The 89,263-nt window shown below is 57.0% G+C and carries 75 protein-coding genes, 2 pseudogenes and 1 riboswitch (1 of these 78 running past the window's edge); of the genes and pseudogenes, 59 read left to right on the plus strand and 18 right to left on the minus strand.

The window, feature by feature from the left end; genetic code table 11:
- The 10 genes from M2427_RS28020 to M2427_RS28065 all read left to right on the plus strand — a co-directional run.
- A protein-coding gene (locus M2427_RS28020; RefSeq protein WP_280710106.1) for an NCS1 family nucleobase:cation symporter-1 crosses the window boundary here: on the plus strand, positions 1–954 show its 3' portion. 477 nt of this gene lie to the left of the window's left edge; only the last 954 of its 1,431 coding nucleotides appear in the window; the start codon falls outside the window, past its left edge; the stop codon is at positions 952–954.
- A 191-nt stretch (positions 955–1,145) separates the two neighbouring features.
- A riboswitch (glycine riboswitch) is annotated at positions 1,146–1,234 on the plus strand.
- 189 nt (positions 1,235–1,423) lie between these two features.
- Positions 1,424–2,788 (plus strand): L-serine ammonia-lyase, encoded by a 1,365-nt coding sequence (locus tag M2427_RS28025; protein WP_280710175.1) that lies wholly within the window; start codon positions 1,424–1,426, stop codon positions 2,786–2,788.
- 13 nt (positions 2,789–2,801) lie between these two features.
- A complete protein-coding gene (glyA, locus tag M2427_RS28030; protein ID WP_280710107.1) occupies positions 2,802–4,079 on the plus strand; it encodes a serine hydroxymethyltransferase in 1,278 nt (425 codons plus the stop codon).
- Positions 4,080–4,098: 19 nt separating this feature from the next.
- Positions 4,099–4,443 carry a carboxymuconolactone decarboxylase family protein gene (locus M2427_RS28035; RefSeq protein WP_280710108.1) on the plus strand — a complete coding sequence of 115 codons (345 nt, stop codon included), beginning with the start codon at positions 4,099–4,101 and terminating at the stop codon, positions 4,441–4,443.
- A gap of 268 nt (positions 4,444–4,711) precedes the next feature.
- Positions 4,712–8,170, plus strand: a complete 3,459-nt coding sequence (pyc, locus tag M2427_RS28040; protein WP_280710109.1) for a pyruvate carboxylase — start codon at positions 4,712–4,714, stop codon at positions 8,168–8,170.
- Positions 8,171–8,196: 26 nt separating this feature from the next.
- On the plus strand, positions 8,197–8,700 hold the full coding sequence (locus M2427_RS28045; protein WP_280710176.1) for an ureidoglycolate lyase: 504 nt from the start codon (positions 8,197–8,199) through the stop codon (positions 8,698–8,700).
- 350 nt (positions 8,701–9,050) lie between these two features.
- A complete protein-coding gene (gene pxpA / locus M2427_RS28050) occupies positions 9,051–9,779 on the plus strand; it encodes a 5-oxoprolinase subunit PxpA (protein WP_280710110.1) in 729 nt (242 codons plus the stop codon).
- A 225-nt stretch (positions 9,780–10,004) separates the two neighbouring features.
- Complete coding sequence (ald, locus tag M2427_RS28055) at positions 10,005–11,117, plus strand: alanine dehydrogenase (RefSeq protein ID WP_280710111.1); 1,113 nt, start codon at positions 10,005–10,007, stop codon at positions 11,115–11,117.
- Positions 11,118–11,737: 620 nt separating this feature from the next.
- On the plus strand, positions 11,738–12,382 hold the full coding sequence (locus M2427_RS28060) for a carbonic anhydrase (RefSeq protein ID WP_280710112.1): 645 nt from the start codon (positions 11,738–11,740) through the stop codon (positions 12,380–12,382).
- Positions 12,383–12,439: 57 nt separating this feature from the next.
- Complete coding sequence (locus M2427_RS28065; protein ID WP_280710113.1) at positions 12,440–13,672, plus strand: benzoate/H(+) symporter BenE family transporter; 1,233 nt, start codon at positions 12,440–12,442, stop codon at positions 13,670–13,672.
- Between the two features lie 38 nt (positions 13,673–13,710).
- On the opposite strand, the gene M2427_RS28070 is transcribed toward M2427_RS28065, so the two are convergent.
- The 9 genes from M2427_RS28070 to M2427_RS42145 form a co-directional block, all read right to left on the minus strand.
- Positions 13,711–14,415, minus strand: a complete 705-nt coding sequence (locus M2427_RS28070; protein WP_280710114.1) for a LysR substrate-binding domain-containing protein — start codon at positions 14,413–14,415, stop codon at positions 13,711–13,713.
- A gap of 392 nt (positions 14,416–14,807) precedes the next feature.
- Entirely contained in the window at positions 14,808–15,782 is a 975-nt protein-coding gene (locus tag M2427_RS28075; protein ID WP_280710115.1) for a biotin-dependent carboxyltransferase family protein, read from the minus strand.
- The gene (locus M2427_RS28080) at positions 15,772–16,647 is read right to left on the minus strand and encodes a carboxyltransferase domain-containing protein (protein ID WP_280710116.1); all 876 of its coding nucleotides are present in this window, start codon (positions 16,645–16,647) and stop codon (positions 15,772–15,774) included. Before M2427_RS28080 ends, M2427_RS28075 begins: the two co-directional genes overlap by 11 nt.
- Positions 16,648–16,663: 16 nt before the next feature.
- Positions 16,664–18,070: an acetyl-CoA carboxylase biotin carboxylase subunit gene (locus tag M2427_RS28085; RefSeq protein ID WP_280710118.1), complete on the minus strand. Its 1,407-nt coding sequence runs from the start codon at positions 18,068–18,070 to the stop codon at positions 16,664–16,666.
- Between the two features lie 9 nt (positions 18,071–18,079).
- Positions 18,080–18,322, minus strand: coding sequence for an acetyl-CoA carboxylase (locus tag M2427_RS28090; protein WP_280710119.1), 243 nt, complete (start codon positions 18,320–18,322; stop codon positions 18,080–18,082).
- Between the two features lie 76 nt (positions 18,323–18,398).
- Entirely contained in the window at positions 18,399–19,442 is a 1,044-nt protein-coding gene (locus tag M2427_RS28095; RefSeq protein WP_280710120.1) for an ABC transporter permease, read from the minus strand.
- Complete coding sequence (locus M2427_RS28100; RefSeq protein WP_280710121.1) at positions 19,439–20,953, minus strand: sugar ABC transporter ATP-binding protein; 1,515 nt, start codon at positions 20,951–20,953, stop codon at positions 19,439–19,441. The genes M2427_RS28095 and M2427_RS28100 overlap by 4 nt, the downstream gene beginning before the upstream one ends.
- A 61-nt stretch (positions 20,954–21,014) precedes the next feature.
- Entirely contained in the window at positions 21,015–22,079 is a 1,065-nt protein-coding gene (gene torT / locus M2427_RS28105; RefSeq protein WP_280710177.1) for a TMAO reductase system periplasmic protein TorT, read from the minus strand.
- 33 nt (positions 22,080–22,112) lie between these two features.
- The gene (locus M2427_RS42145; RefSeq protein WP_348521954.1) at positions 22,113–22,556 is read right to left on the minus strand and encodes an ATP-binding cassette domain-containing protein; all 444 of its coding nucleotides are present in this window, start codon (positions 22,554–22,556) and stop codon (positions 22,113–22,115) included.
- A gap of 765 nt (positions 22,557–23,321) precedes the next feature.
- Between M2427_RS42145 and M2427_RS28110 the strand changes: the two genes are divergently transcribed.
- Complete coding sequence (locus tag M2427_RS28110; RefSeq protein WP_280710122.1) at positions 23,322–24,218, plus strand: GntR family transcriptional regulator; 897 nt, start codon at positions 23,322–23,324, stop codon at positions 24,216–24,218.
- A gap of 163 nt (positions 24,219–24,381) precedes the next feature.
- Here the strand turns inward: M2427_RS28110 and M2427_RS28115 are convergent, their stop codons facing one another.
- Positions 24,382–25,134 (minus strand): N-formylglutamate amidohydrolase, encoded by a 753-nt coding sequence (locus M2427_RS28115; RefSeq protein ID WP_280710123.1) that lies wholly within the window; start codon positions 25,132–25,134, stop codon positions 24,382–24,384.
- Between the two features lie 2 nt (positions 25,135–25,136).
- Positions 25,137–26,513: an aminotransferase gene (locus M2427_RS28120; RefSeq protein WP_280710124.1), complete on the minus strand. Its 1,377-nt coding sequence runs from the start codon at positions 26,511–26,513 to the stop codon at positions 25,137–25,139.
- Positions 26,514–26,754: 241 nt separating this feature from the next.
- On the opposite strand from M2427_RS28120, the gene M2427_RS28125 reads away from it, so the two are divergent.
- The 4 genes from M2427_RS28125 (at position 26,755) to M2427_RS28140 (ending at position 31,958) form a co-directional block, all read left to right on the plus strand.
- Complete coding sequence (locus M2427_RS28125) at positions 26,755–28,200, plus strand: glutamine synthetase family protein (RefSeq protein WP_280710125.1); 1,446 nt, start codon at positions 26,755–26,757, stop codon at positions 28,198–28,200.
- 19 nt (positions 28,201–28,219) lie between these two features.
- Positions 28,220–29,608 carry an aldehyde dehydrogenase family protein gene (locus M2427_RS28130; protein WP_280710126.1) on the plus strand — a complete coding sequence of 463 codons (1,389 nt, stop codon included), beginning with the start codon at positions 28,220–28,222 and terminating at the stop codon, positions 29,606–29,608.
- 164 nt (positions 29,609–29,772) lie between these two features.
- The gene (locus M2427_RS28135) at positions 29,773–30,141 is read left to right on the plus strand and encodes a hypothetical protein (RefSeq protein WP_280710127.1); all 369 of its coding nucleotides are present in this window, start codon (positions 29,773–29,775) and stop codon (positions 30,139–30,141) included.
- A gap of 854 nt (positions 30,142–30,995) precedes the next feature.
- Complete coding sequence (locus tag M2427_RS28140; RefSeq protein WP_280710128.1) at positions 30,996–31,958, plus strand: LysR family transcriptional regulator; 963 nt, start codon at positions 30,996–30,998, stop codon at positions 31,956–31,958.
- 15 nt (positions 31,959–31,973) lie between these two features.
- Here the strand turns inward: M2427_RS28140 and M2427_RS28145 are convergent, their stop codons facing one another.
- Positions 31,974–32,165 carry a hypothetical protein gene (locus tag M2427_RS28145; protein WP_280710182.1) on the minus strand — a complete coding sequence of 64 codons (192 nt, stop codon included), beginning with the start codon at positions 32,163–32,165 and terminating at the stop codon, positions 31,974–31,976.
- On the opposite strand from M2427_RS28145, the gene pxpA (M2427_RS28150) reads away from it, so the two are divergent.
- The 19 genes and pseudogenes from pxpA (M2427_RS28150) to M2427_RS28240 all read left to right on the plus strand — a co-directional run bounded on the left by pxpA (M2427_RS28150) (position 32,094) and on the right by M2427_RS28240 (position 53,000).
- Positions 32,094–32,774 (plus strand): 5-oxoprolinase subunit PxpA, encoded by a 681-nt coding sequence (gene pxpA / locus M2427_RS28150; protein ID WP_280710178.1) that lies wholly within the window; start codon positions 32,094–32,096, stop codon positions 32,772–32,774. The two genes, M2427_RS28145 and pxpA (M2427_RS28150), sit on opposite strands and share 72 nt — an antisense overlap.
- Before the next feature lie 223 nt (positions 32,775–32,997).
- Positions 32,998–34,089, plus strand: coding sequence for a TRAP transporter substrate-binding protein DctP (gene dctP / locus M2427_RS28155; protein WP_280710129.1), 1,092 nt, complete (start codon positions 32,998–33,000; stop codon positions 34,087–34,089).
- Between the two features lie 304 nt (positions 34,090–34,393).
- Entirely contained in the window at positions 34,394–34,912 is a 519-nt protein-coding gene (locus M2427_RS28160; protein ID WP_280710130.1) for a GNAT family N-acetyltransferase, read from the plus strand.
- 269 nt (positions 34,913–35,181) lie between these two features.
- Positions 35,182–35,406 carry a hypothetical protein gene (locus M2427_RS28165; RefSeq protein WP_280710131.1) on the plus strand — a complete coding sequence of 75 codons (225 nt, stop codon included), beginning with the start codon at positions 35,182–35,184 and terminating at the stop codon, positions 35,404–35,406.
- A 383-nt stretch (positions 35,407–35,789) separates the two neighbouring features.
- Positions 35,790–35,975 (plus strand): hypothetical protein, encoded by a 186-nt coding sequence (locus M2427_RS28170; RefSeq protein ID WP_280710132.1) that lies wholly within the window; start codon positions 35,790–35,792, stop codon positions 35,973–35,975.
- Between the two features lie 877 nt (positions 35,976–36,852).
- On the plus strand, positions 36,853–38,652 hold the full coding sequence (gene gcl / locus M2427_RS28175) for a glyoxylate carboligase (protein WP_280710133.1): 1,800 nt from the start codon (positions 36,853–36,855) through the stop codon (positions 38,650–38,652).
- 48 nt (positions 38,653–38,700) lie between these two features.
- On the plus strand, positions 38,701–39,486 hold the full coding sequence (hyi, locus tag M2427_RS28180) for a hydroxypyruvate isomerase (protein WP_280710134.1): 786 nt from the start codon (positions 38,701–38,703) through the stop codon (positions 39,484–39,486).
- Entirely contained in the window at positions 39,483–40,415 is a 933-nt protein-coding gene (locus M2427_RS28185) for a 2-hydroxy-3-oxopropionate reductase (protein WP_280710179.1), read from the plus strand. Before hyi ends, M2427_RS28185 begins: the two co-directional genes overlap by 4 nt.
- Positions 40,412–41,683: a glycerate kinase gene (locus M2427_RS28190; protein WP_280710135.1), complete on the plus strand. Its 1,272-nt coding sequence runs from the start codon at positions 40,412–40,414 to the stop codon at positions 41,681–41,683. Before M2427_RS28185 ends, M2427_RS28190 begins: the two co-directional genes overlap by 4 nt.
- Positions 41,684–41,685: 2 nt before the next feature.
- Positions 41,686–43,108: pseudogene (pyk, locus tag M2427_RS28195) on the plus strand (pyruvate kinase).
- Between the two features lie 451 nt (positions 43,109–43,559).
- A complete protein-coding gene (locus M2427_RS28200; protein WP_280710136.1) occupies positions 43,560–44,459 on the plus strand; it encodes a LysR family transcriptional regulator in 900 nt (299 codons plus the stop codon).
- A gap of 501 nt (positions 44,460–44,960) precedes the next feature.
- The gene (gene torT / locus M2427_RS28205; protein WP_280710137.1) at positions 44,961–46,010 is read left to right on the plus strand and encodes a TMAO reductase system periplasmic protein TorT; all 1,050 of its coding nucleotides are present in this window, start codon (positions 44,961–44,963) and stop codon (positions 46,008–46,010) included.
- Positions 46,011–46,078: 68 nt separating this feature from the next.
- The gene (locus tag M2427_RS28210; RefSeq protein ID WP_280710138.1) at positions 46,079–47,668 is read left to right on the plus strand and encodes a sugar ABC transporter ATP-binding protein; all 1,590 of its coding nucleotides are present in this window, start codon (positions 46,079–46,081) and stop codon (positions 47,666–47,668) included.
- Entirely contained in the window at positions 47,665–48,690 is a 1,026-nt protein-coding gene (locus M2427_RS28215; RefSeq protein ID WP_280710139.1) for an ABC transporter permease, read from the plus strand. The genes M2427_RS28210 and M2427_RS28215 overlap by 4 nt, the downstream gene beginning before the upstream one ends.
- Positions 48,683–49,681 carry an ABC transporter permease gene (locus M2427_RS28220; RefSeq protein WP_280710140.1) on the plus strand — a complete coding sequence of 333 codons (999 nt, stop codon included), beginning with the start codon at positions 48,683–48,685 and terminating at the stop codon, positions 49,679–49,681. Before M2427_RS28215 ends, M2427_RS28220 begins: the two co-directional genes overlap by 8 nt.
- Before the next feature lie 70 nt (positions 49,682–49,751).
- A complete protein-coding gene (locus M2427_RS28225) occupies positions 49,752–51,047 on the plus strand; it encodes a styrene monooxygenase/indole monooxygenase family protein (RefSeq protein ID WP_280710141.1) in 1,296 nt (431 codons plus the stop codon).
- On the plus strand, positions 51,044–51,556 hold the full coding sequence (locus tag M2427_RS28230) for a flavin reductase (protein WP_280710142.1): 513 nt from the start codon (positions 51,044–51,046) through the stop codon (positions 51,554–51,556). The genes M2427_RS28225 and M2427_RS28230 overlap by 4 nt, the downstream gene beginning before the upstream one ends.
- Before the next feature lie 124 nt (positions 51,557–51,680).
- Positions 51,681–52,397: a GntR family transcriptional regulator gene (locus M2427_RS28235; RefSeq protein WP_280710143.1), complete on the plus strand. Its 717-nt coding sequence runs from the start codon at positions 51,681–51,683 to the stop codon at positions 52,395–52,397.
- A 39-nt stretch (positions 52,398–52,436) separates the two neighbouring features.
- The gene (locus M2427_RS28240) at positions 52,437–53,000 is read left to right on the plus strand and encodes an FAD synthetase family protein (RefSeq protein WP_280710144.1); all 564 of its coding nucleotides are present in this window, start codon (positions 52,437–52,439) and stop codon (positions 52,998–53,000) included.
- A 151-nt stretch (positions 53,001–53,151) separates the two neighbouring features.
- On the opposite strand, the gene M2427_RS28245 is transcribed toward M2427_RS28240, so the two are convergent.
- Complete coding sequence (locus M2427_RS28245; protein ID WP_280710145.1) at positions 53,152–53,859, minus strand: GntR family transcriptional regulator; 708 nt, start codon at positions 53,857–53,859, stop codon at positions 53,152–53,154.
- A 972-nt stretch (positions 53,860–54,831) separates the two neighbouring features.
- Between M2427_RS28245 and M2427_RS28250 the strand changes: the two genes are divergently transcribed.
- Positions 54,832–55,620: a GntR family transcriptional regulator gene (locus M2427_RS28250; protein ID WP_280710146.1), complete on the plus strand. Its 789-nt coding sequence runs from the start codon at positions 54,832–54,834 to the stop codon at positions 55,618–55,620.
- Positions 55,621–55,691: 71 nt separating this feature from the next.
- Here M2427_RS28250 and M2427_RS28255 read toward each other — a convergent pair whose 3' ends face one another.
- Complete coding sequence (locus M2427_RS28255) at positions 55,692–56,399, minus strand: GntR family transcriptional regulator (protein ID WP_280710147.1); 708 nt, start codon at positions 56,397–56,399, stop codon at positions 55,692–55,694.
- Between the two features lie 808 nt (positions 56,400–57,207).
- Here M2427_RS28255 and M2427_RS28260 point away from each other — a divergent pair.
- The 8 genes from M2427_RS28260 to M2427_RS28295 all read left to right on the plus strand — a co-directional run bounded on the left by M2427_RS28260 (position 57,208) and on the right by M2427_RS28295 (position 68,386).
- Positions 57,208–58,848, plus strand: coding sequence for an ABC transporter substrate-binding protein (locus tag M2427_RS28260; RefSeq protein ID WP_280710148.1), 1,641 nt, complete (start codon positions 57,208–57,210; stop codon positions 58,846–58,848).
- Between the two features lie 115 nt (positions 58,849–58,963).
- Entirely contained in the window at positions 58,964–59,953 is a 990-nt protein-coding gene (locus tag M2427_RS28265) for an ABC transporter permease (protein ID WP_280710149.1), read from the plus strand.
- A gap of 11 nt (positions 59,954–59,964) precedes the next feature.
- Positions 59,965–60,807 (plus strand): ABC transporter permease, encoded by an 843-nt coding sequence (locus M2427_RS28270; RefSeq protein ID WP_280710150.1) that lies wholly within the window; start codon positions 59,965–59,967, stop codon positions 60,805–60,807.
- The gene (locus M2427_RS28275) at positions 60,804–62,468 is read left to right on the plus strand and encodes an ABC transporter ATP-binding protein (RefSeq protein ID WP_280710151.1); all 1,665 of its coding nucleotides are present in this window, start codon (positions 60,804–60,806) and stop codon (positions 62,466–62,468) included. Before M2427_RS28270 ends, M2427_RS28275 begins: the two co-directional genes overlap by 4 nt.
- Positions 62,465–63,382, plus strand: a complete 918-nt coding sequence (locus M2427_RS28280; RefSeq protein WP_280710152.1) for an NAD(P)-dependent oxidoreductase — start codon at positions 62,465–62,467, stop codon at positions 63,380–63,382. Before M2427_RS28275 ends, M2427_RS28280 begins: the two co-directional genes overlap by 4 nt.
- Complete coding sequence (locus tag M2427_RS28285; RefSeq protein WP_280710153.1) at positions 63,379–64,152, plus strand: 3-oxoacyl-ACP reductase family protein; 774 nt, start codon at positions 63,379–63,381, stop codon at positions 64,150–64,152. The genes M2427_RS28280 and M2427_RS28285 overlap by 4 nt, the downstream gene beginning before the upstream one ends.
- 49 nt (positions 64,153–64,201) lie before the next feature.
- Positions 64,202–65,632 (plus strand): dihydropyrimidinase, encoded by a 1,431-nt coding sequence (gene hydA, locus M2427_RS28290; protein ID WP_280710154.1) that lies wholly within the window; start codon positions 64,202–64,204, stop codon positions 65,630–65,632.
- 765 nt (positions 65,633–66,397) lie between these two features.
- Positions 66,398–68,386, plus strand: a complete 1,989-nt coding sequence (locus M2427_RS28295; RefSeq protein ID WP_280710180.1) for a methyl-accepting chemotaxis protein — start codon at positions 66,398–66,400, stop codon at positions 68,384–68,386.
- Between the two features lie 87 nt (positions 68,387–68,473).
- Here M2427_RS28295 and M2427_RS28300 read toward each other — a convergent pair whose 3' ends face one another.
- From M2427_RS28300 to M2427_RS28310, 3 genes are all read right to left on the minus strand, one after another.
- A complete protein-coding gene (locus tag M2427_RS28300) occupies positions 68,474–69,052 on the minus strand; it encodes a hypothetical protein (protein WP_280710155.1) in 579 nt (192 codons plus the stop codon).
- A 534-nt stretch (positions 69,053–69,586) separates the two neighbouring features.
- A complete protein-coding gene (locus M2427_RS28305) occupies positions 69,587–70,594 on the minus strand; it encodes an MFS transporter (protein ID WP_280710156.1) in 1,008 nt (335 codons plus the stop codon).
- 191 nt (positions 70,595–70,785) lie between these two features.
- Positions 70,786–72,192 (minus strand): helix-turn-helix transcriptional regulator, encoded by a 1,407-nt coding sequence (locus M2427_RS28310; protein WP_280710158.1) that lies wholly within the window; start codon positions 72,190–72,192, stop codon positions 70,786–70,788.
- Here M2427_RS28310 and M2427_RS28315 point away from each other — a divergent pair.
- From M2427_RS28315 to M2427_RS28325, 3 genes are all read left to right on the plus strand, one after another.
- On the plus strand, positions 72,170–72,472 hold the full coding sequence (locus M2427_RS28315) for a hypothetical protein (protein WP_280710159.1): 303 nt from the start codon (positions 72,170–72,172) through the stop codon (positions 72,470–72,472). The genes M2427_RS28310 and M2427_RS28315 overlap by 23 nt on opposite strands.
- A 36-nt stretch (positions 72,473–72,508) precedes the next feature.
- Positions 72,509–72,946 (plus strand): hypothetical protein, encoded by a 438-nt coding sequence (locus M2427_RS28320; protein WP_280710160.1) that lies wholly within the window; start codon positions 72,509–72,511, stop codon positions 72,944–72,946.
- Positions 72,947–73,102: 156 nt separating this feature from the next.
- Positions 73,103–73,684 carry a transposase gene (locus tag M2427_RS28325; protein ID WP_280710181.1) on the plus strand — a complete coding sequence of 194 codons (582 nt, stop codon included), beginning with the start codon at positions 73,103–73,105 and terminating at the stop codon, positions 73,682–73,684.
- A gap of 358 nt (positions 73,685–74,042) precedes the next feature.
- Here the strand turns inward: M2427_RS28325 and M2427_RS28330 are convergent, their stop codons facing one another.
- A complete protein-coding gene (locus M2427_RS28330) occupies positions 74,043–75,005 on the minus strand; it encodes a LysR family transcriptional regulator (protein ID WP_280710161.1) in 963 nt (320 codons plus the stop codon).
- 115 nt (positions 75,006–75,120) lie between these two features.
- Between M2427_RS28330 and M2427_RS28335 the strand changes: the two genes are divergently transcribed.
- From M2427_RS28335 to M2427_RS28395, 13 genes and pseudogenes are all read left to right on the plus strand, one after another.
- Positions 75,121–76,329, plus strand: a complete 1,209-nt coding sequence (locus tag M2427_RS28335) for a Rieske 2Fe-2S domain-containing protein (RefSeq protein WP_280710162.1) — start codon at positions 75,121–75,123, stop codon at positions 76,327–76,329.
- A complete protein-coding gene (locus M2427_RS28340; RefSeq protein ID WP_280710163.1) occupies positions 76,326–77,312 on the plus strand; it encodes a PDR/VanB family oxidoreductase in 987 nt (328 codons plus the stop codon). Before M2427_RS28335 ends, M2427_RS28340 begins: the two co-directional genes overlap by 4 nt.
- Positions 77,313–77,327: 15 nt before the next feature.
- The gene (locus M2427_RS28345) at positions 77,328–78,515 is read left to right on the plus strand and encodes an ABC transporter substrate-binding protein (protein WP_280710164.1); all 1,188 of its coding nucleotides are present in this window, start codon (positions 77,328–77,330) and stop codon (positions 78,513–78,515) included.
- A gap of 15 nt (positions 78,516–78,530) precedes the next feature.
- Positions 78,531–79,706, plus strand: a complete 1,176-nt coding sequence (locus M2427_RS28350; RefSeq protein ID WP_280710165.1) for an ABC transporter substrate-binding protein — start codon at positions 78,531–78,533, stop codon at positions 79,704–79,706.
- 42 nt (positions 79,707–79,748) lie between these two features.
- Entirely contained in the window at positions 79,749–80,609 is an 861-nt protein-coding gene (locus M2427_RS28355; protein WP_280710166.1) for a branched-chain amino acid ABC transporter permease, read from the plus strand.
- A 2-nt stretch (positions 80,610–80,611) separates the two neighbouring features.
- Positions 80,612–81,607, plus strand: coding sequence for a branched-chain amino acid ABC transporter permease (locus M2427_RS28360; protein ID WP_280710167.1), 996 nt, complete (start codon positions 80,612–80,614; stop codon positions 81,605–81,607).
- Positions 81,600–82,358, plus strand: coding sequence for an ABC transporter ATP-binding protein (locus M2427_RS28365; RefSeq protein WP_280710168.1), 759 nt, complete (start codon positions 81,600–81,602; stop codon positions 82,356–82,358). The genes M2427_RS28360 and M2427_RS28365 overlap by 8 nt, the downstream gene beginning before the upstream one ends.
- Entirely contained in the window at positions 82,348–83,064 is a 717-nt protein-coding gene (locus M2427_RS28370) for an ABC transporter ATP-binding protein (protein ID WP_280710169.1), read from the plus strand. The genes M2427_RS28365 and M2427_RS28370 overlap by 11 nt, the downstream gene beginning before the upstream one ends.
- A gap of 36 nt (positions 83,065–83,100) precedes the next feature.
- Positions 83,101–84,447 carry a Rieske 2Fe-2S domain-containing protein gene (locus M2427_RS28375; protein WP_280710170.1) on the plus strand — a complete coding sequence of 449 codons (1,347 nt, stop codon included), beginning with the start codon at positions 83,101–83,103 and terminating at the stop codon, positions 84,445–84,447.
- A gap of 521 nt (positions 84,448–84,968) precedes the next feature.
- Complete coding sequence (locus M2427_RS28380; RefSeq protein WP_280710171.1) at positions 84,969–85,169, plus strand: hypothetical protein; 201 nt, start codon at positions 84,969–84,971, stop codon at positions 85,167–85,169.
- Positions 85,170–85,594: 425 nt separating this feature from the next.
- Positions 85,595–86,596, plus strand: a pseudogene (locus tag M2427_RS28385) (IS66 family transposase); the annotation flags it as partial.
- A 333-nt stretch (positions 86,597–86,929) separates the two neighbouring features.
- On the plus strand, positions 86,930–87,295 hold the full coding sequence (locus tag M2427_RS28390; RefSeq protein ID WP_280710172.1) for a transposase: 366 nt from the start codon (positions 86,930–86,932) through the stop codon (positions 87,293–87,295).
- Between the two features lie 423 nt (positions 87,296–87,718).
- Positions 87,719–88,396, plus strand: a complete 678-nt coding sequence (locus tag M2427_RS28395; protein WP_280710173.1) for a GntR family transcriptional regulator — start codon at positions 87,719–87,721, stop codon at positions 88,394–88,396.
- Positions 88,397–89,263: the final 867 nt, after the last annotated feature.

Below are 89,263 nucleotides of genomic sequence, written 5' to 3' on the forward strand. Positions count from 1 at the left end.
GCGCTTTCCGCGGCTCAACTGATTGTGCTGTCGCGCGGCATGGAAGCGGTTCGGAAGCTGACGGATTTTGCCGGCCCAGTTATTTGGATCGCCATGATTGCGCTCGCAGTCTGGGTACTGGCACGCGCGGGTTGGTCGGTCGATTTCAGTTATCGAACAGTGGAGGGCGGTAGCAGCATTATGGCAATGCTGTCGGCGATGTTCATCGTCGTGTCCTACTTGGCGGGGCCGACCCTGAACTTTGCCGATTTCACCCGTAACGCTCCCGATGAGCAAACAGTCCGCCGAGGTAACGTTTGGGGGCTTCTCGTTAACGCAACAGCGTTTGGTGCAATTTCAATCGTGATCGCGTTGGCGTCTGTGAAAGTGTACGGAAAGGCCGTCCACGATCCGATCGAACTGCTAGCCGACATCGACAATATAGCGATCCTGCTCATCGCAATCATCGCCATCGGGACTGCGACTGCTGGCATCAATATCATTCTGAATTTCGTGGCGCCGGTCTACGACATCATCAACGTCTGGCCGCGCCATTTTACGTTTCGCCAGGCCGGCGTCCTTGTGGCACTGCTCTCGATCGTTACGACGCCCTGGAACTTGTTCGCCAATCCAGCGATCATCAATCAATTCATCGGTGGCGTTGGCGCGCTCATGGGGCCGCTCTACGGAATTATCATGGCGGACTATTATCTGGTCAGGCGCCAAGTCGTCGATCAGCAGGCCTTGTTCGACGACCGACCGTCCGGCGCGTACTACTACGCTGGCGGCTACAATCCCAAAGCCATCTATGCGCTACTGGCCTCGGGCCTCGTCACGATTGCATTTTCGATTGTCCCAGTACTCAATGCGTGGGCGCCGTTCGCATGGCCAATTGGCGTGTTGCTTGGTGCGCTCGTGTACTGTCAGCTGAGCAAGGTCACTAGGAGCTCCCTAAAGGCTGCCGCTGCAGGATAGTTGAGGAGCCAGTGATGGGATGGCGAGATAGCTGAGGCCGCGGGAGAAGTTTTTCGACGATGCTCGCAACCGACAAGGAAGGCCATCTGCCTTGACAAGCGGACGGGATTGCGACTAGCTAAGCAAGTTGATCCGCAATACTTCGTATCGCGCATTCGGATCAAGCTTTGAAAGAGGAGTTGTTACACGGAACATCTGACGCTGGGAGAGACCGAGCTATTCGGCGCCGAAGGAGCAACCGCCCCAGGAAACTCTCAGGCAAAAGGACCGCGTCAGTCGAAACATCTGAAAAGAGATGCATCTGCATCCGCCGACGGGATAACATTCTCAGGCAAAGCAACAGATGGGGCACTCAACGTAGCTGAAAAAAGCTGGAGTGCCTTGTGTGACAACACGAATCCATCACGACTCGCCGTCTGACTTGCTCGCGCGTTCCGCTCTCGCAAACGGCGCGACCAAGCAGCTACCAATAGGCGTCCTCGATCTTTTCAAGATCGGAATCGGACCGTCCTCGTCTCATACCGTCGGCCCTATGAAGGCCGCTGCAACCTTCGTGCGCGGCTTGGGGAAGGAGCGCGAGGAAAGGGTCGCGCGGATCCAGGCCACGATTTTCGGCTCGCTCGCCTGGACGGGCAAAGGGCACGCAACCGATAAGGCTCTTGTGCTCGGGCTTTCGGGGAAGACACCCGATTGCATCGATCCCGATGAGGCCAGCCACGCGTTCGAGCAAATTTCTAATCTTCGTCAAATCGAATTGCCCGGTGGTCGTAGAATTATCTTCGAACCGGAGAAGGACATTGTTTTCGATACCAAACGGCAATTCGATCGCCATCCGAACGCAATGGAATTCAAGGTTCTGGATGCAGACAGTAACGAGATTGCGTCCGATGTCTGGTTCTCGATTGGCGGCGGCTTCATCGAGCGATTCGGCGGCGAAAACCAAAACGACGAGATAGAATATTCCTGCGGCTTTGAGTTTCGCTCTTCGCGCGAACTACTCGAACTATGCCGGCTCCATTCATGTACGATCGCCGACATCGCGATGGCAAACGAGATTGCCCGCCGCGGCGAGGAAAAGACGAACGAGGAGCTCGACCGCATCATCGATGTAATGATGAGATGCATTGATCGTGGTCTTGCGCAGGGAGGAGAGCTCCCGGGTGGATTGAAGGTACGGCGAAGGGCAAGCGCGCTCTTCGAGCGACTGCAGCAAAATCCCCTCAGCAATTCCGGCCACACAAGCAAACCTTTTGATTACATATCGGTCTTTGCTATCGCGGTGAACGAGGAGAACGCCGCGGGCGGGCGGGTCGTGACAGCGCCGACGAATGGTGCCGCAGGCGTTGTTCCCGCCGTTCTTCGCTACTACCGTGATCTCTGCGAAGCGGCGAACGATGAGAAGCTTCGCACTTTCCTTCTCGTGGCAAGCGCGATCGGCAGCATCATTAAGCGAAATGCTTCCATCTCCGGGGCGGAAGTTGGCTGTCAGGGAGAGGTGGGATCGGCCGCCGCGATGGCGAGTGCGGGGCTTACGGCTGCGCTCGGCGGCACTAACGAGCAAATCGAGAACGCTGCCGAGATCGCTATCGAGCATCACCTTGGAATGACTTGCGACCCAGTCGGCGGATTGGTTCAGATCCCCTGCATTGAGCGAAACGCGTTCGGGGCGGTGAAAGCGGTAAACGCTGCGTACCTGGCGCTCGCAGGTGACGGAAAACACCGCGTCACTCTCGATCAAGTCATCGAAACCATGCGTCAGACCGGCGCAGACATGCACGACAAGTATCGAGAGACCTCCCGTGGAGGGCTCGCCGTTAACGTACCGGAATGTTGAAAAGGAAACTCTCATGAATTTGCACGATACAACGACGCGAGTATCGCCAGATCCGGCCGTCTTTCAAGCTATTGGGCGCGAGCTGGCACGTCAGCAAAACCAGATCGAGTTGATCGCATCTGAAAACATTGTCTCCGAGGCAGTGTTGGCAGCGCAAGGCTCAGTTCTCACCAATAAGTACGCCGAAGGTTATCCAGGTCGGCGCTACTATGGCGGGTGCGAATTCGTCGACGAAGTCGAAACCCTCGCCATTTACAGGGCGAAGAATCTGTTCGGTTGTCAATTTGCCAACGTTCAGGCGCATTCCGGTGCGCAAGCCAATTTGGCCGCTTTTCTGGCGCTTCTCAATACCGGCGACACCTTCATGGGCATGTCGCTTGCTCATGGCGGACACCTCACGCACGGCTCGCCTGTGACCATTTCCGGGAAATGGTTCAAGCCGGTTGAGTACTGCGTGAGGGAGGACAATCATCGTATCGATATGGACAATGTGCGCGAGCTCGCACTCAAGCATCGGCCGAAACTCATCCTGGCCGGCGGCTCGGCGTATCCTCGCGAGATCGATTTTGCGGGATTCCGGCAAATTGCGGACGAGATCGACGCCAAATTGATGGTGGATATGGCGCACGTTGCGGGTCTCGTTGCAGGTGGCGTCTATCCCTCGCCGGTACCGCATGCGCACGTGGTTACCTCGACGACGCACAAGACGCTGCGCGGACCTCGCGGTGGTCTCATCCTGACGAACGATCCAGACCTGGCGAAGAAAATCAATTCCGCGGTGTTTCCAGGAGTTCAAGGTGGACCATTGATGCACGTCATCGCCGCCAAGGCCGTCGCGTTCGGCGAGGCGCTCGAGCCCTCTTTCAAAGCCTATGCCCAGCAGGTGTTGGACAACGCACGGGCGATGGCCACCGTCCTGGCGGAAGGCGGTCTATCGATCGTTTCCGGGGGCACGGACAGTCACTTGGCGCTTGTCGACCTCAGACCGCTCGGGCTCACGGGCAAGGCCGCCGAGACAGCGCTTGAGGAGGTTGGACTCACCTGCAACAAGAACGCAATCCCGTTCGATCCACAGAAGCCTGCCCTTACGTCTGGGATCAGGCTCGGCTCGTCAGCCGGCACGTCACGTGGCTTCGGAGAGCGTGAGTTTCGAGAGATCGGCTCGCTCATCCTCCGGAGATTAACGGAACTTGCGTCCGGTGACGCTGACAAGGGCAGGGTAGATGAGATCGGCGGCGCCGTGCGCAGGCTGTGCGACGCTTACCCGATTTATTCCTCGATGCAGGCCTAGTGACTTGGGAGAACACGAAGTGCACTACGAACAAATGTCGACTGACGTACGCAAGGAAGCGGTGGATCTCTACAAGGCCCTGCCGGAGGTCATGCGCTCGTTTCAAGGGCTCATGAGCACCGTGGGCAAGGAAGGTGCGCTCTCGACGAAGACCAAAGAACTCATGGCTCTGTCAATTGCCATCAGCTCGAAGTGCGAAGGGTGCCTGGTTTTCCACGTCCAGAACGCAATTAAGCACGGTGCGAGCCGCGAGGAAGTGGCGGAAACGATCGCCGTCGCGATCGAAATGGGAGGCGGGCCGTCGACCGTGTATGGCGGAAAAGCGCTCGCCGCCTTCGACGAACTGAAAGGTAAGGCGAAATAAGAGAGATCTGGTTTTCGGCGGGCTTGCCTCCTGCAAGGCAAGTTCGCTGCGAACTGGAGACTTAGTCCGGTAAATGGTCGCCCCGCCACAGTGGAACGACAGTTTTGAATGCCCAATATTTCTTGCCGACGAGCGTGATCTGACAGTCGAAGCAGGGGCGATATTCACCACCTGCGGCACGATGCACCTGGGTATCGATTGAAGGTTTAGAGCCGAGCTGAATGTGGGTTCTCCTAACGACCACGATGGCTCAGGGAAAGCGGAACACATGAATCGCCGTATCCAGTCGCTCCTCGTTGCAAACCGCTCAGAAATCGCAATACGCATTTTTCGGGCTGCGACCGAATTGGGCATCCGGACAGTCGCTGTCTATGCGGAAGAGGACAAGCTGTCCTTGCATCGTTTCAAGGCAGATGAAGCCTATGAGATAGGGCGGGGAAAGGGACCGATCGAGGCATACCTGCATATCGACGAGGTCCTACGCGTTGCCCGTGCTGCCAAGGTGGACGCGGTCCATCCTGGTTACGGCTTCCTGTCGGAAAATCCAGAATTCGCTGCCGGCTGCGCCGAGATCGGGCTTAGCTTCATCGGGCCGAAGCCCGAAACGTTACGACTGCTTGGAAACAAGGTTGATGCTCGCGATCTTGCGGTGTCCGTCGCCGTTCCTGTCATGCCGGCGACAGCAGCGTTGCCAGACGATCATGATGAGATATTAAGGTTAGCGGACGGCATTGGATATCCGCTCATGCTCAAAGCTTCGTGGGGCGGCGGTGGACGCGGCATGCGCGCTGTCGACGAGCCGAACAAGCTCGCTGAGATGGTACGGTCGGCTAAGCGGGAGTCGATGGCAGCGTTTGGTCGTGACGAGGTCTATCTTGAAAAATTGGTCCGCCGGGCAAGGCACGTTGAGGTGCAGGTGCTCGGTGATGGCTGGGGCAACTGCGTCCATCTCTTCGAGCGTGATTGCACAATCCAGCGAAGGAACCAGAAGGTTATCGAGCGCGCTCCAGCGCCTTATCTCGAGGAATCGACGCGCAGAGCCCTCTGTGAGGCGGCCTTGCGCATCGTGCGCGCGACATCGTACCAGGGTGCAGGGACGGTCGAATTCCTGATCGACGCCGATACGGGGCGGTTCTACTTCATCGAAGTCAATCCTCGCATACAGGTCGAGCATACCATCACAGAGCAGGTCACGGGCATCGACCTGGTCAAGGCTCAAATACGCATCGCCGAGGGCGGGCGGATTGGAGTGCTGGATGAGACGGGCGTGCCCAATCAGAACGAGATTGCGTTGCGAGGACATGCCATTCAATGCCGCGTAACAACGGAGAATCCAGAAAACAACTTCATTGCCGATTATGGGCGGATATCCGCCTACCGGGGGGCGTTCGGACCCGGAATTCGAATCGACAACGGGACGGCGTATTCCGGAGCGGTCGTGACGCGATACTACGATCCACTGCTCGAGAAGATTATATCCTGGGCACCATCTCCGGCCGAGGCGATTGCTCGCATGCTCCGCGCGGTTCGCGAGTATCGCGTCCGCGGGGTTGCGACAAATCTGCCCTTTCTCGAAGCAGTCCTCGGTCACCCTACCTTTCTGTCGAACGAGTATACGACCCGCTTCATTGACGAGACGCCGGCATTGTTTGGCGTGAATCGCCGCCGTGATCGCGCGACGAAGCTTCTGACCTACATTGCGGACGTCACTATTAATGGTCACCCCGAGGTGAGAGGACGTCCGAGACCGAACGGTTGTACGTACATTGCCGAACGGTCTTCCTTGCCGTCGAAGCCCGTGAAAACAGGAACGCGCGATCTACTCGCGAGCCTTGGACCTGTCCGATTTGCGAAGTGGGTTCGCAGCGAGAAGCGCGTGCTGATAACAGATACGTCGATGCGCGATGCGCACCAATCGTTGCTCGCCACACGCATTCGGACCAACGACATCGTGAGCGTAGCATCCGGTTACGCTACTGGCCTGCCGGAGCTATTCTCGCTTGAGTGCTGGGGTGGCGCGACTTTCGACGTCGCCATGCGCTTTCTGCATGAAGACCCCTGGGAGCGCCTTCATTTGGTGCGCGAACGAGCTCCGAACATTCTCACGCAAATGCTTGTACGCGGCGCAAACGCGGTCGGCTACACCAACTATCCCGATAACGTAGTTACTATGTTTATCCGGGAGGCCGCGCGAGCCGGAATGGATCTCTTTCGCGTGTTCGACTGCTTCAATTGGGTCGAGAACATGCGGGTCTCAATCGATGCGATCGCCGGCGAAGGAAAGTTGGCGCAGGGAGCAATTTGCTACACAGGAGACATACTCGATCGGCGTCGTACGAAATTTCAGCTCAACTATTACGTAGACCTTGCGCGGCAGCTCGAGCAGGCTGGCTGTCATATGATCGCTATCAAGGACATGGCGGGCCTACTGAAACCGGAGGCGGCACGCGTCTTGGTGAAGGCCCTCCGCGAGTCAACAGATCTGCCACTGCACCTGCACACTCATGATACGTCTGGCATCGCAGCTGCAACAGTGCTGGCGGCGGTAGAGGCAGGAGTCGACGCTGTTGATGCGGCGATGGACTCTCTGTCAGGAACGACCTCGCAGCCTTGCCTCGGCTCGATCGTCGAGATGCTGCGTCACACTGACCGAGATAGCGGGCTCGATCCGGGAATTATTCGGGGGCTCTCGGACGATTGGGCCGCCATTAGGTCTCAGTATGCCGCCTTCGAGAGCGATCTCAAGACAGGGACATCCGAAATATATCTGCATGAAATGCCCGGCGGTCAGTTCACGAATCTAAGAGAGCAAGCGCGCTCGCTTGGCCTGGAGAACCGATGGCACGAAGTCGCCGAGGCATATCGCGCGGCTAACGACCTGCTCGGCGATATCGTAAAGGTCACTCCGTCCTCGAAGGTCGTAGGTGACCTCGCGCTCATGCTGGTCGCGCAAAACATAACCCCAAATGATGTGCTCAATCCTCAAAGGGACATCGCCTTTCCGATGTCTGTCGTTGATATGCTACGAGGAGAGCTCGGCCAGGTACCAGGCGGCTGGCCGAAGGCCTTGCAACGGAAGGTTTTGAAAGAAGATCAGCCAATTACGGTGCGGCCGGGAGCTCTTCTGGGAAACGTGGATGTTGAGGAACGCCGACGAGCCGCCAGCGAAGGCTGCAGCAGAGAGTTGAACGACCAGGAACTTGCCTCTTGGCTGATGTATCCGAAGGTTTTCGAGGATTATTGCGCAACGCAGGTCAAATACGGTCCGGTAGCAAGCCTGCCGACAATGGTCTTCCTCTACGGAATGCGCGCCGGCGAAGAGATCGCCGTCGATTTGGATCCGGGAAAGAGGTTGTTTATTCGCCTTCAGGCGTTGGGTGACACGGAAGAAGACGGGCAGGTCAAGGCGTTCTTCGAGCTCAATGGTCAGCCCCGCGTCGTTCGTGTCCCAGATCGCAAGGCAAAGGCATTGGTCCCTGCTCGACGGAAAGGGGACGGAGGCAATCCAAACCATGTTGTCGCCCCCATGCCGGGTTCGATCGCCAGCGTGTTGGTCAAGCCGGATGATGCCGTGCGCGCGGGTGATCTGCTCGTGGTTCTTGAGGCGATGAAGATGGAGACGGCGGTGTATGCACCTCATGATGGCCTGATCGTAGAGGTGACATGCAAGCCTGGCGACGTCGCTGACGCCAAAGACCTCTTGATTGTGCTGTCGAAGCGACAGTGAACTGGCATCTCATCGAAGGTACGACCATGGATCGAACGATCACACCAAGCCTGCTGACCCGCGAAGCGTTCGCCGAGTTCGGTGACGTCATCGACAAATGTGGCGACATCCATTTTCCTATTAATAACGGCATGACGGAGCGTTACCACGGACTGGCGGTAACCGAGGCAAGCGGACCAGATGCGCGGGTTGTGATCAGCATTGCCGAGGGCATGCCCTACCGCTTTCCGCTCAGACTTACGATGGTCGAACGTCATCCGTTCGGAAGCCAAGCGTTCATTCCCCTGGGGATACGCCCATTCCTCGTCGTCGTATGTCGCGATGACGGTTTCTGTCCCGGCGAACCACTGGCCTTCATTACACAGCCAGGACAGGGCGTGAACTATCGGCAGAGTGTTTGGCACGGTGTCCTGACCCCGATCGGTCGCATGCAGGATTTCTTGATTGTTGATCGCGACGGCGCGGGCACGAACCTGGAAGTATTCGAGTTTCCAGAGCCCTACGACATCCGCTTGCCGCCGGGGCTATAACCGACAATCGCTTCGGCGCGGAGAGCTGTACTAATGGTTTGAGGGTTTACACGTGGAGAATGTCGAAGGCGATTTGAAGTTGCCAGCGTTTCTGGCAAAAATTGAGTAGTCGTCGAAAGGACGTCCGAGTTGGATGTCAACGTTAGCGCAAAGGACTTCCGAGCCCTGTTGGTAGGGCGACAGCTTTCGCGAAACCGCGGTTTTGGCCTGGTACGATCTGCGTTTGCTCGTGACGAGCGCGCCAACTGCGCTATTGAAAAATACGATACAGGTGTTCGCTTAATCGAATTTGACGCCAGCGAAAGCTCCGATAAAAATTGTCGGGCGATCAAAATCCCGAGGAGAAACACATGACGCGCGGTGCGACTATCAATTGCGATATCGGCGAAGGATTCGCGCTTTATCGATGCGGCGACGACGCCGGCATCATGCCCCATATCCATCTCGCCAACGTCGCTTGCGGCTTCCACGCTTCGGATCCGGTTATTATGCGCGATACGGTCAAGCTCGCTGCCGACAACAACGTACCCATTGGTGCCCATCCCTCGTTCCCTGACAAGCAGGGCTTCGGTCGGCGCGACATGATCATGGAGCGCGAGGAGCTCGCGGCATGTGTCCGATACCAGGTTGGCGCTCTGAAGGGCTTCCTTGACGCTGCAGGCCTGAAGCTCAATCACATCAAGCCACACGGTGCTCTGTTCGGTGCCGCCACCCACCGCGAAGTGGTGGCGAACGCGCTAGCCGATGTCGCATTGCAATACGGCGTTCCCGTCATTGGTATCGCCGGCACGGTGGCTGACAAAGTCTACAAGGCGCGGGGCGTCACGATCATTCCGGAATACTACGCTGACAATGACTACGACTCTTCCGGTGCTCTCATCGTTTGTCGTACGCACCCGAAGCGCGATCCAGACGAGGTGTCGCGCAAGGTTGTTCGAATGTTCAAGGAGGGCAAGGCGCCAACCATCGACGGTAAGGAGTTCGATGTGAAGGCGACGACCGTCTGCGTGCATTCCGATACGCCGAACGTGGTCGACATCGCGCGAGCCCTCAAGGAAGCGATGAAGCCCTGGGCGTGAAGTTGCCTGATCTGGTGCGCGTGAAATAGAGCTAATGCGTTCAGATAATGCGCCGCTGTCGGGCTCTCTTCAATGACGACAGCGGCGTGTTGATCGGATCGTCATCGGGGTGTGTGGAATCCTGGTGCGGGCGCGGGCAAAAACACTCGGCTTCCGCTTCGGCAGGTTTACGAGAATGAAGGCCTCACTGCTGAAGATAAAGTTCAATGGAAAAGGGATTTGCAAATGAAGGTTGGCGTTCCCAAGGAGATAAAAACGCACGAATACCGTGTGGGCCTTACGCCTGGCGCTGTGAGGGAATACGTCGCGGCCGGTCACAGCGTAATGGTCGAGAGAGGCGCCGGTGCGGCGATTGGTGCTACTGACGATAGTTATCGTAAGGCTGGCGCGACGATTGCGGAGTCTGCTCGAGAGGTATTCTCGACCGCTGAGATGGTCGTGAAAGTCAAGGAGCCTCAGCCGTCCGAATGGGTTCAGCTGCGAGAAGACCAGATCCTCTTCACGTACCTTCATCTTGCCCCTGACCCTGAGCAGGCGAATGGCCTCATAAAATCCGGATGCACGGCCGTCGCTTACGAGACTGTTACTGACGCTCATGGTGGTCTCCCACTGCTCGCGCCAATGAGCGAGGTGGCAGGCCGCCTCGCGATAGAGGCAGCTGGCGCCGCACTGAAGCGATACTCAGGTGGACGCGGATTATTGATCGGCGGGGTGCCGGGCGTTCAACCCGCTCGTATCGTGGTCATTGGAGGCGGTGTCGTCGGTACCCATGCGGCACGCATGGCCGCAGGGTTGGGCGCCGAAGTGACGGTTCTAGACCGATCGATTCCTAGGCTGCGCGAGCTGGACGAGATGTTCAAGGGGCGCGTTCGGACGAGGTTCTCCTCGATCGAAGCTATCGAAGAAGAAGTATTTGCTGCAGACGTTGTTGTTGGCGCGGTGCTCGTACCAGGCGCGAGCGCGCCGAAGCTTGTAAGTCGCAATATGTTGAGTTCAATGCGTAAGGGTGCGGTCTTGGTGGATGTCGCTATCGATCAGGGTGGCTGCTTCGAGACGTCACACGCGACAACGCACGCTGACCCGACATATGAAATCGACGGCGTCATTCACTATTGCGTCGCGAATATGCCAGGTTCAGTCCCGCTCACATCGAGCCAGGCGTTGAATAACGCGACGCTGCCCTTCGGACTGGCTCTTGCCAATAAGGGGGTTTCGGCCGTATTCGAAAACCAGCATCTGCGCGCCGGCCTCAACGTCTATAGGGGCCGACTGACCTACAGAGCAGTTGCTGAGAGCCTTAACTTGCCGTTCTCGCCGATCGAGCAGGATGCCGCGTGATGCCACCGTTGCTTGATGGAGAGCAGCCGGACTCGATCCGTAAGGGTCAGCATTTGACCGTGATTGAGGGAGGGCGCCGTCAGGAGCAGGTGCCGGCCGCAGGGCTTTCTGATTTATGGTGGGAGCTCTGGTGCAGCAGTACGACGGTGATGATGCGTGCGGCCATACGAGCTAACTCGGAATGGATACGGGATTAGAAAGCTGCGTGCAGAGCCGGAGTTGAGAACTGGTTGAAGAACTGTTCTTCCGTGGGGCTAACCAGGTTCACAGAGCTTCCTGGTGTCCTCAACTGCCGGCTCTCCAGATTAGCCAGATTGGGCCTCCTCCCGGGCCCATGGCACCCTTCCGGAAATCATGGGCCGGAGGGAGCCGCACTTCGCCCAGCAGGCTATGCTGGGCGTCTTTTTTTGGTCTCCGCGATTTGACACATCGCCGGAAGTTGAAGAAGGCCGACGTCTCGATTTGGGATAAGTCAGTGTTCAGCCTACGAAATCTTGTGCGTTCAAGAGCCTTTCCTATGGACGCACTAAACCGCCGAAACAGACTTGCATCATACATTAGAGCCTTAAGCGGCGTATCAACGACGGCCATCGATCGAGTGCTATGTGGTGGGGCGAGTCATGCTGACATTTCCGAAGCAATTGATTGAGGGACACCGTGCCTTCGCAACCCATCGGCTTCCTGGTGAGCAAAACCGATACCGGGAACTCTCCCTAAGGGGGCAGTCGCCGGAAATCATGGTGATCGGTTGCTGCGATTCGCGTGTGTCGCCTGAGGTAATCTTCGACGTTGGTCCGGGCGAAATTTTTGTTGTTCGCAACATAGCAAACTTGGTGCCGGTACATCAGCCGGATGCGTACGCTCACGGCGTTTCGGCCGCGTTGGAATACGCAGTAACGGTGCTACAAATCAAGCACATCGTAGTTCTCGGCCACGCGCAGTGCGGAGGAATCCGAGCGTTCGTCGACAAGACAGAGCCGCTCACTCCCGGCGATTTTATAGGCCGCTGGATGCAAACGCTTACCAAGCCAGGCGAGACCATCGAACAGAACGAACTTGAATCCGTGCAGCAGTTCACGTCGCGCGTCGAGAAGGCAGCGGTGCTTCGGAGTCTCGACAACCTCATGACATTTCCATTCGTTCGTCAAAGAGTAGAAGACGCGCACGTACATCTGCACGGCGCTTACTTTGGGGTAGCGGAAGGAGCGCTCTTCGTCTTGGATAAGGAGACAAGGGAGTTCCGCAGCGTCAGCGAAGCGGTCTAGTTTGCGGTTCTTTTGCTAGGAGCGTGCGGCCACGGTATACCTCCAATCGGGTAGTTCATGTTCAATCGAGTCGAAGCCCCAACCCAAACGCCACCTACTCCTGCAAAGATTCTCGCGGACTGCGGCCTGGTATATGCGTCCAACGGCTTCATTGGCTGGCTCTTTGCTGTGACTGCGCCTTTGGCGATCATCCTTGCGGTGGGCACCGATGGCAGGCTTTCGGAAGGTGAAATCGCGTCCTGGGTATTTGCCGCCTTCTTCATAAATGGCCTGCTTACCGTGTTGGTCTGTTGGCTCTATCGACAGCCGCTAACGTTCTTTTGGACTATTCCCGGCACGGTTCTGGTGGGACAGGCCTTAACTCACTTGTCGTTCGCTCAGGTTGTTGGAGCGTATTATGTGGCGGGCGGGCTTATAGTGCTGCTCGGCGTGACCGGTTCGGTCAAGCGGGTAATGGATCTCGTTCCAATGCCGATCGTGATGGGCATGGTAGCAGGCGTCTTCCTCCGGTTTGGTCTCGACCTAGTTCATGCGGTGTTTGCCGACACCGTCATCGCAGGACCCATGATCTTGGCATGGTTGATCCTAGCTTCCCTGCCGATGCTGGGTCGACGCTGCCCACCGATCTTCGGTGCGCTTGTTGTTGGGGCCCTTTCTACGATCATGCTTGGCAGAGTCGACCCATCCACGGCGGTAGGATTCGAATTCATCACGCCGGTCTTTCAGAAGCCGGCTTGGTCCGCTGCAGCAATGATTGAACTAGTCGCGCCTCTGGCCATTACCGTCCTAGTAATACAGAACGGGCAAGGTTTCGCCATCGTAAGGGCTGCGGGGCACAACCCGCCAATTAATACAGTGACCGTCATTTGCGGTGTCGGTGCAGTGATTAGCGCCGTCGTGGGCGGCATCAGTACCTGCCTTACGGGGCCGACAAATGCGATCGTCGTTGGCAGTGGTGAGCGTGAACGGCAATACAGCGCAGGGATCATCGTTGGAATCCTGGCGATTGCGTTTGGTCTGCTCGCCCCAACTTTTGCTCGGCTGCTTCTTGTTGCGCCAAAGTCCGTTATAGCAACATTGGCGGGATTAGCTATGCTGCGCGTTTTGCAGGGGGCTTTTAAGGCGGCGTTTTCTACGAGGTTCTCGCTCGGGGCGCTTCTAGCTTTTTTGGTTACTGTTGCTGACCAGCCGTGGCTGAACATCGGTGCTGCATTTTGGGGATTGATCGTTGGTCTCGTTATTTCCTTGCTGCTAGAACGTCCCGAGTTCGGACCTAAACCTTTGCTCTAGCGGGTAGCGTGCTGCAGGCTCCCGGCGAGCGCTTAGCTTTAGATGCTCTCGTCCGCAGGATACCGATGGTCGAGGCCGGCAAATGACCGGCCAGGACCGAGGCCAGGCACGGCAAAACGCATATAGTCTCGAAACGCCTTGGCAGCCGTCGGCATCTTGGTATCGCGGCGCCAGACAAGGCCCACATCCATGGTGGGCACTTGATCCTCGATGACACGCGTCTCGATCCGCTGCCCTTCGTGAGACCAGGGTCGGTAAATCAGGTCCGAGAGGATGGCTATACCCATGCCTCCAGCAACCATGGAGCGCACTGCCTCGACCGAAGACGTGCGAAAGATCGTTTTTGGCTCAAGCGCTGCATTGCTCCAATAACGCATTGACGTGTCCTTGGCTTCATCGATGGTAAGCATTACGTAAGGATAGGTCGCGATCCCCGCCAGTTGTACGCGCTCGGCGCGAAACAGCGGATGCTGGGGCGCAAGCCATAATCGGCGCGGCGACCGGAGCAAGGTGTCTCTGATGAGCGCGGAATTGTCGCGCAAGTTGGAAACTAACATCAACGCTAGATCGAGCGCACCATCCACGAGCGCGCACTCGAGCACTTCGCGCGGCGCCTCGAATAACTCGATGGTGATGCCGGGAAAGTTGGTCTGAAAGCGCATCTGATGACGGGGCAAAATATAGCCAGACACGGTATAGGTAACACCGATCCGCACCGTCCCGACGAGTGGTCCTGCTGACATATGCGTGCTCCGTAGTGCTTCCGCGACATCGGCCAGGATCTGGTGGCCGTGAGCCAGCAAGCGACTATCTTAGACGGTGACAGTCATGCCGTTTCCGTCCGCGCTCCAGCGGGGGCCAAAAGAGTCGTTTGAGCTGTTGGATCGCCACAATGACTGCAGATTTCAATACCAGGTCCATGGCGGCTTGGCTGATACAGCCAGTTGCGGCGGTAGCTCGGACATCTCTGTTGTTCAGACGTTTCCATGGCTCGTGAGCCAGACATTCTCGCTTTCATAAACAACTCTCATTCCGGCGGGTGTCGCGGGGCAGGGGGCCGTTACTCGGCCAACGTGAAGCAGTGGCACATGGATCGTCTTGGCCGATCTTGGGCGCGGTTGTGCTCTGCCCGGGATCACGCCAGGGCTGTCCGAAGTCTCTCAAGCAACTCGGCCCGGTCTCTTCGGGCAGCAAGAGCTTGATCCATATCGACTTTGACGAACTGCACGGGCGTGTTGGGCTGAAGCTGTCCCACCAAATCCATGTCTGCGGCGATGACGGTTCCTAACATAAAATAGCCTCCAACGGAGACTGCGTCACGATGCAGCACAATCGGCTCGGTGCCGCTCGGGACCTGGATGGACCCGTATGGATAGCAGGCATCGGTAATGTTAGACGGATCGGAGCCAGCGCCGAAAGGTGGCTCGCGATGAACAAATTCGAGCGGCTTGCCGCCCTTAAAGCGATAGCCGATGCGATCCGCTTCCGGAGCGACCCTCCATGTGTCGGCGAAGAATCCGTTTCCTGCCGCCTCTGTAACGCGGTGCCAGTAAAGGCCCGGCATCGCACGTAGCTCGGTCGGCGCCTCGGCGGGCTGGCCACGTAATTCTTTCGCCACCATGCGACCGTCCTTTGCCGCAGCGGCCTCACCTACCGGTAGCTCGTCGCCAGCCTCAAGCTTGCGCCCCTTGAAGCCGCCCAGTGCGCCGAGCGCATAAGTCGAACGTGAACCAAGAACAACGGGAACGTCGATACCGCCGGAGACTGCGATATAGCCACGCGCGCCCCTCTTGAGGAAATCGAACGACAGGATCTGACCACGCTTCACCCTGAAACTACCCCAGGTTTCGCGTTGCCGACCGTCGAGCTTCGGCGGGAGCTCGGCGCCGGTGACAGCGACAGTAGCATCCTCTGTGAATTCGAGCTCCGGCCCCATGAACACGGTCTCGAGCACGGCCGCACCTTCCGGGTTACCCACGAGTAGATTGGCGGCGGCGAGCGCGTGACGGTCCATGCCGCCGGAGAGCGGAATGCCGAAGTGATAATAGCCAGGACGCCCAAGATCCTGCACGGTCGTTGCGAGACCCGGTTTCAAAACCTTAATGGCCACGGAGCACTCCATCGAGCTTGCGATTGTAAGCGTCAATGTCGCGATTGAACTCAGTCAGCGAGAATGAGACATCGCGGATGATCGGCGCGAAGCGACCGGAATCGACGTCGGCGACGGCGGCGTCGTACGCAAGGCGGTCGATCGGCTTCCACTTCAAGATGTCGCCTGGTCTGAACAGACACATGAAGTCGCGCAAATAACTGATCTTCTGGTTCGGATCGTAGATTGGCATCGGCGTGATGCCGAACATCTGATAGCCGCCGGCGCCGCGCACCGAGTAGATGCAACTGAAACACCCTCCGTGTCCGACCGTGAGTTTCGGCGTGTCTGTGCGGGGGCGCAGGTATTTTGGAGCCTGCAGTTGCCGCTTACGTTCCACCATCTGGTAGACAAAGGGCAGGCCCCCGACGAAGCCGACTGTCGAAACGAACCATGGCGCGCTCGAATGCGCCTTGATGAAGGCGTCGACGCTTTCTAGCCCGTTGATCCGCGCCGCGTATTCGAGATCAGTCCCGTTCGGATTCTGATGACGCTCACGGAAGCGCATCAACGTTTCATGAGTCCATGGATCATTGTAGAACACGGGGATTTCGATGATCCGCGTCTTGATCAACGGTTCGGATTTTTCGGATCCAGCATCCAGCCTCTTCAGCTCGGCAAGGAGATCCTGAGGCTTAATCTGATCGGGATCGAACTTGACCTGATAAGACGCATTCGCAGGACAAATCTCTGTCACGCCCTTAATCTTGGCATCCCGTACTGCATTGGTGACGAAGAGGCTCTTGAAAAATGCCTCCAGCGACATGGCTTCACTGACCTCAGCGAAGATGTGCTCATCACCGCCGAAGGAAAATCGGGTTTGCATGTCAGATCACCTCCCATTATCGGCGGACAGTTTCTTTGTCGGGTTGTTGCGGTTGAGCCGTGCCGAGCATCTCGGCATGCGATTCAAGCCATGGCTCTAGCCAGGCTGTATGAAAGCGACCAGCCTGTACGTCCGCATCGCGTGCGAGCGCCTCGTGTAACGGCTTTGTTGTCGACAAGCCTCCCACGTCCAGTTCGGCGAGAGCTCGCAGTAGCTCCCGTATGGCGCTAGGTCTATCCTTGTCGTGGACAATCAATTTTCCGAGCAGGCTGTCGTAGAACGGCGGCACCGTGTAACCCTGATAGAGCATGCTGTCGAAGCGCACCCCATGGCCGCCGGGCACGCTGAGTGCACTAACTGTGCCGGGGGTCGGCAGAAAGTTCCTCGAGGGATCCTCGGCGTTGATGCGAACTTCGATCGAATGTCCGCTGAGGCTTATCTCTTCTTGACGGAAGCGCAGCGGCTCTCCGCCCGCAATCCGGATCATTTCGCGCACAAGGTCGATGCCGGTGATCATTTCCGTCACCGGATGTTCGACCTGGATCCGAGTATTCATTTCGAGAAAGTAAAACTCATGCGTTTTATCATCGTAGAGATATTCGAGCGTTCCGGCCCCGCGATAGTTCACTGCCTTGGCAAGCGCGACAGCGGACGTACAAAGCTTTTCCCGGACCGACTGTGTTAGCGAAGGTGAGGGCGCTTCCTCCCAGACCTTTTGACGGCGACGTTGTAGAGAACACTCACGCTCGTAGCAATGGATAACGTCGCGCCCATCGCCGAGCACCTGAACCTCGATGTGCCGAGCGCCTTCGATCAGCTTCTCGACATAGAGCCCACCGTCGCCAAAAGCCGCGAGCGCTTCCGCCTTTGCTTGCGGCATAAGATGGCGAAATTCGTCGGTCGAGCGCGCGATTCGAATTCCGCGCCCACCGCCGCCAGCGGCGGCTTTGATCATCACTGGAAATCCTGTTTCGGCGACGACGGCGAAGGCGGCGTCGGCCGACTCCAGACGGCCGTGGCTTCCTGGGACGGTCGGAACGCCGGCGGAAGAGGCGGCCTTACGTGCTGCGACTTTATCGCCCATAAGTCGGATCGAATGTGCGGTCGGGCCGACGAAAATCAGACCCGCCGCCTCGACCGCGGCAGCGAACTCGGCATTCTCCGCCAGGAATCCGTAACCGGGATGAATAGCGTCGGCACCAGTGGTCTTAGCTGCCGCGAGGATAGTTGCCTGGTTGAGATAGGATTTGGACGCCTGAGCTGGACCGATCTCAATCGACTCATCGGCGAGCCTGACGGCGAGTGAGTCCTTGTCGGCCTTGCTGTAAACTTGCACGGCAACGATGCCGAGCTCGCGAGCTGCTCGGATGATACGAACCGCGATCTCGCCGCGATTGGCGATGAGGAGTTTATTGATAGGCATGGAGCTACCTCAAACTTCAATTTCTGCGATCGGCTGACCGGCCATCACCGCTTCCTCGCTCTCGACCAGGAAGCGCAGGTTCTTTCCTGTAGCTCCGGCCTTAACCTCGTTAAATGACTTCATCACCTCGATCAGCCCGATCGTGTCATTCTCCGTGACCCCATCACCATCGTTCTTGTAAGCGGGTGTGTCGGGCGCGGACTGGCGATAGAAGATGCCAGGGAGTGGCGAAAGAATCTGCTGTGTAGCCATCGTTTCCTCGTGACATTTTTTGTTTCGATGTTGCCGCCGCACGTTTCGCGCAGCTTGCACCGTACGACGATAGCTCTCAGCGGTCGCCAACAAGCAGCCGATATCGGAATTGGTCCAGAATCACCGCGAGAACTAACAACGAGCCTAGCAGCACCATCTGCATATACGAACCAATCTGAGCGATGTTCATGCCATTTTGCAGTAGCACAATGAAAAAGGCGCCCAGTACGACATTCTCGACGCGACCGATTCCGCCGCGCAGCGAAACACCTGCGATTACGCATGCTGCTATCGATTCAAGGGCGATCTTACCACCGAGAGTTGCTTCCCCCGTGCCGACCCTCGCAGTTAGAAGAAGGCCCGCAACTGAGGCAAGCAGCGCACACAGCGAATACGAAACGAACAACACCGCCTTGGTATTTACGCCAGAGAGATGCGCAGCTTTCATATTGCCGCCGACCGCATAGATGTGCTTGCCAAGGCGTGTGCGATTCATGATCAGCCAAATCACAATCGATGTTATGATCGCTACCGCAACCGGAACCGGAACGTCGAGGACGCTACCGAACCCGAGAACGTCGCCAAACTCGTAGGGCATGCCGGATACCGGCACGCCGCCGGTCAGAAACAGAGTTATGCCGGCGCCTATCGACTGCGATCCCAGAGTGATTATGAATGGAGAAACTCCAAATTGTGCGACGCCCAATCCGTTCAAAAACCCGACCAGCAGGGCTGAGCCGATTCCGGCCAAGATTCCCAGCGCGATCACCAACCATACCATGTCCGGCATCAGAGGCGTCAGCGCCACCATTACGATCGCCGAAGTGACCGACGTCAAAGCAATCGCCGTACCGACCGCCAGATCGAAGCCGCCCGTAATCAGAGCCAGCATCTGCCCCAGCGACACAAGGATCAGATACACCGATTGGCGCGTGACGTTGGTTAGATTTTGAAAGGTGAGGAACTCCTTCGAAATTAAAGTAAAGGCAACGAGTGTCGCGACCAAGAAAAACGGCAAAACGCCGACGCGAAGAAAGACATAGATGGTGGCCGATAGAGCGACATTATGCCGACGGGATACCGTCGTCTCCTTGGCTGCCGACATGGATTGAATGCTCACGCGGAGCCCTCCGTTTCTGCGAAGAAGAATCTCAATATGCTCTCTTCGGAGATTTCGCTGCCAGTGAGTTCTGCGGAAATCCTGCCCTTGGAGAAGACAACCAGGCGATGCGCGAGGTTCATGACCTCGGGCAGATCGGACGAGATCACTACTACGGCCTTCCCCGCTTCGGCGATCTCCTTGATGAGCTGATAGAGGGCCACACGGGTACCCATGTCGACGCCTACGGTCGGCTCATCGAATATGTAGATGTCACGTTCCGTTCCGAAACCTTTACCGAATAGCACCTTCTGCTGGTTTCCTCCGGAAAGCTTCGAGACGGTGCGGTTCATGGCGCCTTTCGCAAGGCTCACCTTCTCGCCAATAGAATTGGTGAAGGTCCAGCTCCGTCGCGAAGAAAGAATACCTCTGCTAACGACGTCGGATCGGTCCAGAAGGCTCAATTCGATGTTTTCATGCGCGCTGGCGGCCAGCTGTAGACCTTCGCTCTTGCGATCCGAAGGCAGGAAGAAGACGCCGTTCTTGAGCAGATGTCGTGTCGGTTTATTCGTAACATCACGGCCCTTCAATGAGACGGTGCCGGCCGCAATCCGCTGCAGTCCCAACGCAGCCCGCCACACACGCGACTTGCCACTTCCGACCAGCCCCGCCACGCCAAGCACTTCGCCGGAGCGCACATCCAGATCGACGCCGCATACGCCGTCTGTGCGGATGCCGCGAAGCGCCATGACTACAGGACCATCCAGCTGACGATCTATTTTCGGATAGATCATGTCGACAGAACGACCGGTCATCAGCCCGATCAGTTTGTGTTCCGAAGTGGTGCGCGCATCGACCGTCGCGATTAGATGGCCATCGCGCAGGACTGTGATCCTATCTGCGATTCTCTGAAATTCCTGTATTCGGTGAGAGATGTATATGATTCCCACGCCGGCAGCCGTGGACTTCTCGATAAACGAAAACAGTCTTTCCGTTTCGCGATCGGTAAGAGATGCCGTCGGCTCGTCGAGGATCAACACGCGCGCGTTCGAGCGGAACGCCTTCGCGATTTCAACCATTTGCTGTTGGGCACGGGAAAGACTGGACGTTGGTCGCTCGACATCCACTTCGAAATCGAGATCCTCGAATAGCTTGCGTGCTTCTGAAAGCATGGTTCTGCTGTCGATGAACGGTCCCCGCTTCGGCTCGCGGCCAAGATATAGATTTTCGAACACTTTGAGTGTAGGGACGAGGGAAAATTCTTGGAAGACCGTACCGATACCAGCCTCGACGGCGTCGTGCACCGAGTGAAATTGAACTTCCCGACCGTCGATACTTATCGAGCCTGCGCTCGGTCGATAGACCCCGGAAAGTATCGATATCAATGTGGATTTTCCTGCACCGTTTTCGCCGAACAGCACATGAACTTCGCCCCTGTTCAACCTGAGATCGACGCCATTGAGCGCCTTCACGCCCGGAAACTCTTTCGAGATTCCCGTCATTTCTACCAGTGGCGTATCTGTGTCGGTCATCTATCTCGCTGCCTCGGTCTCCGGCCATGTCGATCAGACATGGCCGGGCCTGTCATGCCGATCAGTTATTGAAGACTGGTTTGAACCCGTCGGGCGGCAGGATGTTCTCTCGCGAGACTTTGTTGATATTCGTCGAATCTACGACGAAGATCTTTGGTCCGACGTGCTTCACATAATCCTTGCCTTCGAGAATGCGGACCGCTTGGTCCACGGCGACGCGTCCCTGGACCACCATCGAGTCGGCCGGCGATGCGAGAATAAAGCCCCGTTTGATACCTTCATAGACTCCGGGCGTCATATAGAAGGCCAAGATATCCACTTTGCCCTTTAAGCCCCGCTCGCGGATCACGCCCTGGGCTGCTTCGGCCGTAACGGCGGTGCCTACAACATAGCGGATGCTCGGGTCGGCTTGCAGCGCGTCCTCGACGAGTTTCTGCTGCACTTCCTTGCCGGTGTCGCCATATTTTGTCTGCAACACCTTCACAGCGGATCCTTTGATAGCATCCAAGAATCCCTTGTTGGCCGCTTCCACCCAACCGGCTCCGGCAGGTCCGGGAAACCACCCGACGGCGACGTCTGGGGACCCGGCAGGGTGTTTTTTGGCCAGATAGGCGCCCGCTTCCGCACCCATCGTGTAGAACGAGACTAACGATTTGGCGGAAAGTTCCGGCGAGCTGATGCCATTGACGAGGTCAATCACCGGGATCTTCTTCTTCGCGATTTCGGCGATCACGTTGTTCAACCCGTCTGACGAGATCGCACCGATCAATACCGCCTCGGCGCCGCTCGCAACACAATCCTCGATCTGGGAGATCTGCTTGTTGAGCTCGGTGTACCCACCGGCCTCCACCAAGTTCATTTTAACGCCGAGGCGCTTGCTTTCTTCAACGACGCCGTAGTCGACACCAAGCCAGTAGGCGTCCTTCATGTGCGGGAACGAAATGCAGAGCTTCCACGGCTTAGACGCCTTCTCAAGCGGGATGTATTTTACGTCGACCGATTTCCCATTTGCGGAAAATGGAGGTTCGACTTTAGCGGCATCGTAGGGAAACCAATCTCCGGCATGGGCCGAACCGACAAATAGCGTCGCTGACGACGCAAGCAGAAATCTCGCAATGAGCTTCATATTCATTCCCCTCTCTTCTGTTGGTGGATGCTACTATCGCGGCCTTCCCGGTAGTTTCGGACGAACGCGCGTCGAATTTCTTCCAACTACTTCGGCTGTACACCGCGAGACACCCGGTGCAGTGCCCATGTCGGCCTCGACGAAGCGAGCCACTGGTTGCTGCTGCGCTTGGAGCGTCGGCAGGTCGCGGAAAAGTCGGCCGGACTGAAACGTCCCAGCCACACCGTTGCGTCGTAATTTGTGCACCGCAATGCCGTCGATCGTCTCGCCATTCCGTTCGAGCGTACGAAAGAGGGTCGGCTGAAATCCCGTCGGCGCATTGACGAGAGTGGTCTTACCGGCTCCAATCGGACCGATTAGTCCGGTGATGTATCTGCGAGGCGTGGCCGGCGTAACGTCTGAAACGTCTGAGAGGGCTCTTAAGCCGTCGAGTTGGACGCTGATGCTGCGAGCGATCAATTCGCGGCCCTCGGACATGTCTCAACGCCTTCTCATCTGCGAACCTGGTCTGAGTGTTCCGACTCTCAACGTGATTGTAAAATTCGAAATATCGTTGGCCCCCCTCGGAATTCTTGATATCGACCAGCGGCCTCACCCGATCGCATTGAGCAAGCGAGATCGCGCCTTCGATCTGCGGTTAAGTGAGTTCAAACGACAGATTGCAAATCGCCCCGTGCAAACATCAGATCGGTCGCAGTTAACTCCAATCCGGCGGCGAATTTGAGCAATCGTAACATGATCACTGTGCGAGCGAGGGCGTTAGACCAAGACGATCGGGCGATTGGTGCGGCGGCTTTGCGTCCGGTCCATACGCAAGAAACCAGAATCCGACGTCTCGGCCCCGCGCGATGGAGATCGCTCCGGTGGGATCTCGTCGTCGTTTCTGGCCGCAGCCCAATGCGTTGAGGTGGTGTTGATTGAGTACTTTACTGGCGCGTTGCATTCGGAAGCGGCGGAGCGTGCCGAACATGCTCAATCCAGAGGCGTCGGTGCGCGTGGGTCGGGTATGGTGCTGGCGTCATGCCGCCAGAATTAGGCGATAGCTGCGACCCACTTGGGTAGCTCTTGGTCGAAAGTGCCTGCCTGGGGGAGGGGATCACGAGGGATTTTCTTTGCTTAGAGACTGTCGCTCCGCTTAAAGTTGATTACCTTTTACATAATCCATCAACAGCGACTGATGAGGCCGAGCTTTAAACAGTTGGCAACCGCGTTCAGGTTGGTAAGGCCGTCAAAGGATGCAGGATGCAGACACCGCTTCAAACCAGGATCTTTGAGCAACTCCGCCTCTATTTGAGCGATAACCTCAATCCGGGGGACCGCATCAATGAAGCGGAAGTGGCCGAGCGCTTGGGGGTGTCGCGCACGCCCATCCGAAATGTGCTTATGAAGCTGCAGGCAGAGGGCGTGCTCGCTTTCGAGCCGCGCCGCGGGTTCGTCTTGAAGGATCCTACGGTTCTCTCGCAAGGGCAGGAAGGCTCAACCGAAGAATTCCTCGATGAACGTGTAATGCGCGATATGGCTATCGGTGAGCTTGACGATGTAATTAGCGAGCGCGCACTGATGCAGCGTTATTCGGTGCAGAATGGGGTTCTCGTGTCGACACTTCGTCGATTGACACGCGACCACCTTGTCGAACCCTCCCCAGGACGAGGCTGGATTTTTGCGGATGTCAGCCCGAATGCTTTGGCGGATAGCTATCGCTTTCGACAGATCATTGAGCCGGCAAGTCTCCTGTCCGATGGTTATAAGGCTGATCCTGAACTCTTGCAGGCTCTCGATGCAGATCATGCAAATGCAATCGAAAACATACAGGACATGAGCCGGCGACGCCTCTTCGAACTCGATGCACGTTTCCATCGAATTATCGCTGAAGGCGCTCAGACTTCCGAGCTAGTGAACGCGATAGAGCGTCAGAATAATATTCGTCGCGTAGCGGAGTACATCGGATTTGTTCGTATCGAAAGGACCCAACAATCAATGTATGAGCACAGGGGAATCATCACGGCACTTTTGAACGGAGATCGGCAGTTGGCGGCGTCACTGATGCACGTTCATCTGCAGGTTTCTCGTGACGAGACGTTCGCCCACATGGACGAGGACTTGCAAAGGCTTCGCAATGCGATAGCGGAAAAGCGATGATGGTCCGCTTCTCGCGCTCTAAGGACTGGGCATTTGATCTTCAGTCCGGCGTGAGGCTGTGGCGATACCGAATTTGAGCTGGCATTGGGTGCTCAGCCGGGCAAGGCAATCGGTAGTTGCGCTGCATCTGGCCAATGCGCCAACGAATTTGATACAGTAGTGCTCACGTTTTCCGCATCCCTGCCAGGATGTTGTGCAGGCGGTGAGCCCAATCGACCTGTCCTGCACGATCGGCAATAAGGTCATTGCGAATCTCGATCATCGCGCCGAGACGTTCAAAGGGTTTCGTGTGCCGCTCGACTGTGTGGTACACCCCGTCGGATGGTGCGTAGGGCTGATTGTCGCCCACGACCAGATTGCGATCGCGCTTGAGCGCTTCGATAAGTTGGGCAGAAAGTCTGACGTCAGCATCATGGAGAATGCCGACGTGCCAGGGGCGGTTCAGACCCTTATAGACCGGTGTGTAACTATGGATCGACAACACCCAGGGGTTGCTGAATTGGCGAGTAGCAAGAACTTGTTCGAGCCTTGAATGGAACGGATTGTAGATCGCCTCGCATCTGATTGATCGTTCCGCTGCCGATAGCCCTTCGTTACCCGGAATGACAGTCGTTTCACTGAGTGTGACGATTGAGCCTGGATGGTCGGGCCGTCGGTTAATGTCGAGAACCAACCTTGAGACGTTGGCATGGACAAGCGGCGCATCGAGAAGATCGGATAAGATGCCGGCAACCTCTACGGCTCCCGGATCCCAGGCGATGTGCTCGGCCAATTTTGCATCGGGCAGGCCGAGGTTGGATAGATGATCCGGAACGTAATTTGAGGCATGCTCGCAGACCAAGATGATCTGCGAGCTACCGGTTTCGTTCCTTACGCTAACGGCGGGGATGCCGCCAAGGAAGGTTTGCACGTCCACGCCTAGCTCACCTTGTCTTTGACTTGATTGTGCACGACGTCAAGCACCACTTTCAGGACGGTAAGCAACTCCTCGATTTGGCTCTGCGTCGAAATAAAGGGCGGCGCCAGAACGACTGCGGAGCCGAGCGGGCGGATGATGAACCCGCGGTCGCGCGCTTCCTTCGCGATGCGCTCGCCGATGCGCAAATCGCCCGCGAACGATTGTTTGGTCTTCTTGTCGGCGACCGTCTCAAGCGCGCCCATCAAGCCAAGACCACGCGCCTCACCTATCATCGGATGGTCTGCGAGTGCGCGAAGTCCGGCTTGGAATGTCTCGCCGACGGCAACGACATTCTTGAATATGCCTTCCTCGGTGATGATGCGGATGGCTTCAAGGGAAATCGCGCATCCGACTGGATGGCCACCTGTGGTAAAGCCGTGCGGAAACTCTTCCCAGACCGCGCTGGCCGCCGAAGCCCGCTTATCCATTTCGGGCGATAACAGAACCGCTCCCATGGGGAAGTAGCCAGCAGACATGCTCTTCGACGCAACAACAATGTCTGCGATTTGGCCGACAGCTAAAGAACCCCAAAGGTGTCCTGTCCGTCCAAATCCGCAAATGACTTCATCTGCGACCAATGGGATCCCATAACGCTTGAGCACGGGCTGGATCTGTTCAAAGTACTTCTCGGGCGGGACGATGACGCCGCCCGCGCCCATCACGGGCTCCGCGAACATGCCTGCGATCGTCTCTGGGCCCTCGGCGAGGATGCGCTCTTCAAGAGACTTGGCCAGACGTGCGGAGAATTCCTCCTCGCTCTCACCATGGTGTGCGAAACGCCAAGCGTGGGGGCAGTCAAGCACGATAATCTCCGGCCCTGGAAGCCCGAACGCCTTGACGTAATCCTTGCCCGTTAGGGCCGATGCCATGACGGTTGCGCCGTGATAGGCGTTTTTCCTTGTGAGCAGCTTGCGACGCTGCGGCTTTCCCTCCGCTGCCCAGATCATCCACAGCAGTTTGACAACAGACTCGTTCGCATCGGATCCGGAGTTCGTAAAGAACGCGCGGCTCATCGGTGCTGGAGCCAGCGAAAGCATCTTCTCAGCCAGTCTGATAACAGGCTTGGAGTTGCGACCGAAAAAAGTGTGGTAGCCGGGAAACTCTAAGTACTGCCTGAAGGCAACGTCGGCCAGCCGCCGCTCTGAAAATCCCAGGGTCATATTCCAAAGGCCCGAATTTCCTTCGAAGAATCGGCGCCCCCCTGTGTCGATGATGAAGGGGCCTTCTCCGCGATCGATGACCACAGAGCCATCGGCCTGCAGAGACGGGAGATCGGTGAACGTATGGAAAAAGCACGAAGCTTCGCGGCTTTCCCAAGATTGAGCGACGATGTTCATGGCGGATTTCCGGCTCTAATGAGGTTGCATGGGGCTTTAAGATTGTGCGTTTTGATCAGGCAAAACGCAATTATTATGAAACACCATCTTGTTTTGCGTGTCAATTCGTGATCAAAATACATTAAGCCGAAACTCGGCGTCTCTCAGAGCGAGCCCGCCTGTCACGGCTATAGCGAGATTGAGAGTCGCCAAAAAAAGGCGGCGCGCTGGTGCAGCGCGTGCCGTTTCAGGAGAGGGGACCATGGGTCACGAGTTTTTTCTGAACCGTTCAGCCGATGCGAGCGACGGTCCCGCTCGCACGAAATCGTTCGAAGGTCAGTTTTTGGCAGGTCGTTTGACCCAAGAGGATCTGCAGCGTGCAGTGTCGGAAGGAAGCATCGACACAGTCATAGTCGCAATGACTGACATGCAGGGACGTTTGATCGGAAAGCGGCTCACGGGCCGCTTCTTCCTTGAAAGCAGCATTTCACCGCAACTGTTCTGCGACTACTTTCTGGCCACGGACATGGAGATGACGCTCGTTCCAGGTTACGCATCGGCGTCCTGGGAGCGCGGTTATGGCGACTTCGCGCTGGTACCCGACATGTCGACTCTCAGGGCCGTTCCTTGGCTGCCGAAGACAGCCATTGTTCTCTCGGACGTGACAACATCAGCCGGAGTGCCGCTCGAGCACTCACCTCGGCAAGTCCTGCGCAACCAACTCCGGCGTCTGGCTGACCTTGGCTTTGCGGCTGACATGGCTGCAGAACTCGAGTTCTATTTATTTAACCAGACCTTTGAGGAAGCTCGCGCGGCCAAATACGAAGAGTTGAAGTTCTCCAGCTGGTATCCGGAAGACGGCCATATCTTTCAAACGTCAAAAGACGAGCCGTATATTCGCGCGATCCGTAATCTAATGGAGCGAGCCGATATTCCTGTTGAAGGGTCAAAGGCTGAGTGTAGCCCGGGTCAACAAGAAATCAATTTGCAGTATGCCGAGGCTTTAGAGACCTGTGATCGGCTTGTGTTGTACAAGAACGGTTGCAAGGAGATAGCGCATCAGATGGGTAAGTCGGTGAGCTTCATGGCGAAGCTCGGCGAGAACCTTTCTGGAAACTCTTGTCACATCCATCTTTCTCTTCGAAATGTCGAGACGGGAGCTTCCGGCTTTCATGACTCCTCGTGCGAGCACGGTATGTCGAACCTCTTCCGGCAATTCCTCGCCGGCGCCATTAAGCACGCGCCCGCTGCCACGTACTTTTATGCTCCCAATATCAACTCCTACAAGCGATTTACTGCGGGCACTTTCGCGCCAACACGATTGGCTTGGTCGGTCGACAACCGGACGACCGCGTTTCGGGTGCTCGGCAAAGGCAAGGCTCTGCGCTTTGAGTGTAGGGTTCCGGGAGCCGACACGAATCCTTATCTCGCCTTTGCCGCGTTGATCGCAAGTGGCCTCCAGGGCGTCGAGGAGAAGCTTTCGCTCAAGGACGCCTATGCTGGCAACGCTTATGAGGCGGACGAGGTGCCTCGTATTCCAGGCGCGCTTTACAAGTCGCTCGATCATTTGGAGGCGTCTTCGGCCTTCAAGAGCGCTTTCGGCGATGAAGTGGTGGAGCACTATCTCCATTGTGGGCGCTGGGAATTGAGCGCTTTCGAAGGCGCGGTCACCGATTGGGAAAAATTCCGACTTTTCGAGCGGTGCTGATTGGAACGGGAGTAGGAGAATGGCTTCGTTCGAAACAGTCACGCCGATCGACGGATCGGTCCTATTGGTCCGGAATCGTCCGACGGACGCCGACGTCGACGCGGCTTTGGATCTTGCGGTACGGGGCTTCAAGATTTGGCGTGAATATCCTCTCGCGCGAAGAATCGAACTACTCAGTCGCGCAGTCGACGCGTTCGTGGGTTGGAAAAGCGAGATCGCGACTGAAATTACCAGTCAGATCGGACGGCCAATAGCCTACAGTGGCGGTGAAGTGGGTGGGTTTGAGGCACGTGCTCGGACCATGCTGCGTCTCGCGCCCGAGGCTCTCGCTTCGCATATCCCAGCGGCTCTCGACGGATTTGAGCGGGCCATCGAGCGCGTGCCGCTTGGGACAGTGGCCATCTTGGCACCGTGGAATTATCCGTTTTTAACTGCGGTGAATGCGGTCATCCCGGCTCTTGCAGCCGGTAATTCCATCGTTTTGAAACATTCGGATCAGACGCCGCTCGCAGCTGAGCGGATGTCCGCGGCCTTCCAGGTGGCCGGTCTACCTGAAGGAGCTTTTCAATACCTCCACATCAACCATGACCAGGTCGCAAGGACCATATCTGATCCGCGGATCTCGTACGTGTGCTTTACGGGATCCGTGGCCGGTGGACACGCCGTTCAGCAAGCTCTTGCGGGAACGTTCACTTCTTCCGGTCTTGAACTGGGAGGTAAAGACCCGGCCTATGTTCGCGAGGATGCAAATATCGAGCATGCAATCGCAAATGTCGCCGACGGCATCTTCTTCAACTCCGGCCAGAGTTGCTGCGGCATCGAGCGCGTATACGTTCACAAGCGTCGCTTCGGTGCTGTGGTAGACGGGCTTGTAGCCTTCGCCGAGAAACTGAAACTTGGCGATCCCCGCGAGCAAGCGACCACCCTCGGCCCCATGGTGAAAACTGCTGCCGCAGATGCGGTGCGGAGCCAGATTGAAAAGGCGGTTGGGCAGGGTGCACGGCCGCTCATCGATTCGCGCAAGTTTGCGGCAGATACCGGACGCAACGCCTACCTGGCGCCACAGATCATTGTCGACTGCAACCACTCTATGGCTATCATGAATGAGGAAACGTTCGGGCCGGTAGCCGGTGTAATGGCGGTCGGGTCAGACGACGAAGCAATAAGACTTATGAACGACAGCCGCTATGGGCTTACTGCCTCGATCTGGACGCAAGATCGGAAGGCGGCTCGTGCAATCGGTGCGCAGCTAGAGACCGGGACCGTATTCATGAATCGATGCGATTATCTGGATCCCGAGCTTGCTTGGACCGGCGTCAAGGAATCGGGCCGCGGGGCGACGCTGTCGCGCCTTGGATTCGACTACCTAACGCGCCCGAGATCATTCCACTTCAGACTCAATGTCTGAGCCTGCCATGTCGAGATGTGCGTCAGTAGACTTCAGGAGTTCACGTCTGATCGATTGATCGCCGTCCGGCTGAGGCAGAGGATCTCACCGATTGCGGAGATCGTTGGCACGCTTTTTGCGAGCGATAGTAACCAGAAGGCACATCGATACCTGTGGGGTGACGTATGTCAAAGCGCGATCACGAGTTCAAGGTGCTCCTATCGAGCAAAGCTGATTGCTCAGACCCGGGTCTCGGTTTTCATGCCCTCGGCGCCAAAAGCCGAAACTTTGTGCAGACGATCGCGCACATTTACACAAGTTGGGCGAACGACATTTCCATCGATGTCGCTTCATCGATTGCGGTTGGCACACCAGTCTATCGTCTCTCTTCGAAACCGACCGAACCAGTCTCTAAGATTGCCGAGAAGTCCACAGACGACGCTGGAATAGCCGACAAAAAGCACGCAGGGCATGGTCTTCTCGCTGGGCTGGAGAAGGTCTTCATTCTTATTGGTACCCTGGGGGAGGCTGATCAATTTGCTCGGAGGCGTTGACGAATCCCCGGTAACTCGTTCCGAAAAGAGTGGACTACGCGCAAGGACAATCCGGAGCTGAGGGGCAGAGACGAACGGGCAAACGGCGAGGATATGTCTCGGACTAGAAGAGATGCCAATCGTTTAGCATTGGCTAGGAAATGAGAAAAGCGTCAGCATTCCTGATACGACGACAGGTTTGGCTGTGGTCGGCATCAAAGGGAGAAACCTAAATTGCAGAGCCGGGCGCACGGCCGAAGTTCTTGGCAACCTTCACACCAGCCTGGAAAGGTTGGCAAGTTGAGGGTAGTCAGCGGATCGTGCTTCTCGTGGTCGCTGCAGTTGTTTCGATCGTAGTTCTGTTCGAACGGCGCTACAGGGGGCGCACCTCATGGGTATGGCATGCATGGAGGAGGGGGCGCGTCGCAGCAGCGGGCATCGGCGCCGTTCCTTTATCGACACGTTGAGTGTTCGGCATGCGTTAGCGTTGCGAAGAAAGCTGCGCCAGTACGGCAATCTGTTAGTGCGCTGTCGCTGGCGGCGCAGACATGACCAGCAAGTCACACACTGGCTTGCAGAGCGAACGCCACTCTCTCGATCGGCCCAACCGACGCGCTTTGGTACTCAAGCGCCCTTGCCTGAAAGGCGCGAGCGCGTTGAAGGCCCGGGTCCCGTCCCGTCCTGCACCGGCTTGCGAGGACTTTACTCAATCCAAATTGCCGGTCCAGCTTGGGACACTCGCTGCATTGCAAAAAAAGCCGGTGCGGCCGGGTGCGATCGGTACGCACGGTCGCGGCACCTAATGTTCAGACCGCTTGAAGCCCACGCGCGCACGCGCATAATATGGCTACGCTCCGGTGCTTGACAGAGGCTGCATGTCTATCTCGTTGAAGCAAATTCGGTATTTCGTGGCTGCCGCCGAAACCGGTCGTATCAGCCATGCAGCTTCAGAACTCAACATTTCTCAGTCGGCCGTGACAACGGCAATCCAACAATTGGAAACGATGCTGGGTACCCGGCTCTTGGTCCGGAATCCCGAAGGAGTGACCGTTACGCCTGAGGGGCGTCGCTTTTTGGCGCGAAGTCGCAACATACTGCTGGCCGTGGACGAGTGTGTCAGTGACGCGCGCAAGTCCACAGCGCAGATTGCACGAACGTTGCGAGTAGGTGTTACCCCTACCGTGTCCGGTTACTTTCTCCCACGCCACCTCGCGAGCTTTCAGACGAATACCCTGGGAATTACTATCGAGCTTTTTGAGGCCCCACGTTCGATTGTTGAACAGGCTCTGTTAGACGGCGAGCTGGACCTGGCCGTTATGCTTATCTCAAATCTGGCCTCTACCGAGCGACTGTCTAGCACGACTCTCCTTTGCTCTCGCCGTAGGCTATGGATCGCGCCATCTCATCCACTCACGCGATTGAAGCGAGTTACTCTCGCCGACGTGGCGAGCTACCCTTACGTCATGCTTACAACGGATGAGGCCAATAGTACGACGCTTCGTTACTGGGCGGCTCGTGGACTCAAGCCGAATACCATCTTCTGTACATCGTCGATCGAGGCCGTGCGGTCGATGGTGGGGAGCGGTCTCGGAGTCACCATCCTGTCCGAGCTCATATATCGGCCGCGGACGTTCGATAACCAACGCATCGAGGTGCTTGAACTGGCAGATCAGGTCCCTAGCTTGGATATCGGAATCGTTTGGCGGCATGAGAGCGAGCTCTCTCCCGCGGCGCAGGCCTTTTGCGACTTTCTTCAGTTTTCCGTGGGCGGAGATAGCCGAGCTGCCATGGAGGTCTCGGAAGCGCAACGTCAGTCTGCCTACGCTATTGGAAAATGAGATACAGGCCTTCTTTTAATCCAATTTGACGTCGGTCGCGCCGCATCGATAAAAATTCTCGTGACCAAAATCCGAGGAGAAAAACCAATGACGCGCGGAGCGACCATCAACTGCGATATCGGCGAAGGTTTCGCCCTGTATCGATGCGGCGACGACGCCGGCATCATGCCGCATATTCATCTCGCCAACGTTGCTTGCGGCTTCCATGCTTCGGACCCAGTCGTGATGCGCGATACGGTCGAGCTCGCCGCCGATAACAACATTCCGATCGGCGCCCATCCCTCGTTTCCAGACAAGCAGGGCTTTGGACGTCGCGACATGATCATGGAGCGCGAAGAACTCGCCGCATGCGTCCGATATCAGGTTGGCGCTCTGAAGGGCTTTCTGGACGCCGCGGGCCTCAAACTCAACCACATCAAGCCGCACGGCGCTCTGTTCGGTGCCGCCACCCACCGTGAAGTGGTGGCGAATGCGCTCGCCGATGTCGCTTTGCAGTACGGCGTTCCTGTAATTGGCATCGCCGGCACCGTTGCCGATAAGGTCTACAAGGCGCGGGGTGTCACGATCATTCCGGAATACTACGCCGACAATGACTACGATTCCTCTGGCGCCCTTATCGTTTGCCGTACGCACCCGAAGCGCGATCCAGATGAGGTGTCGCGCAAGGTCGTTCGGATGTTCAAGGAGGGGAAAGCTCCCACGATCGACGGCAAGGAGTTTGATGTGAAGGCGACGACCGTCTGCGTGCATTCCGATACGCCGAACGTGGTCGAGATCGCTCGAGCTCTCAAGGAAGCGATGAAGCCCTGGGCCTAGTTCCCTCGCAGCTGCTCCCAGCTCCGACGCAATGATCGTCCTTAAGAAGGAAGAGACAATCGGGCCGCTGTTGATCCCAGGATCTGACAGCGGCCAGCCCGCGGTCCATCGTTCGCAAATCAGGCTGGACTGCTAGGCCGCGGAATTCCAAACACTTGGCTTCAAACAATCGTAGCCTGCGGGGCCATCCAGCGGGTTCAATAATCAACACGGAGGCGAGCCAATGAAACGTCGTGATTTCCTGAAAGCATCGGGCATCGGCCTAGCCGCCAGCGCCACAGTCGCAGCGCCCGCAATAGCCCAGTCCATGCCGGAAGTTCGATGGCGGCTGGCTGCGAGCTGGCCTAAGTCGCTTGATACGCTCTATGGCGGCTGCGAGTATTTCTGTAAGCGTGTTGCCGAAATCACCGATAATCGCTTCCAAATCCAGTCGTTTGCAGCGGGAGAGATCGTCCCGGGTCTTCAAGTGCTCGACGCGGTCTCAAATGGCACCATCGAGATGGGCAATACAACGCTCTACTACTACTGGGGAAAAAACCCTGCCTTTGCATTCGCGACTGCCATCCCGTTTGGATTAAATACGCGTCAGCAAATTTCTTGGCTGTTGTGGGGCGGTGGCCAGGACCTCGTGAACGACCTGCTTAAAGAGTACAACGTTTATAGCGTCCCCGGTGGGTCCAGTGGCGCTCAGATGGGAGGATGGTTCCGGAAGGAGATCAAATCGCTTGACGACATCAAGGGTTTGAAAATGCGCATCGCTGGGTTTGCCGGCAACGTAATCTCTAAGGTTGGAGTTGTGCCGCAGCAGATTGCTGCTGGCGATATCTATCCAGCGTTGGAGAAGGGTACGATCGACGCCGCGGAGTTTGTTGGACCTTATGACGATGAGAAGCTTGGCTTTGTAAAGGTTGCGAAATACTACTACTATCCCGGCTGGTGGGAGGGGACGAGCCAGCTCCATAATATTGTTAATTTGGAGAAGTGGAATGCGCTGCCTAAGCATTATCAGGCAGCATTTGAGAGCGCGTCCCGCGACAGTTTTACATGGGTGACAGGCAAGTACGACGCAGCAAATGGACCTGCACTGAAGCGGCTTGTGGTGTCCGGCGCGATTCTTAAGGCATTTCCACCGGACGTAATGGAAGCAAGCTACGCAGCCGCCACCGAAATCTATACCGACTTAGCGAAGAGCAATTCTCATTTTGGGAAAATGTACGCGAGTATGACAGCATATCGCAGTGATGCTGTGGCCTGGATGCAGGTAGGCGAGCTGAGTTACGACAGTTTTATTGCCCGGATGCGCAATCGTAATTGAATCGGCCGCAGGTGAAATATTGGGGGCTGCTAGCCGATCGTGCTTAGGAGGACAGCCATTGCCTGGTTGGTGGTTCGGGTTAGATAATCCTGACGAGGGGCGCGTCGTCGTCGTCTAGGAGACCAGGAAGAGCAGCGCTCGCTAGGGATGTAACTTGTTGCCACGCGACGATCGAATTGCGCCCGTGCTATTGCGTACGTGCAATGGTTATGCGTCGAATTCGTATCGAGTAGCTAGCGCCGGTCGGTCTCGATCCGTATGTGGGCTGCTAGGCCAATTTGAGCCTAACTGGGAGAATTCATACATGTCAGAGGAGTCGATGCACATTAGAGCTGCGACCGATGCGGACGTCGACGTCATATTCAAGGTACATAGAAATTCTGTGTTGACACTATGCCGGCAAGAATACTCTTCAGACCAGCTAGCAATGTGGCTAAACGGCCGCAATCCGAGCATTTATTTGGATGCTGTCAAGAAACGCGCGATTTGGGTCGCCGAAGATAAACGTGAACAGGTTATCGGCTTCGTAGAAATTGATGGTTTCGAGGTTACAAAACTATTTGTTGCGGGAGGCAACGCGTTCCATGGCGCCGGAAAGAAATTATTGCAACTAGCGGTCAGTCAGATTGCAGTAAGTGGGGCGGCGAAGGTGTCTCTAGAGGCAACACTTACGGCAGTGAAGTTCTATGAGAAATACGGCTTCCGCATAGTGGGGCAAGGCGTTTTCTCCAGAGGTAGCAACGCGATGAACCTCGAAATCGTAAAGATGGAACTGGACTTTGAAGGAGCAGCCCTGCCAGTTGAGAAGTTGATTGAAGAATAGTGGGGATCGGCTTGTGTAGCGATAGCGGCGCCTGCCGAGTTAGGCTCGGTACCATGCTGGCAATATTTCGGCACCTGACTTCAATATTGGCCATACGCTGGACGGCGTTTACCGGGCAGGTGACCTGAAATGTTGATCGCGACGGAGAAGAGAGAAAATTCCGCAGAGATGTCTGCCGAGCAATATTGCTAGCGCCCGGCTATTTGGGCAGGCAGAGAGCCATCGACGCCTTGAAACGGTCCATCACGACCAGGCTTTTGAAATGCTTGATGTTGTGGTTTTCAAAGAAGGGACGGCGCGATGCGACTGTGGCCTATGGCGCCGACGTTCGGGTGGTTCAGGGAAACTATGACGATGCGGTCCGGAAGGCCGCGGAATACGCCGCATTAAACGGCTGGCAGATCGTTTCTGACACCGCTTACGTGGGCTATACGGAAATCCCGCGCGATGTCATGCAGGGTTACGGCGTCGTCATGGAGGAAGTCTTTGAGTAACTTCCCGATGGTCTCGCGCCCACGCACGTTTTCGTCCAGGGCGGAGTGTGCGGTCTTGCTGCGAGTGTCTGTTCATATCTCTGGGAAAAACTCGAGGGAAGGGCGCCCGCATTCTTCGTCGCCGAGCCGGAAGGCCAAATGCCTCTTGCTCAGCGCGGAGGCGGGGCAGCCTGTCCCGGATCACGGTCCTCTAGACGGGATCATGGCAGGGCTTGCCTGCGGTGAGGTCGTTCTGCTGGCCTGGGACGTGCTCGACGACGGCGTCGACGGCTTCGTCGTGATCGAAGATGAGGCGGCTGCCGAATCTATGCGACTGCTGGCCGACTTCCGATACGGCGATCAGCCTGTTGTAGCTGGAGAGTCAGCCGTCGGGTCTTGCGGCAATGCTGCTCATCGCGGGCGACGCGCACACGCGCACCGCAATCGGGCTCGGTCGAGATAGCGTCGTTCTGGTCGTCGGCACCGAGGGCGCGACCGACCCCGCACTGTACTCGCAGATCGTCGGGCGCGTGGCCGAGTCCGTCGCATCTGACTGGTCATCATCCGTTCAATCGCTTTCCACGGTCTGAACCGTGGGGCGCCGTCGCAGTGGGCGCTTCTCCGAAGATTTGTGGCGCCCGCATTTGAGCGGGCACTTCATCCAACCTGCGCTGATGGGTCGAAAAGCTGAACTTAGCCCGGTAGCTGTGTTCGGTCAGACTAAGTCTGACCGACTGAAGGGCCAGGTCTTGCGCCAACAATGATGGACGGTGGCGGACTGCGTACGACGGTTACGGGAAGCACGCCGAACATGGCTCCTGCTCAGTTGCACTTGCGGATTGTGAGAGTGTTGAGTAGAGGAGGCCAGACACGGCGGTAATCATCGGATTGGGCCGGATGCATTTCCTCGTTGGCGAGGGTGGAGATGGTCAGGCAGTCGGACGATAGGAGCAACGTCAGAACGGAGGAATGCCTTCGTCTGATGGCGGCATTCGTTGCGCTCAAAGATCGAAAGGCAAGGGCAACGCTAGTAAAGCTTGCCGAAGAATATGCTGCCTTTGAGTCCGATAGCCTCTTAACTTTCGTTACCGATCGCAAAAACGACCGCTAATCGACGCGCCGCCTGATCTGCTGGATGGGGCCAATCGACGTACGATCAGCCTCGGCATCGTTGATCCTGGCAAGAAGATAAACCAGTGTTCAGCCAGGGAGCCGCGCAGGATAGCTTTGGCGATGTTCCCCCGAGCATATGGCTCATGCTGCACGGAGAAGCATTGATGGCAAAGTACCTTGATTCCTCGCCTATGCAAAGCGCACCCGGGGTTCGTCCCAGTCCTCCAAATATTTAGCGGTGCTCAATTTCGAAAATGGAATAATTGAAATCGACAATCACCCGCTTGTAACCACTACGTGGATTCATCAATTTGGGCGCCTGCGAAATAACGTCCAACTGTCTGATGGAAATCCATGGCGAGGATGCGTGCTATCGATGCGGCGGTTCGTGTGCTCGAGCGAGAGGGAATAACCCAAGCGTTCGGCGTGCCAGGAGCCGCAATCAATCCGTTATATTCTGCGCTCAAGCTGCGTGGCTCAATTGCTCATATCCTCGCGCGTCATGTCGAAGGCGCCGCGCATATGGCGGAAGGGTACACGCGGGCGAAGGCAGGCAATATCGGCGTCTGTATCGGAACGTCCGGCCCAGCTGGTACGGACATGATTACTGGGCTTTATTCAGCCATAGCGGACTCCATTCCGATCCTCTGCATCACCGGGCAAGCACCGAGGGCACGCATTTTCAAAGAGGATTTTCAGGCGGTCGATATCGAATCAATCGCCAAGCCGGTGACGAAGTGGGCCGTTACTGTGCGGGAGCCGGCATTAGTGCCGCGAGTATTTAGTCAGGCCTTTCACATTATGCGATCAGGGCGCCCCGGTCCTGTTCTGATCGACTTGCCGCTTGACGTACAACTTGCGGAAATTGAGTTCGACGATGAGATCTACGAGCCCTTACCGGTCTACAGGCCCTCAGCGACCCGCAAGCAGATCGAGAAAGCGCTCGAGATGCTCAACGCGGCGGAACGGCCTCTGATCGTCGCTGGTGGCGGTGTCATCATCGCTGATGCATCGACGCTGCTCGTCGAATTTGCGGAGGTGGCCAATGTCCCGGTGGTTCCGACCCTGATGGGCTGGGGCGCAATCCCGGACGACCACGTGTTGATGGCTGGAATGGTTGGCCTTCAAACGAGTCATCGCTATGGCAATGCCTCGCTGCTTGAATCGGACTTCGTGCTCGGGATCGGCAATCGTTGGGCAAATCGTCACACCGGCTCGATCGATACATATGCCAAGGGTCGTAAGTTTGTGCATGTTGATATCGAACCGACACAGATCGGCCGCGTATTCGGTCCCGATCTGGGTATCGTTTCTGACGCCAAGGTGGCATTGGAATTATTAGTTTCGGTTGCCAAGGAGTGGCGCAAGGCTGGAAAGTTGACCGAATGGCAGGCTTGGCCAGCGTCATGCCAAGATCGCAAGCGGTCATTGCTGCGCAAGAGCCATTTCGACAACGTGCCCATCAAGCCGCAGCGTGTCTATGAAGAGATGCGCAAGGCCTTCGGGCGAGATACCTGCTATGTTAGCGTCATCGGCCTTTCGCAGATCGCCGGCGCTCAATTTCTCGGCGTTTATCATCCCCGCTATTGGATCAACGCTGGGCAAGCAGGGCCACTTGGCTGGACGCTTCCCGCTGCACTTGGGGTGCGGGCCGCCGATCCGAATCGCGAGATCGTCGCCCTATCGGGGGACTATGATTTTCAGTTCCTGATCGAAGAGCTCGCGGTCGGAGCTCAGTTCAAGCTGCCATATATCCACGTTGTCGTTAACAACGCATATCTCGGGCTAATACGTCAGGCACAGCGCGGCTTCGATATGGATTATCACGTCCAGCTCTCCTTTGAGAATATCAACTCGCCTGCCGTTGGTGTCTATGGAGTCGACCATGTTGCCGTAGCCGAGGGGCTCGGCTGCAAGGCTATTCGTGTCACCGATCCAAATGAAGCGCAGGCCGCATTCGCAAGAGCACGCGCGCTGATGGCCGAATTCAGGGTACCCGTGGTCGTCGAGTTCATTCTCGAGCGCGTCACGAATATTGCGATGGGTACCGAGATCGACAACATCGTCGAGTTCGAGGAGGTTCTCGATGTTCCGCTTGATGAGAGTCCTATAGCGGGATTGGAGCGGGTGTCAAAGAAGCGCGAGCGGGTCTGACGAGATCTGCTTCAGCCCGCGAGCAGCCAAATCAATGAGGAGGATCGTGTGCCGCGCTTCGCTGCGAATCTTACAATGATGTTCACCGAGATCGCGTTTCTTGACCGCTTTCGTGCGGCGGCAGATGCAGGATTTTCCGGTGTCGAGTATTTGTTTCCTTATGCGTTCCCCGCAACCGATTTGGCAAGCCGTCTCAAGGCGAACAAACTGGAGCAAGTGCTCTACAATCTGCCGGCGGGAAACTGGAACGACGGCGAAAGGGGCATTGCCATCTTCCCGGACCGGGTCGAGGAGTTCCGCGACGGTGTAGCTACCGCTATCGAATATGCCAAAGCGCTCAACTGTCGGCAGGTGAACTGTCTTGCTGGCTTGGTTCCCAGCGAGGTCGATGCAAGTAAGCTGCGCGAGACATTTATAGCCAACCTCAAGTTTGCGGCCGCAGCGCTTGAGGCTGAGGGAATCAGGCTGTTGATAGAGCCAATAAACATACGGGATATCCCGAAGTTCTATCTCAATCGTACTGAACAAGCACTTGCGATCCAACAGGCTGTTGGATCGGACAATTTGTTCATTCAATACGACATTTATCATATGCAGATCATGGAGGGCGATCTGGCGAGAACGATCGGCTCCAACATAAGCCGGATCGCGCATATACAAATCGCCGACAATCCAGGACGACACGAGCCCGGTACGGGCGAAATCAACTATCCATTCCTGTTCCGCCATCTGGACGAAATCGGCTATCGCGGTTGGATCGGCTGCGAGTACAAGCCCAAGACAACAACGAAGGACAGCTTGGGCTGGCTGGCGTCATACTCCGAACGCGGATAAGTAACCCTCGGGAGAAGCTCTCAATGACGAACGTAGGATTCATCGGCCTCGGAATCATGGGCTGTCCCATGGCCAGCCATCTTCAAGCAGCTGGCCACCGCTTATTGCTGCGTGATGTTGCTCCTGTTCCTAAGGAGTTGATTGCGGCAGGCGGAAAGGCGTGCAAGTCCGGAAAGGAAGTTGCGACGCAATCCGACGTTATCATCATCATGGTTCCGGATACCCCGCACGTGGCAGCAGTTTTGTTCGGCGAGGGTGGGGTGATGGAGGGGCTCACGGAAGGCAAGGTCGTGGTCGACATGAGCTCGATAGCGCCGCTTGCTACCAAAGAATTCGCGGCCAAAGTCAATGCTGTCGGATGTGAATATCTCGATGCTCCAGTATCGGGTGGCGAGGTGGGTGCCAAGGCGGCCGCCTTGACCATCATGGTAGGCGGCTCTGAGCCGACTTTTAACCGCGTCAAGCCGTTGTTTGAGTTGATGGGCAAGAACATCACGCTCGTGGGTGGGAACGGAGATGGACAGACAACAAAAGTCGCCAATCAGATTGTTGTCGCGCTTACTATTGAGGCCATCGGCGAAGCACTGCTCTTTGCGTCCAAGGCAGGAGCAGATCCCGCGCTGGTCCGACAGGCGCTAATGGGCGGATTTGCCTCGTCGAAAATACTCGAGGTGCATGGCGAGCGCATGATAAAGCGGAAGTTTGATCCCGGTTTTCGCATAGAGTTGCACCAGAAGGACCTCAATCTCGCGCTCGAAGGCGCGCGGAATCTTGGCATCTCGCTGCCAAATACGTCTATGGCGCAACAGCTATTCAACGCCTGCACCGCTGATGGCGGTAAGGGTTGGGATCACTCCGCAATGGTGAAGGCCTTGGAAATCATGGCGCGCCACGAAATTGGGAGCGGAGTGGGCAAGCGAGCGTCATGACCGTCGATTATCGCAGCCTGCTTCTTAAAATGTTTCGCGCGGCCGTAGATGCGGCAGCGCCGGCACGGTGTGTGCCCGCGCACCTGCCGTCAAGACCGAAGGGACGTACGATCGTAGTCGGAGCCGGCAAGGCCGCTGCGGCAATGGCTGCAGCGGTCGAGGCAAATTGGGACGGCCCGATAACTGGGTTAGTCGTAACGCGCTACGGTCACGCCGTACCCTGTGAGCGAATTGAGGTCGTCGAAGCGTCGCACCCCGTTCCGGACGAGGTCGGCGCGGACGTTGCAGCTCGCATCCTTCGGCGAGTTGGTGGCCTCTCAGCGGATGATCTGGTGCTGGTGCTGATGTCCGGCGGCGGTTCGGCGTTGCTCGCGCTACCAGCTGACGGTATTACTCTTCAAGATAAGCAAGCGATAAATCGTGCGTTGCTGGCCTGTGGTGCCGGTATTGGCGAAATGAATACGGTGAGGAAGCACCTCTCGGCCATCAAGGGCGGCCGGCTGGCGGTCGCCGCAGCACCGGCTCGCGTGATGAGTCTAGCGATTTCTGATGTTCCCGGCGACGACATTTCGGTTATCGCGTCCGGCCCCACCGTACCCGATGCTTCGACCCGGCACGATGCTCTTGCGGTGCTGTCAAAGTACCGCATCGCGGTGCCGCCGTCGGTTTCTGCCCATCTTGGCGATCCGGTCTCAGAAACACCGAAGCCAGGTGACCCCCGGTTCGGGCACGTCGTTAACCGACTCGTGGCCACGCCGCAAATGTCGCTCGAAGCGGCTGCACGAGTGGCTCGTGATGCTGGGATTCCTTCATTGATACTCGGTAGCGCGATTGAAGGCGAGGCCCGCGAGGTCGGCATTGTTCACGCGGGCATAGCCCGGCAATGCAGCGAGTGGGGACAACCGATGGAAATACCTTGTGCAGTCATTTCGGGAGGCGAGACCACCGTTACATTGCGAGGCGGCGGACGCGGTGGACGCAACGCCGAATTTCTCTTGAGCCTCGGCATCGCCGTCGACGGCAGGTATGGCCTCTGGTCGCTAGCCGCAGATACCGACGGCATCGATGGAAGTGAGGACAATGCTGGCGCAATTCTGGCGCCTGATACTGTGGGTCGCGCTCGTTGCGTTGGCGTCGACTGCAAAGCGCGTATGGCCGACAACGATGCGTACACGGTATTTAAGGCGCTAGACGATCTTGTCGTGACCGGGCCAACCCGTACTAACGTGAACGATCTCCGGGTGATGCTGGTCACAAAGAGGAGTTGATTGTGCGCCGCAATCGCAAGAGCAAGATCGTTGCAACGGTCGGGCCTAGTAGCGCATCGCCGGAGATGCTTCGTCGATTGTTTGTCGCTGGTGTGGATGTATTCCGGTTGAATTTTAGTCACGGAACGTGGGCGGACCATGGCGCTGTCGTCGAGAGCATTCGGGCGTTAGAGAAAGAGTTCAATCGGCCGATTGCGATCTTGCAGGATCTGCAAGGGCCGAAAATTCGCATTGGCGTCATTCCTGGTGGTCCGCGGCGCGTTGATGCTGGAGAGGTGCTGGGGTTTGCTTTGGAGCGGCCGGCTAAAGCAACCGATATTCCGCTACCACATAGGGAAATTTTTCAATGTATCACGCCACAGCAAGATATCTCGATTGACGACGGTAGGTTACGAGCGCGAGTCGAACACATCGACGGAGATCGCTTTGTTGCCAGAGTACTCGCTGGGGGCATGCTTAGCGATCGCAAGGGCTTCAATATGCCCGGTGCCGTTTTGGGCCTTTCAGCTCTCACCGAGAAGGATCGGGCGGATCTTTCTTTCGGTCTTGAGCTCGGTGTGGACTGGGTAGCGTTGTCGTTTGTGCAGACAGCAGCCGATGTGATCGAAGGTCGTGCCCTGGTCGGCGGCAAAGCGGCATTGATCGCAAAGATCGAACGACCGTCGGCCCTGGCGAACATCCAGGACATCGTCAGACTGTCGGATGGCATTATGATCGCGCGCGGAGATCTCGGTGTAGAGATTCCGGCGGAGGAAGTACCGGCGCAGCAAAAGGAGATCATTCGGCAATGCCGCCTGGCCTCGAAGCCGGTCATCGTCGCGACTCAGATGCTCGAGTCAATGGTAAATGCTCCCGCGCCTACGCGCGCTGAATCTTCCGACGTCGCGACCGCGGTTTACGACGGCGCAGACGCCGTGATGCTTTCGGCTGAGACCGCATCAGGCAGCTATCCGACTGAAGCCGTTGCCATGATGGATAAGATCGTGGGCAGAACAGAGATTCACGAATTTTATCGGCGCATCATTACGGCCATTGAACCTGATGTCGAGCAAACGCCGCCGCATATGATCGCAAGAAGTGCCAGCGAGATTGCGGATCGGCTCGATGCGGCAGTCATAGTGGCGTTCACCAGCAGCGGCATCACTGCGGCACGCATTGCCCGGCAAAGACCCGCGGCGATGATTGTTGCGCTTACACCTCATAGATCGGTGGCACGCCGCCTATGCTTGTTCTGGGGCGCTCACAGTGTGCTGTCCGCGGACATTCGGAGCTATGAAGAGATGGTGGAGCGGGCCAAGCGGGCAGCGCTTGATGAGGGGTTCATCTAACGGGGACATCGTCGTGGTTGGTGGTGTGCCATTTGGCGAGGCGGGGACTACAAACAATCTAAGGGTCATAAAAATCGGCCGCGGGGCCGTGCCATAACACTTCGAGCTCCCTTTTTAGAGCCAACCTGAAGCACTGCAAGAGGAAAGTGCTGGGAGAAGGGCGCCAGCGTGCATCGAGCCTACGGATGGTATGATCGGAGAATGCTACGCTCCTTGACGGCCGACTTGGCCCAGGAAAGTCCTAGCGTGGTGGATGCTCCGTGGGTAACTCGACGAAGCGCCTAGTTCTGTGAGGTGACCCAGAGCAGCAGTCTATTGTTGGTCCGATGCCGCTTTGTGCCTTCTTGGGGAGGTTGAAGCATGCGGCTTCGAAAACAAGTCGGAGCCCTATGTGGCACCGCAGCACCCGCTTGCCGATTGACATACGGCCAACCGGCGAACAGTTTCGGCGCGGATGAAGGCTCGGCGGTCCAGTCAGACATGCTCCTAGCCACCATATGCATGTGGCCTCGCCAGAGAGTTGGGCGACGGTTGGAGAACTAGCTGTCATGGACCATCTGGCCAGTATGCGAATACTTACCCGTGTTGTCGAACTCGGGAGCTTTTCGCGGGCTGCTTGCGACATGCAGATATCTCAGTCAACTGCCACCAAGCATATCGTTTGGCTGGAGACGCATCTTGGCGCACGTCTGCTAAACCGCAATACGCGAGGTATCAGCCTCACCGAGGAGGGAAGCGTATACTACGAGCGCTGTAAGACCGTGCTCAAAGAAGTTGACGACGCTGCGATCCATATCCGTACTCGGAACCAAGCGTTGTCTGGTACGCTTCGCCTCTCGACGTCTATCGCGTTTGGACGAAACGTGATCTCGCCGATGCTGATCGAGTTCATGCGAGAGCATCCAGATCTCAAAGTCGACATGACCTGTGAGGATGCGTACATCGATATTGTGGCCAGAGGGTTCGATGCTGCAGTCCGACTAGGGCGGCTAGTTGATTCCTCTCTTGGTGGACGTTACATCGGCAGTAATCCGTGGGTGATGATCGCCGGAACAGGTTATCTCGATGGCCGTAACCGTCCTCGTTCTCCGAATGAGCTTCTCAAGCACAACTGTCTGGTCTACTCGAGTGTGCAAGGAGATGCTGTGTGGCAGCTCAGCCGGCAGGGCAGTGAGACGTGCTCTATCGTTGTGCATGGCTCACTACGCTCGAACAATTTGTCGACGCTGTTGTCAGCTGTGCAATCAAATCTCGGAATCGCGATTGTCCCGCGGTATCTGGCTTCGCCTGCTTTGAAGTCGGGCAAGGTGGTGCCAATCCTCGAAGACTACGCATTGCCTGAGCAAGAAATTCACGCAGTGCTCCCGTCGCCAAAGTTTGTCCCGCAACGGGTCGCGGCCCTGATCAACTTTCTGATTCCGAGGTTCAAGGGTCCTTGGTGGAAATGAAGATCTGCCAGGTTGCGCAACCCCGACGCTTTGAGAAGCGCGACTATTCTTCAGTCGAATAATTGATATCGACGAGCTGCTAGTAGCGGTTGCTTTGCTCTGTTGAACAGTCCCCGCGGGGCGGTGCCGGCGATACATCTTCCAAGTCTTTGCGGTCGTCATCACGCATGCTCATCGGCATTTCAAGAAACTCGATCATTATTCAAAGACGCCGCCGTTTTCTTGCGGCAGATGAAGCAATTAGCGGCTTAGCCAAACGCTCCAGAATGTCGGCTTGCTGCGCGATGTTGCAGCGCCGGCCTTAGTTTCACTCGCCATTCAGGGCGCTGCAAACTTGCAGCTCGTGAGAGCGTGGCTCAAATAGCAAGCGAAGGGCCAGACACAATTGTACGCAATTTAGAATCCAGTTGTGGCCTCCAGTTGGATGCAGTATTGTGTCCAAAATAATAACGGGCGCAAAAGCCGCCGCATCACAGGAAACGCGATCGAGAGGGAAAACCAATGGGCTTTAGGAAATCTGCGCTAATCGTAGCGGCCGGCTTGTCCTGCATTGCAACAACCGATAGCCAAGCTGCCGATTGGTGGCCTGCAAAGGTATACGACCAGGGAAAGGGCGGCGCCGAAGTTGAGTATGTGCCGCTTCCGAAGGCTGAGAAGCAGTGGAACCTTTGTGTCCTCTTTCCTCACGTAAAGGACAGCATCTGGGTTGCCGCGGCCTACGGGGTTGTTGAAGAGGCGAAGCGACAGGGGGTCAAAATGACCCTTTTTCAGGCCGGGGGCTACGATAGCCTTCCCAAACAAATCTCTCAATTTGACGATTGCGTCGCAGCCAAGGCGGACGTGATCATTACAGGAGCGATCTCCGAAGCGGGGATGGCTAAGAAGTTTCAAGAGGGGCTCGACAAGAGTATCCCCCAAGTTGCGCTGATTAACCCGGTAGCAAATGCTCCGGTAACAGCAAAAGTGTCGGTGGACTACCCGACCATGGGGGGGCTCGCAGCCCAATATGTGCTCGATAATTTGCAAGGCAAACCGGCGCAGGTCGCGACGTTTCCTGGTCCACAAGGTGCCGGTTGGCCGGAAGCCTTCCTGAAAGGTTTCGAAGAGAAGCTGAACGGGACACCGGCGAAAATCGTCGACACGAAATGGGGCGATACCGGAGTCGCCGTCCAGCTAAGGCTCATTGAGGATTCTCTTCAGACCTACCCAGATGTGTCGGTCATCTGGGCGAACCCGCCTGCTATTGAGGCGGCAGTCAGCGCGGTGAACGACATCGGCAAGCGGGGCAAGATCGACTTGATCGCGGAAAACGAGAACCAGGCGATGCTAAATTTTCTTCGCACCGGTGATGTGAAGGGGTTTGCGACGCTTGCTCCAGTTCTCGAAGCGCGAATTGCCGTCGATACGGCTGTTCGAATCCTTGAAGGAAAGCCCTACGTCAAGTCTCCGATGATTGTGCCAACGATGGTGACCAAATCGAATATCGACAAGGTCAATCTCGACAACATCTTCTCGCCGGTCGATTGGAAGCCTGTTTACTCAGTGAATTGAGCGAGCAGCGACTGCATCAATCGGTGCAGTCGTCCGCTTCAGTTGATTGATAATTAGGAAGCTGACTGATGACAAATCTGACGAGCGCGCTGTCAGGTGCGCCTGTGCGGAATGACGCATGCCGCGGGCAAGAGTTGGTTCGTCTCACGGGAATCACTAAAAGGTTCCAGGGTGCGACCGCACTTGACGGAATAGACTTCGACCTTCGCTCGGGTGAGGTTCACGTTCTTTTCGGCGAGAATGGTGCCGGAAAATCTACGCTGATAAACGTCATCTCCGGAACGTTCTTGCCTGACGCGGGCTCATATTTTTACGCCGACGACGAGATCCGTAACCTGACTCCGGCGCATGCCCGAGCAATTGGCATCTGTCTCGTATTCCAGGAGTTCAGTCTCGTCAGCCAATTGAGCGTAGAGAAGAACCTGTTTCTCGGGCGCGAAATGACCGTCGGTCGCACTTGGCTGGACAGGCAGCGGATGCGCGGCATTGCCCTTGAGACGTTACGCAAACTCAAATTCGACATCGATATTGATGCTCTCGTCGGGAATTTGTCGCGTGCTCAGCAGCAAATGGTCGAAATCGCGAAGGCACTCCTAAACGAACCCCGAGTCCTAATTCTTGATGAGCCAACCGCCTCTCTCACTGAAGCTGAAACAGAAACACTCTTTGAGCTCATTGGTCGGCTGAAGGTGCAGGGGGTAGGTATCATCTACGTCTCTCATCGAATGCAGGAGATTCGTCGGCTGGCGGATCGAGTGACGGTTCTACGCGACGGAAAGAAGATCTCAACCGTCGAGGCATCGCAGGCGTCGGATGACGAGCTAGTGACCCTTATGACGGGTCGGCGAATCGAGCATCTTTTCCCAATTATTGAGCAGAATCCTGGGGCCGTGCGCGTGGCGGTCAAGAACCTTTGCTTGTCCGCTGGTGGGGTTACGAACGCAGAACTGGAATTGCGCTCCGGCGAGATCATTGGAGTCGGCGGCTTGGTGGGGAGCGGAAAGTCGGAGTTTGTCCGCGCGATCTTTGGTTTGGAGCCGATCCTGTCTGGTTCGATCCTTGTCGACGACGAAGTCATCTTGCAACCATCTCCTGCCCAGATGCTGGCCCGTGGGATCTGCTATTTCCCTGCAGATCGTGTTGCGGAAGGGTTGGCCTTGCAGAGGTCAATTCGAGAAAACGCATCTATCACCGCCCTCGATCTGCCCTCCTTCTCGAATGGCTGGTTCTTGCGAGAAAGCAGAGAGAAGGCCGAGATCGGAAAGATCGCAGCCGATCTCAAGATCAAGCCGAACCGCATAGAGATGGGCGTCGGGAATCTATCCGGTGGCAATCGCCAAAAAGTGGTCTTGGCGCGGGGGCTGGCTCGGCCGACGAGTGTCTTCTTGTTTGAGGAGCCAACCGTCGGCGTCGATGTCGGCGCAAAACTTGAGTTCTATCAGACGTTGAAGCGGTTGGCCGAAGGCGGGGGAGCGGTCCTACTTGTTTCGTCCGACTTGCCCGAGCTCCTTCATCTCTCGCATCGATTGCGCATCTTCAGTAGAGGCAAAATGGTTGCTGACCTCGTAGGACAAGACATTACCGAGAAGGCGGCACTGTCGCACTTTTTTATACGTCCCGAAGGGGCCGTCCAGGTGATTTCAGGGGAGATCGAGTGACCAGCACAGAACAACTAGAGACCCCGACAGCTCGGCGCAGCGTCAGGATTTCCGGGATCAGCCGAATTCCACAGGGAATCGTGCTTCCTCTTGCGCTTGTGGCGCTTGTCGTTGCGCTGGCGTTCTTTGAGCCGCGCTTCTTTAGCGCTGCAAATCTAGCGAACATCGCGCGGAACGCATCCTACCTCGCGATCGTCGGTACGGCGCAGATGCTGGTGATCATGCTGGGCGGGCTCGATCTGTCGATCGGCGTAACTGTAGCGCTTAGCAGCGTTGTCACGGCGATCACGATGAGCCATGGTCTAGCGTGGTGGCCAGAAAACGAAGTGCTGACCATTTTATTCGCTACCACATCCGCCTTGGGTGCAGCTGCTCTGGTCGGCTTACTCAACGGCATGTGTATCGCGCGCCTCAATGCGTCGGCCTTCATGGTTACGCTGGGGATGTTCTCAGTCGTTGGCGGTATCGCATTCTACCTGACCGCGGGTATTCCGATTTACGGTCTTGTACCCGAGTTCATACAAGGGTTAGGGCGCGGTACCGTCGCAGGGGTGCCCGTCGCTGTCCTTATTGCCATCGCTGTAGTGTTAACTGCATACCTTGTGCAAAACCACACGAGATTTGGCCGCCACCTCTACGCGATCGGCGGAAACGCGCACGCGGCGCGCGTCTCTGGTGTTCCTACCCAGCTGTACACGGTGATCGCCTACATCGTTTGCTCTTTGCTGGCAGGCGTAGCTGGCATCCTGATCACGGCGCGAATAGGTGCCGGCCAGGCGAACCTTGGCTCTGAATACATGCTGCAGAGTATCGGCGCCGCTGTGATTGCGGGGGTCTCACTGCGCGGTGGCGTCGGGCGCGTCGAAAGCCTTTTGCTGAGTAGCATTTTCCTCACGGTCTTTGCGAACGCGATGAACCTTAGTCGCATAGATAGCAAAATCCAGACGATCGTCTTCGGCGTTGTCCTTCTGAGTGCAGTGATGCTTGACCGTACCAAGCGCGGCGGTGGATCCAATGACTGACATGTCGATACAGCAGAAGGGTTATGGTCAGATGGTGGTGGCGGTGCGTTCGTGGGTGAGCGCTCCACTTGTGATTATTGTGGCTTTGACGATCTTGTTTGGCTGCGCACAGCCAAATTTTTTGACAATCCAGAACTTCGCAAACATCGCGATTCAGGCCAGTTATCTGACGGTATTCGCACTCGCACAAACATACGTAGTGATCGTAAGAGGGTTCGATCTCTCTCTCGGAACAAGCGTGTCGTTGATCAGCGTGGCAAGCAGTATGGCCATGATGTGGTCTCTGAAGCTGTCTGGGTCAGCTAGTGCGGCGATTACAGCCGGCGTTCTTTTTGCTATCGGGTTGGGATTGATGATCGGCGCAGTCAACGGATTTGCGGTGTCATATCTCCGCTTGAATCCGTTCGTTGTGACACTCGCAACGTTGAATATTTGCCTTGGCTTCGCTTCCACGATCTCCGGCGGATTCCAAATCTTCAACTTGCCAGATCTCCTCAACCAGCTTTTCTATCAAGCACGGCCGATCGGAATTCCTGCGCCGGCGATGGTGACTATTGTCCTGCTGGCGGCCTCTTATTGCGTCTTCCGCTACACGCGGTTCGGAAGGGCGCTCTTCTTCATTGGAAGTAATCCAAGAGCAGCGGAGGTCGCGGGACTTCCTGTTCGGCAGTTCCTGCTTCTTGCGTACCTGGTTTGCTCGGCACTGATTGCCGTCGGCGCCATTATGCTAACGGCGAGGACTGGTTCCGGAGAGCCGAACCTCGGCGGCAATCTGATGTTGGAGAGCATTGGTGCTGCGGTAGTTGGTGGCGCTTCATTGCGCGGTGGCAGAGGTGGAATCAGCGCGCCGCTGCTCGGCGGCATCCTAATTACTGTCCTGTCGAACGGAATGAACCTGACGCGGATCGACGGATATATCCAGCAAATCATTCTTGGACTGGTTATCCTGGCAACGGTCTTTGCCGATGCGATGCGGGCGGAGGCACGTTGATGAACTGATGTGTCCAAGTCGGCTCTGTTTGTGATCCAACTCGATGTCTTGAAAGAAGAAGGAACGGAATATGGCGAAAGTGAATATTGTGGGGTCGGGGCCTGCTGGTTGCATTCTGGCTTACTCACTTCTTAGGGATGGTCACAAGGTGACCCTCTATTCGGATCGGACGCCAGATCAGTGGTTGAATCACTCCGCGCCAACTGGCACCGCATATCTCTGGGGAGAGACGATCGACATCGAGCGGCAGCTCGGCATGGACTTTTGGTCGTCGGACATGTTCGGTGGCCATGGCGTCTTATTCGACCTGGCGGCCCACGTTGGCGATGCGAAGCCAAAAACCATGAAGGGGTTGTTCGAATACGGCCGTGAGGGGTGCGGGATCGACCAGCGCATGCGAGTGCACCGCTGGCTGGAAGATCTTGAGGGGAAAGGTGGCAAACTGGAGATCGAGAACGTTACGCCGGCGCGTCTCGATGCCATTGCTCTGACCGGTGACGTCACGATCCTGGCAGCAGGCAAGGCAGACCTTGCGAACGCGATTCCGCGTGATGCGGAGCGCAGCACGTACGACAAACCGCAGCGTAATCTCTCCATGGCCATCGTGCGGAGTAAGTCCGGACGTCACGTCCGCGAGTGGTTTTCCGATCGATGGAAATACGTGCCTACGAAGTTCGATTTCTTCGCCGACGCCGGCGAGTACTTCTGGGTTCCGTTCCAACACAAGACTGCCGGTCCCAGTTATGCGGCGCTGTTCGAGGCTAAGCCAGGTGGGCCTTTCGACCGGTTCAACGGTCTGAAGTCCGGCGAAGAAGTCACCGATGTGATCATAGACATTATGCGCAAGCACACGCCTTGGGAACGGCATATCGCCGACGACGTGGAATACATCTCCGAGGATCGACACGGCTGGCTGGTTGGTCGTTTTCCGCCCACGGTTCGCCAAGCATTTGGGCGGCTTCCCTCGGGCGGCCTTGTGATGCCGGTGGGTGATACGGCTATTGCCTTCGATCCAATTTGCGGGCAGGGGGGGAATTTCGCCAATCGAAGCGCAAAATTCATCGCCGATCGCATCACCGCACACGGCGACAGCAAGTTCGACGAAGTCTGGATGACGAAGGTCAACTATCTGCTTTGGGCCAAGTACGGAAACAACCAGTGCTTCTTCAATAACACGTTCCTCGAGAAGTTGTCGCCCGCGGCGCAGTTGGTCGTCGACACGAGCTGTGCAAATGATGACGCCGCTGATGCGCTGTACTATGGGTTTCCTCATCCGGAGACCATGGTGCCCGCGATATCCGATATGAAGGTCGCGCGCACTTTCGCGGCGCGGCACGGCTTCTCTCATAAGGATTCCGGCGCATGAGTGCCCAGGCGGGTGGGTTCAGAGAGGCTATGGCAAACCTCGGTGCGGCTGTGAACGTTGTCACGTCCGCAGGTGACGCCGGGCGCGTCGGGTTCACCGCGACGGCGGTGTGTAGCGTAAGTGACACGCCGCCCATGCTTCTCGTTTGTATGAATCGGAGGAGTGAGCAGAACAACGTGGTGAAGCAGAATGGAACGCTTTGCGTGAACACGTTGAGTTCCGATCAAAAGGACTTGTCGGCTGTCTTTGCCGGCATGACCGAGGCTAGATCAGACGATCGGTTTTCGAAGGCCGCTTGGAATACCCTCAAAACTGGAGCGCCCGTTCTTGAGCGGGCGCTGGCTTCCTTCGACTGCGAAATCAAGAACGTCATAGAAGCGGGCACGCACAGCATATTCCTGTGCGAGGTCCTTGAGGTCGCTGTCGAGAGCCAGGCGAAGGGGTTGGTCTATTTCCAGCGTAACTACCACACGCTGTTCGGCACGCCGGCTGCATCGGGTCGAGGATAAGGATGGAAAGAGGGAGCGACGCCGGAGTTGGGTCGTACGGCGGGAGAGTCGCGGACCCACGAAAAGCGGTCATCAGGCGTTCCCAGGCCGTCCCCACATCGGAAATTTGCTCGATAGCGCGAAAATGACCGAGTCAAAAACCAATAGAGGGGGAACTGAGCGAGAGATTCGGCGGAAGCTGCTGCAGGCCATCTTTGAGCAGCGAATGCCGCCCGGAGTGCGTCTGCCGGAAGAGGCGTTGGCCGAAACATTCGATGTTAGCAGGACTGTCATCCGGCAAGTAATCGCGAGAATGGCGCAGGATGGCCTGTTGATTAAGAAGTCGAATGGCGCCACGTGCGTTGCGGCGCCTACCAAGCAGGAGATGCGACAGATCCTGACCGTACGAAAAATGGTCGAACCAGAAATCGTCAGGGGACTAGCCCGCTCATATGGAGTGCTATCGTTCCAGGAATTGTCTGATCATCTGACGCTTGAGGATAACGCACGAAAGAAAAATGATCGTGCGACTCTCGTCCGATTGACCGGCGAGTTTCATCTGCACTTAGTTGAACTGACCAAGAACGAAATTCTTATAAAGCTGATCACCGGGCTTCAGGCTCTGACTTGCCTTGGAATTCTCTGCTACGCCGGAGATGACGATGCTTGTCCTGATGCAGACCATCGTCAAGTTTTTGATGCGCTCCAGTGCGGCAACGCTCAGGCTGCAGCCGACTTGATGCTGCACCACCTAAATCACATCGAGGAGTCGCTTTCACTGGAAGATGGCGCGCGCGAATTGACAGTGTCGAAGACGCTGGATTGGCTGAGCGTGAGATTCCGGGATGAGGTTCGAAGATAAGGCGGTAGGTTGCATTGACGACCTCTGGAGACGCATCGCATGAAGAAGACTTCATATCAAGCGCAGTGCCTGGAAGGCCTGTCCGGTTCTTTGGGACGACCGTCGGTCGTTACCATTGGAACATTCGATGGCCTGCATGCCGGACACCAGGCCGTATTGGGAGCGGCAATGGGCATTGCTGCTAGCAGAAGCCTCCGATCGATCGCGATAACTTTCGATCCCCGGCCTGAGACTGTTTTGTCTCCCAATACAGCATTGCCAGACGTTATTCCCGTGTTCGAGCGAATAAGACGTATACATTCATTCAAATTCGATGAAGTTGTCGTTCTTAGGTTCACTCGCAAGCTGGCGTCTTTGCCGGGTGAGGCGTTCTTAGCTAAGATCGAAGCGCTGTATTCTATGCAAGTCCTGTGCGTTGGTGAGGACTTTGCACTTGGCCGTGGCGCATCGTGCAATATTGCAACAATGCGCGCGTTGGGCGTGGATGTTGTTTCAGTGCCGTTGGTCGCGGGCTCTGTTGCTGGCCAGAAGGCCAGTTCGACCAACATGCGCCGTGCGGTTGCGGAGGGAGTGGAAGCGTCAATAGCGTCGCGGTTTGCCTAGACACTTTTGACAGTGCTGGGCCGAGTGCGGATGTACTCCTGTGGCATTGCTTTCGTGTCTGTGCCGCGATCCGCGATCAAGATCGGCGTGCGCTGTCATTTTCTTAGTCTTGGCAGGGAGCGCCCGGGTCTGCCGATCATTGAATCGGCCTTCAAGAGCGCGCGAGTGAGGCTTCTCTTTGACCCAGCCACGTTAGGGCTTCGGAGATATGAAGCACCGGCTTCTCGTCTAGCTTTAGGTCTCTCTCGATATGCTCGAGGTGGCTGAGCATCAGGTTGGCAGCCGAGGCGCCATCCTGCTTCTTGATCGCAGTCACGATCCGTCGGTGCTCTTGAACCGGACAGCCATCGTCACCGTTTGCATAGAGCAGGATGGCGAGGCAGACGAGGGCTTGTAATTCTGTCATCAAGCGGATCAGGACTTGATTGCCGGTAAGACGGACCAAGTGCAGGTGGAATTCACCAGTGAGTCGCACGAGCGACCCACGGTCGCCATCCCTGCGGGCGCGGTCCTCGTCGTTTAAATGGGCCGAGAGCTCATCGAAACAAATATCCGCGGCTTTTGATGCAAGGATTTTCACGATTTCCGGCTCGATCATCCGGCGAACGACCATCAATTGCTGTGCTTCGTGTCGAGAAGGTGAAGCCACATGGGTGGCACCATTCGGAAGCTTGACCAAGATTCCGTCTTGAGAGAGGCGTGCAATCACCTGCCGGATGGTGGTCCGGCTTACATCGAAGGCCGAGGCCAGTGCTTCTTCTGTAAGCCGTGCGCCCGGTGGCATACGCTGTTCGAAAATGGCTTGGAGAAGGCGTGTTTGGATGCTCTGTTCCGATTGACCTCGTTGGCTTTTCCTCATGCAACTTATCCCGTCGGATACCGAGCGCTGCGCCACAGTCGGCATCATCTTCATGAAATCCAATAGCCCACATGTGCTGGCCTGATGCCTGAAGCGTATCCGTGCGCGGCAGGCCGCTTTGGGAAGAGGCCTGGCGGCAGGGTATGCAGCGCACTTCGGCGTATCGAACCGTAGAGTTCATTCCTTAAGCATTACGCAGAGGATTTGAGCAACCCACTGGTGATCGGAGCTGGGATGCAAAAAAGTGCTAAGACTTTTAGATAGTTAAGGGGCTCATCAAGTTCAGACATATTAAAATGGAGTACAATAATGTGCGCAAAAGTTGCAGTAATTGTTTCCAAAAGGTCGATCTGCATGTATACATAACGCGGAGCGCTCGCTCTGACACGTTGGCTAGCGCGCCGGGAATAGGGCAGCAGCCTAGTGGCGCGATGCGCGGTGAAAAGAGCGTCTGCGAACCGTCAAAAGTCCGTTCTTGAAAAGTCAGTCCAGTCTTGCCGGCCATGATTTCTCATCGAGCCGCGAACGTCTCCGATCGAGTTTGGCTGCGTGACGCAACGGAGGAAGGAATTCTGAGGTCGTCGGGACGGACCACAATAGCGGAGCTCTGCATTGCCTTTATGGGCGGCCGCCAAGGATCTGGGCGTGGAGTTCGGTTCACAGGGCTCTCCCGCTCACTCGTCGTTGCTCCGCTGGCAGGCCGGTTGTCTGCTCCTCCCTGACTTGGCCGTCACCGCATCGGTGACGGCCATTTTCGGTCAGTAATTCATCGGCTGCGCCTTCGCCCATAGGCGATAGGTTCGACTGGACCGGCGGGGCGCGACAATGCCGCGCCGCGCCCTCGATTCCGAAGGTGTAGTCGGCGCGGCGCTTGAGATCGGGTCGCAGTGACCTGCTATAGAAGTAGCGTTTGTCGAGCGGCGGAGGAGTTCACAGTCAACAAGCGAGAGGTAAGGCCGGCGCTATCTCAGCTTGCCGCTGACGCTCTGGACTGGTACGGCGATTGATTATGCACTCCAAGCGCGTCAGGAGGTAGGCCGGTTGAAACGAAAAAAAGATAATGCGAAACCGCCACGAGGACATCCTCAGGAGCAGATGCGGCGTCATTTCCTGCAGGCCGTCTTTGAGCAGCGAGTGCCACCTGGGGCGCGCCTGACGGAGGAAGCTCTCGCCGAGACCTTTGGCGTAAGCCGGACTGTAATCCGGCAGGTGATCGCTCGTCTGGTCCAGGACGGCATCTTGATCAAGCAAGCGACTGGGGCGACCAATGTCGCTGCCCCGACGCGAAGCGAGACCAAGAAAATGCTCACCGTCCGTCACATGATCGAGCCAGAGATTGTCAGGTCATTGGCGACGAGGTCGGGCAGCTTGTCATTCGACGCCTTGAAGTCTCATCTGGACAAAGAGGATCAGGCAAGAGCGGCCAGGGATAGGGCGACCCTAGTCCGCTTGGTCGGCGAATTTCACCTCATGCTCGCGCAGATGACGGATAATCCGATTTTGATCCGTCTGCTGACCAAATTGCAGGCGCTGGTCTGCCTCGCGATTCTGCTTTATGCGACCGAAGAAGATGCCTGCCCGAAGGGCGAGCACCGAGGAATTGTGGAGGCCATGATCGCGGGCGAAGGCGAGCGTGCTGCGGAGATCATGCGGCACCATCTGCATCATATCGAAGAAGATCTGCAACTCGACGAAATCCCGAAGGTTGATCCTCATCTCTCTGGTGCTTTACGTTGGTTGCGCGATCGATCTGTCGGATAGATGCTACAGCGCCATAGACACAGCACCACGGTCGTACATTGTTGATAAATTGCGCTGCTGCGGCCTCTGGTTCAGGATCCCGCGGACGAGCGCTCTTTCCGCTTAAGCCAGGTTAGGGCGTCGGTAATCTCGACCGCTGGTTTGTCGTCAAGCCGCAAATCCTTCTCAATGTGATTGAGATGTCCAAGCATCAAAGCTGCCGCTGAAGCACCGTCGTTCTCTTTGATCGCCGCGACGATCTTCCGATGTTCGTCGGGAGGGCAGGCATCGTCGCCGCTGGCATAGAGAAGGATCGCAAGGCAGACCAGCGTCTGCAATTCGGTCATCAGCCTGATCAAGATCTCATTCCCGGTCATCTGCGCAAGATGTAGATGAAATTCTCCAGTAAGGCGGACGAGCGTTCCACGGTCGCCGGACCGGCGCGCTCGATCCTCCTCTTTCAAATGTGCCGTGAGAGTTGTGAAGGATAGCGTCGAGGCGCTCGCTGCCAGCATCTTCACGATTTCTGGCTCGATCATTCGACGCACGGTTAGCAGTTGTTGGGCTTCATTTCGGGATGGTGCGGCTACATGCGTAGCGCCGGTCGGAAACTTCACCAAGATGCCGTCTTGTGCAAGCCGGGCAATCACTAACCGAATGGTCGTTCGGCTGACCTCGAACGTCGTAGCCAAAGCTTCTTCGGTCAAGCGCGCGCCGGGCGGCATTCTCTGTTCGAATATGGCCTGAAGGAGCCGCGTTCGAATGGCTTGTTCCGATTGGCCTCTCTGATTCTTCTTCATCGGGATGTCCCATCCAAGCAGCCTATTTTGAGCGGAGAACTCGCAATCCTGGGCAGCCTGCAATTACGTATAGGCAGGTGCGGCGTCGCACAGAAGGCAGGCACTTACTCGAAGAGGCCGTTTCCACTGTTTCTCGCGGCTCGCCGCGTGCGGTTGCATCTCGGCAAAGCCTGGCTGCACGACGCCCCGCGAGCCGCTCCCGAGCCTATCACGGGCATCAAGATAATCCTTTGGGCGGTCGGCGTCTCCTGATTTCGCAAAAATCTACGCAATATCAGTCGTGTAGATCATGGCATGGGGTATGCCTGTACAATATTGTGCACAATATTGTGCCCAGAAGTCAAAAAAAATGCTTCCAATAGTTCCGATCACGAGTATGGTCTCTAGAGATCGAGGCACCCGAAGTGGGGGAGTCTCGATTGGCCGCAGCGATCAATAGGACGCGCGGAAACAGGGATGAGACGTTCGATGGTTGGGCATGCATCAAGCGCCGGTGCGCGCGATCGCGTAGTCGCGGTCGGTTATCCCACGTTCCAGTTTTGGCAGTCGGCCGTTTTGCGGCCGAAAATACGCCGGCTCCGCCGTGCGGATTCGAACCGAACAATTTCTTCAGCTTGGCGTGATGCGATCTTTTCAAGCTCCGCACCCAAAGCGCTGTGCCTACACGAGAACCCGACTCAAGCAACAACGAGCCGACGACGAGGCTCTCGTTTGCTTGGGCGAGCTGCGGAGGTCCACGTTCGCTGACCAATCGAATTGCCGGACAGTTAATCTAAGCAAAGAGGAGGTGTGGTCTATGACTAGAATCTTGAATACGTCCGAAAATGATGCGCGTCGGAACGCGCGACGCTGGGCGGTTAGCTCGGCGTTGCAAGCGCTTGTGTTGGCGGCGACCCCTGTACTGAGTACCGCAGTACTCTCCCCTGCGTTTGCTCAAGGCGCAGCAAAGACTACGCTTGTTGTCGCGGCCCCGCGAACTCCTGAGTCGCTTGACCAGGAATATCCGCCGACTGAAGCAGTTCACGAAGTTCGCCGCAATGTGTATGAGCGGCTTCTCGGCTATGCACCGAAAGTTGTCGACGGCATTACCTATGAGGATTTCGACAAGATCGTTGGGACTCTCGCGGAGAGCTGGGACATCACACCCGACAAGAAGTCGATCACCTTCCATCTCAGGAAGGGCGTAAAAAGCTCGGCTGGCAATGAATTGAACGCCGACTCCGTGATGTGGTCGTTCGAGCGTGGCTGGAATCTGAAATCGAACTTCCACTGGTATATGACGCAGATCCTCAAGATCACCTCATTCCAGGACTCGTTCGCGAAGGTGGATGATTATACCGTCAAAGTCTCGATTCCGAATCCGTCGCCGCTCATCGATCGCCTCTGGGTCAATAGCGACCTTGGCATCCTCGACGCCGTTGAGATGAAGAAGCATGTCACGCCTGAGGACCAATGGGGCGGCAAGTGGTTGGCCTCACACTCGGCCTCGTATGGTCCTTACTATGTGACCGAATACAGCCCTGGCCAGCAGGTGGTCTACGAGGCAAACGAGAGCTACTATCGGGGCTCTCCGAAGATCAAGAAGATCATCTTCCGTGAAATGCCCACCTCTTCGAATCGCGTCGCTGCGCTTCAGGCGGGGTCGGTTGACGTTGCCGAGTACCTGCTGCCGCGCGAGCTTTCCCTTCTGGAAAAGGCGCCCGGTGTGAAGATCTGGAAAGTCTTCGGCAACTATATTCATCGCGCCGAGATGAACAACACAATGAAGCCGTTCGACAATCCCAAGGTTCGGCTTGCTCTGAACTATCTGGTCCCGCGGGATGAGATTTTGAAGGCCGTCTATTTCGGGACTGCCAGGCCAACCAAGAGCCCCATTTCGGAAATCTATCCGGGCTTTACAGATCAGTACTTCCACTTCAATTCGGACGTGGCCAAGGCGAAGGAGTTGCTGGCCGAAGCGGGCTTGAAAGACGGTTTCAAAACCGAGCTAGGCTATCGGACCGGCGACCAGATCGAGGAGGAGATCGCCGTAATTCTGAAGTCCGCCTTTGCCAAGGCCGGCGTCGACGTCACGCTGTCCAAGCTGCCGGCGTCCACCCTCGTCGAGCGCTACACCAAGGGAGAGATACCGATGTATTTTTTCCGCGACATGGCGATCGTGCCGGATGCAGCCTATGTCGCCAATTTGTGGCTGAACAGCGGTTCACTGATCGACTATTCGAAGTTCAAGAATCCGGAAGTTGATCAACTGATCAATGCCGGTCTCACGAGCGTGGATGAGAAGAAGCGCCTCGAGGACATGAAGCGGGTGCAGCAAATCACGGTCGAAAATGCCCCGTGGGTCTTCCTCTTCAATCCAGGTTACCAGCTCGCTACCCGCACCAACGTCAAGGGGTACTCCTGGTACACGCCCAACGGCAACGCTTGGTTTGACTTCTACAAAGAGTAAATCCGCTCGGCGGGAGCGTCACGACGCTCCCGCCTTTGGCACCTCGTGAACGAGAGCAAACATGCACCGCGTCGTACGTCTTTGGCGCTCTACTCCGCGTCCAATGAGAATCTTAATGGCGAGACTTCCCCTGATCGTGCCTCAGATGTTCGGCGTGATGCTGGTGACTTTCGTCCTCGTTCGCTTGCTGCCGGGCGATCCGGCGCTCCTTATGCTGGGAAATACGGCGACTCCGGAAAGCATCGCAGCCTTGCGCGAGAGGCTCGGGCTCAATCATAGCATCTGGGAGCAGTTTCTTCGCTACGCCTGGAACGTCTTGCACGGCGATCTAGGGATATCTCTCTTTACCTCGAATCCAGTGGCTGTCGATCTTCTCGAACGCGCGCCGGCGACGCTCGAGCTAATCATTTACGCGATGATCCTCACCGTCATTGTCGGTGTCACGGTTGCAGTCGTCTCGGTCGTCCGGCAGGGCGGCATCGTCGATCATCTCAGCCGGGTTTATGGTCTTGCGGCCGGTGCGATTCCCGACTTCTGGGTCGGACTGCTTCTAATCTATTTTCTCTTTTATCTTGGCGGGATCGCGCCAGCTCCTTTCGGTCGCCTTGACGCCTTCGTCCAACCCCCCAGCCATATCACCGGTTTCTACACTATTGATGGCTTCCTAACAGGTAACTTCGGCGCTGTGGCATCCGCCTTCGGACGCCTTGCGCTTCCGGTTCTTACTTTGACTATCGTGAATGCCGGCGCTCTGATGAAGATGACCAAGACGACGTTTGCCGACGTGTATCGAAGTGACTTTATCAAGCATCAACGCGCCAGCGGTCTTCACGAAACAACGATAACCAAGAGCGCGCTTCGCAACAGCTTGCCGCCTGTTATTACCATGGTGGGCTTTCTGTTCGGCTTCCTGCTCGGCGCGGCTGTTCTCGTCGAAACCATTTTCGCCTGGGGAGGGCTCGGCCAGTACGCTGTCCAAGCCGTCATCAACAGTGACTACCCGGCACTGCAAGGTTTCGTGCTGGTCGCCGCGGGATTCATCCTCATCGTCTACCTCGTGGTAGACATTCTGTATGAACTTGCCGACCCCCGTATCAAGGTCTGAAGGAAAGCGCCATGAAGAACGTGATGACTCAGATCCTGAAACGACCGGCTGCTTTGGTGGGGCTCGCTTTGCTGCTGCTCCAGATTCTCATGATCGTATTGGCTCCAGCCTTGACTTCCTATTCGCCGGTCGATGCCGATCCTCTCGCTTCGTTGCAGCCGCCCTCGAGCGAGCATTGGCTCGGTACTGACGTTTCGGGGATGGATATCTATTCGCGCATCATATTCGCGACGCGGATCAATCTGCTGATTAGCATTTCCGCCGTCGCGGTCGCACTGGTGATCGGAGTTCCGATCGGATTGCTAATCGGCTATTACCGAGGCTTCGTTAGCTCGTTAGCAATGCGCGTGTTCGATTTCGTCCAATCATTTCCTGTGTTCGTGCTGGGGATGGCGTTGGTATCAGTCCTGGGGCAGGAAATCTGGAATGTCGCGATTGCCCTTGCGGTCTTGTTTGTGCCGATGTTTGCTCGGTTGATCCGGGCAGAAACATTGTCCTTACGTGAGCGACCGTTCGTTAGCGCTGCGCGATGCAGTGGAGCAACCGACCTTTCGATCATGTTTCGACATATTCTACCGAACGCCTTTGGTCCGGCGATCGTTCAAATATCCATCAGCATCGGCATGGCCATTCTACTGACGGCAGGCCTTTCATTCGTGGGCGCGGGCGTTCGAATGCCGACGCCCGAGTGGGGGCTGATGGTTTCCGGCGGTGCGCAGCAAATGATCCTCGGCATATGGTGGGTATCACTCTTCCCGGGACTAGCAATCGTCGTCGCGGTCCTGTGTTTCGCGCTTTTGGGCGATGCCACCCGAGACATCATGGACCCCCATAGCCGGACGCGCCAATCATGAAATCCGCTTCTTCTCACCTTCTTGACGTTAAGGGCCTCACGGTCGTCTCCGATGAAAAAGTCGTCCTGTCGGACGTTAGCTTCACCATAGGCCGCGACGAGGTGCTCGGCATAGTTGGTGAAACCGGCGCCGGAAAGTCGGTGCTTGCTCGTGCCTTGATCAAGTTGCTACCTGACGGCCTCCGGGCAATGGCGGGTGAGATCCACATCAACGGCGCATCGATCTCGGACTTTTCGAAAGAAGACGACCGCAGACTTCGCGGTGGAAACATTGCGCTGATTGGCACCAACGCCAAGGCTCTGCTGGATCCCGTCCAGACTGTCGGCATGCAGGTCGCCAAGGTGCTTCAGGCGCACCGCGGCGGAAGCAGCGATGACGCATGGCGTGCTGCGATCGACTTGTTCACAAAGGTCGGGATTGTAGACCCTGAACGCCGCGCGAAGGCTTATCCGCACGAGTTGTCGGGTGGCATGGCCCAACGGGTCATCATTGCCATGGCCCTTATCGCTCAGCCCCAAGTGGTCCTGGCCGATGACGCGACGCTTGGGCTTGATGCGACCATCCAGGTGCAGGTGCTCGATCTGCTCATAGCACGCTGTCGTGAGCTCGGCCTGGGCGTAGTGTTAATTACACATGATCTCGGTATCGTCGCGCACTACTGCGATCGTGTGGCGATTATGCGCGGGGGGAAAATCGTTGAGCTTCGGCCTGTCGGAGAATTTCTGGAGCGCCCAGAGACCGATTATGGTCGTGATCTTATTGCAGCCGCGAAGATCCGCCCGACGCCAATGATCGAGGCAGAACGCCAGGGCGCCCAATCGGAATCGCCGTCGGGCGCGCTGCTTCAGGTTACTAACCTCAAGAAATACTTCCCGTTGAGTGATGGGCAAGTGGTCAAGGCCGTGGACGATGTGACGTTCTCCATCGGAAAAGGGCAGACGCTAGCGTTGGTTGGTGAGAGCGGCTCCGGCAAGACGACGATGGGGCAATGCCTCGTTCGTCTTTTGGACGTCGATTCCGGAGCCGTCTTGTTTGATGGCCAATCGGTGACGAACCTCGAAGAGCGCCGGTTTCGACCTCTGCGCAGGCGAATCCAAATGGTGTTTCAGGAGCCATACGTTGCACTGAACCCGCGTTGGCGTGTTGAGGAACTCATCGCCGAGCCGCTAAGGCTGGATCTCACTATGGATTCCGGTGCTCGATCGAGGCGCGTGAAGGAATTACTTGACATGGTCCATCTGCCCGCGCGGGCGGCTCAGCTCTTTCCTCATGAAATAACAGCCGGCGAGCAGAAGAGGGTAGGCATCGCTCGCGCACTCGCGACAAACCCGGATTTTGTGATTTTTGATGAGCCGACCACGGCGTTGGATATCCGCGTTCGCGCGCAGATTATCGATCTCGTTCGTGAGCTTCAGCAGCGTATGGGTTTGTCCGCCCTTTTCATTACACACGATCTGAATTCGGTGAGATCGCTCGCTCATGACGTGGCCGTCATGCGCTACGGAAAAATCGTCGAGCATGGGCCAACCGAGCAAGTCTTTAACTCGCCGGCGCACGACTACACCAGGATGCTGCTTTCCGCCGAACTTCCGATCGAGCAAAGCGAAAAGCAAAGATCGCGCGAAGAGAGCAAGCGTGAAGGATTGAGGAGAGTGAAATGAGTGACGGAAGCATTATCGTCACCGGCGCCAATGGACTGATAGGTAATGCCGTAAGGAGCTTACTGGAGGCGTCTGGGCGCTCGGTGGTGGCTTTGGACAGGGTCTCGCGAACTGACGAGGGTAAGGAGCTCATCGACTGCGACGTGACGGACGTCCATCGCTTGCACGCCATAGCAAGACGGCAGCCTATTGCCGGTATTGTTCACTGTGGTGCGTTCTCTGGACCTATGGTCGCGCGCGACAATCCTATCGCCATGGTACAGGTCAACATTGTTGGCACTGCCAATGTCTTAGAGATCGCGCGGGTCCACGGAGTGCGGCGATTTGTCTTCTGCTCGTCGACAAGCGCCTTCGGCACGACCGATGCCAGCAGCCCGATTCCCGAAGACGTGGCGCTGTTTCCCGGGAGCGTGTATGGAGCGAGCAAAGTCGCCGGCGAACAGTTGGTTTCAACGTTCTCTCAGCAGTATGGATTGGATGGCGTAAGTCTGCGGCTGTCTTGGGTCTTTGGTCCTCGCCGAACTACGGATTGCGTCATCCGAACCATGATCGAGGATGCCCTGGCGAGAAGGCCGACGCGCATGCCGTTCGGCCGGGATTTTCCACGGCAGTATATTCATGTCGATGACGCCGCTCGGGCGCTCGTCGCGGCGCTCGATAGGCCGTCTCTGCCGCGATCGGTCTATACGATCACAGGCGGCACACATCTCACGTTGGGACAGATTGCGGATGTTGTTCGCAAGTTGCTTCCACATGCGGATATCGAGCTCGGGCCAGGCGCGGATCCGGTGGACGAAGTGCAGGGTCGATTCGACATATCTGCTGCAGCTCGCGATCTCGGCTTTCAGCCTAGGTTCACCTTCGAACAAGGGGTCGCGCAATACGCAGAATGGCTAAGAGGACGGATGCAATGAGCAAGGTCGAAACGAAGAATGCATTCAGCCTTGCGGGCCGCAAAGCGCTCGTCACAGGTGGAAGCCGCGGCATTGGTGGCGCGATCGTCGACATCTTTTGCGAGTATGGCGCGGAAGTGGCGCTCTGCCACTATAATGATGAGCAGAATGCAAGGTTGCGGGTTGAGAAGCTTCGAGCGCAGGGCCGCGTCGTGCACTCCATGGAGTGCGATGTGTCCGACGAAGCAAACGTGGACCAATTGGCGACGTGGGCGAAGAAAGAACTGGGCCAGGTTGACATTGTCGTCAACTGCGCGGGAATTGGTGGTGACAAGCCTTTTTCATCGATCACAGTCGCAGATTGGGACCGCATGCTTGGGGTGCATTTAAAGGGCACGTTCCTCGTCACTCGACAGTTCTTCGACGCTATGCTCGGCCGTAAATACGGCCGTATTATTAATTTTTCGTCCCAGCTTGCCTACAAGGGGGCACCGGGGCTCGCTCATTATTGTGCCGCCAAGGCCGGAATTGTCGGCTTTACACGCGCTCTGTCCTATGAAGGTGCGCCTCACGGTGTGATGGTCAATGCAATTGCGCCAGGTCCTGTCGAGACCGACTTGCTCATGGGTTTGAGCGATGATTGGCGCGCCATGAAGATGGCCCAGTTGCCGATCCGTAGGTTTGGCAAGGTGGAGGAAATTGCGCCCACTGCATTGATGCTGGCTTCGGATGCTGGTGCGTTTTACGCCGGGCAAAATCTCTCACCCAACGGCGGAGACGTGATGCTCTAGGCTGGCACAGAACCGCAACATCAATCCGACAACAAGAGAGAAAAAGCAGATGAGCGAGTATGATTTGATCATTCGCGGAGGCACGGTGGTGACAGCCGCCGACACCGTCAAGGCGGACGTAGGCATTAGATCGGGGCGGATCGCCGCTGTTGCGGAAAAAGTCGAGGGTGGCAAGAAGGTCATCGACGCGTCCGGCATGTTGGTGATGCCGGGTGGTATCGATAGCCATGTTCATCTTTCGCAACCTGCGTTCGGCGGCCCAGCGATGGCCGATGACTTTGAAAGCGGCACGCGGTCGGCGATTGCCGGCGGAAACACGACCGTGATTCCGTTCGCACTACAGCCACGCGGTGCGTCGCTGCGCACGAGTGTTACTGACTATCACAAGGAGGCCGAAGGCAAGTGTTATGCGGATTACGGCTTCCATCTGATTATTTCGGATCCCTCGTCCAGCGTGCTGGGGCAGGAGCTGCCTGCGCTAGTGAATGACGGGTACACCTCCTTCAAGGTCTTCATGACGTATGACGATCTCGTCCTGAGCGACCGGCAATTGCTGGAGGTATTCGATTGCGCTCGTGGCTGCGGTGCGCTCGTCATGGTCCACTGCGAGGGCTACGATGCAATTCGCTTCATGACAGATCGCCTTGAGCAAGCCGGTAAGACGGCGCCCTACTACCATGCGGTGTCCCGTCCGGAGTCGGTCGAACGGGAAGCTACGCATCGCGCCATCAGTCACGCTGAGCTGACGGACGTGCCAATCATGATCGTCCATGTATCGGGACGCGAGCCCATGGAGCAGATTCGTTGGGCCCAGCAGAAGGGTTTGAAGATCTACGGAGAGACATGCCCGCAATACATCGCGCTTACAGCGGACGATCTTAAAGGTCTAAATATGGACGAGACCGGCGGCAAATACGTCTGTTCGCCGCCGCCGCGTGATCGAGCGAGCTGGGATGCCATTTGGGAGGGGATCAGGACTGGGGTCTTCCAGACGTTCTCGTCGGACCATTGCCCGTTCACCTACGGCAGTGTTATGGGCAAGCTTAATCCCAAGGCGCGCACCTCGTTCAGGTGGGTACCGAATGGCATTCCAGGCGTCGAGACGCGGATGCAAATCCTCTTCTCTAAGGGCGTTACGGAAGGCCGGATCACTCTGAACGAGTTCGTTGCGCTGACTTCGACAAATCACGCAAAGATGTATGGGCTCTATCCCAAGAAGGGCTCGATTGCACCCGGCTTTGACGCCGACATCGTAATCTGGGACCCCAACCGGAAGGAGACGATCCGGCAGGAGCTAATGCACCATGGCGCGGACTACACGCCGTATGAAGGCCAAGCAGTGACAGGCTGGCCGATCATGACAATCTTGCGCGGCAAAGTCATGATGGAGGAAGGAAAGATCACGGGGATTCCCGGGGATGGAGGTTTCCTCAAACGTAGTCTCTCGCCTTTCGCTGCAAAACGAGCGGTCGAGGCATAAGCATCAATTGAGACGGTGCGCTTGAAGAGGCGTCATCGCCAGTAGGTTCCGCTGGCAGACCGGTTGTCTGCCTTCTCCCCTGACTTGGCCGTCACAAGCTGTGACGGCCGCCTTTCCGACGCAAAATACCGGAGCGTGAAGCCAACCAGCCGTTACTCGTGTGCACCGTCGCTGATCGCACTTAAGGCGCGTTGCGCCTCACACCCGGATCGCCTTAGACCTCGTTGATTGCGCCGAAAGGTGGTGCATATCTTGCGTCCTGCTGTCGAGCGTTGACACTTCGTCAACGAGCGCTCGCGACAATCGCAATACCGAGCTCCTACGCTCGTTTGGTCTCGTACTTCGCCGGCTGCCGGGACTAGTAATCCTGTCACGCTCCGCCAGCATCAATAGGTGAGGGCATAGCGAACTGTTTCGCTTCCGAGCAGCGCTGAAATCGATTAACCGGGCGTCGCGGTAGAGTGCGCTCGCGCGCTACAATACCCTCGCATTTTTTAAGCAGTCGACGATTGGCCACCGAACAGACAATAGTCAGCGATTTCGACAAGATCGTTGCCAGGGAGGATTTCTAGCCCACACGCGGCGGTTTAAGGGTACATCCAAATTGTATCCAAAAATTGGATACAATGTGCGCATAATTGGATGCACGATTGTTTAATTAAAATACGTCCTAATCTTGGCACCAAAGGGCGCTGACTGAAGCGCTGCTCAAGAATGGAGCCAACAGTGGAGACCGGAGTGAAGAAGCCGAAGCATCAAGAACGGATGCCGAAGCGTGCGGCATTGCCGACGCTGCGATTTCGCGCGAAAATTATTGTTGGCTTTGGGGTCGTACTCGCCATCTCCGTCGTCAGCCTTGGGGTGGCTTATCTCGGCTTTGAGAGTGTCGCGGACGGAGTTGCCTCCTATCGCAATAGCGTCTCCGAGTCAGACTTCGCGCGAGACATCGATCGTGAGTTGATCTCCTACCGTTCCGCGGCGAGATATTTCGTGTCGACTGGCAAGGATGACGATGCCAAGGCGGCTTTGGATGCGGAGTCCGGCCTGAAGACCGTCATTGATCGGTCTCTTAAGGACGCGGCTCCAGCTCGACGGCAGGGCCTCGAACGGCTTGCCGCAGACTTTGTGAGCTTTGCTTCAACATTCGCAAAAGTCCTGGAAGTAAAGCAAGAAAACGCAGCGATCGTTCGAACGGAGTTGTTGCCGAACGCCAATCTTATAAAGTCCAAGCTGAACGTACTCGGTGGGACTGATAACGAGTTGCGGGCGAGCGACTACCAGTTCCAGACTGTCACCGCGGCTGCGAGCAACTTCATCGTTACATTCGATCAAACACTCGCCAATGGGGCCCTAACTCGTCTGAGAGTCATCGAAGAGTCGCTCGATGCGAGTGTTCCTACTGACAAGAAGTACGGCGTAGTCCTAAACGACGCAAAAGCATCGATGATCTCCTACCGCGTCGCGCTTGAGAAGCTAGTGTTGAATGTGCAATTCGTCGATCAATTCGTTGCCGAGATGAATCGTTCGGCCGACGAGATTGTTCGGGGAGCAGCGGACTTCAAGGCCAGCCTCTTAGCGGAGCAACAACGGCTTGACGTAGAATCTCGAGAGACCATTGGCCGGACGAAGCATCTGATCTTGTTGTTTGCGACGGGCGGTGTATTGCTGGGCGGCATTTTTTCGTTTTTGCTGGGAACGGGAATCTCGCGTCCTATGATTTCCATGTGCCGCGCTATGCGGGAGTTGGCATCTGGAAATTTCGACGTCGTCTTGCCAGGACTTGGACGCAGAGACGAATTGGGCGAAATGGCCGATGCTGTCGAGCAATTCAAAATCCAGGCGATCGCCAAGGCCGAACGCGATGCTGCGCTGAGCGAAGCGCAAAATTCGGAGCAAACGGCCTCTCGCCGCGCCGAGTTGATCCGTTTTGCCGACAGTTTCGAAGCCACTGTTGGTTCCATCGTATCCAACGTCTCGACGTCCGCCGGTCAACTCGAATGCGCCGCGGACACACTAACCCGAACGGCGGAGACGACACAGAATTTGTCGAGCCAGGTCGCCGGCGTCTCTGAGCAGGCCTCCTCCAACATGCAGTCGGTCGCGACTGCGACGGAACAGCTTTCGGCGTCTGTTGAAGAGATCGGTCGGCAAGTCAGGGACTCGAGTCGCATCGCGCAAGGTGCTGTTGTTCAAGCCAAGGAAACTGATGGCCGTATAGGCAAACTCTCCCGCGCAGCCCAGCAGATCGGGGAGGTGGTAAAGCTGATCACTGCGATTGCGGAGCAAACTAATCTCCTGGCGCTCAACGCGACGATCGAAGCGGCTCGCGCCGGTGAAGCTGGGCGCGGTTTTGCCGTGGTGGCAAGCGAGGTAAAATCACTCGCGAGCCAGACGGCGAAAGCGACCGACGAAATATCGGCTCATATTGCAGGCATGCAGGGAGCGACCGCGGAGTCAGTCGTGGCGATCAAGGAGATTGGTGCGACGATCGGGCAGATATCGACCATTGCCGCTTCCATTGAGAGCGCGGTCGAGCAACAGGGCTCTGCCACGCAAGAGATTGCGCGTAACGTCCAAAATGTTACGCAGGGCACGCAGGCTGCAGCGATGGACATGGGACAAGTCAACCGTGGAGCAGCTGAGACCGGCACCGCCTCCGAGAAAGTGCTAAATTCAGCCAAGACGTTGTCTGCGGAGAGTGCCAGGCTCAGCGCGGAACTGGAACGATTCATGGCCAATATTCGCGCGGCATAGTCGATTTCCCTCTTTCGTGCCCTCAAGGATCGGCTGCTGACTAGGTGGTTGCGTAAGTGGCCATCTTTTTGGCCTAGCTAAGCAAGCTCAAAATGGCGGGAAGCGAGACATCACCTCGGCCTCAAACGAGCGTTCGTCGCGATTGGCCTGTGACGAATTATGATCGGTCGATTGAGCCGTCTGCTCGCTGACCGTCATGGCTGCGAGAATAAGGCCGCACTCGAGGAGTATAATTCCTGGAACTCCAATCACGTAGGGTGTCGGATAATCGACTGGCACGCCGAAATGAGCAGTCGCAAAAAGGAAGAAAACGAACCATGGCAACGCCGGTACGAGAGCGGTCTTTCGCAAGGAGAACGCGAACCCTGCTGATTGAACATTGGTATTGAAGGGCGCCGGGGCTGACGCGGGGATCAAGCTGACAAGATTTGTGGCTCCCACTGCTGCGAATAGCGCTATCGTGGTGACCGCTCCGAAATTTTCCGTTACCTCGATCGCGGCCGCTTGGCTCAACAACAGCCCGAGAAGCAGCAAGGATTGCGCGGCTGCGGGCTTCGTGCCGTCGTTCTGCAACCGACCGAATATGAGCCCGCAAAGAAGGGCGATGATCAGATAAAATCCGGTTTGTGAATTGACCGAACTGCTGAAGAATCTTTTGATTGCCACGGCATTGATCCATCCGATGTTCGCACTTAGCACAAGCGAAACTGAGCAAACCAAGATCCGCGTCAAGAGGAAAGGCACCGTTCGCTGGGGGCACAATCCTGGTTGATCTGGATTAAGCATTTTCCGATCCGGTCGGTGACGCAACGAGGTTATGGAATCCTATAATCTCGTAGGCGTAGGTCAAGCGCGGGCGGAGCCAAGTTCAAGGTTAGAATTCGGGCTCAGTCGATGATCAACGCTTGGCAAGGCGGAGAAGTTGCAATCTGCCGGGAAGTTAAGGAACTTGCCTTTAGGGACAGGCCTTTGCTGCCAGGACGGATCTAGAATTTTGCGCTGCGGCGAACGAGCCAACATATGCAGATTGCCCCGGTCACCGGGAAGATTTCCAAGAAGACGAACGCGCTAGGGTATGACGCTGTGAGACGTACCACGGCCGCACAGCTCAATGGACCCAGCACATAGCCAATGAAGATGAAAAACGTGGCCGCGGAGGTACTCGGACCTACGTTGCCACGCGGTGAAGATTTTGCAATTTCAGACATCAGAACGCCGTTCCAGCCTGCGGCAAAACCCGGCGAAAATGCTGATGCCGAAAATAGCGCTCCAGCCCCACTCAAGTCGCATTGATCCAATCGTGGCCATCGCTGCGCTGCTCGCGATCCCAAGCGCGGCAAGGACCATAAGAGGCGAGCTAATTCGATCGGCAAGCCAGCCTGTCGCGATCCGCGCGAGAGCACCTGCCAGCTGCATGGCTGCAAACGCCATCCCTGCCTCAGGCAAGTTGACGCCAACCGACGTCACCAGATAGGTCACATACAGCGCGAATAGGCTGCCTTGCACGACCGCAAAGGCGAACCCGCAATATGCAAGAAAGCGAAGCTCGGGTGCGCCCCGAATTGCACTGAAGGGTGCGACCAACATCCTTGGGGACAGAAACGAGCGCAGGCTCGCTATATGGGGTCTGGATGACTCCGCATCGAGCTGCGTTCGATAGGGCTCGACCAAGAATGCGGCGGCACCACCGAGACAGGCTGCGATAGCCAATGTTGCTGGCCAACCGAAATGGTCGGCAAGTGAGGGCAAGAGAAAGCCGGCGAGCGCGGAACCGATTGGAGCCCCAGATTGCTTGATCGAGAAAATCAGTCCGCGATGTGCGTCGGGCGCGGTATTCATCAGAATCTGATTTCCGGCTGGCGGCGCCGGGCCGTAGCCGAGTCCGATTAGCAGCGCTGCCAAGAGGGTTGCTGGCCAAAATCCCAGGAGGGCGAGAAGCAGCCCGCAAGATGATAGCAAGACCCCGATCTGCAGCAGGCGAATGGGCCCGATTTCGGCGAGTAGATGGCTTCCAGCCATTAGGAACCATACAGTGCCGAATGCAACGACCCCTGCGAGCACTCCGACTTGTTCGGGTGAGACATGCGCCGCCGCCGTCAAGCTTGGGGCCAGTACGCTCATCGCCTGAGAGAGAAACGAGACTGCAATTTGGATCAGCAAAGTCGTCGCCAGGGCCACCGGCCAGGCCGAGCGAGTGCTTGGCTTCATTGCGTCCGTTCCATCCTGCGAGGATTCATATGTGACCGATCGGTATGGGTTGGGAGCGTGATAGTGTAATCGCTGGCGCCGAGGTCACGGGATCCGTCACTTTCAGCCCCAGTCGAACGTGTGAGCAACAAAGACGTTACTCGCCAAGCCTAGCAGTATTGACTTTAGCCCACCAAAAATAAGCTCTTGGCCTAAGAGATGTCGTACGGAAGGACGTCTCGCCGGTCACGATGAACGGTTAGCTTGCTCTTGAGCGGTGGCACCGCGCGCTGTGGGCAGTTACCCCGTTCGCAAATCCTGCAGGAAATGCCAATGGGGTCGTAGGCGGTTTTGCTTTCCAGATCGAGTCCGTCGCCGTAGACGAAGTCTTGTGCGTAAGAAACTTCGCAACCGATCGCGATGGCATAGTGAGGCTGGGGCGTCCCAAAACCGCCATGCCCCTTCGCCAGCTCTGTTGATATGCAAAGAAATCGAACGCCATCGGGCGTTTGAGCAAGCTGGCGAATAATTCGGCCAGGTGCCTCGAACGCTTGGTGCACGTTCCAGAGAGGACACGCTGCCCCGTAACGCGCAAACTGGAGTTTTGCCGCACTGTGGCGCTTGGTGATGTTGCCGGCGCGATCCACGCGGGCAAAGAATACCGGTACTCCCTTTGATCCCGGACGTTGAAGCGTTGATAGCCGATGTGCGACCTGCTCAAGACTTGCTCCAAAGCGGGGCGCTATCAGAGCAAGATCGTGGCGAAGCTCCTTCGCAGTCTTGAGGAAACTCTGGTAGGGAAGGATTGTGGCTCCGGCAAAGTAATTTCGAAGTCCCGCTTTGCAGACTTCGTGCGCGTCGGCCGTTCGAAAGTCAGCGCGCTTGGCGATCGCTTCGATCCGCTCCTCCTGTTCGAGTGTCGCCACTTGAAACGCCATTTGAAAGCTTCGAGTTGCGGCAGGCAAATACGGGTTGAGATAGAGGCTTCGAGAAGTTGCATCGAACCGCCTAATCGTGTCCTCGCCGGGCTCGGTTTTGTGGAGCCGTAGGCCATGTCTGGATTCGAGGTATTTGGCGAGCACGACGCTGGCGTCGCTGTTGGGCATATCCAATTTTTCGGCAAGGCTTTCGCCAGCAAGATCGAGGTCGTGAATATAGTTATCCACGAACTGGAAGAAATCGCGAACCTCCTCGTAGGCTGTCGGCTCGGGGGACAAGCGGTTGATGTGACCATCCAGGCTTGCGAGCTGTTCGCTGTTGCGACGGTAAGCTTGATGGCAGCTCAGTAGTGCCTGGGCAAAGACTGGCGCGTTCTGGATGACGAGCTTCAGCTCCTGCATGCTTGGCAATTGCGCGCCAAAGACAGGATCCGCGAGAGCTTCGGTCAACATCGAGATGAGCCGGTCGCTATCGTTCGTTGAGATCGAGGCAAAGTCGATTCCAAAGCGCTCGGCGAGCGAGACAAGAACGGTGGCGGAAACCGGACGTTGGTTGTTCTCGATCTGATTTAGATAGCTTGTCGATATGTCGATCCGTTCCGCGAAGCTGGCTTGGGAAAGCTTCGCCGTTTGCCGGATCTCCCGGATCTTCCGCCCGATGTATAGCTTTCCTGCTGACATATTTGCAATTTCGCCTACGCAAATCTACTGGCAACTCCATCCGGCGCGCAAGGTCAAGGGGGGCTTGGCTCCGGCGCTGCATGGCGGCGCTTTCATCAACCGACAATCCTGGAAGTTTCAGGGGTGGTTGCAGGGCTACAATGGCGGCCCCCTACGCCAGCCCACGCAACGTATTCACGATCCGCAGATGTATGCCTTGCGCAAGGGATTGATCGACGCTGGATTGGAACCGAGCATGGATCCGTTCCGCGAGTTCTTCGTCGGCCGCCACCCGATCTGACCGGAAACGCCGAGTCTTGCTGTAGGAAGAAGCCTCATGGGGGTGGTCACCGGCCACAGCCGGGAAGGCGCGGCATGCATCGCCATCGACGATCGTCGAAAGCCGAGCGATGTAGGTCGCGACGATGCGCGCTTCGCCCTTGTCTGGACGACCTCGACCGTCCCCGCCGACAACAACGACGAGGCGGATGGGGCGACCCGCGAAGTCGGCATTGCCCTGCAGGGGGGATCGGTAATCCGGATCGGCGATCTTGCGCCTGGTTGCGCCTCGACGATGCACCGGTCGAATTCCATCGACTACGGGATCACTGGGAAGCGGCCCGAGAGATTTTCTGGGAACTCCGCCTTGGTCTTTGCTTCGTGCGCTGTCATTCGTACCAAGCCTTCTGCCACTGCAAATAGGTTCTTGATGCGATGGCCCATCTCGCGAGAGATCATTTCCTGTTTGGCGAGCGAGGTCTGCACATCGCGTTAAGTGTGTATCATGCGTAGCGCCATGCCTGCGAAGGCGGCGAGCTCGGTCATGACACGCGCATGGTCCGCGTAAAAATGTCCAGCTTTTCAGCCACAATCCAAAGCGTGCCGATGGATACACCGCTTCCATCACAAGGCTCATCGGAAGCCAGCTCGAATCCTTGCGGCAGCCCGCTGGAGCCATGGCCGGAGGAAGTTTGTCTACTTGGCAAACCAGGGAGAGGCGCCGATCGCCAGCGAGGCTGTACGTCGCATTGACATGCTCTTCGAGATCGAGCGCAGCATCAACGGAAAACGCCCGAGGTGCGGCTTGGCGTCCGTCGTGAACGATCGCGGCCGCTCGTTGCCGAACTCGAAATCTGGATGCGCCAATAGCGAGCGCTGCTCCACCAACAACGATACCGCCAAGACGATCAATTACGGCCTTAACCGCTGGACACCGTTCACCCGCTTCCTCACCGACGATCACGTCGGCTTGTCAAACAACGCAGCCGAACGCGCCTTGCGTGGCATCGCAATCGGACGAAAGAATTGGACCTTCGCGGGTTCCGACACCGGCAGTGATCGAGCTGCCGCCATCTATACGTGGATCGAGACCTGCAAGATGAATGATGTCAATCCGCAAGCCTGGCTGACCGTACTGGCGCGGCTTCCTGATCATCCCGCCAGCCAAGTCGCCGAGCTGCTTCCGTGGACTTGGAAAGCCGCTCAACAATCCACGACTGCCGCCGCAGCCTAAACGATCCCAAGCGGCGTCGCCAACGGTCTTCGCCAGACACGTACACAACAGGGCGCCGCCACACAAGGGATTGCGCGCAAGAGGCAAAGGTTAAAGGGCACTCACGCCATGGCTGACGACATCGGCCAGGTCAACCGAGGGGCCGCCGAGACCGGCGCCGCTTCAGAAGAGGTCTTGAATTCTGCGAAAACTTACGCAACTTCACGCCGTGAGAGCAATTTATGGCCAATATCCGCGCGGCCTATTAGGCAACTCCATTATCTCGTTTCGGCGCGCCATCGCAGGCCGGCCCTCCCAAATCAGCCGGAAGTTAGGCACAATAAGAGGATGGGCAACGCCCTCTACCCCTGTTGGGAATTCAAATCCGGACATCATCTACGGCGCGGCTCAAGCCACGGCGTACGCTACGCAAATCGTCGATGATGGTGCGACGAAGCCATTGATTTCGCGGATCTCGATGCATACTGCGGTGCCAATGCATCTTGGTTGCGATCTTGGGTAAAGCGAAAGTCGTTTTTGCGACGCGAATGTTATTGGCCTGCATGATAGCCTGAGGCAAGCCGATAGAAACGTTATCAGGCAGGCCGAGAGGAACGATCGCAAGCAAATCCGTGTTCGCTACGATCATGGGAATGCTCAAGAAATGCTCGGTACGAAGCGTTACATGCCGTTCGATACGCTTCGCCTTAAGATACTGTTCAAAAACCTCGTGGCTGCGGCTTCGCGATTGTGGGACCGCATGTCCGTACTTCTTGAATTCATCGAGGGTTACGGTGTCGCTCTTGATGGGGTGCCCCCTCCGCATAATGCAGGCAAACGTATATGTGTCGATGACCGTTTGGTAGAATTCAGTACTCTTGAAGTCAGGAAAGTACCCGATCGCAAGATCGACGGTGGCATCTTCCATCGACTTGGCTAGATCGCTCGGCGACGAGGAGACAGATCGCAGGGTTGCGTGAGGAACGTTGCGTGCAAACGAGTGAAGCAACGCGGCAAGATACGTTGCTTCGCCGACGTCAGACATGGCCACGCAAAACTCTCCGCGGTAGTCCGCCGGTGCGAACGTCGGGGCAGCGGCAATCTTCTTATCGATAGTACTAAGGACAGACCTGATAGGGTCGACCACGTTGCGCAAACGTGCGGTCGCTTCCATGCCACCGGCAGTACGAACGAAAAGCGGATCGTTCAGCGCCTTCCTCGCGCGAGCGAGCGCCGTGCTGACACCTGGTTGGCTCATCTTTAGCCGCGCTGCCGCTTGGCCAACATGGCCCGTTTCGTAGACCGCGAGGAGCACGGGCAGCAGGTTCAGATTTAGCGTCATTGCATTATCTCAAATTCCGATAAATTAACTCAAGCCTATTGCATTGAGCAATTTTTGCAAAGTTCTAAAGTTTTGTGACGAACGATAATTCATTCGCCCCAGAGAGGAAATTGCCGTGTCTAATGAGGCGCTTGGTAGGTCTATGAGCGGCGGAGCCTATGGAAGGCCGCCGGCACAATACGACCCGCTGCTGATCGACGTAGCTCAAGGTACTCCAACCGGCGAATACCTAAGGCGATACTGGCACCCGATCGCGGGATCCAATGAAGTGACGACAAATCCGCAAAAGGTCCGAGTGCTGGGCGAGGACCTAATTCTTTTCCGCGACAAGGGCGGACGGGTAGGTCTCCTTTACGAGCGCTGCATGCATCGCGGGACTAGCCTATACTACGGAAGGGTGGAGGATTGCGGAATCCGCTGCTGCTACCATGGATGGCTTTTCGACACGGCCGGAAATTGCCTCGAGCAACCATGCGAGCCGGAAAATGGTCGCAATCGCGAAGTGGCCCGCCAGCCGTGGTATCCACTCGAAGAGCGTTATGGATTGGTCTTCGCATACATGGGCCCGCTCGATCGTAAGCCCGTGTTACCCCGATATGACAACCTCGAAGATCTCGCCTCCGACGAATTCATTGAGACCGAGACCACGGGATTCGGCGGATACGTCGCGCCCGTCGCCGAACCTGCGGTGCCGTACCATTGGCTCCAAGCTTGGGAAAACGTTATCGATCCGTTCCACGTTCAGGTCTTGCACACTGCATTCAGCGGAACGCAGTTCAAGGCCGAATTCCTTCAGATGCCAAAGGTCGAGTGGACCGCGATTGACGGTGGCGTAATCTACAATGCTTATCGATCACTTCCCGACGGTCGGCTTCTCGACCGCTGCAACTACGCCATTCTACCGAACATTGCCGCCACACCCAAGACGGACCTGACGCCGGGGCGCTCGCAGGTGATCACCTGGCACGTTCCGATCGACGACAAGACCATGCGTGTCATTTCGGCGGCTCGCGTTCGTCAGAAGGGCTATTTCACCGAATACACACAGCATAACGGAAAGCTCTGGACTGAGCTGACCGAGGAAGAGCGCCAACGGTATCCCGGCGACTTCGAAGCGCAATTTGGTCAGGGTCGGATCAACCTGCACTCCGATGAGCATCTCGTGAACAGCGATCGCGGAATTGCGCTGCTTCGTCGCATGATGAAACAACAGATCAAGATCGTCCGAGAAGGCGGAGATCCAGTCAATGTTGCATTCGCGGAGAAGGATGCGACGATCAAGATCGTGTCGGGAAACTTCTTCAGCGCGAGCGCAGCGGAATGACGGCTCTCGCCGCTAGCAAGGAGAAAGCCAGAACCGCGGCAACCGAAGGGCTGATCGAGGTTCGGCTTGCTTCGATTAGCTATCTAGCGGACCAGGTCACCTTACTTGAGTTCCAGCCGCTGGATGGTCAGTGTCTTCCCGACTACGCTTCAGGTGCCCATCTTGACTTGCACCTGCCGAACGGAATGACACGTCAATACTCCCTGGCGACGCCATTCTCCGGGGAATCCTATGTTATTGGCGTCAAGCGCGATCCGGCGAGTCGCGGTGGTTCAACGTTCATCCACGACCACCTCCGCGTCGGACACCAACTCTCGATCAGCTCGCCTCGCAATCACTTTCCGCTACATTCCGGTCGGGAACACGCGGTGCTGTTTGCCGGCGGAATTGGTATCACGCCGATTTGGTGCATGATTTCCGAACTGGAAACGGCGGGACGATCCTGGGAGTTGCACTACGCTGTGCGGGAGCGCCGAGATGTGGCCTTTGCACGGAAGCTTGCCGCGGCTGGTCTCAGAGCTAGGATCTATCTGTCGGGCGACGGTCCGCCAGTACTCGATATGAGCAGCGTCATTGACGTGGCTCCGCCCGGAAGCCACTTCTATTGTTGTGGGCCTGAGCCGATGCTCGTCGCATTCAAGTCCGCCTGTTCTGGAATTCCCGTCGCCAATGTCCACTTCGAGCACTTTTCGGCGACAGTCGTAGCGTCGCAGGATACCGGCTTCAAAATCATTGCCAAACGTACCGGCAAGGAAGTGATCGTGCCACCAGGAGGGACGATCCTCGAAGCGCTGAATGCTGCTGGCGTCGAGACGGCGTCCTCATGCAAGCAGGGGGTCTGCGGCGCCTGCGAGACCGTTGTCATCGATGGGACACCGGACCATCGCGATGTGATCCTCTCGGACGCAGAGAAAGCGTCGAACAAAACCATGATGATTTGCTGTTCCGGCGCGAAGTCGCCGTCCCTTGTCCTTGACATTTGACGAACGGGAGGCCGCATGTCGAAACATCTAGCCACAGTTTGCATCGCACTGACGGTCGCAGCGGTACCAGCCGCAGTCTCGGCCGATGTAATCAAGATCGGCGTCATCGGTGCGATGAGCGGCCCCTTTGGACAGTTCGGCACCAACTGGGCCGAGGCCATCAAGGCTTACCAGGCCGTTCACGGAAAGACGGTCAAGGGGCACGATGTCGAGGTCATTCTTCGTGACGTGCCTGACATCAATCCTGCCGCCGCAAAGGCCACGGCGCAAGAGCTGATCATCAAAGAGAAAGTGCAGTATCTGGCGGGCTTCGATTTCACACCAAACGCGATTGCCATTGGTCAGCTTGCTCAAGAAGCCAAAATTCCGGCCATCGTGTTCAATGCCCCCACGTCGGCTGTACTGGACAAATCAGAGTATCTTGTTCGGACTTCCTATACGCTTCCTCAGGTGGCCGTCCCGGTCGCGCAGTACGCCGCCGAAAGCAATATCAAACGCGTAGTGACGATAGTCGCGGACTACGCGCCGGGTCTCGATGCTGAAGCCGCGTTCTCCCAAAAGTTCATCGCGGGCGGTGGCGAGATCCTTTCGAAGGTCCGTGTTCCCATCAAAGCGACGGACTTCAGTCCCTTCCTGCAAGCCGCTAAGGAACTGCGACCGGATGCAATCTTCATCTGGTTTCCTGGGGGGCCGCCGGCGACGGGCATCATTCGTGCCTACTCAGATAACGGCCTTGCGGCCGCTGGCATCAAGTTGCTCGGCACGGGAGAGACCTACGAAACGGACTTGCAAGAGGTCGGCAATGCCGCGCTGGGCGTTGAGACCGGCATGTTCTATTCGCCGACGCATCCGGGCGAGATTAACGCCGATTTTGTACGAGCCATACGTGAGATTGCGCCAGGTACCACCGTCGGATATCCGCACGTTGCCGCCTTCGACGGCATGCACCTCATCTACACGATGATCGCGGCGACCGATGGGAAGCGCGACGGTGAGAAGGCCATCGCAGCGGTAAAGGGCCTTAAGTGGAATAGCCCGCGCGGTCTGGCGCAGATCGATGCAAAGTCCCGCGATCTACTGCAGAACGTCTACATAAGGAAGGTGGAAAGAGGCCCGGACGGCAAGCTCGTCAATCGCGAATTCAAAACATTCGATCTGCAGCCTGACTATGGGCGTCAGACGAAAGAACCGACCGCGAAATAGAGAGGGCAGGACGAAATGAATCGAAGTATCTCCAAAGTTGCGTTCCGCATCGCCCTCGCCGTTAGCTTGGTGCCCGCATCGGTTTCGGCTGCGACCATCAAGGTCGGAATCATCGCGCTTATGTCCGGACCCTACGGTCAGTACGGGCGGGCTTGGTCTGACGGCGTCAAAGCCTATCAGAAGCTGAATGGCGTCCAAGTTGGGGCAGATACAATCGAAGTCGTCTTTCGCGATTTGCCCGATTCTAATCCAGCCCAGGCTCGTTCTCTCGCTCAGGAACTGATCATCAAGGACAAAGTCCTTTACCTCGGAGGGGTTACATTCTCTCCGGACGCGATCGCCGTTGCGCAAGTCGCCGAAGAGGCGAAAGTGCCGTTCGTCGTGATCGGAGCCGCAAGCTCGGCGATTCTCGACAAATCAGAGTTCGTATTGCGCTCCGGAAACACCGTTGCGCAGCTGACCGTACCCGTCGCGAAGTATGCCGCGGAGAGCAATCTCAAGCGTGTCGTTACGATGGTCGCAGATTATGTCACTGGTGTTGATGCGGAAGCGGCTTTTGCCAAGGGCCTTACCGAGGCCGGCGGTCAGGTAGTCGAGCGCATACGCGTCCCAATGAAGACGGCGGATTTTGGCCCATTCATGCAGACGGCTAAATCCCTTAATCCGCAGGCTGTCTTCGTCTTTTTCCCAGGCGGGCAGCCGGCGATCTCCGCAATAAGGTCTTTCGCAGATAATGGCCTGAAGGCAGACGGAATAAGATTGCTCGGAACGACCGAGACGGCGGAGATCGATTTGCCGTCGATTGGCGATGCGGCTATCGGCATGAAGACTGGGATGTGGTACGCGCCGCAGCGCGGCGGCGATGTCAACGCAGCATTTCTGAAGGCCGTTCGTGAAGCCACGCTAGAATCGGTCGTTAGCTATCCGACCGTTGCGGCGTTCGACGCCATGCACATCGTCTACTCGATGATCAAGGCGACCGGAGATGTGAAGAATGGCGATAAGGCGATGCAGAGCGTGAAAGGTCTTTCTTGGGAGAGCCCACGCGGACCCGTGACGATTGATGCGAAATCGCGCGATCTAATTCAGAATATCTACATTCGCGAAGTCGCGAAGGATGCGACGGGAGCTCTCTACAATCGAGAGATCAAAACCTACGAAGCGCAGCCCGACTACGGCAGGGCGCGGTAGGGCGAGGCCCGATCTCGAAAAGATGTGGCAGAAGAGTTCCTCATGAACACATTCATCAGCATCATCATCGATGGAATATCGTATTCGATGATCCTGTTCATGATCTCGGTCGGCTTGTCGATGACCATGGGTCTCATGCGCTTTGTCAATCTGGCGCACGGGAGCTTCGCGATGGCCGGCGGCTTCATGTCGGCAAGCTTGCCACGTCTTCTTAGGGTTCCTTTTGAATTGGGAGTGGTTACGGCACTAGTTAGTACTGTCAGCCTCGCGTTCGCTATTGAGATTGTCGTTCTCCGTCGGTTCTACGCGCGATCGCATATGGACCAGATGTTGCTCACGATCGGGATAATGTTCGTCGCCATCGCCACGGCAAATGCGATCTTTGGCTCTGCAATCACGACGATTGAATTTCCCAACTATCTTTCTGGAAGCATAGACCTCGGTTTTCGGACGATGCCGCGTAATCGACTGTATGTAATTGCATTGGGCGTCCTCGTTATTACCTTGCTCTGGTTCGCAATTGAGAAATCGCCATTTGGCATCTGGGTTCGGGCCGCGGTCGATAGTCCGGCTACCGCTCAAGCGGTTGGTATCAACACTAATCTGGTATACGGCATTGTCTTCGCGGCAGGCGCAGCTCTGGCCGGGCTAGGTGGTGTTGCCGGCGCTGAAGTCATGCCGATGGAGCCGAGCTACGCGTCGAAATATTTGGTCCCAGCGCTCGCTGTCGTAGCGGTCGGCGGCTACGGCACACTTACCGGGTCGTTCCTGGCGGCTCTTCTACTCGGCGTCGCGGAAACGAGTGCAAAATATCTAGCACCCGATCTTTCATCGATCGTGTTCTACGTCACGATGTTCGTCATTTTGACCGTCAGACCACAGGGATTGCAAGGAAGGGAATAGGGGTGGAACAGATCCTCCAAATGGTGACCGCTCCCAAGGGACAATTGCGCATTCTGCACGCGCCGGAATGCTGGTTGGTCCTTGTCGGTCTGGCGGTCCTCTGGCTTTTTCCAGATGATCTCGGATTCGCCACGACGGTTATCATCAATGCGTTGTTCGTGCTGTCCTTAAGCCTAGTTCTTGGACAGGCTGGCGTGATGTCCATGGGGCACGCTGCAGTCTTCGGTTCAGGCGCATACAGCGCAGGACTCGTTGCGCTGCACGTGACGGGCGACCCCCTTATCGGACTTGTGCTCGGAGGAGTGGCGGGTGCTCTAGTCGCGTTCGTTAGCGGCCTTATGATTTTGCGGGCGAAGGGATTGACACTCGTCATGCTGACGATTGCCGCATCGCAAATTCTGCTGGAGGTCGCGAACAAGGCCCGAGCCGTAACGGGAGGCGACGACGGATTGTCTGGATTCTCGGTGCGACCGATCCTGGGTTACTTTGAATTCGATTTCTATGGTGTGACGGCGTATCTCTATTCGCTCGCGGTGCTGATCGCGGTCTATTTTGTGGTGCGGAAGGTGGTCGCCTCGCCCTTTGGCTTGTCCAGCAGGGCGATCAAGGATGATCCTTCGCGAATGACCGCGCTTGGCTGTAACGTCTATGTCCATCTTGTCGCTGTCTTCGTCATAGGTGGATTTATCGGCGGGCTGGCGGGGGCGCTCAGCGCACAGACAACGCGGGTTGTCGGCTTAAACACTCTCGACTTCCAAACGTCAGCTGGTGCGCTCGTGATGCTGGTGCTCGGCGGGATGGCGCGCCTTCCGGGTGCCCTGATCGGAACCTTCGTTTATATGGTGGTCCATCATGCAGTCTCCACCGCAGATCCCTATCACTGGTTGTTTGTCATCGGCTTCATGCTGATCATCACGATGTTAGTCTTGCCTCAAGGGTTGATCCAACTCTTCGACGGGCTGCAACAAATCGTCAAAAGGGGGGCCGTTCATGACTAGTCGGCTCTCTGTGTCCGGATTGAGCAAATCGTTCGGCGGATTCGCGGCGGTCGTCGATGTATCGCTGACACTGCCTGACGGCGCCAGAACTGCGCTGATTGGACCCAACGGTGCCGGGAAAACAACAGTTGTGAATCTCATTACCGGCGTCCTGTCCCCAAATGCGGGGCGGGTTGAACTGCAAGGGATCGACGTAACCACAGCGTCCGCCGCCGTCCGCGTTAAGGCGGGAATGGCGAGGACTTTTCAGATCAGCAAATTGTTCAAGGATCTGACGGTCGAAGAGAATGTGCGCGTCGCGGTTCAACTTCGTCGCGGAATGGGCATGAGCGTGTGGTCGCCAACCACCGCTCTTGAGGAAGCGCTCGCCGAGATCAAGGCAGTACTGACCGATCTGCAACTCACCAAGCTGGCGAGCCGGAAGGTTGGAGCCATGTCGCTTGGGCAGCAGAGATTGGTCGAACTTGCGCTTGCGCTTGCGCTGAAGCCGGGCGTTCTTCTCTTGGATGAACCCGCCGCTGGCGTCCCGAAGGGAGAAAGCGGAATCATACTCGATGCTGTCGAGCGCCTGCCGGGAGATTTGGCGGTGTTGTTGATTGAGCACGATATGGACCTCGTGTTTCGCTTTGCGCGTCGCATCATTGTTTTGGCAAACGGGCGACCTTTGGCGGAAGGGTCGCCCCAGGAGATCGCGGCCGACGACCGCGTGCGCCAGGTCTACTTTGGAAAGGGCGCCATCCATGGCCACTGAGCTGCGGGTTGAGCATCTCACCGCTGGTTACGGGATGCTCGAAATCGTCAGAGACATTAACTTCACCGTCCGGACCGGCCAGCGCATCGGCTTGCTAGGGCGGAACGGAGCTGGGAAGTCGACGACTCTGGCTGCTGTGGTAGGACTTGCGCAGCGTCAGCAAGGGACGATCACACTCAATGGCCAGGATATCAGTACCAAGCCGACCTACCGAAGAGCGAGGGCAGGCATCAGTCTTGTCCCACAGGCGCGGGACATATTTCCAAGTCTGACCGTGGAAGAGAACCTGCTCGCAGGCCTGAACGGTCGGCCGTCTCGAGAAGCGCTTGAGTTTGCGTTTGGCATGTTTCCGCGTCTTCGAGACCGCCGTGCAAATGGAGGCAGTCAGCTCTCGGGCGGAGAGCAGCAAATGCTCGCGGTCGCGCGCGCGCTCGTCGGCCAGCCGCAGATCCTGCTCCTCGATGAACCGCTAGAAGGTTTGGCGCCGCAGATTCGCGACGAGTTAATGGATACCATCATTCAGATGACGACGCGTACCGGCATCGGTTGCTTACTCATCGAGCAAGACGTCGATGTTGTTCTCGGCTTCGCCGATCAGGTGCTCGTGCTGGAGAATGGACGCTGTCTCTACGCAGGAACTTCTGAAGCTTTGCGAAAATCTCCGGAAATCCTCGAACAGACGATTGGGTTAGGCAAAGTTCAGTAAGGCATCGAGTGATGCCATGAAGGGAAGGAACACGACATGCTGTCAAAGCAGGACAACGAACTCCTGTGCCGCGTCGGGCCTGGCACGCCGATGGGCGAGCTCATGCGCGAATATTGGATCCCGGCCTGTGCGTCGAACGAGCTCAAGCCCGACGGTCCGCCCATGCGCCTGCTACTTCTCAACGAGAAGCTGTTGGCGTTTCGCGACACCAACGGCCGGGTCGGGATAGTCGATCATCAATGTGCGCATCGTTGCGCTTCGCTTTTTTTTGGTCGAAACGAGGGCAACGGCATCCGTTGTGTTTATCATGGGTGGAAGTTCGACGTGAATGGGAACTGTCTCGACATGCCCAATGTGCCGCCGGGGCATTCGTTCGCCGATAGGGTTAAGATTAAGGCGTACAAGACGTTCGAGCATAACGGCCTTGTTTGGGTTTACATGGGAAAGCGTGAAAAGGCTCCCATTCTTCCCTCGCTCGAACCGATGTTCCTACCCACGGATGAGGTCGAGGTTGGGTTCGTACAGCGAGACTGCAATTGGCTGCAGGGACTGGAAGGCGAAATTGATACTTCCCACTATGCATTTCTGCATCTGGGAAGCGTGAAGGAAGATGACGTCGCTCCCGATAGCATGCACAAGTTCGCGCTTCGTAACCGAGCGCCCGAGTACTATACCGCCGAAACGGAGTGGGGGACGATGTACGCTGCCCATCGTCCGGCAGAGGCTGGCGAATTATTTATGCGCTACGCACATTTTCTTTTCCCGTTTTTCACGATGGTGCCAGATGGTTCTTTCGACGACCACATCGTCTTTAATGCGTGGGTTCCAATGGATGATGAACATACGATGGCGACATATGTCGTATGGAAGAAGCGCACACTTGCGTTGAGAGAGCTGAAGGACGGCAGGCCTATTCCTGGCCTAGAGCAATACAATACCGTTCCGTACCTGCCAAACTCAGCTGATTGGTACGGCCGGTTTCGTCCGGAACTAAATGCGAGCAATGACTACAAGATCAATCGGGAGGCCCAGCGGACTTCGAGCTATTCTGGCTTGCCGAGCCTTGGTATCCAAGACCAAGCCATTATCGAAAGCATGGGACCAATCGTTGATCGTTCAAAGGAACATCTCGCGCTTAGCGATCGAATGATCAGCGTAACCCGCCGGAGACTGCTTTCTGCAGTCAAAGCTTACGGCTCAACAGGTGAGTTGCCCCCAGGCGTCGACAATCCGACTAGTTACCACGGAGCGCGAAGCGGATCTTTCGTTGCCAGAGACGGGGAGGGTTGGATGGAGATGTATTCGTCCCAGCTAATCAATGCCAAGCGCGCATTTAGCGAAGTCGATCTGGATCCCAATCACCTTTCTCACGCCGCTCAATAAGTTCGACAAGACAGAAGGTTCCCAAAATCGAATAAGCGCCTAAACAGCTGGCCAATTCTCCTTCATGCTCATATTTGGCACCACAATCTTTTGAAGATTGTCGAAGGGGCAGCCCTTGTCACCATCTGGCGTGTAAGGGATCGCGAGAAAAAGGTTCGGTCCTCAACTGTAGGGCGCCTCCGCGCGTCTGACTTGTAAGCGCTGTTTCGGCCCCACCTTCCATTGAAGGCGTCGAGCGAAGAATGATCGATCTCTGATTGGAGATCGACTTGTGTCCAAGCTTGACCATATGCTTGAGCCTAGGACCTCGGTTCGTCGGGTCGAGGTATCACGGAGATCGGCCGACGCCGGCGTTTCTCGGCCGACGACAAGGCGCGGTTCGTCGAGGAGACGCTGGCCTCGGGTGCCGTGGTATCGGAGGTCGCGCGGCGGCACGGATTGTCGCCGCAACAGCTGTTTACGTGGCGTCGGCAAATGCGAGAACCGGTTGCGATCCCTGTGGCTCCGAGCCGCAGACGTTCGTGCCCGCTGTCATTACCCCATCGTCCACGCCGCCGGAGCGCTCACCGCGGCAGCGCCGACGCCTCTGGAAGGGGCCCGAGAGCGCCGAGAACAGCGGCATCATCGAGTTCGAGATCAACGGCGTCGCGGTTCGGGTCGGCGGAGGCGCGGATGCCGCGACGGTTGCGGCCGTGATCCATGCGTTGAAGACCTGCACGTGATCGGTCCGACGGGCGCGGTGCGGGTGGTGGTGGCGACCAGGCCGGTCGACTTCCGCAAGGGTGCCGAAGGGCTCGCGGCCCTGGTGCGTGAGAGCATCTAGGCAGATCCGTTTTCCCCTCGGCGCCGTGTATGTGTTCCGCACCAAGCGCGCCAACAGGGTGAAGCTGATCTATTCGGGCGGCGCGGGTGTGTGCCCGTTCGCCAAGCGGTATGAGACGGTCCGTTCTGCTGGCACAACGTGCAGGACGGGGTCATTCGCCTGACCGCGGCGCAGCTGTCGGCCTTGCTCGAAGGATTGGACTGGAAGCGCGTGCACGCTGCGCGCGAGACACCTTCGCCGATCGAGGCGAGTCGAACTGCGGCACAGTGAATCAGTATGCATGTCGTACTCGCGGGGGCCGAGACGCATGGTGTAACCGCGTCGGCCACCGTGGCGCAGGTGCTCGTCGCCAAATATGCCGACCATCTGCCGCTGTATCGGCAGGCTCAGATTTACACCGTCAGGGCCTCGACCTGGGTCGCTCGACCCTGGCCGATTGGTCGGGGGCAGCCTTCCTGTTGCGGCCGGTGCATGAGTGGCTGCTCGCGAGGCTGAAGCAATCGCCAAAACTTTTGCAGACGAGACCCCCCCGGTGCTCCATCCCGGACGCGGCCGCACCAAGACCGGCCAGCTCTGGGCCTATGCCCGCGACGACCGGCCCTGGGGCGGCACGGACCCGCCGTCGCCTATGTCTACGCTCCCAATCGAAAGGCCAAACGGCCGAGCGCCCACCTCGCGGGTTTTGCCGGCATCCTCTAGGTCGACGGTTATGCCGGCTGTCGGGTCCTGGCCGAGCGCGGTGACGTTGAACTGGGCGTTCTGCTGGTCCCATGTGCGCCGGCGCTTCTACAAGCTCGCCGCTGCTAGTCCCGCACCGATCGCCAGCGAGGCACTCAAACGTATCACCGGGCTCTACGTCGTCGAAGCCGAGATCCGCGGCCGCACCGCCGACGAGCGTCGCGCCGTCCGCCAAGAGAAGAGCCGGCCGATCGTCCACGAGTTTGAAACCTGGCTGCGCGCCAAGCTTGATCTGATCAGCCAGAAGACGAAACTCGCGGAGGCCATCCGATATGCACTGTCGCGTTGGGACGGACGCGCTTCATTGCCGACGGCCGCATCGAGATTGATTCCAACGTCGTCGAGCGCGCTATCCGCCCAATCGCGCTCAACCGCAAGAACGCTCTGTTCGCTGGCTTGGACGGCGGCGGCGAACACTGGACCGTCATCGCCTCACTGATCGAAACCTGCAAGCTCATCGGCGTCGAACCCCACGCCTATCTCGCCGAAATCATCACCCGCATCGTCAACGACCACCCGAACTGCCAGATCGACGAACTGCTACCCTGGGCCTATCTCACAACCCAAGAACGCTCGCCCGTGGCCTGAGAACATCGCCGACTCCGACTTCACCCTGTCGAGGAAGACAGTATTTGAATGGCCAAAAGTGCTTGGCAGATCCCGCCATGTGCAGCGCGGGAAAATCTGACGCCGCGGACGCCGAGGCGATTTGCGAAGCGGCGAGTTGGACGAGTCGATCAAGAGTCCTGAGCAGCAGAGCGCGCGGATGCTGACACACGTGCAGCCAGTTCATCGGCAGGCGTACCCAGCTCGCCAATTCGATCCGCGGCTACGCCGCGGAATTTGGCTTTACCGCGCCCAAGGGGCTTTCGCGGCTTTCATCAATTTATGATCGATATTCGGGCCGATGAGACAGTCGACTTGGCGCTGGAGCTCGTGGAAGCGTTGGCGGCAGAGCTGGCGCGCGATGACCAGATCGCTAAGCTCGACAAGAAGCTCATGCACCTCCACCGGAGTAGCGAGATGAGCCGACGACTGGCGGCCATTCCGGGAATTGGTCCGATTGACGCGACGCTGCTGTTAATCAAGGTCCTGGATGCAGGTGGGATCAAGTCGGCAAGGAACTTGGCTGCTTGGCTTGGCCTGACACCAAAGAACCATTCAACGGCCGGAAAGAACCGGCTCGGCGTGATTACGCGCGCCGGCAACGGCATGTTGAGAACCGTTTTGGTCGCTGGCGCGACGGCTGTGATCGCAGATGTGCGGCGACGCGAGAGTCGCTCCTGACCCTGGCTGAAAGACATTATCGTTCGCAAGCCGCCGAAGCTGGTTGCCATAGCGTTGGCAGATAAGCTGGCGCGGATCGCGACCCACAGCCTGGATCCGCATCGTCGCGGGGCGGGGTTCGCTTTAAGGGTATGGTCAGCCGGCGCGAGCTGCCGACGATTTCCGGCGCCGCACGCCCTTCGGCGCAAAAAGCACCGCCAATCGGGTGGTCCTCTAATACCTCCACGCCGACCAGGCGCCCGTCTTCGACCACGCTTACAGCGCCGCAGCGCGTGCAGCTGAGAGTGTAATAGCCGGCTACACGCTGTTTCACCGTCGACTTAAGTGCGTTACACGTTTAGGTCATACCACTGCAAGTTCCGTCAAGGCTAAGTAATGATCAGCAACGAATCGAAAGCTTGCCGGCGAGGCCGCCAAGACCCCATGGACCAGAATTTGCGAGAACAGGTGCTGCAACGGGTGCGCGCCGAGATCATTTCCGGGCAGAGCCTTCCTGGCACCATGTATTCCGTGCCTAGCCTCGCGGCAAGCCTTTGCGTCTCTTCGACGCCGGTGCGAGAAGCACTCCTCGAGCTCAGCTTTGGAGGCTTGGTCGAGCCCATGCGAAACCGCGGTTTTAAGGTTGTCGAACCGACATTGCCCGAGCTGCGAAATCTTTTCGATATGCGTGAAGTGCTCGAACTGCACGCCGCTGTGCTGGTTGCGACCAATCCGCCGCGAGACCTTCCGGTCGTGCGCGGTTTGGCCGATCAGATCGCCAAAGCCGTCGAGATCGATGACGTTCAGCTCTATCTGGAAGCCGACCGAAACTATCACCGCGAGCTCGTGGCAGCTGCAGGCAACGATCTGTTGACGGACCTAGTGATGGGCCTACGCGACAAGATTCGACACTATGGCATCAGCTCGCGCGCCGGCTTGGAGCGGCAGCAGGCTTCGGTGCAGGAGCACTATCGGCTTATCGAACTCGCGCTCGCTGGCGAGACTACAGCCATGCCGAGCTTGCTGCGTAGCCATATCCGCTCGTGGGAGCCGATCTTCGTCGACACATTGATGCGCTCGAGAGAGCAAGTGCGTGAGCCGTTGAAACAAGCGAGAGCTTGACTGATTTGCAGCGCTGTGGCTTTCGCGGCCAGCGAGACGCGGAGAATGAGGTCTGTGCGTCAAATTTCATTGCGAGCACTTTAGGTTCGTTGTTGTATCCTCGCGGACCGCTCAACCCTTGCACCGTCGCCTCACTAATCAGGGCGCATACTGCTAAGCCATGGGCCTAGAGGTAGCAAGATTAAGATACGCTCGCTCCGGGGTTGTGGCGCTATGCGATCGACCGCATCGTGATGATCCTGATGAATTCCGAGAGGTTTTCTAAAGTCCATCCTGTTCACGATGCCTAGTTCCGACAAGGCAGCCCGGTCTCGTAGCGTCTACCCTACGGCCCGGGCTGTTGGCTTCGCTGAAATCCGGCTGACGCCGGGCTTTCACCCTGACGGGCTTCTATCCCTGACGCGGAGCAAGTGATCTCCGCTGGCGCCACGATGGGGAGGTACCGAGCCGCTGTGTTCCATCTCACCAAAATTTCGGGTCCAGAACCCGGCCGATGTGCGCTTTGCCTTGAACCCGGTCAGAGATCCAGCAGAGGTATCGGCCCGCTGCTTAGGGGCGGAAAAGTGCTTGCCGCCGGACGCCTTGCTGGCGCTTTCCGATCCATTGGAAGAGCGGATTGTACCAACGAAATTCTACTCTCCACGAGGAAGGCCGGTCACGACGTGCGCGAGATTCGCAGCTGACAATCCCAGTGCAGGAGTCAAGACCGCAGTACCAATTGCGACAAATGCGCCTGATACGAAGCTTGGACCCCGCGATTCGCATAATCTTCATTATGGAATTTCCATGCGGTTTGATTTCTGTAGCTTTTTTGGTCCAAGCGGCTGATTAGACCTCGGCAAATGTTCCTGTTGAAACGCGGTTTGG

Origin of the sequence: Bradyrhizobium sp. BR13661, from assembly GCF_029892425.1 — a bacterium.
In the GTDB taxonomy this organism is placed as follows: Bacteria; Pseudomonadota; Alphaproteobacteria; order Rhizobiales; family Xanthobacteraceae; genus Bradyrhizobium.

Bases quoted from the DNA above. Each gene is read 5' to 3' on its own strand.
- glyA (WP_280710107.1), top strand. From the start codon at position 2,802: ATGAATTTGCACGATACAACGACGCGAGTATCGCCAGATCCGGCCGTC.
- pyc (WP_280710109.1), top strand. From the start codon at position 4,712: ATGAATCGCCGTATCCAGTCGCTCCTCGTTGCAAACCGCTCAGAAATC.
- M2427_RS28045 (WP_280710176.1), top strand. From the start codon at position 8,197: ATGGATCGAACGATCACACCAAGCCTGCTGACCCGCGAAGCGTTCGCC.
- pxpA (WP_280710110.1), top strand. From the start codon at position 9,051: ATGACGCGCGGTGCGACTATCAATTGCGATATCGGCGAAGGATTCGCG.
- ald (WP_280710111.1), top strand. From the start codon at position 10,005: ATGAAGGTTGGCGTTCCCAAGGAGATAAAAACGCACGAATACCGTGTG.
- M2427_RS28060 (WP_280710112.1), top strand. From the start codon at position 11,738: ATGCTGACATTTCCGAAGCAATTGATTGAGGGACACCGTGCCTTCGCA.
- M2427_RS28065 (WP_280710113.1), top strand. From the start codon at position 12,440: ATGTTCAATCGAGTCGAAGCCCCAACCCAAACGCCACCTACTCCTGCA.
- M2427_RS28070 (WP_280710114.1), bottom strand. From the start codon at position 14,415: ATGTCAGCAGGACCACTCGTCGGGACGGTGCGGATCGGTGTTACCTAT.
- M2427_RS28080 (WP_280710116.1), bottom strand. From the start codon at position 16,647: ATGCAAACCCGATTTTCCTTCGGCGGTGATGAGCACATCTTCGCTGAG.
- M2427_RS28085 (WP_280710118.1), bottom strand. From the start codon at position 18,070: ATGCCTATCAATAAACTCCTCATCGCCAATCGCGGCGAGATCGCGGTT.
- M2427_RS28090 (WP_280710119.1), bottom strand. From the start codon at position 18,322: ATGGCTACACAGCAGATTCTTTCGCCACTCCCTGGCATCTTCTATCGC.
- M2427_RS28100 (WP_280710121.1), bottom strand. From the start codon at position 20,953: ATGACCGACACAGATACGCCACTGGTAGAAATGACGGGAATCTCGAAA.
- torT (WP_280710177.1), bottom strand. From the start codon at position 22,079: ATGAAGCTCATTGCGAGATTTCTGCTTGCGTCGTCAGCGACGCTATTT.
- M2427_RS42145 (WP_348521954.1), bottom strand. From the start codon at position 22,556: ATGTCCGAGGGCCGCGAATTGATCGCTCGCAGCATCAGCGTCCAACTC.
- M2427_RS28110 (WP_280710122.1), top strand. From the start codon at position 23,322: ATGCAGACACCGCTTCAAACCAGGATCTTTGAGCAACTCCGCCTCTAT.
- M2427_RS28120 (WP_280710124.1), bottom strand. From the start codon at position 26,513: ATGAACATCGTCGCTCAATCTTGGGAAAGCCGCGAAGCTTCGTGCTTT.
- M2427_RS28125 (WP_280710125.1), top strand. From the start codon at position 26,755: ATGGGTCACGAGTTTTTTCTGAACCGTTCAGCCGATGCGAGCGACGGT.
- M2427_RS28130 (WP_280710126.1), top strand. From the start codon at position 28,220: ATGGCTTCGTTCGAAACAGTCACGCCGATCGACGGATCGGTCCTATTG.
- M2427_RS28135 (WP_280710127.1), top strand. From the start codon at position 29,773: ATGTCAAAGCGCGATCACGAGTTCAAGGTGCTCCTATCGAGCAAAGCT.
- M2427_RS28140 (WP_280710128.1), top strand. From the start codon at position 30,996: ATGTCTATCTCGTTGAAGCAAATTCGGTATTTCGTGGCTGCCGCCGAA.
- M2427_RS28145 (WP_280710182.1), bottom strand. From the start codon at position 32,165: ATGGAAGCCGCAAGCAACGTTGGCGAGATGAATATGCGGCATGATGCC.
- dctP (WP_280710129.1), top strand. From the start codon at position 32,998: ATGAAACGTCGTGATTTCCTGAAAGCATCGGGCATCGGCCTAGCCGCC.
- M2427_RS28160 (WP_280710130.1), top strand. From the start codon at position 34,394: ATGTCAGAGGAGTCGATGCACATTAGAGCTGCGACCGATGCGGACGTC.
- M2427_RS28165 (WP_280710131.1), top strand. From the start codon at position 35,182: ATGTTGTGGTTTTCAAAGAAGGGACGGCGCGATGCGACTGTGGCCTAT.
- M2427_RS28170 (WP_280710132.1), top strand. From the start codon at position 35,790: ATGCTGCTCATCGCGGGCGACGCGCACACGCGCACCGCAATCGGGCTC.
- gcl (WP_280710133.1), top strand. From the start codon at position 36,853: ATGGCGAGGATGCGTGCTATCGATGCGGCGGTTCGTGTGCTCGAGCGA.
- M2427_RS28190 (WP_280710135.1), top strand. From the start codon at position 40,412: ATGACCGTCGATTATCGCAGCCTGCTTCTTAAAATGTTTCGCGCGGCC.
- M2427_RS28200 (WP_280710136.1), top strand. From the start codon at position 43,560: ATGGACCATCTGGCCAGTATGCGAATACTTACCCGTGTTGTCGAACTC.
- torT (WP_280710137.1), top strand. From the start codon at position 44,961: ATGGGCTTTAGGAAATCTGCGCTAATCGTAGCGGCCGGCTTGTCCTGC.
- M2427_RS28210 (WP_280710138.1), top strand. From the start codon at position 46,079: ATGACAAATCTGACGAGCGCGCTGTCAGGTGCGCCTGTGCGGAATGAC.
- M2427_RS28220 (WP_280710140.1), top strand. From the start codon at position 48,683: ATGACTGACATGTCGATACAGCAGAAGGGTTATGGTCAGATGGTGGTG.
- M2427_RS28225 (WP_280710141.1), top strand. From the start codon at position 49,752: ATGGCGAAAGTGAATATTGTGGGGTCGGGGCCTGCTGGTTGCATTCTG.
- M2427_RS28230 (WP_280710142.1), top strand. From the start codon at position 51,044: ATGAGTGCCCAGGCGGGTGGGTTCAGAGAGGCTATGGCAAACCTCGGT.
- M2427_RS28235 (WP_280710143.1), top strand. From the start codon at position 51,681: ATGACCGAGTCAAAAACCAATAGAGGGGGAACTGAGCGAGAGATTCGG.
- M2427_RS28240 (WP_280710144.1), top strand. From the start codon at position 52,437: ATGAAGAAGACTTCATATCAAGCGCAGTGCCTGGAAGGCCTGTCCGGT.
- M2427_RS28245 (WP_280710145.1), bottom strand. From the start codon at position 53,859: ATGAGGAAAAGCCAACGAGGTCAATCGGAACAGAGCATCCAAACACGC.
- M2427_RS28255 (WP_280710147.1), bottom strand. From the start codon at position 56,399: ATGAAGAAGAATCAGAGAGGCCAATCGGAACAAGCCATTCGAACGCGG.
- M2427_RS28265 (WP_280710149.1), top strand. From the start codon at position 58,964: ATGGCGAGACTTCCCCTGATCGTGCCTCAGATGTTCGGCGTGATGCTG.
- M2427_RS28270 (WP_280710150.1), top strand. From the start codon at position 59,965: ATGAAGAACGTGATGACTCAGATCCTGAAACGACCGGCTGCTTTGGTG.
- M2427_RS28275 (WP_280710151.1), top strand. From the start codon at position 60,804: ATGAAATCCGCTTCTTCTCACCTTCTTGACGTTAAGGGCCTCACGGTC.
- M2427_RS28280 (WP_280710152.1), top strand. From the start codon at position 62,465: ATGAGTGACGGAAGCATTATCGTCACCGGCGCCAATGGACTGATAGGT.
- M2427_RS28285 (WP_280710153.1), top strand. From the start codon at position 63,379: ATGAGCAAGGTCGAAACGAAGAATGCATTCAGCCTTGCGGGCCGCAAA.
- hydA (WP_280710154.1), top strand. From the start codon at position 64,202: ATGAGCGAGTATGATTTGATCATTCGCGGAGGCACGGTGGTGACAGCC.
- M2427_RS28295 (WP_280710180.1), top strand. From the start codon at position 66,398: ATGCCGAAGCGTGCGGCATTGCCGACGCTGCGATTTCGCGCGAAAATT.
- M2427_RS28305 (WP_280710156.1), bottom strand. From the start codon at position 70,594: ATGAAGCCAAGCACTCGCTCGGCCTGGCCGGTGGCCCTGGCGACGACT.
- M2427_RS28315 (WP_280710159.1), top strand. From the start codon at position 72,170: ATGTATAGCTTTCCTGCTGACATATTTGCAATTTCGCCTACGCAAATC.
- M2427_RS28310 (WP_280710158.1), bottom strand. From the start codon at position 72,192: ATGTCAGCAGGAAAGCTATACATCGGGCGGAAGATCCGGGAGATCCGG.
- M2427_RS28320 (WP_280710160.1), top strand. From the start codon at position 72,509: ATGGGGGTGGTCACCGGCCACAGCCGGGAAGGCGCGGCATGCATCGCC.
- M2427_RS28330 (WP_280710161.1), bottom strand. From the start codon at position 75,005: ATGACGCTAAATCTGAACCTGCTGCCCGTGCTCCTCGCGGTCTACGAA.
- M2427_RS28340 (WP_280710163.1), top strand. From the start codon at position 76,326: ATGACGGCTCTCGCCGCTAGCAAGGAGAAAGCCAGAACCGCGGCAACC.
- M2427_RS28345 (WP_280710164.1), top strand. From the start codon at position 77,328: ATGTCGAAACATCTAGCCACAGTTTGCATCGCACTGACGGTCGCAGCG.
- M2427_RS28350 (WP_280710165.1), top strand. From the start codon at position 78,531: ATGAATCGAAGTATCTCCAAAGTTGCGTTCCGCATCGCCCTCGCCGTT.
- M2427_RS28355 (WP_280710166.1), top strand. From the start codon at position 79,749: ATGAACACATTCATCAGCATCATCATCGATGGAATATCGTATTCGATG.
- M2427_RS28365 (WP_280710168.1), top strand. From the start codon at position 81,600: ATGACTAGTCGGCTCTCTGTGTCCGGATTGAGCAAATCGTTCGGCGGA.
- M2427_RS28370 (WP_280710169.1), top strand. From the start codon at position 82,348: ATGGCCACTGAGCTGCGGGTTGAGCATCTCACCGCTGGTTACGGGATG.
- M2427_RS28375 (WP_280710170.1), top strand. From the start codon at position 83,101: ATGCTGTCAAAGCAGGACAACGAACTCCTGTGCCGCGTCGGGCCTGGC.
- M2427_RS28395 (WP_280710173.1), top strand. From the start codon at position 87,719: ATGGACCAGAATTTGCGAGAACAGGTGCTGCAACGGGTGCGCGCCGAG.